Annotated in this window: 100 protein-coding genes, 6 tRNA genes, 3 rRNA genes, 3 pseudogenes and 1 riboswitch (1 of these 113 running past the window's edge); of the genes and pseudogenes, 41 read left to right on the top strand and 71 right to left on the bottom strand. The window is 58.3% G+C overall.

The window, feature by feature from the left end:
• Positions 1-1,382 carry the 5' portion of an ATP-binding protein gene (locus LJX92_RS20005; RefSeq protein WP_228308864.1) on the bottom strand. It extends 229 nt beyond the left edge of the window, so only the first 1,382 of its 1,611 coding nucleotides appear in the window; the start codon lies at positions 1,380-1,382; its stop codon lies off the left edge, out of view.
• Positions 1,379-2,104, bottom strand: a complete 726-nt coding sequence (locus LJX92_RS20010) for a response regulator (protein WP_032879844.1) — start codon at positions 2,102-2,104, stop codon at positions 1,379-1,381. Before LJX92_RS20010 ends, LJX92_RS20005 begins: the two co-directional genes overlap by 4 nt.
• A gap of 742 nt (positions 2,105-2,846) precedes the next feature.
• On the opposite strand from LJX92_RS20010, the gene LJX92_RS20015 reads away from it, so the two are divergent.
• Positions 2,847-5,741 carry a ribonucleoside-diphosphate reductase subunit alpha gene (locus LJX92_RS20015; protein WP_032879843.1) on the top strand — a complete coding sequence of 965 codons (2,895 nt, stop codon included), beginning with the start codon at positions 2,847-2,849 and terminating at the stop codon, positions 5,739-5,741.
• 260 nt (positions 5,742-6,001) lie between these two features.
• Here the strand turns inward: LJX92_RS20015 and flgE are convergent, their stop codons facing one another.
• The 6 genes from flgE to LJX92_RS20045 form a co-directional block, all read right to left on the bottom strand.
• Positions 6,002-7,318 (bottom strand): flagellar hook protein FlgE, encoded by a 1,317-nt coding sequence (flgE, locus tag LJX92_RS20020; protein WP_032879842.1) that lies wholly within the window; start codon positions 7,316-7,318, stop codon positions 6,002-6,004.
• A gap of 31 nt (positions 7,319-7,349) precedes the next feature.
• Positions 7,350-8,069, bottom strand: a complete 720-nt coding sequence (flgD, locus tag LJX92_RS20025; RefSeq protein ID WP_032879841.1) for a flagellar hook assembly protein FlgD — start codon at positions 8,067-8,069, stop codon at positions 7,350-7,352.
• Positions 8,070-8,085: 16 nt separating this feature from the next.
• Complete coding sequence (flgC, locus tag LJX92_RS20030) at positions 8,086-8,529, bottom strand: flagellar basal body rod protein FlgC (RefSeq protein WP_005790586.1); 444 nt, start codon at positions 8,527-8,529, stop codon at positions 8,086-8,088.
• Positions 8,530-8,532: 3 nt separating this feature from the next.
• Positions 8,533-8,940, bottom strand: a complete 408-nt coding sequence (gene flgB, locus LJX92_RS20035) for a flagellar basal body rod protein FlgB (protein WP_194438983.1) — start codon at positions 8,938-8,940, stop codon at positions 8,533-8,535.
• A 308-nt stretch (positions 8,941-9,248) separates the two neighbouring features.
• Complete coding sequence (cheR, locus tag LJX92_RS20040) at positions 9,249-10,076, bottom strand: protein-glutamate O-methyltransferase CheR (protein WP_005790588.1); 828 nt, start codon at positions 10,074-10,076, stop codon at positions 9,249-9,251.
• 42 nt (positions 10,077-10,118) lie between these two features.
• Positions 10,119-11,051, bottom strand: coding sequence for a chemotaxis protein CheV (locus LJX92_RS20045; protein WP_005790590.1), 933 nt, complete (start codon positions 11,049-11,051; stop codon positions 10,119-10,121).
• A gap of 74 nt (positions 11,052-11,125) precedes the next feature.
• Here LJX92_RS20045 and flgA point away from each other — a divergent pair, with 74 nt between their 5' ends.
• The 4 genes from flgA to LJX92_RS20065 all read left to right on the top strand — a co-directional run bounded on the left by flgA (position 11,126) and on the right by LJX92_RS20065 (position 13,713).
• Positions 11,126-11,881, top strand: coding sequence for a flagellar basal body P-ring formation chaperone FlgA (gene flgA / locus LJX92_RS20050; protein WP_032879840.1), 756 nt, complete (start codon positions 11,126-11,128; stop codon positions 11,879-11,881).
• Positions 11,882-12,024: 143 nt separating this feature from the next.
• Positions 12,025-12,348, top strand: a complete 324-nt coding sequence (gene flgM, locus LJX92_RS20055) for a flagellar biosynthesis anti-sigma factor FlgM (protein WP_032879838.1) — start codon at positions 12,025-12,027, stop codon at positions 12,346-12,348.
• A gap of 48 nt (positions 12,349-12,396) precedes the next feature.
• Positions 12,397-12,867 (top strand): flagella synthesis protein FlgN, encoded by a 471-nt coding sequence (locus LJX92_RS20060; protein ID WP_005790595.1) that lies wholly within the window; start codon positions 12,397-12,399, stop codon positions 12,865-12,867.
• Between the two features lie 96 nt (positions 12,868-12,963).
• Positions 12,964-13,713, top strand: a complete 750-nt coding sequence (locus tag LJX92_RS20065; protein ID WP_005790597.1) for a flagellar brake protein — start codon at positions 12,964-12,966, stop codon at positions 13,711-13,713.
• A 57-nt stretch (positions 13,714-13,770) separates the two neighbouring features.
• Here the strand turns inward: LJX92_RS20065 and LJX92_RS20070 are convergent, their stop codons facing one another.
• From LJX92_RS20070 to LJX92_RS20100, 7 genes are all read right to left on the bottom strand, one after another.
• Positions 13,771-15,150, bottom strand: a complete 1,380-nt coding sequence (locus tag LJX92_RS20070; RefSeq protein WP_005790600.1) for an MFS transporter — start codon at positions 15,148-15,150, stop codon at positions 13,771-13,773.
• 317 nt (positions 15,151-15,467) lie between these two features.
• Positions 15,468-15,583 (bottom strand): 5S ribosomal RNA (rrf, locus tag LJX92_RS20075).
• A 158-nt stretch (positions 15,584-15,741) separates the two neighbouring features.
• Positions 15,742-18,633: ribosomal RNA gene (locus tag LJX92_RS20080) — 23S ribosomal RNA — on the bottom strand.
• A 247-nt stretch (positions 18,634-18,880) separates the two neighbouring features.
• Positions 18,881-18,956: transfer RNA gene (locus LJX92_RS20085), tRNA-Ala, on the bottom strand.
• Between the two features lie 30 nt (positions 18,957-18,986).
• Positions 18,987-19,063 (bottom strand) — tRNA-Ile (locus tag LJX92_RS20090).
• Positions 19,064-19,145: 82 nt separating this feature from the next.
• A 16S ribosomal RNA gene (locus LJX92_RS20095) occupies positions 19,146-20,682 on the bottom strand.
• The 16S, 23S and 5S rRNA genes sit together here with 2 tRNA genes alongside, the layout of an rRNA operon.
• A gap of 593 nt (positions 20,683-21,275) precedes the next feature.
• Positions 21,276-21,352: transfer RNA gene (locus LJX92_RS20100), tRNA-Arg, on the bottom strand.
• A 323-nt stretch (positions 21,353-21,675) separates the two neighbouring features.
• Here LJX92_RS20100 and LJX92_RS20105 point away from each other — a divergent pair.
• The 3 genes from LJX92_RS20105 (at position 21,676) to LJX92_RS20115 (ending at position 22,796) form a co-directional block, all read left to right on the top strand.
• Positions 21,676-21,903: a hypothetical protein gene (locus LJX92_RS20105; RefSeq protein ID WP_078822109.1), complete on the top strand. Its 228-nt coding sequence runs from the start codon at positions 21,676-21,678 to the stop codon at positions 21,901-21,903.
• Between the two features lie 50 nt (positions 21,904-21,953).
• Positions 21,954-22,094, top strand: a complete 141-nt coding sequence (locus tag LJX92_RS20110; protein WP_416309147.1) for a PA3371 family protein — start codon at positions 21,954-21,956, stop codon at positions 22,092-22,094.
• Positions 22,095-22,469: 375 nt separating this feature from the next.
• A complete protein-coding gene (locus tag LJX92_RS20115) occupies positions 22,470-22,796 on the top strand; it encodes an Arc family DNA-binding protein (RefSeq protein ID WP_003193592.1) in 327 nt (108 codons plus the stop codon).
• A gap of 100 nt (positions 22,797-22,896) precedes the next feature.
• On the opposite strand, the gene mgtE is transcribed toward LJX92_RS20115, so the two are convergent.
• The 8 genes from mgtE to ltaE form a co-directional block, all read right to left on the bottom strand.
• Positions 22,897-24,339 carry a magnesium transporter gene (gene mgtE / locus LJX92_RS20120; protein ID WP_005790606.1) on the bottom strand — a complete coding sequence of 481 codons (1,443 nt, stop codon included), beginning with the start codon at positions 24,337-24,339 and terminating at the stop codon, positions 22,897-22,899.
• 349 nt (positions 24,340-24,688) lie between these two features.
• A tRNA-Arg gene (locus tag LJX92_RS20125) sits at positions 24,689-24,765 on the bottom strand.
• 72 nt (positions 24,766-24,837) lie between these two features.
• Positions 24,838-24,914: transfer RNA gene (locus LJX92_RS20130), tRNA-Arg, on the bottom strand.
• A 108-nt stretch (positions 24,915-25,022) separates the two neighbouring features.
• Positions 25,023-25,113: transfer RNA gene (locus LJX92_RS20135), tRNA-Ser, on the bottom strand.
• A gap of 62 nt (positions 25,114-25,175) precedes the next feature.
• Complete coding sequence (gene csrA / locus LJX92_RS20140) at positions 25,176-25,364, bottom strand: carbon storage regulator CsrA (protein WP_003175645.1); 189 nt, start codon at positions 25,362-25,364, stop codon at positions 25,176-25,178.
• Positions 25,365-25,539: 175 nt separating this feature from the next.
• Positions 25,540-26,781: an aspartate kinase gene (locus LJX92_RS20145; protein WP_005790609.1), complete on the bottom strand. Its 1,242-nt coding sequence runs from the start codon at positions 26,779-26,781 to the stop codon at positions 25,540-25,542.
• 95 nt (positions 26,782-26,876) lie between these two features.
• Positions 26,877-29,495, bottom strand: a complete 2,619-nt coding sequence (gene alaS / locus LJX92_RS20150; RefSeq protein ID WP_032879836.1) for an alanine--tRNA ligase — start codon at positions 29,493-29,495, stop codon at positions 26,877-26,879.
• Between the two features lie 146 nt (positions 29,496-29,641).
• Positions 29,642-30,646: a low-specificity L-threonine aldolase gene (ltaE, locus tag LJX92_RS20155; protein ID WP_223017824.1), complete on the bottom strand. Its 1,005-nt coding sequence runs from the start codon at positions 30,644-30,646 to the stop codon at positions 29,642-29,644.
• Positions 30,647-30,836: 190 nt separating this feature from the next.
• A riboswitch (FMN riboswitch) is annotated at positions 30,837-31,006 on the top strand.
• Between the two features lie 113 nt (positions 31,007-31,119).
• Here ltaE and LJX92_RS20160 point away from each other — a divergent pair.
• The gene (locus LJX92_RS20160) at positions 31,120-31,629 is read left to right on the top strand and encodes a 6,7-dimethyl-8-ribityllumazine synthase (protein ID WP_078822112.1); all 510 of its coding nucleotides are present in this window, start codon (positions 31,120-31,122) and stop codon (positions 31,627-31,629) included.
• Between the two features lie 71 nt (positions 31,630-31,700).
• On the opposite strand, the gene astE is transcribed toward LJX92_RS20160, so the two are convergent.
• The 7 genes from astE to LJX92_RS20195 all read right to left on the bottom strand — a co-directional run bounded on the left by astE (position 31,701) and on the right by LJX92_RS20195 (position 39,443).
• On the bottom strand, positions 31,701-32,705 hold the full coding sequence (gene astE, locus LJX92_RS20165) for a succinylglutamate desuccinylase (RefSeq protein WP_148853739.1): 1,005 nt from the start codon (positions 32,703-32,705) through the stop codon (positions 31,701-31,703).
• A gap of 11 nt (positions 32,706-32,716) precedes the next feature.
• Positions 32,717-33,004 (bottom strand): hypothetical protein, encoded by a 288-nt coding sequence (locus LJX92_RS20170; protein WP_003175651.1) that lies wholly within the window; start codon positions 33,002-33,004, stop codon positions 32,717-32,719.
• A gap of 26 nt (positions 33,005-33,030) precedes the next feature.
• The gene (astB, locus tag LJX92_RS20175; protein WP_228308865.1) at positions 33,031-34,377 is read right to left on the bottom strand and encodes an N-succinylarginine dihydrolase; all 1,347 of its coding nucleotides are present in this window, start codon (positions 34,375-34,377) and stop codon (positions 33,031-33,033) included.
• Between the two features lie 154 nt (positions 34,378-34,531).
• The gene (astD, locus tag LJX92_RS20180; protein ID WP_228308866.1) at positions 34,532-35,998 is read right to left on the bottom strand and encodes a succinylglutamate-semialdehyde dehydrogenase; all 1,467 of its coding nucleotides are present in this window, start codon (positions 35,996-35,998) and stop codon (positions 34,532-34,534) included.
• Complete coding sequence (gene astA / locus LJX92_RS20185) at positions 35,998-37,023, bottom strand: arginine N-succinyltransferase (protein WP_228308867.1); 1,026 nt, start codon at positions 37,021-37,023, stop codon at positions 35,998-36,000. Before astA ends, astD begins: the two co-directional genes overlap by 1 nt.
• Before the next feature lie 51 nt (positions 37,024-37,074).
• Positions 37,075-38,094, bottom strand: a complete 1,020-nt coding sequence (gene aruF, locus LJX92_RS20190) for an arginine/ornithine succinyltransferase subunit alpha (RefSeq protein WP_005790628.1) — start codon at positions 38,092-38,094, stop codon at positions 37,075-37,077.
• Between the two features lie 128 nt (positions 38,095-38,222).
• Positions 38,223-39,443, bottom strand: coding sequence for an aspartate aminotransferase family protein (locus LJX92_RS20195; RefSeq protein WP_032879829.1), 1,221 nt, complete (start codon positions 39,441-39,443; stop codon positions 38,223-38,225).
• Between the two features lie 294 nt (positions 39,444-39,737).
• Here LJX92_RS20195 and LJX92_RS20200 point away from each other — a divergent pair, with 294 nt between their 5' ends.
• Complete coding sequence (locus LJX92_RS20200; RefSeq protein WP_228308868.1) at positions 39,738-45,623, top strand: dermonecrotic toxin domain-containing protein; 5,886 nt, start codon at positions 39,738-39,740, stop codon at positions 45,621-45,623.
• Between the two features lie 8 nt (positions 45,624-45,631).
• Here the strand turns inward: LJX92_RS20200 and LJX92_RS20205 are convergent, their stop codons facing one another.
• The 7 genes from LJX92_RS20205 to acs all read right to left on the bottom strand — a co-directional run bounded on the left by LJX92_RS20205 (position 45,632) and on the right by acs (position 53,640).
• Positions 45,632-46,612, bottom strand: a complete 981-nt coding sequence (locus LJX92_RS20205; RefSeq protein WP_005790635.1) for a GlxA family transcriptional regulator — start codon at positions 46,610-46,612, stop codon at positions 45,632-45,634.
• Positions 46,613-46,858: 246 nt separating this feature from the next.
• Positions 46,859-47,623, bottom strand: a complete 765-nt coding sequence (locus LJX92_RS20210) for an ABC transporter ATP-binding protein (RefSeq protein WP_005790637.1) — start codon at positions 47,621-47,623, stop codon at positions 46,859-46,861.
• A gap of 27 nt (positions 47,624-47,650) precedes the next feature.
• Positions 47,651-48,763 carry a succinylglutamate desuccinylase/aspartoacylase family protein gene (locus LJX92_RS20215; protein WP_103734780.1) on the bottom strand — a complete coding sequence of 371 codons (1,113 nt, stop codon included), beginning with the start codon at positions 48,761-48,763 and terminating at the stop codon, positions 47,651-47,653.
• Position 48,764: 1 nt separating this feature from the next.
• Positions 48,765-49,463, bottom strand: coding sequence for an ABC transporter permease (locus LJX92_RS20220; RefSeq protein ID WP_223017828.1), 699 nt, complete (start codon positions 49,461-49,463; stop codon positions 48,765-48,767).
• Positions 49,460-50,149, bottom strand: coding sequence for an ABC transporter permease (locus LJX92_RS20225; RefSeq protein WP_032879821.1), 690 nt, complete (start codon positions 50,147-50,149; stop codon positions 49,460-49,462). The genes LJX92_RS20220 and LJX92_RS20225 overlap by 4 nt, the downstream gene beginning before the upstream one ends.
• Before the next feature lie 91 nt (positions 50,150-50,240).
• Positions 50,241-51,026: an ABC transporter substrate-binding protein gene (locus tag LJX92_RS20230; RefSeq protein ID WP_032879819.1), complete on the bottom strand. Its 786-nt coding sequence runs from the start codon at positions 51,024-51,026 to the stop codon at positions 50,241-50,243.
• Between the two features lie 658 nt (positions 51,027-51,684).
• Positions 51,685-53,640, bottom strand: coding sequence for an acetate--CoA ligase (gene acs, locus LJX92_RS20235; RefSeq protein ID WP_005790645.1), 1,956 nt, complete (start codon positions 53,638-53,640; stop codon positions 51,685-51,687).
• 397 nt (positions 53,641-54,037) lie between these two features.
• Between acs and LJX92_RS20240 the strand changes: the two genes are divergently transcribed.
• The 7 genes and pseudogenes from LJX92_RS20240 to LJX92_RS20270 all read left to right on the top strand — a co-directional run bounded on the left by LJX92_RS20240 (position 54,038) and on the right by LJX92_RS20270 (position 60,245).
• A complete protein-coding gene (locus LJX92_RS20240; RefSeq protein WP_032803681.1) occupies positions 54,038-54,307 on the top strand; it encodes a DUF2790 domain-containing protein in 270 nt (89 codons plus the stop codon).
• A gap of 573 nt (positions 54,308-54,880) precedes the next feature.
• On the top strand, positions 54,881-56,131 hold the full coding sequence (locus tag LJX92_RS20245; RefSeq protein WP_032879817.1) for a ribonucleotide-diphosphate reductase subunit beta: 1,251 nt from the start codon (positions 54,881-54,883) through the stop codon (positions 56,129-56,131).
• 314 nt (positions 56,132-56,445) lie between these two features.
• Positions 56,446-57,025 (top strand): annotated as a pseudogene (locus LJX92_RS20250) (Bro-N domain-containing protein).
• A 99-nt stretch (positions 57,026-57,124) separates the two neighbouring features.
• Positions 57,125-57,838, top strand: coding sequence for an HNH endonuclease (locus LJX92_RS20255; protein ID WP_228308869.1), 714 nt, complete (start codon positions 57,125-57,127; stop codon positions 57,836-57,838).
• 72 nt (positions 57,839-57,910) lie between these two features.
• Positions 57,911-58,558, top strand: a complete 648-nt coding sequence (locus tag LJX92_RS20260) for an HAD-IB family hydrolase (protein WP_228308870.1) — start codon at positions 57,911-57,913, stop codon at positions 58,556-58,558.
• 252 nt (positions 58,559-58,810) lie between these two features.
• Positions 58,811-59,758 carry a hypothetical protein gene (locus LJX92_RS20265; protein WP_078822120.1) on the top strand — a complete coding sequence of 316 codons (948 nt, stop codon included), beginning with the start codon at positions 58,811-58,813 and terminating at the stop codon, positions 59,756-59,758.
• 106 nt (positions 59,759-59,864) lie between these two features.
• Positions 59,865-60,245 (top strand): helix-turn-helix domain-containing protein, encoded by a 381-nt coding sequence (locus LJX92_RS20270; RefSeq protein ID WP_032803685.1) that lies wholly within the window; start codon positions 59,865-59,867, stop codon positions 60,243-60,245.
• On the opposite strand, the gene LJX92_RS20275 is transcribed toward LJX92_RS20270, so the two are convergent.
• The 4 genes from LJX92_RS20275 to LJX92_RS20290 all read right to left on the bottom strand — a co-directional run bounded on the left by LJX92_RS20275 (position 60,175) and on the right by LJX92_RS20290 (position 64,324).
• Positions 60,175-60,732, bottom strand: a complete 558-nt coding sequence (locus LJX92_RS20275) for an AAA family ATPase (protein WP_148853732.1) — start codon at positions 60,730-60,732, stop codon at positions 60,175-60,177. The genes LJX92_RS20270 and LJX92_RS20275 overlap by 71 nt on opposite strands.
• Positions 60,733-60,828: 96 nt before the next feature.
• A complete protein-coding gene (locus LJX92_RS20280; RefSeq protein ID WP_032879813.1) occupies positions 60,829-62,331 on the bottom strand; it encodes an amidase family protein in 1,503 nt (500 codons plus the stop codon).
• Positions 62,332-62,431: 100 nt separating this feature from the next.
• Entirely contained in the window at positions 62,432-63,010 is a 579-nt protein-coding gene (locus LJX92_RS20285) for a hypothetical protein (protein ID WP_228308871.1), read from the bottom strand.
• Between the two features lie 255 nt (positions 63,011-63,265).
• Positions 63,266-64,324, bottom strand: coding sequence for an MBL fold metallo-hydrolase (locus LJX92_RS20290; protein ID WP_078822123.1), 1,059 nt, complete (start codon positions 64,322-64,324; stop codon positions 63,266-63,268).
• Between the two features lie 122 nt (positions 64,325-64,446).
• Here LJX92_RS20290 and LJX92_RS20295 point away from each other — a divergent pair, with 122 nt between their 5' ends.
• The 4 genes from LJX92_RS20295 (at position 64,447) to LJX92_RS20310 (ending at position 68,499) form a co-directional block, all read left to right on the top strand.
• Entirely contained in the window at positions 64,447-65,097 is a 651-nt protein-coding gene (locus LJX92_RS20295) for a TetR/AcrR family transcriptional regulator (protein ID WP_032879809.1), read from the top strand.
• Between the two features lie 166 nt (positions 65,098-65,263).
• Complete coding sequence (locus LJX92_RS20300) at positions 65,264-66,373, top strand: diguanylate cyclase (protein WP_228308872.1); 1,110 nt, start codon at positions 65,264-65,266, stop codon at positions 66,371-66,373.
• A gap of 211 nt (positions 66,374-66,584) precedes the next feature.
• Positions 66,585-67,904 (top strand): methyl-accepting chemotaxis protein, encoded by a 1,320-nt coding sequence (locus LJX92_RS20305; protein ID WP_122733683.1) that lies wholly within the window; start codon positions 66,585-66,587, stop codon positions 67,902-67,904.
• A 76-nt stretch (positions 67,905-67,980) separates the two neighbouring features.
• Entirely contained in the window at positions 67,981-68,499 is a 519-nt protein-coding gene (locus tag LJX92_RS20310) for a DUF1003 domain-containing protein (protein ID WP_228308873.1), read from the top strand.
• Here LJX92_RS20310 and LJX92_RS20315 read toward each other — a convergent pair.
• On the bottom strand, positions 68,496-69,380 hold the full coding sequence (locus LJX92_RS20315; RefSeq protein ID WP_103734769.1) for a LysR family transcriptional regulator: 885 nt from the start codon (positions 69,378-69,380) through the stop codon (positions 68,496-68,498). The two genes, LJX92_RS20310 and LJX92_RS20315, sit on opposite strands and share 4 nt — an antisense overlap.
• Positions 69,381-69,460: 80 nt before the next feature.
• On the opposite strand from LJX92_RS20315, the gene LJX92_RS20320 reads away from it, so the two are divergent.
• Both LJX92_RS20320 and LJX92_RS20325 read left to right on the top strand, forming a co-directional pair.
• On the top strand, positions 69,461-70,168 hold the full coding sequence (locus tag LJX92_RS20320) for a CTP synthase (RefSeq protein WP_032881250.1): 708 nt from the start codon (positions 69,461-69,463) through the stop codon (positions 70,166-70,168).
• Positions 70,165-70,485 (top strand): antibiotic biosynthesis monooxygenase family protein, encoded by a 321-nt coding sequence (locus LJX92_RS20325; protein ID WP_032879804.1) that lies wholly within the window; start codon positions 70,165-70,167, stop codon positions 70,483-70,485. Before LJX92_RS20320 ends, LJX92_RS20325 begins: the two co-directional genes overlap by 4 nt.
• Positions 70,486-70,531: 46 nt before the next feature.
• On the opposite strand, the gene LJX92_RS20330 is transcribed toward LJX92_RS20325, so the two are convergent.
• Complete coding sequence (locus LJX92_RS20330; RefSeq protein ID WP_005790675.1) at positions 70,532-70,855, bottom strand: DUF2025 family protein; 324 nt, start codon at positions 70,853-70,855, stop codon at positions 70,532-70,534.
• A 232-nt stretch (positions 70,856-71,087) separates the two neighbouring features.
• On the opposite strand from LJX92_RS20330, the gene LJX92_RS20335 reads away from it, so the two are divergent.
• From LJX92_RS20335 to LJX92_RS20350, 4 genes are all read left to right on the top strand, one after another.
• Positions 71,088-72,215 carry a glycerophosphodiester phosphodiesterase gene (locus LJX92_RS20335; protein ID WP_032879803.1) on the top strand — a complete coding sequence of 376 codons (1,128 nt, stop codon included), beginning with the start codon at positions 71,088-71,090 and terminating at the stop codon, positions 72,213-72,215.
• A 90-nt stretch (positions 72,216-72,305) separates the two neighbouring features.
• Entirely contained in the window at positions 72,306-72,620 is a 315-nt protein-coding gene (locus LJX92_RS20340) for a PepSY domain-containing protein (protein ID WP_032879802.1), read from the top strand.
• Positions 72,621-72,765: 145 nt separating this feature from the next.
• Entirely contained in the window at positions 72,766-73,788 is a 1,023-nt protein-coding gene (locus LJX92_RS20345) for a transporter (RefSeq protein ID WP_032879801.1), read from the top strand.
• Positions 73,789-74,022: 234 nt separating this feature from the next.
• Complete coding sequence (locus tag LJX92_RS20350; RefSeq protein WP_103734767.1) at positions 74,023-75,636, top strand: inorganic phosphate transporter; 1,614 nt, start codon at positions 74,023-74,025, stop codon at positions 75,634-75,636.
• Between the two features lie 58 nt (positions 75,637-75,694).
• Here LJX92_RS20350 and LJX92_RS20355 read toward each other — a convergent pair whose 3' ends face one another.
• From LJX92_RS20355 to LJX92_RS20365, 3 genes are read right to left on the bottom strand one after another with little or no spacing between them, the layout of a single operon-like run.
• On the bottom strand, positions 75,695-76,669 hold the full coding sequence (locus LJX92_RS20355) for a biotin-dependent carboxyltransferase family protein (RefSeq protein ID WP_228308874.1): 975 nt from the start codon (positions 76,667-76,669) through the stop codon (positions 75,695-75,697).
• Positions 76,666-77,544: a 5-oxoprolinase subunit B family protein gene (locus LJX92_RS20360; RefSeq protein WP_228308875.1), complete on the bottom strand. Its 879-nt coding sequence runs from the start codon at positions 77,542-77,544 to the stop codon at positions 76,666-76,668. Before LJX92_RS20360 ends, LJX92_RS20355 begins: the two co-directional genes overlap by 4 nt.
• A gap of 56 nt (positions 77,545-77,600) precedes the next feature.
• A complete protein-coding gene (locus LJX92_RS20365) occupies positions 77,601-78,359 on the bottom strand; it encodes a 5-oxoprolinase subunit PxpA (protein ID WP_228308876.1) in 759 nt (252 codons plus the stop codon).
• 105 nt (positions 78,360-78,464) lie between these two features.
• On the opposite strand from LJX92_RS20365, the gene LJX92_RS20370 reads away from it, so the two are divergent.
• Complete coding sequence (locus LJX92_RS20370) at positions 78,465-79,382, top strand: LysR family transcriptional regulator (RefSeq protein WP_228308877.1); 918 nt, start codon at positions 78,465-78,467, stop codon at positions 79,380-79,382.
• Here LJX92_RS20370 and LJX92_RS20375 read toward each other — a convergent pair.
• On the bottom strand, positions 79,379-80,275 hold the full coding sequence (locus tag LJX92_RS20375; RefSeq protein WP_228308878.1) for a LysR family transcriptional regulator: 897 nt from the start codon (positions 80,273-80,275) through the stop codon (positions 79,379-79,381). The two genes, LJX92_RS20370 and LJX92_RS20375, sit on opposite strands and share 4 nt — an antisense overlap.
• Before the next feature lie 106 nt (positions 80,276-80,381).
• Here LJX92_RS20375 and LJX92_RS20380 point away from each other — a divergent pair, with 106 nt between their 5' ends.
• Positions 80,382-81,140 carry an SDR family NAD(P)-dependent oxidoreductase gene (locus tag LJX92_RS20380; protein ID WP_228308879.1) on the top strand — a complete coding sequence of 253 codons (759 nt, stop codon included), beginning with the start codon at positions 80,382-80,384 and terminating at the stop codon, positions 81,138-81,140.
• Positions 81,141-81,148: 8 nt separating this feature from the next.
• Here LJX92_RS20380 and LJX92_RS20385 read toward each other — a convergent pair whose 3' ends face one another.
• Positions 81,149-81,586, bottom strand: a complete 438-nt coding sequence (locus LJX92_RS20385) for a multidrug/biocide efflux PACE transporter (protein ID WP_228308880.1) — start codon at positions 81,584-81,586, stop codon at positions 81,149-81,151.
• A gap of 87 nt (positions 81,587-81,673) precedes the next feature.
• On the opposite strand from LJX92_RS20385, the gene LJX92_RS20390 reads away from it, so the two are divergent.
• Complete coding sequence (locus LJX92_RS20390) at positions 81,674-82,528, top strand: LysR family transcriptional regulator (protein ID WP_032879795.1); 855 nt, start codon at positions 81,674-81,676, stop codon at positions 82,526-82,528.
• Between the two features lie 21 nt (positions 82,529-82,549).
• Here the strand turns inward: LJX92_RS20390 and LJX92_RS20395 are convergent, their stop codons facing one another.
• Genes LJX92_RS20395 through LJX92_RS20405 form a run of 3 tightly spaced genes read right to left on the bottom strand, consistent with a single transcriptional unit; the run spans position 82,550 to position 84,588 of the window.
• The gene (locus LJX92_RS20395; protein WP_148852584.1) at positions 82,550-83,779 is read right to left on the bottom strand and encodes an RNA polymerase sigma factor; all 1,230 of its coding nucleotides are present in this window, start codon (positions 83,777-83,779) and stop codon (positions 82,550-82,552) included.
• Positions 83,776-84,126 carry a YciI family protein gene (locus tag LJX92_RS20400; RefSeq protein ID WP_228308881.1) on the bottom strand — a complete coding sequence of 117 codons (351 nt, stop codon included), beginning with the start codon at positions 84,124-84,126 and terminating at the stop codon, positions 83,776-83,778. Before LJX92_RS20400 ends, LJX92_RS20395 begins: the two co-directional genes overlap by 4 nt.
• Before the next feature lie 42 nt (positions 84,127-84,168).
• Positions 84,169-84,588: a YybH family protein gene (locus LJX92_RS20405; protein WP_228308882.1), complete on the bottom strand. Its 420-nt coding sequence runs from the start codon at positions 84,586-84,588 to the stop codon at positions 84,169-84,171.
• Between the two features lie 145 nt (positions 84,589-84,733).
• Here LJX92_RS20405 and LJX92_RS20410 point away from each other — a divergent pair, with 145 nt between their 5' ends.
• A complete protein-coding gene (locus LJX92_RS20410) occupies positions 84,734-85,225 on the top strand; it encodes a GNAT family N-acetyltransferase (protein ID WP_032879790.1) in 492 nt (163 codons plus the stop codon).
• A gap of 66 nt (positions 85,226-85,291) precedes the next feature.
• On the opposite strand, the gene LJX92_RS20415 is transcribed toward LJX92_RS20410, so the two are convergent.
• Positions 85,292-85,774: a GyrI-like domain-containing protein gene (locus tag LJX92_RS20415; protein ID WP_148852586.1), complete on the bottom strand. Its 483-nt coding sequence runs from the start codon at positions 85,772-85,774 to the stop codon at positions 85,292-85,294.
• A 196-nt stretch (positions 85,775-85,970) separates the two neighbouring features.
• Between LJX92_RS20415 and alaC the strand changes: the two genes are divergently transcribed.
• The gene (gene alaC / locus LJX92_RS20420; RefSeq protein WP_032879786.1) at positions 85,971-87,188 is read left to right on the top strand and encodes an alanine transaminase; all 1,218 of its coding nucleotides are present in this window, start codon (positions 85,971-85,973) and stop codon (positions 87,186-87,188) included.
• Positions 87,189-87,326: 138 nt separating this feature from the next.
• Here alaC and LJX92_RS20425 read toward each other — a convergent pair whose 3' ends face one another.
• Entirely contained in the window at positions 87,327-88,679 is a 1,353-nt protein-coding gene (locus tag LJX92_RS20425; RefSeq protein ID WP_032902782.1) for a GntP family permease, read from the bottom strand.
• Between the two features lie 84 nt (positions 88,680-88,763).
• Positions 88,764-89,297 (bottom strand): gluconokinase, encoded by a 534-nt coding sequence (locus LJX92_RS20430; RefSeq protein WP_032879784.1) that lies wholly within the window; start codon positions 89,295-89,297, stop codon positions 88,764-88,766.
• Between the two features lie 212 nt (positions 89,298-89,509).
• On the opposite strand from LJX92_RS20430, the gene LJX92_RS20435 reads away from it, so the two are divergent.
• The 5 genes from LJX92_RS20435 to LJX92_RS20455 all read left to right on the top strand — a co-directional run bounded on the left by LJX92_RS20435 (position 89,510) and on the right by LJX92_RS20455 (position 94,336).
• Entirely contained in the window at positions 89,510-90,541 is a 1,032-nt protein-coding gene (locus LJX92_RS20435) for a LacI family DNA-binding transcriptional regulator (protein WP_164699564.1), read from the top strand.
• Positions 90,542-90,899: 358 nt separating this feature from the next.
• Positions 90,900-91,532 (top strand): glutathione S-transferase family protein, encoded by a 633-nt coding sequence (locus tag LJX92_RS20440; protein WP_228308883.1) that lies wholly within the window; start codon positions 90,900-90,902, stop codon positions 91,530-91,532.
• A gap of 15 nt (positions 91,533-91,547) precedes the next feature.
• Entirely contained in the window at positions 91,548-92,285 is a 738-nt protein-coding gene (locus tag LJX92_RS20445) for an NAD-dependent epimerase/dehydratase family protein (protein WP_228308884.1), read from the top strand.
• A gap of 9 nt (positions 92,286-92,294) precedes the next feature.
• The gene (locus LJX92_RS20450; protein WP_148852588.1) at positions 92,295-93,704 is read left to right on the top strand and encodes an MFS transporter; all 1,410 of its coding nucleotides are present in this window, start codon (positions 92,295-92,297) and stop codon (positions 93,702-93,704) included.
• A 134-nt stretch (positions 93,705-93,838) separates the two neighbouring features.
• Entirely contained in the window at positions 93,839-94,336 is a 498-nt protein-coding gene (locus tag LJX92_RS20455; protein ID WP_148852589.1) for a hypothetical protein, read from the top strand.
• A gap of 146 nt (positions 94,337-94,482) precedes the next feature.
• Here the strand turns inward: LJX92_RS20455 and LJX92_RS27140 are convergent.
• The 6 genes and pseudogenes from LJX92_RS27140 to LJX92_RS20480 form a co-directional block, all read right to left on the bottom strand.
• Positions 94,483-95,055 (bottom strand): annotated as a pseudogene (locus LJX92_RS27140) (methyl-accepting chemotaxis protein).
• 18 nt (positions 95,056-95,073) lie between these two features.
• A pseudogene (locus LJX92_RS27145) lies at positions 95,074-95,847 on the bottom strand (PAS domain-containing protein); the annotation flags it as partial.
• Positions 95,848-96,038: 191 nt separating this feature from the next.
• Entirely contained in the window at positions 96,039-96,980 is a 942-nt protein-coding gene (locus tag LJX92_RS20465; protein WP_216092006.1) for an aliphatic sulfonate ABC transporter substrate-binding protein, read from the bottom strand.
• Positions 96,981-97,042: 62 nt separating this feature from the next.
• Positions 97,043-97,552, bottom strand: a complete 510-nt coding sequence (locus tag LJX92_RS20470; protein WP_032879778.1) for a sigma-70 family RNA polymerase sigma factor — start codon at positions 97,550-97,552, stop codon at positions 97,043-97,045.
• 108 nt (positions 97,553-97,660) lie between these two features.
• The gene (locus tag LJX92_RS20475) at positions 97,661-98,452 is read right to left on the bottom strand and encodes a phosphate/phosphite/phosphonate ABC transporter substrate-binding protein (RefSeq protein WP_228308885.1); all 792 of its coding nucleotides are present in this window, start codon (positions 98,450-98,452) and stop codon (positions 97,661-97,663) included.
• A gap of 9 nt (positions 98,453-98,461) precedes the next feature.
• Entirely contained in the window at positions 98,462-99,391 is a 930-nt protein-coding gene (locus LJX92_RS20480) for a fatty acid desaturase (protein ID WP_228308886.1), read from the bottom strand.
• Positions 99,392-99,691: 300 nt separating this feature from the next.
• Between LJX92_RS20480 and LJX92_RS20485 the strand changes: the two genes are divergently transcribed.
• A complete protein-coding gene (locus LJX92_RS20485; RefSeq protein ID WP_103734756.1) occupies positions 99,692-100,105 on the top strand; it encodes a GNAT family N-acetyltransferase in 414 nt (137 codons plus the stop codon).
• 130 nt (positions 100,106-100,235) lie between these two features.
• On the opposite strand, the gene def is transcribed toward LJX92_RS20485, so the two are convergent.
• From def to LJX92_RS20500, 3 genes are all read right to left on the bottom strand, one after another.
• Entirely contained in the window at positions 100,236-100,775 is a 540-nt protein-coding gene (gene def / locus LJX92_RS20490; RefSeq protein WP_005790734.1) for a peptide deformylase, read from the bottom strand.
• On the bottom strand, positions 100,772-101,728 hold the full coding sequence (locus tag LJX92_RS20495; RefSeq protein WP_223017842.1) for a YihY/virulence factor BrkB family protein: 957 nt from the start codon (positions 101,726-101,728) through the stop codon (positions 100,772-100,774). Before LJX92_RS20495 ends, def begins: the two co-directional genes overlap by 4 nt.
• Before the next feature lie 179 nt (positions 101,729-101,907).
• Positions 101,908-102,093, bottom strand: a complete 186-nt coding sequence (locus tag LJX92_RS20500) for a CsbD family protein (RefSeq protein ID WP_032879770.1) — start codon at positions 102,091-102,093, stop codon at positions 101,908-101,910.
• Between the two features lie 197 nt (positions 102,094-102,290).
• Between LJX92_RS20500 and LJX92_RS20505 the strand changes: the two genes are divergently transcribed.
• Positions 102,291-102,668 (top strand): hypothetical protein, encoded by a 378-nt coding sequence (locus LJX92_RS20505; RefSeq protein ID WP_005790741.1) that lies wholly within the window; start codon positions 102,291-102,293, stop codon positions 102,666-102,668.
• Between the two features lie 61 nt (positions 102,669-102,729).
• On the opposite strand, the gene LJX92_RS20510 is transcribed toward LJX92_RS20505, so the two are convergent.
• The 7 genes from LJX92_RS20510 to fadD2 form a co-directional block, all read right to left on the bottom strand.
• Positions 102,730-103,917 carry a multidrug effflux MFS transporter gene (locus tag LJX92_RS20510; RefSeq protein WP_148852594.1) on the bottom strand — a complete coding sequence of 396 codons (1,188 nt, stop codon included), beginning with the start codon at positions 103,915-103,917 and terminating at the stop codon, positions 102,730-102,732.
• Positions 103,918-103,927: 10 nt separating this feature from the next.
• Positions 103,928-105,658, bottom strand: a complete 1,731-nt coding sequence (locus LJX92_RS20515) for a thiamine pyrophosphate-binding protein (protein WP_078822152.1) — start codon at positions 105,656-105,658, stop codon at positions 103,928-103,930.
• A gap of 14 nt (positions 105,659-105,672) precedes the next feature.
• Entirely contained in the window at positions 105,673-106,452 is a 780-nt protein-coding gene (locus tag LJX92_RS20520) for a phytanoyl-CoA dioxygenase family protein (protein ID WP_148852596.1), read from the bottom strand.
• A gap of 64 nt (positions 106,453-106,516) precedes the next feature.
• The gene (gene aroA, locus LJX92_RS20525) at positions 106,517-107,869 is read right to left on the bottom strand and encodes a 3-phosphoshikimate 1-carboxyvinyltransferase (protein WP_032879766.1); all 1,353 of its coding nucleotides are present in this window, start codon (positions 107,867-107,869) and stop codon (positions 106,517-106,519) included.
• A gap of 299 nt (positions 107,870-108,168) precedes the next feature.
• On the bottom strand, positions 108,169-108,957 hold the full coding sequence (locus LJX92_RS20530; RefSeq protein WP_228308887.1) for an SDR family oxidoreductase: 789 nt from the start codon (positions 108,955-108,957) through the stop codon (positions 108,169-108,171).
• 172 nt (positions 108,958-109,129) lie between these two features.
• A complete protein-coding gene (gene fadD1 / locus LJX92_RS20535) occupies positions 109,130-110,821 on the bottom strand; it encodes a long-chain-fatty-acid--CoA ligase FadD1 (protein ID WP_228308888.1) in 1,692 nt (563 codons plus the stop codon).
• 381 nt (positions 110,822-111,202) lie between these two features.
• On the bottom strand, positions 111,203-112,891 hold the full coding sequence (gene fadD2, locus LJX92_RS20540; RefSeq protein WP_032879763.1) for a long-chain-fatty-acid--CoA ligase FadD2: 1,689 nt from the start codon (positions 112,889-112,891) through the stop codon (positions 111,203-111,205).
• Between the two features lie 210 nt (positions 112,892-113,101).
• Here fadD2 and LJX92_RS20545 point away from each other — a divergent pair, with 210 nt between their 5' ends.
• Complete coding sequence (locus LJX92_RS20545) at positions 113,102-114,046, top strand: alpha/beta hydrolase (protein ID WP_228308889.1); 945 nt, start codon at positions 113,102-113,104, stop codon at positions 114,044-114,046.
• A gap of 56 nt (positions 114,047-114,102) precedes the next feature.
• The gene (locus LJX92_RS20550) at positions 114,103-114,573 is read left to right on the top strand and encodes a MaoC family dehydratase (RefSeq protein WP_003193747.1); all 471 of its coding nucleotides are present in this window, start codon (positions 114,103-114,105) and stop codon (positions 114,571-114,573) included.
• 143 nt (positions 114,574-114,716) lie between these two features.
• Here the strand turns inward: LJX92_RS20550 and LJX92_RS20555 are convergent, their stop codons facing one another.
• Complete coding sequence (locus LJX92_RS20555; protein WP_003175720.1) at positions 114,717-115,184, bottom strand: ferritin-like domain-containing protein; 468 nt, start codon at positions 115,182-115,184, stop codon at positions 114,717-114,719.
• Between the last annotated feature and the right edge of the window lie 159 nt (positions 115,185-115,343).

Raw genomic sequence — 115,343 nt, forward strand, 5'->3', positions numbered from 1 at the left:
ACATCAATACGGCAGCGCAGCTGGCCGACCTGATAACTGATCAGCACCTGGCCCTTGGCGTGGCGCATGGCGTTACTGACAAGGTTTTGCAGGGCGCGGTGCAGGTAACGCGGCTCAGCGTCGACCCAGGCGTCCTCCCAGTGGGCCGATGACAGGCAGACACCGCGAGTCACGGTGACCTGCGGGCGCAGTGGCGACAATTCGCCAATGACTTGGTCAAGCAGCGCATCGAGGTCCACTCGCTGGAAATTCAACTCCGGCGCGCCCTGCTCCAGGCGCGCATAGGTGAGCATTTCATCCACCAGGCCATCGAGGTCCTGGATATCGCCGTCCATGCCTTCCAGGTATTTACGCCGCGCCTCGGGAGTGGCGGCGTCACCAATCATCTCCAGGCCAAAACGCAGGCGCGCTACCGGCGTGCGCAGCTCATGGGACACCGCACGCACCAGTTCGCGCTGAATCGCCAGCAATTGCTGCAAGTGCTCGGCCATGCCATTGAACGCGGCAGCCAGGCGCCCTACCGAATCGGCGCCCCGGGCCGGCACGCGCACCTCCAGGTTGCCCTTGGCGATCCGCGTTGCTGCCGCCTCCAGGCCTTTGAGCCGGCGCTCCAGCTGGCGCACCAGCAGATAAACGATCAAGCCGATCAGGGTCAGGCCGATCAAGGTGATCAGAATCAGCCACTGCGCCGGATAGGGGTTCATTTGATAGAGCGGGCCGATTTCCAGCACCCACGGCGTACCGACCATGCCGGCAAATACGCGGATCGAATCGCCACCCTTGCCCAGGGCCATCACCGTATCGCCCTCCGCCACGCGACGGCGCTGGTCGTCGTCCATATCGGCCTGGTCGAGGGCCATCAAGTGCATCTCAAAACCAAAGCCCTTGGCCTGCTTGATGTCGGCCAGGCGTTGTGGCTGCTCAGCCACCGGAAAACGCACCAGTTCGTCGGCCAGCAGGTAGATAGTCGCACGGGCCAATTGCTCGCTGATCTGCTGCACTTCACCGGTGAGCACCAGCTGTTCCTGCTCGCTGACCAGTCGCAGTACCCGCGCCGCATGAGGGCCGGTCTGTTCCACCAGCACCTGGCCGCGTTGCAAGCGGTTGCGCTGGCCCAGGTCCAGTTGCGCCTCTGTAAACGTGCGCAGCTCCAGCGGAATGCCCAGCAAACGCTCCCATACCGCCAAGGCACGCAGCCGTTCGATGGCGTTCATGGCTTGCAGGTTATCGCCCATCAAGGCAAAGGTGCCGTGGGCCAGGCTTTCGCGGTATTGGCCGCTGCGTACGTCGTTGAGCAGATGCAACGCCAGGGCGCCGAGCAACGCCACCAGGATCAGCGCCGCGCACATGCCGCCGTAGATGCGCAGGAAGATCGAATTCACAGCGGCATGTCGGCAGCGGCTTCGGGGACGAACAGGTAGCCTTTGCTGCGGATGGTCTTGATCAGGCGCGGGTGGATCGGGTCGTCGCCGATTTTCGGCCGAATGCGCGAGATGCGCACATCAATGGAGCGGTCCTGGCCGTCGTAGCCAATGCCGCGCAGGGCAATGAAGATTTCTTCCCGGGACAGGATGCGCCCGGCATTTGCGACCAATAGCCACAGCAGGTCGAATTCGGCGCTGGTCAGTTCGATCCCGCCATCGTGCAGCCAGGCTTCGCGCAGCGCGTTGTCCACCACTAGCGGGCCGAACTGCAGGCGGCGCTGGTTTTCCCCCGCCGCCGGTAACGCCGGCTCGCTGCGCCGCAATAGCGCCTGGATACGCGCCAGCAACAGGCGCGGGCGCACGGGCTTGCACACATAGTCGTCAGCGCCCATGTCCAGGCCCTGCACCTGGTCCATGTCGTCGGTACGCGCGGTAAGCATCAGGATCACGCCCTCATAGCGCTCGCGAACTTTGCGACAGATGCTCAGGCCATCTTCGCCGGGCAGCATCAGGTCGAGGATCACCAGGTCCGGCTGCTCGGCGATGATGCGCGCCGCAGCCTGGGCGCCATCGCTTTCCACCGACACGCGCAGGCCGTTGCTTTCCAGGTACTCACGGGTCAACTCGGCGAGTCGCTCGTCGTCCTCGATGATCAGTATCTGCCAGGCATCTTGCTCCACGCGCCACCTCATTATTATTAGAAATTCTTTGGCTCACGCGGCCTCCACCGCCCATACCCTGTTTGTCATGTTTTAAGGGCATAACAAAGCCCGATTGTAGCCATGCCCCAACCCTTAAATACAAGCCAGGAATTCCATTCGGTGATGGCGTTTTTTTGTGATAGGGTTCGCGCCCTCAAAATTCCAACCAACGGTTTGCACCTCGGAATATTCGGTGACAAACGGTGTGATCCAGTAGTAATGCGGCCTACACGGGTGTTCCACGATTCATACACATTTTACTCACAGCGTTATCCACAGGTAGTGCGTTGCTAACCCCCCAAAAACGCATTATCTTGTACCTCGGCGCTAAAAAAACCCTACATGTAGGGTTTTAAGCGAAAAAACCAAACACAAGTCAGACCAGAAACTCAAGCGCTTTCTTGCTCACGTTTGGTTGAACCAAAGCATTTTTTCAAAGCCCAAACCGCGCACGCGGATGGCAGCCGTTTTCAAGCCCGCTTGGCTGAAGACGGTACGGGTGTTGCAGGGCTTGAACCAGGCCACTGTCACCCAGCAGGAATACGGCGAAGGGCTCCCGGCCCCAAGCCAAAGACTTCGGCATGGAAGCGGCGCGATGAGCTCCCTTCCTCCTGTCCCGAAGTTGTTATGCCAGGCCCTGGCCTGCTGTAAGTGCTTCAGGACGGAACGGTGGGCACCTTGATGGTGCCCAAATAAATATAGAATGTGGAGACAACCCCCCATGCAAACCGACACAACTCGCGAGAACCCGCAAGGCTCCGTGCCGCAGGCCGCTGATTCGAATCTGGATCTGTCCGCCACCGCACCTGGCCAACTGCGCGTGATCAAGCGTAACGGCACTGTCGTTCCTTATACCGATGACAAAATCACCGTCGCCATCACCAAAGCGTTTCTTGCAGTTGAAGGCGGCACCGCTGCTGCCTCGTCGCGCATCCACGACACCGTTGCCCGCCTGACCGAACAGGTCACCGCGACCTTCAAGCGTCGCATGCCTTCGGGCGGCACCATCCACATCGAAGAAATCCAGGACCAGGTTGAACTGGCCCTGATGCGTGCCGGCGAGCAGAAAGTCGCACGCGACTACGTGATCTACCGTGATTCGCGCGCCAAGGAACGTGCCGTACGCTCCCCGGCCGAAGAAGCTGCCGTACAAGCGCACCCGTCGATCCGCATCACCCTGGCTGACGGCAGCTTTGCCCCGTTGGACCTGGGCCGCCTGAACACCATCATCACCGAGGCCTGCGAAGGTCTGGAAGAAGTCGACGGTGACCTGATCCAGCGCGAAACCCTGAAGAACCTGTACGACGGCGTGGCCCTGACCGACGTCAACACCGCGCTGGTGATGACCGCCCGTACCCTGGTTGAACGCGAGCCGAACTACTCGTTCGTGACCGCGCGCCTGTTGATGGACACCCTGCGTGCCGAAGGCCTGGGCTTCCTGAAAGTCGCCGACAGCGCCACTCACCACGAGATGGCTGACCTGTACGCCAAAGCCCTGCCGGCCTATATCGCCAAGGGTATCGAGTTCGAATTGCTGAACCCGATCCTGGCCACCTTCGACCTGGAAAAACTCGGCAAGGCGATCAACCACGAGCGCGATCAGCAGTTCACCTACCTGGGCCTGCAAACCCTGTACGACCGTTACTTCATCCACAAGGACGGTATCCGCTTCGAACTGCCGCAAGTGTTCTTCATGCGCGTGGCCATGGGCCTGGCGATTGAAGAGAAGAACAAAGAAGACCGTGCGATCGAGTTCTACAACCTGCTGTCGTCCTTCGACTACATGTCGTCGACCCCGACCCTGTTCAACGCCGGCACCCTGCGTCCTCAGCTGTCGAGCTGCTACCTGACCACCGTGCCGGATGACCTGTCGGGCATCTACCACGCGATCCACGACAACGCCATGCTGTCCAAATTCGCCGGCGGCCTGGGTAACGACTGGACCCCGGTGCGCGCACTGGGTTCTTACATCAAGGGCACCAACGGCAAGTCCCAGGGCGTTGTACCGTTCCTGAAAGTGGTGAACGACACCGCCGTCGCCGTTAACCAGGGTGGCAAGCGCAAAGGCGCTGTGTGTGCCTACCTGGAAACCTGGCACATGGACATTGAAGAGTTCATCGAGCTGCGCAAGAACACCGGTGATGACCGTCGTCGTACCCACGACATGAACACCGCCAACTGGATCCCTGACCTGTTCATGAAGCGCGTCTTCGATGACGGCAAGTGGACCCTGTTCTCGCCATCCGAAGTACCGGACCTGCACGACCTGACCGGCAAGGCTTTCGAGGAGCGCTACGAGTACTACGAAGCCCTCACCGAGTACCCAGGCAAGGTCAAGCTGTTCAAGACCATCCAGGCTAAAGACCTGTGGCGCAAAATGCTGTCCATGCTGTTCGAAACCGGCCACCCATGGTTGACCTTCAAGGACCCATGCAACCTGCGCAGCCCGCAGCAGCACGTGGGCGTGGTCCACAGTTCGAACCTGTGCACCGAGATCACCTTGAACACCAACAAGGACGAGATCGCCGTTTGCAACCTGGGCTCGATCAACCTGCCGAACCATATCGTCAACGGCAAGCTGGACACCGCCAAGCTGGAACGCACCGTCAACACCGCAGTACGCATGCTCGATAACGTGATCGACATCAACTACTACTCGGTGCCACAGGCGCAGAACTCCAACTTCAAGCACCGTCCAGTGGGCCTGGGTATCATGGGCTTCCAGGACGCGCTGTACCTGCAGCACATTCCTTACGGTTCGGATGCTGCGGTCGAGTTCGCCGACAAATCCATGGAAGCGGTGAGCTACTATGCGATCCAGGCGTCCTGCGACCTGGCCGACGAGCGCGGCGCCTACGAGACGTTCCAGGGTTCGCTGTGGTCCAAGGGCATCCTGCCGCTGGATTCGCAACAGATCCTGATCGAAGCCCGTGGCCAGAAGTACATCGACGTTGATCTGAACGAAACCCTGGACTGGGCGCCGGTTCGTGCCCGCGTGCAAAAAGGTATTCGTAACTCCAACATCATGGCCATCGCACCGACCGCCACCATCGCCAACATCACTGGCGTGTCGCAGTCGATCGAACCGACCTACCAGAACCTGTATGTGAAATCGAACCTGTCGGGCGAATTCACCGTGATCAACCCATACCTGGTTCGCGACCTGAAAGCCCGCGGCCTGTGGGACTCGGTCATGATCAACGACCTGAAGTACTACGACGGTTCCGTGCAGCAGATCGAACGCATCCCGCAAGAACTCAAAGAGCTCTACGCGACCGCCTTCGAAGTGGATACCAAGTGGATCGTTGACGCCGCCAGCCGCCGTCAGAAGTGGATCGACCAGGCTCAGTCGCTGAACCTCTACATCGCCGGCGCTTCGGGCAAGAAGCTGGATGTGACCTACCGCATGGCCTGGTACCGTGGCCTGAAAACCACTTACTACCTCCGTGCCCTGGCCGCGACCAGCACCGAGAAGTCGACCATCAACACCGGTAAGTTGAACGCTGTTTCCAGCGGCAACCATGGTGATGATTCGGTTCTCGCAGCTCCTGCCGGTCCGGCACCTGTGCCAAAGGCCTGCGCGATTGACGAGCCGGATTGCGAAGCTTGCCAATAAGCTGAACCTGCCGAGGGTTTAACCACTTAAGGCAGAAAAGCCCCCGATACACCTAGGGTGTATCGGGGGCTTTTTCTTGGGCGGGCATAAAGCCCTTGTTGCGGTACTGCGGTTCGGTCAATAACTGGATTGGCAGCGTGAAGCAGATGCAAATGTGGGAGGGGGCTTGCCCCCGATAGGGTGGTGTCAGTCAATGGATACTTGGCTGATACACCGCTATCGGGGGCAAGCCCCCTCCCACATTTTGAAGCACTAACCTATCAGGTCATCTGGATGATGGTCTGCATGATGGTGCTTTGGGTGGAGATGGTCTTGGCGTTCGCCTGGTAGTTGCTCTGGGCCTTGATCAGGTCAACCAGCTCGTTGGTCAGGTTGACGTTGGAGTTCTCCAGGGAGGTGGCCTTGATCGACCCCAGAGTGCCAGATTCCGGTGCGTCGAAGCCCGGCTGACCCGACGCGAAGGTCTCTTTCCAGGTCGTACCGCCGGCGGGCTGCAGGCCCTGCTCATTGTTGAAGCTGGCCAGAGAAATCTGGCCGATGGCCTTGCTCTGCTGGTTACTGAAGGTGGCGAAGAGCACACCGCTGCCATCGATCTTCAAGCCGGTGATCTGGCCGGTGGCGTAACCATCTGTGACCGGCGGGTTACGGTAGCTGGCCGAGTTGTACTGGGTGACGGTGCCCATGTTGATGGCGATGCCGTCCTTGTTCGCCGTCGCATCGTTAGCCTTCCATACGCCATCGGTCACCGTGCCAGGTACCCAATCCTTGATGGTCAAGGTGTTACCGGCAACACCGCCGGTCACGATGCTCTTGAGGTTACCAGCACCATCGAAGCTCAACGTCGACGGCACAGGCGCCTTCACGTCAGCACCGGTACCGGTAGGCGCCGAACCATCAGGATTGCGGCCATCGATCAAGGTGTAGGCCTGCCACTGGTTGGCATCGGTTTTCACCAGGTACTGCACCATCGGGTGCGCGTTGCCCTGGGAGTCGTACAAGGTGGTGCTGTATTGCGTGGTGAAGGTTTCGGATTTGGTTGGATCAAACGGGTTCTTGGACTGATCGATCACCGGCGACGAGGAGTTCAGGTTGCTGGAAGAGTCCACCTTGGTAGACGCCTTCGGGGGCAGGTTGGCCAGGTTCAGCTGCAGGTCGACCAGGCCACCCTTGGTGATCTTGCCATTCTCGTCCGCGGCATAGCCTTGCAGGCGCGAGGTGCCGGTATTGTTGGTGATATAGCCGTCTTTGTCCGCGCGGAAGGCACCGCTACGGGTGTATTCCAGCGAGCCGTCGCTGCCCTTCTGCACGAAGAAGCCACCGCCCTGGATCGCCATGTCGAGGATGCCACCGCTACCATTGACATCGCCTTGGGTGAACTGCTGGGACACTGCCGCCAGGTTCACACCGTTGCCGATACTGTTCTGGCCGGTGCCCAACTTGGAAGCCGCGTAGATATCGGCGAATTCCGCACGGGATGACTTGAAGCCAGTGGTCGCGACGTTGGCGATGTTGTTGCCGGTCACGTCCAGTTGTTTGTTGGCCGCATAGAGGCCGCTAAGGCCGATATTAAAAGACATGTTTCTCTCCCTCTGCCGTATTTAGCCGGCTCTATGTACCGATAGTCTGAATTTGCGACAGCTTGACGCTGCCCATGCCGCCTGCAAGGTTGAGCAGCATTTCGCCGCCGGTCTTGCTCAAGGTCACGCTGGTGACCGTGGCCGGTAGCGAGGTGGCCAGGGCCACCGCGTCACCTTTGTCGTTCTTGGTGGAGGCATTGAAGGTGTAGGTGCCGGCTGGGGCGACCTCGCCCTTGTCATTCTTGCCGTCCCAAATAAAGCTCTGGCTGCCGGCACTCTGCGCGCCCATATCCACGGTGCGCACGACGTTGCCGTCCTTGTCGGTGATTTTGACGGAAACGTTACCCGCCGCCGATGGCACCTCTACCGAACCGTTCATGCTCTTGCTGGTATCAACCATGGCTTTGTCGGTCTGGATAATGATCGACCGCCCCACCAGCGATGAAGCCTGCAGCGCTTGCGAAGAGCTGAAGTTGCTGGAGATGTTATTCACCGAGTCGTTCAGGGTGTTGATGCCTTCCAGGCTGCTGAACTGGGCAAGTTGGGCCACGAACGCGCCGTTGTCCTGGGGCGACAGCGGGTTCTGGTTTTTCAGCTGGGTTACCAGCAACTGCAGGAATGCGTCCTTGCCCAGCGACTGGTTGCCAGTGGCCGCTTTGGAAACATTCGAGACATTGTTCGAAGCGTCCTTGACCTTGGAATTGAACAGGTCCTGGACTGCCGTGTTGTTTGACGTATCAACGATGGCCATTATTTGGCGCCCCTTATTACTGACCCAGGGTCAGGACCTTCTGCATCATGGCTTTGGCGGTGTTCATCATTTCCGCATTGGTCTGGAACGAACGACTGGCGGAGATCATGTCAGCCATTTCCTCGACCACGTTGACGTTGGGGTAGTAGACGTAACCCTTTTCGTTCGCGGCCGGATGGTTGGGCTCGTAACGGGCCTCCAGGTTGCTCTGGTCTTCGACCACACCCAGCACCTGCACGCCGGAGCCGGCTGCGTCCTGGTTCTGGAACAACGAATCGCTGCCACCGGCCTGGCCACCCTGGAACATGGTGGCAAACACCGGGTGACGGGCACGGTAAGTCTGGTCAATGCTCGAAGAGACGGTCTCGGCGTTGGCGATGTTACTGGCGACGGTGTTCAAACGCGTGGTCTGCGCGCTCATGCCACTGCCGGCAATATTGAAAACACTGGACAGGGACATGGCTTATTCTCCACGCAGGGCTGACATCAGCCCTTTGAATTTGCTGTTGAGCAGGGTAAAGCTGGCCTGGAAGTTCACCGAGTTCTCGGCGTAGTTCGATTGCTCCAACTGCGCGTCGACGGTGTTCTGGTCGATCGACGGCTGCATCGGCGTGCGATACAGCAACGACTCGTCACCCTTGCTCAGGCCTTGCGCTTCGATATGACGGCTGTTGGTCATGTTCAAGGCGAAGGTGCCGCTCTTGGTCTTGTCTTGCTGTGCGGCGAGCACGGCAGAGAAGTCCAGGTCCCGAGCCTTGTAGTTCGGGGTATCGGCGTTGGCAATGTTATTGGCCAGGACTTCGGCACGCTGGGCGCGAAAGCCCAGGGCTTGTTCATGGATACCGAGCGCTTTATCGAAGCTGATGCTCATGGCGGAAACCTTTAGGCTGACCTGCTGTTCGTTAGCAGGGTTATAGCAAGGTGCGTGCCAGTCTTGCGGAGGCCCGTATATCAAGGGTTTCGAGGGTAGGTGCCGGCGACTATGCCAGAAAAGCGGCAACGGGTTTCCGCGTGGCGCCAGTAAAGCGGCAATGGGGAGTTGCCGCTTTCTTCAACGTTGCCGCAGAAACAAATGTGGGAGGGGGCTTGCTCCCGATAGCGGTGTATCAGTGATAAAGACATCAACTGAACCACCGCTATCGGGAGCAAGCCCCCTCCCACACTTTAACTGCGTGCGACTTACTTGGCCTGGTAGATGATCCCCGGGCTGCACTGCACCATCTGGTAATGGTCCGGCAGGCCATTCAACGCTTCGGAAGCACCGAGGAACAGGTAACCGCCGCGCTTGAGCGTGCCGTGGATACGCAACAGGATGTCTTTCTTCACTTCGGCCGAGAAATAGATCAGCACGTTGCGGCAGAACACCATGTCGAACTTGCCCAGGCTGGCGTAGCTGTCGAGCAGGTTGAACGAGCGGAACTCCACGCGATTCTTGATCGGTGCCTTGATCGCCCAGCGCCCGGCGCCTTTGGGGTCGAAGTAACGCTGCAGGCGCTCCTGGGATAAACCGCGGCCCAGGGCCAGGCTGTCGTACTCACCGGTCTTGCAGTTGGTGAGCATGGTGCCGGACAAGTCGGTAGCAACAATTTGCGCGCCGGCTTTCAACTGGCCCATGTTGGTTCGCTCGAACTCGTCGATGGACATCGAGATCGAGTACGGCTCCTGCCCCGAGGAACAAGCCGCCGACCAGATACGCAGGCGCTGGCCAGGACTGGCCTTGATGGCTTCCGGCAACACTTTGTTCTTGAGCACTTCAAAGGGGTAGGTATCTCGAAACCACAGGGTTTCGTTGGTGGTCATGGCATCGACCACCATTTCCTTGAGCCCGCTGCGCGGCTGCCCCTGGATCCGCTGGACCAACTCACCCAGGGACTTGATGCCCTGCTGTTCCATCAGTTTGTTGAGACGGCTGGATACCAGGTACTGCTTGTTTTCACCGAGCAATATGCCACAGGCTTTTTCCAGGAAGACCCGGAACTGTTCGAAATCCAAATTACCCGTAGACAATGATACCGCCTCTTAAATCGTGTGATCGCCGGGGGAAATCCCCTAGCCGTGATCTGCTGCCTTGATCCGGTCGACTACCCGGGATGCGAGGTCATCAGGACGGAATTTGGCCAGAAAGTCATCAGCACCAACCTTCTTGACCATTGCCTGATTGAATACCCCCGACAACGAAGTATGCAGGATGATATGCAGTTTTTGCATGCGTGGATCGTTGCGTATCTCGGCCGTGAGCGTGTAGCCGTCCATTTCCGGCATCTCGATGTCGGAGATCATCATCAGGAATTCTTCTTCGGGCTTCTTGCCTTCGTCCACCAGCTTGCGCAGGTAATCCAAGGCCTGACGACCATCATTGAGGGCCACCACGTCTACACCAACGGTCTGCAGGCAGCGTGTGACCTGCTTGCGCGCCACTGAGGAGTCGTCCACGGTCAATACGCGCAGAGACACCGCCTTGTGTGCAGTCTCGGCATCCACCACACCCACAGAGATGGTTTCCGAGGTGGGCGCCACTTCGGCGAGGATTTTCTCCACGTCGATGATTTCGACCAACTGGTTATCGACCCGTGTCACCGCCGTCAGGTAGTGATCGCGCCCAGTGCCCTTGGGCGGCGGGTGGATCTCTTCCCAGTTCATATTGACGATACGCTCCACCGAGCGCACCAGGAAACCCTGGGTCTTGGTGTTGTACTCGGTGATGATCACAAAGGGGTTCTGGCGGTCTTGCAAACCCGCCGAGCCCGTGGCCATCGCCAGGTCAAGAATGGGAATAGTTGCACCACGGATGTTGGCTACGCCACACACCACTGGGCTGGACTTGGGCATGATCGTCAGCTTGGGGCATTGCAGCACTTCCCGCACTTTGAATACGTTGATGCCGTACAACTGCTTGCCATCCAGGCGAAAAAGCAACAACTCCAGGCGATTCTGCCCTACCAGCTGTGTGCGCTGGTTTACTGAATCCATTACACCTGCCATGCCCTGACTCCTAAATCCTGGGGGTACGACGCGCACCCAACACTAAACGGCACGAGCTTTGCTATTTATTAAACATGGATATTAAAACGACAGTTTCCCGACGCCCTAGCCACCGCAGGCTGTTCAGCACCGTGATGGCGCTGCTTGCCTTGAGCATTGGCGCTACCGCACGCGCCGACAATGTCACCCTGCCTGATCTCCTTATCGGCGTCACCCAGGGTTTTCTTGAATTCACTGTAGAAGATTATCTGGCGACCACGCAGACCCCGGGACGTTATGAAATTCAGGTCAGCCAGTTGGACCCGCGCTTGCGCATGCCGATGTGCGACAAGGAATTGACAGCCACGCTGGAAAGCCCTGCCCAGCCCATCGGACGCGTAACGGTAAAAGTTCGCTGTGAAGGCGCCTCGCCCTGGACGGTATTCGTGCCGGCTCAGGTCAAGCTGTTCCGCGATGTGGTAGTAGTCGCGCGGCCGTTGAAACGCACCGGCATCATCGGCTACGAGGATGTGGCCCTGCGCGAGCGCGATATCAGCCTGATCAACCAGGGCTACCTGACCTCAGTGGACCAGGCTATCGGGCAGAGACTCACCCGACCAATGGTCACCGATCAAGTCATCACACTGGTTCATCTGGAACAGGCCGAAGTGATTCGCAAGGGTGACCAGGTGGTGATTTCTGCCAGCAGTGGCGGGCTGAACGTAAGGATGCCAGGGGAGGCACTGTCCAACGGCGGCATGAGCGAACAGATTCGCGTCAAGAACCTCAACTCCAATCGCGTGATCAAGGCGCGGGTCACGGCGCCAGGTCAGGTCGAAGTTGCTTTATAGATCACTGGAATCACAGCCCGGCTTTTCCTACACTGTGTATTGGATGTCGAGCGGTACAGGTTTATTGTCAATCGAGCCTAAAGTTTGCCCGGGTATGGCCGAAAACATGGCAAGCGTCCAAATACCCAGAGGTTTTTTTCACCATGGTCATTGATTTCAGTCGTTTGAATAGCACCCAGGCTTTGCCGGGCAATACGCGCACCAACGGTGCCAAGGACAGCGTAGAAGCCAAGTCCCAGCCCCTGCCCGCCAAGGCAGAGCAGGCCAGCGCCAGCCAGAGCGGGGAATCGGTACACCTGAGCAATGAGGCTCAACAGTTGCAGAAGGTCACTGACTCGCTGCGTGATCAGCCGGTTGTCAATAAAGCTCGCGTGGCTGAGTTGAAACAGGCCATCGCCGACGGCAGCTATAAAGTCGACAGCAGCCGTGTAGCCAGTAAGCTGCTTAACTTCGAAGCCGAGCGCTAGGCAAAAGCCTGCGCAGGGCTTTTGGACGCTTAAAACCCAAGGCCAGCCATGCACCACGACGAACATCTGCTTCAACTGATCATTGATGATCTGGCGCCCACGCACCAGTTGCTTGAGCTGCTCAAGGAAGAATCCCTGGCCCTGTACGGCCGGGACATGCCCTTGCTCGAAGAAATCCTGGCGCGCAAGCAGTCGCTGATTGTGTTGCTCGAACAACACGGCAAGAAGCGCAGCCAGATACTCATCAGCCTGGGCCTGCCTGCCGATCACGAAGGCCTGGCACAACTGGCCAGCCATTCCTCGGTCGGTGATCAATTACTGGCGCAAAGCAAAGAACTCAATCAATTGCTTGCCCAGTGCCAGGAAGCCAACCTGCTCAACGGCCAATCAATCCAGCTTCAGCAAGCCACGACCGCCAATCAGTTGCGCATACTGCACGGTGGTGAGCCTCCGGCCCTGTACAACGCCCAAGGCTCCACCTCTCGCCTGGTCAAGCCAAGTACCCGCAGCCAAGCCTGACACCGGTTTACAGCGCGACCTATCCAAGGAGCGCTACATACTGGCAAAATGCCGGTTCTTGCGTGTAGTCGTACTTTGTCTGGAGATGGAAGAACCGTGTTCAACGCCCCTAATGCGGAAGATGCACCGCAGCCACCGAAGGTGCTCACTACGCCTCTGGAAGTCGCCAGCACATTACGGATGCTGCAAGAAAGCCATGATCCGCTGATCATCACTTTCCACGAACGCAGCCAGCGCTTTCAAAGCTATTTGGTGGATATTGATCGGGACAGCAAAACGCTGGCCCTGGATGAAATGATCCCCCGAGACGGTGAGCGCTACCTCGAGAACGGCGAACCCTTTCGTATCGAAGGCTTCCATGAAGGTGTACGGGTTGCCTGGGAAAGCAATGGCACGCTGAACATCAGCGAAAAAGACGGCCACCGTATCTATAGCGGCAGCATGCCTGATGAAGTGGTTTACCATCAGCGGCGCAATGCATTTCGCGCCGCGCTGAAACTTGCGCAATTGGTGAATATCGAACTGGGCGGCGAGAAGCTCAAGGCACCGATCAGCGGCAAACTTCTGGACATTTCCGCCACCGGCTGCAAATTGCGCTTTGAGGGCGATATCTCCGAGCGCCTGCAGTTGGGCCAGGTCTATGACCGCTTTATCGCCGCCCTGCCCTTTGGCAGCATGACCACCTCCGTCGAACTGCGCTACCTGCACTTCGAAGACAAGATCAACACGACCTTTGCTGGCGTGCGCTTTCACAACATGAGTGGTTTGGTGCAGCGCCAGGTGGAGCGTTTTGTCTACCAGCTGCAGCGTGAGGCTCGGCGCTTCGACAAGGACGATGATCTTTAAGGTTTGGACGCTGAAATAAAAAACGGGCAGTTCCTGATAGGAACTGCCCGTTTTCATTCAGGGGCGTGCCCTGCTCAAGTCATGGGGATGTTCATCCGGGTCCACCGGCTCCTGCGGCTCTTCATTGGCTGGCTCATCAGTTACCGGGTCTGGCTCGGGTTCCGGGTCAGGGACAGTGACCTGCATCTGCTCCTGTACCACTTGCTCATCCACCCGTGGGTCTAGCGCTGCTACCAGCGGTGAACTGGACATGCTGTCAGGCATCGCCACGTGATGCAGCGGGGCGTCGTCGACCTGGTGCAGGTTGGTCACTGCTTTGGGGCGGATGCGCCATACCAGGATCAACGCACACAAACTGAAAAACGCGTAGAGCATCTGGCTGCCGAACAACTTCATCACTACGCCCGCCAGCAGTGGGCCGATACTGGCGCCTATGCCGTAGGTCACCAACAACATGGCCGTCAGCGAAACCCGACGATCACCTTCTACATGATCGTTGGAAAAAGCCACTGCCAATGGGTAAAGGCAGAACTGCACCAGCGAACAGAAGAAGCCTGCCACAAACAGCACTTCCAGCGGTACTTGAGTCATGATCGCCAGCGGCAACGCTGTTACGGCCAGGCACAACGCAAAGCAGCGAATCAACAGCGCGCGGTCATAGCGGTCCGATAGCCATCCCAGCGGCCACTGAACGACCAAGCCGGCAAAAATGCAGCTCCCCATGAACAAGCCGACTTGCTCAGTCGTCAGCCCCTGCTGAGACGCGTAGAGCGGCGCCAAACCGTAGAACGACCCAACGATCAAGCCCGCGCCCAGCACCGTACTAAGAGACTGTGGCACACGCTTTATAAAAAAACGGGGCTCCATCGGGGCCGGGTGCAGGGGCGCGGGGTGAATGCGTCGGGTCATGGCCACAGGCACCAGGCACAACGCAAAACACAGCGCGACCAACATCAGCAGTTCAAGCCCAAGGTGAGGATGCATAACCAGGATCAACTGCCCCAGTACCAACCCGAGGTAGGACGCGATCATGTAGCCGCTGAACACTACGCCACGCTGCTTGGCATCCGCCTGTTCATTGAGCCAGCTTTCGATAACCATGTACTGGCACATCATCCCCAGGCCGACGATTATCCGCAGCACGATCCAGGCAGGTAGCCAATCAATCAAGCCATGACCCAGCACTGCCGCGCCGACGATTCCGGCGCAAGTCGCGTAGGCACGAATATGTCCAACGCGGGCAATCAGGCGATGCCCGATCTTGCCGCCCAGTACCAAGCCAAAATAGTTGGCGGCCATCAGCGCACCGACCCACAAACTGTCGACATTGTCTGCCGCCAGGCGCAAGGCCAGGTAAGTACTGAGCAGGCCGGAGCCAATCAGCATCATCAAAGAGGCGAAATAAAGGGCTCGAAAAGATTTCCAGATCTGGCGCATCGGCGTTCCGAGCGGCTCCTTGCGGTAAGGGATTGGGCTATCGGCATGATAGTCCGGGTGGTCGGGTCCGGACAGGCGGTGCGGCCTGTTTCCGGGGATTATTTTGCATAAGAGCTCAGACGTTGCACCTGTGTCTGTAGGTACACAACGATAGAGATAAATACATGACGCCCCTGCTGTGAACCCTGAAGCGCTGCAAGGTTCGACTGATCTTTGAGGCTTTGCAAAAAGCTGTGGGTATTGAATAGCTCGGTACTTTTCGACCGCCCAAAACAAAACCCCTGTCTGCGTTAGCAAACAGGGGTTCTGGAATTTAATCTTGACGATGACCTACTCTCACATGGGGAAACCCCACACTACCATCGGCGATGCATCGTTTCACTGCTGAGTTCGGGATGGGATCAGGTGGTTCCAATGCTCTATGGTCGTCAAGAAATTCGGGTACTGAGTCGCGACCAGTTGGTCTCGCTTCAGCAAATTGGGTATGTGATAGTTTTCGGTGTTTTGTGAGCGTCGAACTTTCGGTTCATCTTCGTCTTCACACACCGCAATCTGATGCTCGTTAGAGTAGTCAAATTGCTTGGGTGTTATATGGTCAAGCCTCACGGGCAATTAGTATTGGTTAGCTCAACGCCTCACAGCGCTTACACACCCAACCTATCAACGTCGTAGTCTTCGACGGCCCTTCAGGGAACTCAAGGTTCCAGTGAGATCTCATCTTGAGGCTAGTTTCCCGCTTAGATGCTTTCAGCGGTTATCTATTCCGAACATAGCTACCCGGCAATGCCACTGGCGTGACAACCGGAACACCAGAGGTTCGTCCACTCCGGTCCTCTCGTACTAGGAGCAGCCCCTCTCAAATCTCAAACGTCCACGGCAGATAGGGACCGAACTGTCTCACGACGTTCTAAACCCAGCTCGCGTACCACTTTAAATGGCGAACAGCCATACCCTTGGGACCGGCTTCAGCCCCAGGATGTGATGAGCCGACATCGAGGTGCCAAACACCGCCGTCGATATGAACTCTTGGGCGGTATCAGCCTGTTATCCCCGGAGTACCTTTTATCCGTTGAGCGATGGCCCTTCCATACAGAACCACCGGATCACTAAGACCTACTTTCGTACCTGCTCGACGTGTCTGTCTCGCAGTCAAGCGCGCTTTTGCCTTTATACTCTACGACCGATTTCCGACCGGTCTGAGCGCACCTTCGTACTCCTCCGTTACTCTTTAGGAGGAGACCGCCCCAGTCAAACTACCCACCATACACTGTCCTCGATCCGGATAACGGACCTGAGTTAGAACCTCAAAGTTGCCAGGGTGGTATTTCAAGGTTGGCTCCACGCAGACTGGCGTCCACGCTTCAAAGCCTCCCACCTATCCTACACAAGCAAATTCAAAGTCCAGTGCAAAGCTATAGTAAAGGTTCACGGGGTCTTTCCGTCTAGCCGCGGATACACTGCATCTTCACAGCGATTTCAATTTCACTGAGTCTCGGGTGGAGACAGCGCCGCCATCGTTACGCCATTCGTGCAGGTCGGAACTTACCCGACAAGGAATTTCGCTACCTTAGGACCGTTATAGTTACGGCCGCCGTTTACCGGGGCTTCGATCAAGAGCTTCGCGTTAGCTAACCCCATCAATTAACCTTCCGGCACCGGGCAGGCGTCACACCCTATACGTCCACTTTCGTGTTTGCAGAGTGCTGTGTTTTTAATAAACAGTCGCAGCGGCCTGGTATCTTCGACCGGCATGAGCTTACGGAGCAAGTCCTTCACCCTCACCGGCGCACCTTCTCCCGAAGTTACGGTGCCATTTTGCCTAGTTCCTTCACCCGAGTTCTCTCAAGCGCCTTGGTATTCTCTACCCAACCACCTGTGTCGGTTTGGGGTACGGTTCCTGGTTACCTGAAGCTTAGAAGCTTTTCTTGGAAGCATGGCATCAACCACTTCGTTAACTAAAAGTTAACTCGTCATCAGCTCTCGGCCTTAGAATCCCGGATTTACCTAAGATTCCAGCCTACCACCTTAAACTTGGACAACCAACGCCAAGCTGGCCTAGCCTTCTCCGTCCCTCCATCGCAATAACCAGAAGTACAGGAATATTAACCTGTTTTCCATCGACTACGCTTTTCAGCCTCGCCTTAGGGACCGACTAACCCTGCGTCGATTAACGTTGCGCAGGAAACCTTGGTCTTTCGGCGTGGGTGTTTTTCACACCCATTGTCGTTACTCATGTCAGCATTCGCACTTCTGATACCTCCAGCAAGCTTCTCAACTCACCTTCACAGGCTTACAGAACGCTCCTCTACCGCATCACTTACGTGATACCCGTAGCTTCGGTGTATGGTTTGAGCCCCGTTACATCTTCCGCGCAGGCCGACTCGACTAGTGAGCTATTACGCTTTCTTTAAAGGGTGGCTGCTTCTAAGCCAACCTCCTAGCTGTCTAAGCCTTCCCACATCGTTTCCCACTTAACCATAACTTTGGGACCTTAGCTGACGGTCTGGGTTGTTTCCCTTTTCACGACGGACGTTAGCACCCGCCGTGTGTCTCCCATGCTCGGCACTTGTAGGTATTCGGAGTTTGCATCGGTTTGGTAAGTCGGGATGACCCCCTAGCCGAAACAGTGCTCTACCCCCTACAGTGATACATGAGGCGCTACCTAAATAGCTTTCGAGGAGAACCAGCTATCTCCGAGCTTGATTAGCCTTTCACTCCGATCCACAGGTCATCCGCTAACTTTTCAACGGTAGTCGGTTCGGTCCTCCAGTTAGTGTTACCCAACCTTCAACCTGCCCATGGATAGATCGCCCGGTTTCGGGTCTATTCCCAGCGACTAGACGCCCTATTAAGACTCGCTTTCGCTACGCCTCCCCTATTCGGTTAAGCTCGCCACTGAAAATAAGTCGCTGACCCATTATACAAAAGGTACGCAGTCACCCAACAAAGTGGGCTCCCACTGCTTGTACGCATACGGTTTCAGGATCTATTTCACTCCCCTCTCCGGGGTTCTTTTCGCCTTTCCCTCACGGTACTAGTTCACTATCGGTCAGTCAGTAGTATTTAGCCTTGGAGGATGGTCCCCCCATATTCAGACAAAGTTTCTCGTGCTCCGTCCTACTCGATTTCATGACTAAGAGATTTTCGCGTACAGGGCTATCACCCACTATGGCCGCACTTTCCAGAGCGTTCCGCTAATCTCAAAGCCACTTAAGGGCTAGTCCCCGTTCGCTCGCCACTACTAAGGGAATCTCGGTTGATTTCTTTTCCTCAGGGTACTTAGATGTTTCAGTTCCCCTGGTTCGCCTCTTGCACCTATGTATTCAGTACAAGATAACCATCTTATGATGGCTGGGTTCCCCCATTCAGACATCTCCGGATCAAAGTCTGTTTGCCGACTCCCCGAAGCTTTTCGCAGGCTACCACGTCTTTCATCGCCTCTGACTGCCAAGGCATCCACCGTATGCGCTTCTTCACTTGATCATATAACCCCAAGCAATCTGGTTATACTGTGAAGACAACATTCGCCGAAAATTCGAATTTCTCGATTATGAGAACTCACAAATTTTACCTTAGCCTGATCCGTTACCAGTGAAAGTAACGTTCAGTCTATCTTTCTATCACATACCCAAATTTTTAAAGAACGAACTAGTCAAAGACTAGAAATCAACATTCACCATCACAACGATGGAATGCTCATTTCTAAGCTTTATACAAACAGAAGCAGTAGTGGTGGAGCCAAACGGGATCGAACCGTTGACCTCCTGCGTGCAAGGCAGGCGCTCTCCCAGCTGAGCTATGGCCCCGTATTTCTACAGGCGTTTCCCACACAAAATTGGTGGGTCTGGGCAGATTCGAACTGCCGACCTCACCCTTATCAGGGGTGCGCTCTAACCAACTGAGCTACAGACCCAATTTCGGGCTGCTTCTTTTCGTCTTCTTCAATGAATCAAGCAATTCGTGTGGGAACTTATGGAGCAGCTGATGTCGTCGATTAAGGAGGTGATCCAGCCGCAGGTTCCCCTACGGCTACCTTGTTACGACTTCACCCCAGTCATGAATCACACCGTGGTAACCGTCCTCCCGAAGGTTAGACTAGCTACTTCTGGTGCAACCCACTCCCATGGTGTGACGGGCGGTGTGTACAAGGCCCGGGAACGTATTCACCGCGACATTCTGATTCGCGATTACTAGCGATTCCGACTTCACGCAGTCGAGTTGCAGACTGCGATCCGGACTACGATCGGTTTTATGGGATTAGCTCCACCTCGCGGCTTGGCAACCCTCTGTACCGACCATTGTAGCACGTGTGTAGCCCAGGCCGTAAGGGCCATGATGACTTGACGTCATCCCCACCTTCCTCCGGTTTGTCACCGGCAGTCTCCTTAGAGTGCCCACCATGACGTGCTGGTAACTAAGGACAAGGGTTGCGCTCGTTACGGGACTTAACCCAACATCTCACGACACGAGCTGACGACAGCCATGCAGCACCTGTCTCAATGTTCCCGAAGGCACCAATCCATCTCTGGAAAGTTCATTGGATGTCAAGGCCTGGTAAGGTTCTTCGCGTTGCTTCGAATTAAACCACATGCTCCACCGCTTGTGCGGGCCCCCGTCAATTCATTTGAGTTTTAACCTTGCGGCCGTACTCCCCAGGCGGTCAACTTAATGCGTTAGCTGCGCCACTAAAAGCTCAAGGCTTCCAACGGCTAGTTGACATCGTTTACGGCGTGGACTACCAGGGTATCTAATCCTGTTTGCTCCCCACGCTTTCGCACCTCAGTGTCAGTATTAGTCCAGGTGGTCGCCTTCGCCACTGGTGTTCCTTCCTATATCTACGCATTTCACCGCTACACAGGAAATTCCACCACCCTCTACCATACTCTAGTCAGTCAGTTTTGAATGCAGTTCCCAGGTTGAGCCCGGGGATTTCACATCCAACTTAACAAACCACCTACGCGCGCTTTACGCCCAGTAATTCCGATTAACGCTTGCACCCTCTGTATTACCGCGGCTGCTGGCACAGAGTTAGCCGGTGCTTATTCTGTCGGTAACGTCAAAATTGCAGAGTATTAATCTACAACCCTTCCTCCCAACTTAAAGTGCTTTACAATCCGAAGACCTTCTTCACACACGCGGCATGGCTGGATCAGGCTTTCGCCCATTGTCCAATATTCCCCACTGCTGCCTCCCGTAGGAGTCTGGACCGTGTCTCAGTTCCAGTGTGACTGATCATCCTCTCAGACCAGTTACGGATCGTCGCCTTGGTGAGCCATTACCCCACCAACTAGCTAATCCGACCTAGGCTCATCTGATAGCGCAAGGCCCGAAGGTCCCCTGCTTTCTCCCGTAGGACGTATGCGGTATTAGCGTCCGTTTCCGAACGTTATCCCCCACTACCAGGCAGATTCCTAGGCATTACTCACCCGTCCGCCGCTCTCAAGAGAAGCAAGCTTCTCTCTACCGCTCGACTTGCATGTGTTAGGCCTGCCGCCAGCGTTCAATCTGAGCCATGATCAAACTCTTCAGTTCAAACATCTTTGGGTTTTTAAGAAACCCTAAACTTGGCTCAGCAATCGTTGGTTACATCTTTGATTTCTCGCGGAGTAACTTGTGATGCTGATAATCTTGTTGACTATCAGTCTGACTCCACAAGCACCCACACGAATTGCTTGATTCAGTTGTTAAAGAGCGGTTGGTTAAGACCTTTCGTCTCAACCGAGGCGCGCATTCTACAGCAGCCTCATTTGCTGTCAAGTGATTATTTTCAGAAGCTTTCGAAGATTTCTTCAACAACTTCAACCACTTGCGCTTAAGATCTCTCCGAAGCGGGAGGCGAATTCTACAGGGATTTGCATGTGCGTCAACCCCATTAAATCAAAAAACTCAAAACTCCCATTTGACCTGCCGTGCACCAGGCCTGGAGCCTCTGTGAATCTCTATATATAGAGAAGGGAGCCAGCGCATTGCCCGCACTGGATCCTCCTGACGCAAAAAACAACCTGCAACAAATGCCAGGCTATCAACAGATAGCAGGATTCAGATCGAAGGAAATGCAGCAGAGAGAAAAGCGGATGTCTTGTAGATAGCACTAAACGCCATGGCAGGCGTTCAGTCTATAAAGATGGTGTCCCAGGGCCGGTTCGAACGGCCAACCTTCCCCTTAGGAGGGGGATGCTCTATCCAATTGAGCTACTGGGACAAATGACAAGCGCGTCGCGGATGAGACCAGCGACAGACGGCGTGCATATTAACGGTCGAGGTAGTTTTTGTCATGTCGTCCTTAGGCATTTTGCTTGTAGGGCGATCCTTGCACATATCTTTATAGCTTCACCCAGTAAACACGGGGACTTGCAGTGATCGTGCAAATTGCATCACCTCAAAATGCCATCATTGCAAACTGCAACCCGAAACCACCACATAGGCAAATCAACTAATTGATTTTAAAGGGAAAATAGTTTGGCACGGCATCTGCAATGTTCTTTGCATAAACCAAGCGAACCAAGCACCGCGGAGAACATGACCATGAATAGCATCCTACTATTAGCTCTCAATGCCGTAGCCCTGGCCGCACTGGTGATATTTCATTTCCAGCCAGTCAATACTCAAGATGCCGCACTGGCCAGCCAAGCAGTTCCCCATCATCTGCAACAACGCCCCCAGCTGGCGGTAGTCACTGCTACCGAGCAGTCACCCGTTCTCCTGACCCAAGAAACACAAGCAGCACCTACATCCGAGCACTGGGTTTTCTGAGATAACTATCAATGTCCAAACCTGCCTGGCTTTTTCTATGCTTGACCCTCATGGCAGGCTTTCTGGCCCTCGCTACTGACTCCTCTGGAGTTCAAGCCACCGCCTTCATCGTCAGCGCCGTGTTTGGTAGCCTATTGATATTGGCCCTCATCGCCGGTCGCCGAATCAAGTTCGATCCATTGCTGCGCTAACCCCCTCCCCCCCTACCTTATGTCGAATCACCCTAGCAAATCGGCAAACTGCCACTAGGCTTAAGACTGAGGGCAAAAGGCCATATTGCGCTGCGCCCTTCAACCCAGATGCGCCGTAGCCCTGCGCGTTGATGGACTAGCACTGCATCAGCGCCGAAGTTTTCAAACCAGTCCGCAAAAATGCAATTCAGTACTGGCACAAAGCCTTTAGGCGGTTCAATATTTGTCACAGAATTGACGCCAATGAAATGGCAAATCTGAGGCATGATGCGGCCTCTTTGCAATTCGGGTTGAACTTTGGTCGTGAGCCTTGTCTTAACACTCATCTTGCGGCCAATTCCAGAAACCGCTCCCCTGAACTAACCGGTTAAATATATGCGCCCATTGAAACAGGCAATTTATTCCAGCCGTACGGCTGACAAATTCGTCGTACGTCTGCCAGACGGAATGCGGGAACGCATTGCCGAGGTGGCTCGCAATCATCACCGCAGCATGAACTCTGAAATCATCGCACGCCTGGAACAAAGCCTTATTCAGGAAGGTGCCTTGGGTGAAGAGTTGAGCATGCGCCTGGATAGCCCTGAGCTGTCACTGCACGAACGCGAACTGCTGCAGCGTTTTCGTCAGCTCTCCCACCGCCAGCAAAACGCCCTCGTCTCGCTTATCGCTCACGATGTTGAGGCGGCCGCAGAAGCCAATTGATTGACACTGAAAGCCGAAGCCAGCCATGTGCTGGCTTTTTTTTGCCTGAATTTTGGAGACGGGGAGCAAAGCGGGGGCAGACATGCCCCCGCAGAAAGGATCAGAGCAGGAAGATCGTTGCCAGGCCCAGGAAGATGAAGAAGCCACCACTGTCAGTCATGGCAGTAATCATCACGCTGGCTCCCATGGCGGGATCGCGACCAAGGCGCGCGAGCGTCATAGGGATCAATACCCCCATCAAGGCAGCCAGCAGCAGGTTGAGGGTCATGGCGGCCGTCATCACTACACCCAAGGACCAACTGCCATAAAGGAGATAGGCCACCACACCAATCACTCCACCCCACACCAGGCCGTTGATAAGGCCCACAGCCAGCTCCTTGCGCAGTAGGCGTGAAGAGTTGGCCGTACTCACCTGATCCAGCGCCATGGCCCGCACGATCATGGTGATGGTCTGGTTACCGGAGTTACCGCCGATACCCGCCACAATCGGCATCAACGCAGCCAATGCCACCAGCTTTTCGATTGAACCTTCAAACAACCCGATGACACGAGACGCGATAAATGCCGTGATCAGGTTAACCGCCAGCCAGGCCCAGCGGTTATGCAGAGAACGCCAGACTGACGCAAAAATGTCTTCCTCTTCACGCAAACCCGCCATGTTGAGGACTTCGGTTTCACTCTCTTCACGGATCAAGTCAACGATTTCATCGATGGTCAGACGACCGATCAACTTGCCGTTCTTGTCGACTACCGGAGCCGAGATCAAGTCGTAACGCTCAAAGGCCTGGGCCGCGTCGTAGGCATCTTCGTCAGGATGGAAGCTGACGGTATCGCTGGCCATCAGGTCAGCTACTTTCTTCTCTGGATCATTTACCAGCAGGCGCTTGATCGGCAATACGCCTTTGAGAATTCCCTCGTAGTCGACCACGAACAGCTTGTCGGTATGGCCCGGCAGCTCTTTGAGGCGACGCAAGTAACGCAGTACCACTTCCAGACTGACGTCTTCGCGGATGGTGACCATCTCGAAATCCATCAGCGCACCGACCTGGTCCTCGTCATAGGACAGCGCCGATCGCACGCGCTCACGCTGCTGCGTATCGAGCGCCTCCATCAACTCATGGACAACATCCCGGGGCAGCTCAGGTGCCAGGTCGGCCAGTTCGTCCGCATCCATCTCCTTGGCGGCGGCCAGGAGCTCATGATCATCCATGTCGGCGATCAGCGTTTCACGGACCGAGTCAGACACCTCCAGGAGGATGTCACCGTCGCGATCGGCCTTGACCAACTGCCAAAGGGTCAGTCGATCATCCAGCGGCAAAGCTTCGAGGATGTAGGCAACGTCGGCGGAGTGCAGGTCATCGAGCTTGCGTTGTAACTCGACGAGGTTTTGCCGGTGAACCAGGTTTTCAACGCGGTCGTGGTTCGGACCTTCCTGGCGGTGCGTGAGGTCTTCGACCACGCGCTGGCGCTGCAGCAGCTCGATGACTTGAGCCAGACGATCCTGCAGGCTTTCTTGTGTTTTCTTTACTTCTACTTCGGTCATAGGCGAACTCCACTCCCAGCAGCGGGGCACGCCGGAAGGATCAATCAGTCAATTCATGATTGGTAAAACGGGGTACTGAGTCACTACTGGGTAAGTCCATGGAGGTATTCCACAAGCCCCGACGGGGCTGACGGGCGCATGATACACCGCCCGGCCGTTTTAAACGTTAAAAAACTGGAAAGAACAAGCGCTTGCGAGCCAATGTTCAGTATTGGCTGCACCTATAGAAATGCGACGACACGCAGGAGAGGGAAAACACATGGGAAAGATAAAAATACCCACACCAGGATAAAACCTACATAAACCCCAGACGGCAAAAAGCCCGCACTAGGCGGGCTTTTTGTTTGTATGGTGCACTCGACAGGATTCGAACCTGTGACCGCTCGGTTCGTAGCCGAGTACTCTATCCAGCTGAGCTACGAGTGCAGATTGTGTTTTTAGACCAGATCACAACTGGTTGAAGCCGAGCTACCTGCATCGCTGCAACTAACTCTTAAATGGTGCACTCGACAGGATTCGAACCTGTGACCGCTCGGTTCGTAGCCGAGTACTCTATCCAGCTGAGCTACGAGTGCATTTGTTGCCGCGCATTATAGGCCGTTCAATCTCTATGTAAAGCTATTTTTTCGAGTATTTTCAACAACTTACCGAAAAAACCAGATTGCAACGTACTAAGCAAATAATGGCGGAGAACGGGGGATTCGAACCCCCGACACCCTTTTGAGGTGTACTCCCTTAGCAGGGGAGCGCCTTCGGCCACTCGGCCAGCTCTCCGCAACACGGGGCGTATATTAACCACGTTCATCCCCGTTTGCAAACATAAAAAACGATAAAAATTAAAGGCTTGGTTCTTCGTCCTTCTCTTTCTTGATCCGCAGGTAGATTTCCTCGCGGTGAACCGCTACCTCTTTTGGAGCGTTAACCCCAATACGCACTTGATTGCCTTTGACGCCGAGCACGGTCACGGTGATTTCGCCATCACCGATAATCAGGCTTTCTGCGCAACGACGAGTCAGAATCAGCATGCCTTTCTCCTCACGCATTTCAGTTCAGGAACAACAGTCTGCAAAAAAAAGGCATTCGACCTACAACCCAAAAGCCGTAGCCCTACACACCTAAGTATTGTCGAGCCCACGCAAAAGAACATGCGCCCCACAAAAAAATGAAAGGCGCGGTAAACCGCGCCTTCCTGGCAACACATCACTCGCCCTGTCGGGCCGGAGCGTCAAGCTCAAAAGCGGTATGCAGCGCGCGTACAGCCAGTTCCAGGTACTTCTCTTCGAGCACTACCGAGACTTTGATTTCCGAAGTGGAAATCATCTGGATGTTGATACCCTCCTTGGCGAGGGCCCCGAACATACGGCTGGCAACGCCGGCATGGGAACGCATGCCCACCCCTACGATCGATACCTTGGCAATCTTGGTATCGCCGACCACTTCACGGGCGCCAATCTCGCTCGCTGTGTTCTGCAGGATTTTCAATGCCGCATCGTATTCGTTGCGGTGCACGGTGAAGGTGAAATCGGTGGTGTTATCGTGCGAAACGTTCTGCACGATCATGTCGACTTCAACATTCGCATCGCTGACAGGACCCAGAATCTTGAAAGCCACGCCCGGGGTGTCTGGCACGCCACGGATCGTCAGCTTGGCTTCATCGCGGTTGAAAGCGATGCCGGAAATGATCGGCTGTTCCATGGATTCCTCTTCATCAATAGTAATGAGGGTGCCCGGACCCTCCTTGAAGCTGTGCAATACGCGCAGCGGAACGTTGTACTTGCCGGCGAACTCCACCGCGCGAATCTGCAGCACCTTGGAACCAAGGCTGGCCATTTCCAGCATTTCTTCAAAGGTGATCTTGTCCAGGCGCTGGGCCACTGGCACGACGCGCGGGTCAGTGGTGTAGACGCCATCCACGTCGGTATAGATCTGGCATTCGTCAGCCTTGAGCGCTGCCGCCAGTGCCACACCCGTGGTGTCAGAACCGCCACGCCCGAGGGTGGTGATGTTGCCTTGCTCGTCCACACCTTGGAAACCCGCTACAACTACCACGCGCCCAGCCTTCAGATCAGTACGAATTTTCTGATCATCAATCTGCAGGATACGCGCCTTGGTGTGCGCGCTGTCGGTGAGAATGCGCACCTGGCTGCCCGTGTAGGACACCGCCGGCACGCCACGCTTGTTCAGAGCCATGGCCAACAGCGCAATGGTTACCTGCTCGCCCGTGGACACAATCACATCCAGCTCACGTGGCAACGGCTGTTGATCCCCACTGATAGCCTTGGCCAGGTCGATCAGGCGATTGGTCTCGCCGCTCATGGCTGACAGCACCACAACCAGGTCATCGCCGGCATCGCGGAATTTCTTAACCTTGTCGGCGACCTGCTCGATTCTTTCTACAGAGCCGACCGAGGTGCCTCCAAATTTCTGTACGATCAAAGCCATTTCCAAGCCGCCTCAGCCCGTAAAGGGGCGCCTAATATCCAATCCACCCGCACTGAACAAGCCCGTGACTAGACCACGGGCCGATTAACAGTGCCTTAAATACCTGCCTCGACAAACGGCACGGTCAAGGCCAGGGCCGCATCCAGGGCACCGGCATCTACACCACCGCCTTGTGCCATGTCCGGACGACCACCGCCCTTGCCGCCCACTGCCGCAGCGGCTTGCTTCATCAAATCACCGGCCTTGAGTTGGCCAGTCAGGTCTTTGGTTACACCGGCAACCAGAACGACCTTATCCTCATGGACACTGCCGAGCAGGATCACTGCGCGGCCGAGCTTGTTCTTCAACTGATCGACCAAGGCCAACAACGCCTTGCCGTCCTGACCGTCCAGGCGCGCCGCCAGAACTTTCACATCCTTGACGTCAACCGCCGAGGCCGACAGATCATCGCCCGCAGCGCTGGCCGCCTTGGCCTGCAACTGCTCCAGCTGTTTCTCCAGCGCACGGTTGCGCTCCAGCACGGCAGACAGTTTGTCGATCAGATTGTCACGGCTGCCCTTGACCAGGCTGGCCGCTTCCTTGAGTTGTTCTTCGGCGGCATTGAGGTAAGCCAGGGCCGCAGCACCGGTCACCGCCTCGATACGACGCACACCGGACGCCACACCACCTTCGCTGATGATTTTCAGCAGGCCGATATCGCCGGTACGGTTAGCGTGGATACCACCACACAGCTCGACCGAGAAGCTACCACCCATGCTCAGCACGCGAACTTCGTCGCCGTACTTCTCGCCAAACAACGCCATGGCGCCCTTGGCCTTGGCGGTTTCGATATCAGTTTCTTCAGTTTCTACCGGCGTGTTCTTGCGCACCTCGGCATTGACAATATCTTCCAGCGCCTTGATCTGCTCAGGCTTGATTGCTTCAAAGTGGCTGAAGTCAAACCGCAGGCGCTGGCTGTCGACCAACGAGCCCTTTTGCTGAACATGCTCGCCCAGCACTTGACGCAAGGCAGCGTGAAGCAGGTGAGTGGCCGAGTGGTTCAACGCAGTTGCGTGCCGTACGTCGGCATCGACCTGGGTATCCACTGGTGCGCCGACGGTCAGGCTGCCCAGCACCAACACACCGTGATGCAGGAAAGCACCGCCGGTCTTGGTGGTGTCGCGCACCTCGAAACGGCCGGACGTCGAGCTGAGGAAACCACAATCACCAATCTGGCCACCTGACTCGGCGTAGAACGGGGTCTGGTCCAGCACCACCACGGCTTCTTCGCCTTCGCTCAATACATCGACCGACTTGCCGTCTTTATAGATGGCAACGATCTTGGCCGAGCCGGCGGTAGCCTTGTAGCCGATGAACTCGGTGGGCACGTCAACCTTGACCAGGGTGTTGTAGTCCAGGCCAAAGGAGCTGGCGGAACGCGCACGCACACGCTGGGCTTCCATCTCACGCTCAAACCCGGCTTCATCGATGGTCAGCTCGCGTTCACGGGCGATATCGGCGGTCAGGTCCATCGGGAAACCGTAGGTGTCGTAAAGCTTGAACACCACGTCGCCCGGTACCACAGAGCCTTTGAGCTCAGCCAGGTCCTGCTCGAGAATCTTCAGGCCGTGCTCCAGTGTCTTGGAGAACTGCTCCTCCTCGGCCTTGAGTACGCGCTCGATATTGCTCTGCTGCTGCTTGAGTTCCGGGAAGGCATCGCCCATCTCGGCAACCAGTGCAGCCACGATTTTGTAGAAGAAGCTGCCGGTGGCACCCAGCTTGTTACCGTGACGGCAGGCGCGACGGATGATGCGACGCAGCACGTAGCCACGCCCTTCATTGGACGGCAACACACCATCGGCAATCAGGAAGCCACAGGAACGGATGTGGTCCGATACCACTTTGAGCGACGACTGGCCTTCATTGGTGCAACCAATGGCCGCAGCCGAAGCGCTCAGCAGGTTGGTGAACAGGTCGATTTCATAGTTGGAATGAACGTGCTGCATGACCGCACTGATCCGCTCCAGGCCCATGCCGGTGTCCACCGACGGCGCCGGCAGCGGATGCAACACGCCATCGGCGGTGCGATTGAACTGCATGAACACGTTGTTCCAGATTTCGATGTAACGGTCACCGTCTTCATCCGGCGAGCCGGGTGGGCCACCCCAGATGTCCGCACCGTGATCGTAGAAGATCTCGGTGCAAGGGCCGCACGGGCCGGTATCGCCCATGGTCCAGAAGTTATCGGAAGCGTAAGGCGCACCCTTGTTGTCGCCGATGCGAATCATGCGCTCGGCAGGTACACCGATTTGCTGGGTCCAGATGTCATAGGCTTCGTCGTCCGTCGCGTAGACGGTAACCCAGAGTTTTTCCTTGGGCAGTTTCAGCACGCCGGTGAGGAAGGTCCAGGCGAAGGTAATCGCATCCTTCTTGAAATAGTCGCCGAAACTGAAGTTACCCAGCATTTCGAAGAACGTGTGGTGACGCGCGGTGTAACCGACGTTTTCCAGGTCGCTGTTCTTGCCGCCGGCGCGTACGCACTTCTGGCTGCTGGTGGCGCGAGTATAGGCGCGCTTTTCCTGGCCCAGGAAACAGTCCTTGAACTGGTTCATCCCCGCGTTAGTGAACAGCAGGGTGGGGTCATTGCCTGGGATCAAGGAGCTGGAGGCTACACGGGTGTGACCTTGCTCTTCGAAGAAGCGAAGGAAGGCTTCACGGATTTCTGCGCTTTTCATTAGGTTCTTCCACGGAGGCTGCGGCCAAAGGCCAGTGCGCAACATCATCAGACGGAGCGACGGCAAAGGGCCGCATTATATCGGCCCTTCGCCGGTGGTACAGCGTGTTTATGTGATAGAAACAGTCAATTAGACGGTCTGCACTGTCATTTCTGCGAAAATGCGACGAATGTCTGCACGACTTGCTCGATCTGTGCCCGGCTGACATCCAGATGCGTGACCATACGCAGGCGCGGCGCGGCACTCAACTTGATCCCGCGCTCTGCGGCAAAGGCTTTCAACGCCTGCGCCTGCTCGCCAATGTGCACATAGACCATGTTGGTCTGCACCGGCTCCACCGTGTAACCGACCTTGCGCAGCTCATCACCCAGCCACTGCGCGTTGGCGTGGTCCTCGGCCAGGCGCTGTACCTGATGATCCAGGGCATACAGCCCCGCTGCCGCCAACGAACCTGCCTGACGCATTCCGCCACCGACCATCTTGCGCAGGCGCCGGGCCTTGGCGATCAACGCCGTGGAACCGCACAGCACCGAGCCGACCGGTGCACCAAGGCCCTTGGACAGGCACACCGACACCGAATCGAAATGCTTGGCGATGTCACGCGCATCCACCCCCAGCTTGACCGCTGCGTTGTAGATCCGCGCCCCGTCCAGGTGCAAGGCCAGGCCATGCTCACGGGTAAACGCACGCGCCTTGGCCAGGTACTCCATCGGCAGGACCTTGCCTTGCATGGTGTTTTCCAGCGCCAGCAAGCGCGTGCGGGCAAAGTGGAAATCGTCAGGCTTGATCGCCGCCAGCACGTGGTCAAGGTCCAGGGAACCGTCCGCTTGCACTTCCAGCGGCTGCGGCTGGATCGAACCCAGCACGGCCGCCCCGCCGCCTTCGTATTTGTAGGTATGGGCCTGCTGGCCGACGATATATTCCTCGCCGCGCTCACAGTGGGCCATCAATGCCAGCAAATTGCTCATGGTGCCAGTGGGCACGAACAGCGCGGCGGCGAAGCCCAGACGCTTGGCCAGTTCCGCCTCCAGCTTGTTGACGCTGGGGTCTTCGCCATAGACGTCATCACCGCTGACGGCGCCGGCCATCGCGTCGAGCATACCGGGGGTGGGTTGGGTCACGGTGTCGCTGCGCAGGTCAATCACGGTCATGAAGGGGGCCTCTAACGGAATGGATAAATCCTTTTGTGTGTGATTACTGCGGGCAAAGCCACGCAATATCAAGCCCCCACTGCATTCAATCGAATACCAACCAAACAAACCGATATAGCTTATCGATACGGCAACCGTGCAGTTTTTGAAAAACCGTGTTAAAAACTCTCCGCCGCCAGGGTTCTGGCGGCAACGTTCTCAGGGCGGGGTGCAATTCCCCACCGGCGGTAATTGCACGCAATGTGCATAGCCCGCGAGCGCTTGGCGCCTCGAACTGCTCCGGCAGGACGGCGACAAGGTCAGCAGACCCGGTGTGATCCCGGGGCCGACGGTCATAGTCCGGATGAAGAGAGAACGGGATTGGCACCTAAGGGCCGCGCACTGACCTCATGCTTGCATGACGCCGTTGTGCATACCCTTAAATCCCATTCGATTCATAACGCCCTGTTTTTTTCTTAAACAGGAGTCAGAACATGCAACCCACCGCAATCGACAGCAAAAGCAAAAACCATCACGGCGAGCGCATCGCGTTTGTCCAGGCCTGCTGGCACAAGGATATCGTCGACCAATCGCGCAAAGGCTTTCTTGCCGAAATGATCGCCCAGGGCTATCAGGAATCGGACATCGACTTCTTTGAAGTCGGCGGTGCCTTTGAATTGCCCCTGCACGCCAAGTTGCTGGCCAAGACCGGTCGCTATGCCGGCATCGTCGCCGCCGCACTGGTGGTGGATGGTGGCATCTACCGGCACGAATTCGTGGCCCAGTCAGTGGTCAGCGGTTTGATGCAGGTTCAACTGGAAACTGAAGTGCCGGTGTTCTCGGTGTCCCTGACGCCGCACCACTTCCACGCCGGCAGCGAGCACACTACGTTCTTCTATGAGCACTTCGTGCACAAGGGTCAGGAAGCTGCGCGTACCTGCGCCGATACCCTGCACAAGGTGCGGGCGATCCGCCGTAGTGAGCCGCGCGCCGTAGCGGTATAAACAACACCGCAAAACAAATATGGGAGGGGGCTTGCCCCCTCCCATATTTGTATCCAGGTAAGGTTTACGAGCTAGGCCAGGCCGGAATCCGTGGTCGGCACGATCAATATCCCCGCCCGCAAACCATTTTTCACCTTGGGGTTGGGAAAGATGATCCGCGCACCCTCCTCCTCGATCACCCAGCGCGTCTTGGCCACGTCTTCGGCCAGCAGATAACCCTTTTCCAATTGCGAAAAGTTTTCCACATCCGCCGGCAGGTGCATCAGGAAGGCGTCGCTGTGCTTGATGACCTCGCGAGAGACGGCAAACAGTTGCAGGCCGTCCAGGCTTTCTGTCGGCGGCTCATCGCCTTCAATGATGTGCTTGAGGCGCGCCTCCAGCCGGGACACGTCCACGCTCTGGTTCTGCCCGAACGGCCGGGCCTTGCCCAGTTCCAGGGTGAAGGCTTCGGCTTCCAACTGTTCGTAGGTAAACGCAGTGAAAGTGATCGAGGTTTTGTTCTGCAGCAATACCGCTTGCATACCGCCGGCGTTCAGGCGCGCCAGTTCACGGCGCGAATGCTGACGCCCCTCCTTCCACGGGTAGAGGGCAAACTGCTCGATCTTAGAGCCACGAATCGCGGTGTGCAGGTCGTAGTGCAGGCGTGATCGACCGGGCTGGCTGAAAAAACTGCGCGCCAGTTGCTCGAGTTCGGCAGCGCGCATGGCCTCGGGGCCGATGTTGCTTTCATGCCGGCCGTTGAACAGCCGGTTGATGTCCAGTTCGAGATAACGCTCGCCGCGGCGCATGGCCTCGGGGTTGCCGAACAGGAACAGAATACGGGAGCGGGGTTTGATTTCCCCACGGGCGATGCCATGCAACAGGCGGTCGAGCAGTTCGATCGGCGCGGTTTCGTTGCCATGGATGCCGGACGACAGCAGCAGGTCGCTGCCATTGTCCCGAGCCTCAGGGGGGCGCACTTCGAGCGCGCCCTCGCTGAGCCAGCGCATCTGCACGCCGTCGACAGTCAGTTGAATTTTTTGCGCCGGTTCGCGACCGGCGAGGGTCAGTTCAAGCAGTTTGCCGAGGGCGAGCATAAGCAGCTTCCTTAGTGGTTGCAGCCAGGACCATGGACGTGATCGTCGTCATCACCCTCAACGTCGGCCGGTTCCATTTCCAGTTGCAGGCTCATAAGGTTGGTCGCCAAGGGACGCATCAGCAGGTTGGCGTACTCGGCGTCGCCCTCTTCCACGTCCACACCAATCAGAAGTTGGCCACGGCCGTCGTGCTGGATCCAGATCTCCTTGCCCTGCCAGACCACGGCAACGCGGGTGCAGGAAGTTTCAAGCTGGGTGCCGTCGGTGTCTTCAAGGATCAGCTTCAGGGTGTCGGTCATAAATAAAATATCTCAGCCGTATGGCGTTAATTGATCTGGAAAGGATAAACCGAGCCCAGTTTAAGGATTTGCGTCAGTTCATCCAGTGCCGTCCGGCACTCAAGCAACAACTGCGGGTCAGCCAGGTCGGTTTCGCGCAGGCTGTCGCGGTAGTGCTTGCCAACCCATTGGGTCAGGGTTTCGTACAGTGGCGCGGTCATGATAACGCCTGGATTCACCGCCGCCAGTTCGGTTTCGTTCAAGGCGACGCGCAAACGCAGGCACGCCGGGCCGCCGCCGTTCTGCATACTTTGCTTGAGGTCGAACACTTTGACTTCGCGGATCAGCCCACCGGAGCTGGTCAGGCCCTGCAGGTAGTGCCACACACGCTCATTGCTGCGGCACTCTTCCGGCACAATCAGCAGCATCGAACCGTCAGGGCGGGTCAGCAACTGGCTGTTGAACAGGTAGGAACGCACCGCGTCCTCGACACTGACCTGGGCACGGGGTACGCAGACGGATTGGAAGTTGCCGCCCAGCTTGCCCAACTTGGCTTGCAGCTCGGCGAGCATCTGTTCGGTGTTGAGGAATGCGTCCTCGTGGTAGAACAGCATCTCGCCGTTGCCCACCGCGATTACATCGTTGTGGAACACGCCGGCATCGATCACCGCCGGGTTCTGCTGGGCGTAGACCACACCGTCATCCTTCAAGCCGTGCAGGCGCGCGACTGCCTGGGATGCTTCAAGGGTCTGGCGCGCCGGGTACTTCTGCGGGGCCGGGTAACGGCTGTCGAAGGCACTGCGGCCAAACACGAAGAACTCAACACCGGCCTCACCGTACTCACGGCAAAAGCGCGTGTGGTTGGCCGCGCCCTCATCACCGAACTGCGCCACCGCCGGCAAGGCGGCGTGGTGGGCAAAGTGCTTTGCATCGGCGAACATCGCGCCCAGCACGCGGCTGGTGGTGGGGTGTTCGATGCTGCGATGGTACTTGCAGTTGAGGTTGGCGGCGGTGAAATGCACGCGACCGTCTGCGGTATCAGCGCTCGGGCTGACAGTGGCCGCGTTGGCTACCCACATGCTGGAAGCCGAGCAGCTCGCTACCAGCAACGGCATGGCCTGCTTGGCCGCTTGCTGAATTACCTGGGCGTCGGTTCCGCTGAAACCCAGGTTGCGCAAAGCAGCCACATCCGGGCGTTCCTGGGGCGCCAACACACCTTGCACAAAGCCCATGTCCATCAGGGCTTTCATTTTCTGCAGGCCCTGCAACGCCGCTTCCTTGGGGTTGGAATGTTGCTGGCTGTTGCTTTGGGATGCGACGTTGCCGAAAGACAAACCGCCGTAGTTATGGGTCGGCCCCACTAGACCGTCAAAATTGACTTCACAGGATTTCATCGGCGAGGCTCCACGAACATCTGTTTTTATAGGCATCAAATTACTGAATACACCACAGTTCAAATGTGGGAGGGCGCTTGCTCCCGATAGCAGGGTGTCAGTTGACTAATTAGGTGACTGACACACCGCCATCGGGAGCAAGCCCCTCCCACGTTCAGATCAGTGTAATGCCAGGGGTCAACGTGGCTGGCACCACCAGACTCGGCGTTTCCAGCGACGCCACCGGATACGCACAATAATCGGCCGCGTAATACGCACTGGCCCGATGGTTACCCGAGGCCCCTACCCCGCCAAACGGTGCGGTACTGGCGGCGCCGGTCAACTGCTTGTTCCAGTTGACGATACCGGCACGGCTTTCCAGCCAGAACTGCTGGTAACGCGCTTCGCTATCCGACAACAGGCCAGCGGCCAGGCCGTATTGGGTGTTGTTGGCCTCTGCGATTGCCTCGGCGAAATCCGCGTAGCGAATCACCTGCAACAGCGGGCCGAACAGTTCTTCGTCTTCGCGCTCGGTTACGCCGGTCACGTCGATGATGCCTGGGGTCAGCAATGCGGCCTGATCCTGTGGCTGGGTCATTTCCAGCAGCGCTACGGCGCCATTGGCCAACATCAATTCCTGGGCGTCCATCAAGGCTTTCGCCGCGCCAAGGGAGATTACCGAGCCCATGAACGGCGGTGGTTGCTGGTCGAACGCACCGACTTCAATCGTTGCGCTCACCGCCACCAACCGCGCCAGCAATGCATCGCCCCAGGCGCCTTCCGGCACCAACAAGCGACGGGCGCAGGTGCAACGCTGACCAGCCGAGATAAACGCAGACTGGATGATGGTGTAGACCGCCGCATCCACATCGGCCACTTCATCCACGACCAGCGGGTTGTTGCCGCCCATTTCCAGGGCGAGGATTTTGTCCGGGCGTCCCGAAAACTGCTGATGCAGATGATTGCCGGTGCGGCTGGACCCGGTGAAGAACAAGCCGTCTATGCCGGGGTTGGCGGCCAGGGCGATGCCGGTTTCCCGCGCGCCTTGCAGCAGGTTCAACACGCCCGCCGGCAGCCCGGCTTCGATCCAGCATTGCACAGTCAGCTCGGCAACTTTCGGGGTCAGCTCGCTGGGTTTGAACAGCACGGTATTACCCGCCAGCAAGGCCGGGACGATATGGCCGTTGGGCAAATGCCCGGGGAAGTTGTACGGGCCGAACACCGCCACCACGCCGTGAGGCTTGTGACGCAATACCGCGGTGGCGTCACCCAATGGGCCGCTCTTTTCGCCGGTGCGCTCACGATAACTCTGCACCGAGATGGCGATCTTGTTGGCCATGCTGGTGACTTCGGTAGCCGATTCCCACAAGGGTTTACCGGTTTCCTCACCAATGCAGCGGGCAATTTCATCGGCACGGCTTTTCAGGGTGCTGGCAAAAGCTTCCAGCACGCTGATGCGTTCTTCCAACGGCAGACGAGCCCACGCGGGGAATGCCTGGCGTGCCGCCTGCACGGCGGACTCGACCTGCTCGGCGGTGGCGCCGTTGCCGGCCCACAATACCTGCTGGGTCACCGGGTTGCGCGATTCGAACAACTCACCCTGGCCGGCCAGCCAGCTACCTGCGATATACAGCGAATTCATTACTTGGACTCCCGAGCAGCAGACAACGGTACGGCACGCACTTGATCACCCACCACCAGCTGCAGGCGCTTGGCGGTCTGCGGATCAACCACCAGGGTACCTGCCGCCAGCCGGGCCGGAGCAGCAGTGATACGGCACTCCTCGCGCTTGCGGTTATGGATCAGGAACGGCGTGGCGTCGTCCCCCGGCGTGCCGATGGCCAACACCAGCGACTGGCTGTCGCGCACCGCACGGATTTTGCTGGTTTCACACTCTACCGCTGGGCCTGCATCGAAGATATCGACATAGCCCTGATAGCTGAACCCTTCGCTCTTGAGCATACTCAGGGCCGGCTCGGTGTCCGGATGGACCTTGCCGATCACGTTGCGCGCATCCTCGGACAGGAAGCAGCTGTACAGCGGAAACTTCGGCATCAGCTCGGCGATAAACGCCTTGTTGCCCACACCGGTAAGGTAGTCGGCCTGGCTGAACTCCATTTTGAAGAAGTGTCGACCCAGGCTTTCCCAGAACGGCGAACGCCCGGCGTCGTTGGATACGCCGCGCATCTCGGCAATGATCTTGTTGCCGAACAATTGCGGGAACTCCGCGATAAACAACATGCGCGCCTTGGCCAACATGCGGCCGTTAAGACCGTTGCGATAATCGGCATGCAAAAACAACGAGCACAATTCGGAATTGCCGGTGAGGTCGTTGGCCAGAAACAGCGTCGGAATCTCGCGGTAGATATTCAGCTCCTGGGAGGCGCTGACGGTCAGCCCGACCCGGAAGTTGTACCAGGGCTCACGCAAGCCCACGGCACCGGCAATGGCAGAAATGCCGACCACGCGGCCTTCATCGTTTTCCAGCACGAACAGGTAGTCGGCATCGCCGCGCCCGGCTTCGCAGCGAAAGGTTTTTTCCGCCCAGCCAACCCGGTGGGTCAGGCGCTCTTCGTTGGCCGGCAAAGTGGTGAGGCCGGTGCCGGTGCTGCGCGCCAGATCAATCAGGGCCGGTAAATCGCTGCTGCGTACGGGACGAACGATCATGCTATCTCCTCGAACGGGCCGCTGTTGTCAGCCACCCGCGAAACTCTGTTTTTATACCGCAACCAAACGCACGCTCGCGCCTTCGCCAACGCCCAGGGCTTCGGCGGCCGCCAGGTCCAGGGTTACTGGCTTGCCTGGCGCATAGTCCAGCTCCAGCATCACCGCGCGGTAATCCTGCAACTGCGCGTTACTCACCAGGTACTGGCGACCGACGCCCTTGACCATCTCGCCGATCTTCACCGGTACCACGCGGCTCTGGGCGATCGAGCGAATACCCGAAACCCGTGCATGTAGCGTCGGGCCACCGTCGAAGATGTCGATGTAGTGATCGGTCTCGAAACCTTCGCGCATCAGGATATCGAAGGTGATCTGCGCACGCGGGTGCACCTGGCCCATGGCTTCCTGGGCTTCGTCCGGCAACAGCGGCACGTAGATCGGGTAATGCGGCATTAGCTCGGCGAGGAAGGTGCGGCTTTTCAGCCCGCACAGGCGCTCGGCGGCAGCATAGTTGAGGTCGAAGAAGTTGCGACCGATGGCGTCCCAGAACGGCGAATCACCGTTTTCGTCGCTGTAGCCGACAATCTCGGTTACCACCGAATCGGCAAAGCGCTCGGGGTGGCTGGCAACGAACAACAGGCGGCCACGGGAGTTAAGTTCCGACCAGGGCGATCCGACCAATTCCGGCACCACGTAGAAACTGGTGAGCAGGCTGTTCCCGGTCAGGTCATGGCACTGGGAAAGCACGTGGATCTTGTTATGGATCTTCAGCTCTCGGGAGGCGTGCACGAAGGTTTCGTTACGGAAACTGTAGAACGGCTCGGAGTAGCCGGCTGAAGCAACGATGGCCGAGCAACCGGCGAGCTTGCCGGTATCGGTGTCTTCAAGCACGAAGAAATAGCTCTCTTCACCGTTGAAGCTTACCTCGGCCGCGAAAGAAGCTTCGCTGGCGGCGATTTTGTCGCTCAGGCGTTCCACATCGTCTGGCAAGGACGTAACACCAATCGGGCTGTCTGCAGCCAGACGCTGTACCTCGCCCAGATCAGCCATTTGCGCGGGGCGCATCACCAGCATGGTGTTACTCCTTAACTCGAAAAACTCATAGAAAAAAATACCGGACAGGTCAGGAACAACACTGTTCCTAATGTGGGAGGGGGCAAACCCCCTCCCACATTTGATCCGGTCCGGCAGATAGATTTGTATCAGGCTTGGGTCAACGTCTTCACAGCACGCTCAAAACGATCCAGCCCTTCGTTGATATCCGCCTCTTCCACCACCAGGCTCGGCGCAAAACGCACCACGTCCGGGCCAGCTTGCAGGATCATCAGATTCTCTTTTTCGGCCGCGTTGAACACGTCCTTGGCCTTGCCTTTGAAGGCATCGCTGAGCACGCAACCGATCAGCAGGCCCATGCCACGCACCTCGGTGAAGATGCCGTATTGCGTGCCGATCTGCTCCAGGCGCGCCTTGAACAAGTCATGCTTGGCGTTAACGCCGGCCAATACTTCTGGCGTGTTGATCACGTCGATCACCGCTTCGGCCACTGCGCACGCCAGCGGGTTGCCGCCGTAGGTGGTGCCGTGGGTGCCGACCACCAGGTGCTTGGCCAAGTCTTCACGGGTAAGCATCGCCGCAATCGGGAAACCGCCGCCCAGGCTCTTGGCGCTGGTAAGGATGTCCGGCGTCACACCGTAATGCTGGTAGGCAAACAGGTGGCCGCTGCGGCCCATGCCGGTTTGCACTTCGTCGAACACCAGCAGCGCGTCGTTCGCGTCGCACAGTTCGCGGGCACCTTGCAGGTAAGCCAGTTCAGCCGGCAGTACGCCGCCTTCACCCTGGATCGGTTCCAGCACTACGGCGCAGGTCTTGCCCGACACAGCGGCCTTCAGCGCAGCCAGATCGTTATAAGGAACGTGGGTGATGCCGGTGATTTTAGGCCCGAAACCATCGGAGTACTTGGACTGGCCGCCGACGTTGACGGTGAACAGGGTACGGCCGTGGAAGCTGTTCAGCGCGGCGATGATCTCGTATTTCTCGCTGCCGAAACGGTCAAAGGCCACACGACGGGCCAGCTTGAACGCAGCCTCATTGGCCTCGGCGCCGGAGTTGCAGAAGAACACGCGATCGGCAAAGGTGGCGTCGATCAGCTTGTGGGCCAGGCGCAGCGCCGGCTCGTTAGTAAAGACGTTGGACACATGCCACAACTTGTTGGCCTGTTCGGTCAGTGCACCGACCAGCGCCGGGTGGGCGTGGCCCAACACGTTGACCGCGATGCCGCCGGCAAAGTCGATCAGCTCACGACCTGCTTGATCCCACACGCGCGAACCTTGGCCACGCACAGGGATAAAGGCGGCAGGTGCATAGTTAGGCACCATTACTTGGTCGAAATCGGCACGTTGCACCGGGGCTTGCTCAACGGACATCGGAGTCTCCTGAAGAGGAACGCCTGCCTGGAACTGGCGGGCGATGCAGGGATTGTAAGGACAGTTTTCAGTAGGGCCTTGCCGCCAAGCGACAACTTCTTATAGCGCCAACCCGCGTTTTTAGCGGGTTTACGCCAATGCGACAAATAGCGTCGCAATGGCGCAGTTTAAACGCTGCGCCAGGTTTGCGTCAGGGTTATCCAGTGAAAGGGTTGCGCCCCCTAACTATCTAAAGTCCCCCCTCTGCAACCGGCTGGTTTACTGCGGGCTTCATGACTTGCACGGACCCGCTCCATGACGAACCTCGATTATTCCGATACCCGCCTGCCCGACAGCCACTATCAATTGTTGACCGACACCCTGCCCTCCTGGCTCGGCAATGCCTGCGCCGACAAACGCCAGGCACTTGCCGCCACCCAGCCACAACAGCTGCCGGGCAGTGCCGAACAACGCGCCGCGCTCGCGCGACTGACCGGTGCCCACTGGGAGGCACAGAACAGCGTAGATCGGGCATTGCAGCACCTGCAGGACGCCAAGGCGTTCGCCAAGCCGATCCTCGAACAGGCATTGAAAGCCGATTACGGCCTGGACCTGAACGTCGAGACAACCTATTTACGCCTGTATATCCCTGATCGTACCCCCTGGTTCCCGATACGCTCCGGCGCAGCGCGCACCTGGACGGTTTCGCTGCTCGACGCCGCCCTGCATAACTTTGAGCTCAAGGAAACCCTGGCCGACGCCTACGAGCCGGCCTCGACCTTTATCACGCAGCCTTCGGCCAGCGGGCAATTCGACACTTTGCCGCAGATCAAACGTGTGCTATCGATACAGGCATTCGCCAGCCTGTGCCGTGACCTGGACATGGGTGCCCGCTACGCCCGCTACCTCAACGATGAGCTGGGCATGTCCAACCCGGTTGCCGCTGCGGTATTGCGCCTGAAGGTCGACGCCAGCCAGAAAGCCGCCCTGCATGCAGCCGTGCAACTGGCACGTATCAAGGACGATATCAGCGACGACTATGCTGACTTGATCGAAGGGCTGGTAGCTGGCACGCCCAACCTCAAGCTCAACGACCAACCGTTGCGCTGTCAGGAGCTGCGCATGATGGACATTGCGCTGACTGGCATTCAACTGTTCTCTCCCGACCTTGAGAGTCCGCGCTCGCCGCAACGCCTGGTGGCATACGTTCCAGATGATCCGCAGCACCCGCTCAAGGAATACGCCTCGCCTTTGGCATTCAAACAGGAACTGACCCGGCAACTACGCGACCGCGATTACCAGACCTTCTTCAGCCGCTTTGTACCCCACGCCCAACGCGGGGTGTTTTTTTCCGGCTTGAGCCAGCGCCTGGCGCGCATCACCTGGCACCCGCCGGTCAGGGGCAGCGGCCAATCGCCCTGGCGCAGCACCCCCATCGAAGACCCCAAGCTACAGTTTGATGCGCAGCCTGTCTGGGGCGACCCCTGGTTGCATCTGTACCGTCGCAAACTCGACAAGATTCTCAACGACGCCCGCACACTGGCCGTCTCCACCGCCAGCGTCGATCGTGAGGCGCGCTGGCGGCTTTGGGACTCTTTCGTCGATGTGGCTTCCTCTATCCTCAACGCCGCACTGATGGTGGTCGCCCCCTTCGTGCCGGGCCTGGGCGAATTGATGCTGGGCTACATGGCTTATCAACTGCTCGATGACGTGTTCGAAGGGGTGATCGACTGGGCCGAAGGCCTGGGCAAGGAAGCCTTCGGTCATCTGATGAGCGTGCTGGAATCCCTGGTGCAGATGGGTGCTTTCGCTGCGGGCACCCAAATTGGCCCGACCGAACTGCGTAAAGTGCTGCCCGAAAACGTCCTCGCGTACATTGACAGCTTCAAACCGGTGAGCCTGGCCAACGGCGCCAAACGCTACTGGAAACCGGACCTGGCGCCCTATGAGTACCCATCATCGTTGCCAACGCGCCTGGGTATCAACGAGCTGGGCCTGCACGAGGTACGCAAGGAAACAATCCTGCCACTGGAAAACAAGCTGTACACCGTGGAAGAAAGTCCGGACAGTGATTTTTACTACATCAAACACCCCAGCCGCCCTGACGCCTATCGCCCGATTGTGCGACACAACGGCGCCGGCGCGTGGCACACCGAACTCGAACAGCCCTTGCAGTGGGACAAGCACACGTTGCTGCGCAGACTGGGGCACAGCGTGCAGGATTTAAGCGAAGCGGACCGGGAACTGGGCTTGCACATCAGCGGCGTGGATGAGGGTGTCGTGCGCAAAATGCACCTCAACAGCGAGCCTCTATCGCCGCTACTGGACGATACCTTGAGTCGTCTGCGCATCGACCGCAGCATCCAGCGGCTGATCGATCAGCTACGCAGCGACGATCCGGCGGTGTACCACCTGATTGACCCACAAGACACCTTGCAAGTGTTGACCACCCACGGCTCGTGGCCGCCCACCAAAGCCTTGCGCATCGTCGACGACAAGGGGCAAACAGCCTGGGAGTTCGGTGATGAACGCATGCCAGTGATTCAGGTATTTGAGGCCCAACTGGAGAACGGCGACTTGCTGAAAACCGTCCTGCGTGGGATGAGCAGCGAAGAAATCCGCGCGCAGTTCGGTGAGCGCGCCAGCGATCCCGAACTCAGCCTGGATCGCCGCGCCCATCTGCTACGCCATAAGCTGGCGGACATTGCCGATAGCCAGCGCAGCGCGTTGTTCGACTCGCGTTATGCGACGTTGCAAGCCACCACCGAACCGCTTACCCAGCAATTGCTCACCACCACGCCTGAACTGCCTATAAGCGTTGCGAAAACACTTGTGAGCGAGGCCAGCGGTGCAGAACTTGAAGCACTGCATGAACGAAACACGCCCCCGCGCCTGGCCGAACTGGCACGCACCGCGTTGAATGAAGTACGGATCAACCGTGCCTATGAGGGTCAGCACTTGAATACGCCGCCCTCCCTGGACACTGATCGCCTGGCACTGAACTCCCTGCGCACACTGCCAGGCTGGTCTGGCGAGGTACAGCTAGAGGCTCGTCACCACTCGCAAACCGGACCGAGCTGGCTGCGGATCGGTCCAGATGACGCCCCGATCCAGCGCACGTTGGTGCGTACTGAAGCCGGCCGCTACCAGCCCCACAATGAACAGGGTGCCCTCTCCAGCGAGACCGACCTGTACTCAGCCGTTTTAAGTGCCCTACCCGATAAACAGCGTGACCAGCTCGGCCTTCGCATCCACGACGGCGCACAACTCAAGCAGCGCCTGCGGCAAGCGCCGCTGCCACGCAGTGAACTGCGCACACTACTCACCCCTGATAGCAAGCCGGAAAGTGTCACTGAAGCCCTGCGCCTGCTGGGCAGCGACAACGGCTATCGTGCCCAGGCGCCGGCGCCATTAAGACCTGTGAACTTGCTTCAACGCGCGCACGACCTGTACCCCAGACTTCGCGAACGCCAATTGACTACCCTGGTGAACCACTTGCACTCACAGCCTGGCGGTGCACTCGCGGGCCTTGAGGCGCTGCGCATCGAATACAACCAACTGGAACATGACCTGAATGCCTGGCAACGCGACATTCCGCTTCGGCCCCCCGGAAACGGCGCCCTACTCAGCGCACACCAGCGTCTGTACGAGCAACGCAATCGCAGACTCATTGCCCGCGAACTCAAACGCTGCTGGCGCAGGGAGTTACCCCTCGATGACTACTTCGAAGACCCGGCGCGCGACGGCTACCGAATGAACCTGCGTTACCCTATTCGTGGCGAACTGCCGCGACTGTCCGCCAACTTCGATCACGTATCAATGCTGACGCTGTCAGGCAGCAACCACACGCAAGGAGCCGCCGCGTTCCTGGGCAACTTTCCCCGATTGCGTCACTTGACCGTTGACAGTATTCCCTTGGGCAACCTGCCCCCAGCCGTACTTCAGATGCGCAGCTTGAACACATTGAGCCTGAGCGACTGCGCAATTACCCTGACGCCGCACAGCCAAACCCAGCTCGCCTCGATGACCCAATTGCAAACCCTGGACCTGCATAAAAACCCCTTGGGTCGGGTGCCCACTGTGGAAGCGATGACCGAGCTGAACACACTGGACCTGTCCGAAACCGGCATCGATCGCCTCCCTCCCGGTTTGCTCACCCGCAACGACCTTAGCGCAGCCTTTCTCAGCGGCAACCAGATCGGAGAATTACCGGAAGCACTGTTCGATCTTCCGTCACATACCAGCGCTGCCTTCGACCTATCTGACAACCCACTGTCATCGGCCACCCTCGAGCGCGTTAAAGCCTATTACCAGCAGCATGGCACCTACTGGGAGGCCGATGCTCCGGCAGTGGATGTGCGCGACGCAAAAATGCTGTATCCCTCACTGGACACCGACCAGATCAACCAGTTTATCTACAGCCTCCCAGGCGACCTGGAAGCGGGTAGGCGCGAGCTGGCAAGGTTGGCCGGTGAATTGGATACGCTAAAGTCCGAGCTCAACCACTGGACGCAACAGCCGCAGTTGCAGCCATCGGAAGCCACCCGGCGAAGCGAGCTCAGCACATTACTTGAGCAAAGCTGGCGCAGGGAAACACCCCAGGACACTCAATTCGTCCATTTGCTGGAAATCCCCGCGACGCTCGCAGGCGAGCTGCCCACGCTGAGCGCGCACTTCAAGCATGTTGGCTCACTGACCATCAAAGGCAATGGTAGCCCGATGGGGTCGACCGCCTTTATCGACAGCTTCCCGGCCCTAAGTATCCTGGACATCAACAACGTGAGGCTCGGCGACATCCCTGCCCAAGTGCTCAACCGGCAGGCACTATCCATTCTGGGGCTGCCACGCTGCTCAATAGAACTCAGCCCTACCAGCGTAGCGGGCTTGCAAGGCATGACCAGCCTCGAATATTTATACCTGGACCACAACCCGCTGGGCCGTACTCCGGATTTCAGTCACCTGCCCAATCTGAGCACAATCTCGCTGAAAGACACCGGTTTGACACAGCTACCCCCTAGCCTGCTGGGCGACCCGCCACGCCAGTCGGTCAACTTGAGCAAAAACGCCATTGAGCAACTGCCCGAGGCACTTTTTTCCATGCCGGCCTCAACCACCAGTGGCCTGGTCCTTTCCGCAAACCCCTTGACACCCCAAACCCTGGAGTCGATCAAACGCTACTGCCAGCGCACCGGGGAGAGTTTCGCCGCCCAGGCATCCGAATCACAACGCATGCGCACGCAGCGGCTATACCCCTCGTTTCTGGATAACGAGGCAGACCGTTTCATCTTCCGCCTCCCCGGCGACATGGCGGCAATCGAACCGACGTTGACGCGCCTGGAAGCTGAATACGAGCGACTGAACAACGACCTGCAGGTGTGGGTGCAGGCTGTACCGGATCGGCACCCCATCCTGGATGTGCCTATTGACGAACAAACCCGCGCCCAGGACCAACTGAGGCGGCGCAACTTCAAGACACTGCTGGAGCAGGCGTGGCGACGAGAAGCCCCCGAAGATGAAGAAAGCCTGGACGATGAGCTGACCCACCAGGTCTTACTCGACACACCAGTGTTGGGCGACTTGCCGGAATTGAACGCCAACTTCGACCACGTGACCTCGTTCCAACTGGACGGCAGCGGCACCACGACTGGTGTCGACGGTACGTTGCGCAACTTCAGCCATTTGCAAACCCTCAAACTGAGCAAGTGCTCCCTGGGCACCCTGCCTGAGGCGATCCAGCACATGCCCAAACTGTCCACATTGGATATAACGGAATGCGCAATCCGGCTGACACCCGAAACCCGAGGCGTGCTGACGGGGTTGACCGAACTTGAGTTTGTTAATTTGAGCAACAACCCCCTGGGTCACGCCCCTGACGTCGGCTCGCTGAACCAACTGGTTGCGCTGTATCTGAGCAACGCGGCACTGAGCGAAGTTCCAGAGGGCGTATTTGGCCTGGATCAACTGCAAACGCTGGACTTAAGCAATAACGCGATCCGGGAGATACCGCAGGACTTGCTGGAGACGTCAGCAACCTTCAATGGCGACAGCGACTTGAGCGGCAACCCACTGTCGGCGCAAAGCATGGAGCGCTTGCGTCAGTACTACCAACGCACAGGTGTGGACTTCCAGGTCGCGGCCGCCACCGTGGACTCCCAAGGCACGCCGCTGGTGGCAGCTCTGCCAGTACCAGAAGAAGACTAACTGTTGAATCAGCCGCGCTCTGAGGGCACCGACGACAACTCGAAGGGACTGCTGCTGCGCCGCTGGTTGCGGTCTTCGCGCGGCGTGGCGCCAAAGAAATTGCGGTAAGCGCTGGAGAAATGCGGCCCCGAGGAGAAGCCGCACGACAGGCCGATCTGGATGATCGACTTGCTGGTTTGCATCAACATCTGGCGCGCCTTGTTCAGGCGCAGTTCCAGGTAGTACTGGCTGGGGACGCGATTGAGGTATTGCTTGAAGATCCGTTCCAGTTGTCGTCGCGACACGCACACGTGCTGGGCGATCTCGTCGGTGGTCAGCGGCTCTTCGATATTGGCTTCCATCAACAGCACCGCCTGGGTCAGCTTGGGATGGCTGGAGCCCAGGCGGTTTTGCAGTGGAATACGTTGGCGCTCACCGCCTTCGCGGATGCGCTCCACCACCAATTCCTCGGACACAGCACCGGCCAACTCCGCGCCGTGATCGCGGGCCAGCACCGCCAGCAGCAGGTCGAGTACCGACATGCCGCCACAAGCGGTCAGGCGATCACGGTCCCAGTCGAACAAATGGCTGGTGGCGATGACCTTGGGGAAGCGCTCGGCAAAGTCATCCTGCCAGCGCCAATGCACGGCAGCACGATAACCATCCAACAGACCAAGCTGGGCCAACGGGTACACACCCGCCGATAACCCACCGATCACGCACCCGGCCCGAACCAGCTGCTTGAGCGCAGTGCTGAGCTGCGACGCAATGACGGTAGGCGGTTCATCCGCCAGCAGGAACAGTTTCTGAAAGCCTTCCAACTTGCCGGCCCACGGCTCGCCCGGCAACTGCCAGGCCCCCTCGGTTTGCGGCTCGGCCTGCAGAAAAGACAACTCGTAGACCACATCCGGATGCACCCGCTGAGCAACGCGCAAGGCCTCCTCAGCCAGCGCAAGCGTGAGTGCTTTTGTGCTGGGCCAAATCAGGAAACCAATTTTGTGGGCGGTCATGGAGTGCTATCCGGAGCGAAAACAGTGAAAGAAGCCGTGGGCCAATGCTAGCCCGTAATCAACTACAAATCCCAAAACAAACAGAGATCAAAAGTGGGAGCTGGCTTGCCTGCGATGACGATGGGTCAGTTAACACATCATTGACTGATGCATCGCTATCGCGGGCAAGCCAGCTCCCACAAGAGATCGGGGCTAACCTCAAGACTGCGGAGCATGCACTATCCCGGTGCACAAAAGCAGCCTTGATTATTTCAAACTGCCAGAGAGGAACTGCTGCAACCGTTCGGACTGCGGGTTCACCAACACTTCCCGCGGATTACCACGCTCTTCAACAATGCCTTTGTGCAAAAACACCAACTGGTTCGACACTTCACGGGCAAAGCCCATTTCGTGGGTCACCACTACCATGGTGCGGCCTTCCTGGGCCAGGTCCTGCATGACCTTGAGCACTTCGCCCACCAGCTCCGGATCCAGCGCCGAAGTAGGCTCATCGAACAGCATCACCTCGGGTTCCATCGCCAAGGCACGGGCAATCGCCACGCGCTGCTGCTCGCCACCGGACATGTGGCCGGGGAACGCATCCTTACGATGGCCCACGCCGACCTTGGCCAGGTAATGCTCGGCCTTTTCACGGGCCTCTTTCTTCGACATGCCCAGCACGTGCACCGGGGCTTCCATCACGTTTTCAAGCGCGGTCATATGCGACCACAGGTTGAAATGCTGGAACACCATGGACAGGCGTGAACGCATACGTTGCAGTTGCTTGGGGTCGGCAGCCTTCATGGCGCCATCCTTGTTGGCCACCAGTTTCAGCTCTTCGTTATTGAGCAGAATCTTGCCGGCGTGGGGCTGCTCCAGCAGGTTGATGCAGCGCAAAAAGGTACTTTTGCCCGAACCGCTGGAACCGATGATGCTGATCACATCACCGGCCGCTGCGGCCAAGGACACACCTTTGAGCACTTCATGACTGCCATAGCGTTTATGCAGGTCTTGGACTTCAAGCTTGTACATGCGGTCGGTTCTCACAAAAACAGGTGGTCAGTCGTTGAGCAAGCGCCCGTGACGCAGCGCTTCGCGCCCCGCCACCTTGGCCAGCCAGAAACCCGCTTGGGCATAACGTAGCCGTTCAACGGCAAACAACACCCCCGAGGTGCCCGCACAAATGGTACTTACGCGGTCGGTCAGGGGGTCAATCACTTCAAAAATCTCGTCGCCGGTTTCTACCCAGTCGCCAGCTTTACGCAGGTAACTGATCACACCGGCATGGGGGGCGAACAGCAACTCGGTGCCTTCGAAGGGCATGCCTTCACAAGGTTCATGTTGCGGTGCGGGCCATTGGCCCCTGATCAAGCCCTGTTCGGCGAGAAATGCCAGAATGCCTTCGGCGTGGAAGATCGCTTCATCACGGCCGGTGTCGGCCTGGCCGCCCAACTCCAACGTTGTCGCCAGACAGGCCAACGGAATCTGGGCCTCGGGGAACAGGCGCGATAAACGCAGCCACGGCAACGAGCACGCCTCGTCAAACGAACTGCCGCCGGAATCTTCCGCCAGCAGGCCGACCTTCACATTCAAATGCGCTGACAGCGACCGCCACTGCGGCCAGTGCTGCGGCAGCGCATACATGTGCAGCGCGGCTTCGGCATCGCAATGCAGGTCCAGCACCACATCGGCGGTGCAGGCATGGCTCAGCAGAATGCGCTGCATGCCTTGCAACTGGCTGCTCGGCTCGGGCAAGGCGGTGAGCGTATCGCTCATGGCCTGGCGAATCATGCGCACATTGGCGTGCGGGTCATCGCTCAGTTTGTCTTGCAGCAACGCGGCGACCGGCTCGCTCAACTCAACGAAGTCGCGATTGAAATTCTTGCCGCTGCCCACTTCGAAACGCCCCTGATGGCTGCCTTGCAACAGCTGGCCAAGGCCCATCGGGTTGGCTACCGGCACCAGCTCGATCACGCCGTTGAGGGCGCCCTGCTGTTCCAGCTCGGTGAGGCGTTTTTTCAGTTCCCATGCGGCACGCATACCCGGCAACTCATCAGCGTGCAGGCTGGCCTGGATATAGGCCTTGCGCTCGCCGCTGCCGAAGCGAAATACGCTCAGTTGGCGCTCACAGCCCAGGTGCCCCCAGGGCAGCAGATGATCGATACGTTCCATATCAGTGCTTCCGTGGAGCCAGATAGCTCAGCCAGCGGCGCTCGGCCAACTTGAACAGGCGCACCAGAATGAAGGTCAGGCACAGGTAGAACACGCCGGCGGTGATATAGGCTTCGAACGGCAGGTAATACTGGGCATTGACCGTACGCGCGGCACCGGTGATGTCGATCAGCGTGACGATGGACGCCAGGCTGGTGGTCTGCAGCATCATGATCACTTCATTGCTGTACTGCGGCAGTGCGCGGCGCAGGGCCGATGGCAACAGGATGCGGCGGTACAGCTTGTAGCGCGACATGCCCATGGCCTTGGCCGCTTCGATCTCACCGTTAGGCGTGGCCTTGAGGCTACCGGCGATAATCTCGGCGGTGTAGGCGCTGGTATTGATCGCAAAGGCCAGGCAGGCGCAGAAGGTCGCGCTGGACAGCAGTGGCCACAGGAAGCTCTCGCGTACTGTTTCGAACTGCGCCAGGCCGTAGTAGATCAAAAACAGCTGCACCAGCATCGGCGTGCCGCGGATCACGTAGGTGTAGAGCCAGGCCACGCCATTGACGACCGGCTGCTTGGACACCCGCATCAAGCCTAAAGGCAAGGCCGCGAGCAGGCCGAAGAACAGCGAAATGGCAAGCAGTTTCAGGGTGGTCAGCAGGCCGCCAAGGTACAGCGGCATGGCCTCCCAGATGACGTTGTAGTCGAAGATCATAGATCAGCCGCCCTTACGCCTACCGAGTAGCGCTTCTCAAGATGACGCAAGGCCAGCAACGACACACTGGTGATCACCAGGTACATCGCCGCCACTGCGAGGAAGAAGGTAAAAGGTTCGCGGGTGGCATCGGCCGCCTGCTTGGCCTTGAACATCATGTCTTGCAAACCCACCACCGAAATCAGCGCGGTGGCCTTGGTCAATACCAGCCAGTTGTTGGTAAACCCGGGGATCGCCAGCCGAATCATCTGCGGCACCATCACCCGGAAAAACACCTGGAAGCTGCTCATGCCATACGCCAGGCCGGCTTCAGCCTGGCCCTTGGGAATGGCCATGAAGGCGCCACGGAAAGTTTCCGAAAGGTAGGCGCCAAAGATGAAACCCAGGGTGCCGATACCGGCGGCCAAGGGGTTCAAGTCGATATAGTCGTCAAAGCCCAATAGCGGCGCGACGCGGTTGAGCAAGTCCTGGCCGCCATAGAAAATCAGCAGGATCAGCACCAGGTCGGGGATCCCGCGGATCACCGTGGAGTACAAGTCACCCAGCCAAGCCAACCAGCGCACCGGCGACAGGCGTAACGCGACCCCGATCAGACCCAGAACAATGGCCAAGGCCATGGACGACAAGGCGAGCTGAAGCGTCAACCATGCGCCATCGAGGATAACGGCCCCGTAGCCTTTCAACATGATTCAGGTCCTCGAAAAGGGGGATGAAAAAATGGCGCAAACTTCAGAATGACTGGTGCTTGCGCCATTTCGGACAGACAGCTGCGACTATTTACTTGGCATCAGCGCCGTAGATATCGAAGTCGAAGTATTTGTCTTGGATTTTCTTGTATTCGCCGTTGGCACGAATCGCGGTAATCGCTGCGTTGATGCGCTCAAGGTTTTCCTTGTCGCCTTTGCGCACTGCGATACCAATGCCGTCGCCAAAGTATTTGGCTTCGGTGAACGACGGGCCTACAAAAGCGTAGCCTTTGCCGGCGTCGGTTTTCAGGAAGCCGTCCTGCAGCAGGGTAGCGTCAGCCACGGTACCGTCGAGACGACCGGCGGCCACGTCCAGGTAGATTTCGTTCTGGGTGCTGTAACCCTTGATATCCGCACCTTTTGGCGCCAGGACTTCACGAGCGAAACGGTCGTGGATCGAACCGCGCTGCACACCGATCTTCTTGCCCTTCAATTCATCCAGGCTGTCACTGACGGTGGTGCCTTCCTTCATCACCAGGCGCGCTGGGGACAGGTAGTAGCGAGTGGTGAAGTCCACGGACTTCTTGCGGTCTTCGGTGATGGACATGGACGACAGGATCGCGTCGATCTTGCGCACTTTCAGTGCAGGGATCAGGCCGTCGAACTCTTGCTCGACCCAAGTGCACTTGACGTCCATCTGCTTGCACAGCGCATTGCCGATGTCGTAGTCAAACCCGACGATGCTGCCGTCCGGTGCCTTCGAAGCAAACGGAGGGTAAGCTGCTTCGATACCAATTTTCAGTGGCTTGCCTTCGGCGAAAGCCTGCATGGACAGCACGGACAGCGCCAGGGCGCCCAACAGCACGAGTTTCTTCATCTTGGGACTCCATCGGTATAGGGCAAAAACAGCAGTATGAGCCATGGCCCACGATGCGCGAAGGTGTAACCGAATAGCGGGGCTGCGTCCTGCGCGGGCGACACCTGCGACGACGAGCGAGTGATCGGCATTCTAACGACAGGCCGGAAGCCGATATTTCCTCAATGCGACAACAATTTACAGAAGCACTGAGAAAGCGGTTCCAGCTCATTGACAGCCTCTGAGATTTATGCAGAGACAAAAGATATTAAACCTGATGATGCTGCAAATTGCGGGCCTATTATTCGCAAACCCTTCTAGCACGGCAAGTGTGGCGTTTAATCTAATTTATCAGGGGGTCTAAAACGCGGTTTTCAGGGGCGCAAGCGTGGTCCATCGCCTCAGGTTTTGATGCGGGGTTACACATTTGCACCAGCCGGTAACATTCTGAAACGTCCCACAGCAAAAACCGATATTTATTGGCTTGGTGGTTAAAATGCGCTCCAAATGTGAGAGGGGGCTTGCTCCCGATAGCGGCGGGTCAGCCAGTATATTTGGCACAGACCTGATGCTATCGGGAGCAAGCCCCCTCCCACACTGGATATCTGGTGATTGTTAGATCCTGTAGAAAAGCCCCATCCGGCTTAAACCGGATGGGGCTTTATTTGACTATCCGCGCTTACGCGACGTTCATGGTCTTGTGCGTCTCAATCAAATGCGCCACCACACTTGGATCCGCCAGGGTGGAAATATCCCCCAGCCCATCGTATTCAGCCGTAGCGATCTTGCGCAAAATGCGGCGCATGATTTTCCCCGACCGTGTCTTCGGCAGCCCCGGCGCCCACTGGATCACATCCGGTGAAGCAATCGGGCCGATTTCCTTGCGCACCCAGTTTTTCAGCTCCAGGCGCAGCGCTTCGTTGGGCTCTTCGCCATTCTTGAGCGTGACATACACATAGATGCCCTGCCCCTTGATGTCGTGCGGCACACCCACCACCGCGGCTTCGGCGACTTTCGGGTGGGCAACCATGGCGCTTTCAATCTCGGCAGTGCCCATGCGGTGGCCGGACACGTTCAACACATCATCCACACGACCGGTGATCCACCAGTAGCCATCTTCATCGCGACGGGCGCCATCGCCAGTGAAGTACATGCCGCGGAAGGTCTTGAAATAGGTATCGACAAAACGGTCATGGTCGCCGTACAGGGTACGCGCCTGGCCAGGCCACGAATCGAGGATCACCAGATTGCCTTCGGCAGCGCCTTCAATAATGTTACCGAGGTTGTCCACCAGCGCCGGCACTACACCAAAGAAAGGCCGCGCGGCCGAGCCTGGCTTGAGCGCGTGGGCGCCCGGCAATGGGCTCATCAGGGTCGCGCCGGTTTCAGTCTGCCACCAGGTATCGACAATCGGGCAACGGGATTGGCCGACATTCTTGTAGTACCAGTCCCAGGCTTCCGGGTTGATCGGCTCGCCCACCGAGCCGAGCAGGCGCAGGCTGCTGCCGTCGGCGCCTTCGCAGGCGGCAGTGCCGGAGGCCATCATGGCGCGGATCGCAGTGGGTGCGGTGTAGAGGATGTTGACCTTGTGCTTGTCGACGATCTTCGCCACCCGGGTGATGTCCGGGTAGTTCGGCACGCCTTCGAACAGCAGCGTAGTCGCGCCATTGGCCAACGGGCCGTAGACGATATAGGTGTGGCCGGTGACCCAGCCAACGTCGGCGGTGCACCAGTAGATTTCGCCGGGACGGTAGTCGAATACTCGCTCGTGGGTCAGGGCGGCATACAGCAAGTAGCCGCCGGTGGTGTGCTGCACGCCTTTAGGCTTGCCGGTAGAGCCGGAGGTATAGAGGATAAACAGCGCTTCTTCGGCGCCCATCTCTTTTGGCGCACACACGGTGCCCGCCACTTTCATCAAGTCTTCGTACCAGATGTCGCGATGCTGGTTCCACTTGATCGCGCCATTGGTGCGCTTGCACACAATAACCTTCTGGATGCTGCTGGTTTCCGGGTTGGTCAGCGCATCGTCGACGTTAGCCTTAAGCGGAATCTTCTTACCGGCGCGGATGCCTTCGTCAGCGGTGATCACCACTTTCGACTTACAGTCGATAATCCGACCGGCCAGGGCTTCCGGGGAAAAGCCGCCGAACACCACCGAATGGATCGCACCGATGCGGGTACAGGCCAGCATGGCGACCACGGCTTCGGGAATCATCGGCATATAGATAGTCACCACGTCACCGCGGTGCACATCCTGGCCACGCAAGGCGTTGGCGAACTTGCAGACTTCTTCATGCAGTTCGCGGTAGGTGATATTGCGGCTCTCGGCAGGGTCATCGCCCTCCCAGATGATCGCGATCTGATCACCACGTTCGGCAAGGTGACGGTCCAGGCAGTTGTAGGAAACGTTCAAGGTGCCATCGGCAAACCATTTGATGTCGACATGGTGGTCGTCGAACGAGGTCTGCTTCACCGCGGTGAAAGGCTTGACCCAGTCAAGGCGTTTGGCTTGCTCACGCCAGAAGCCATCGGGGTTGACCACCGACTGCTGGTACATGGCCTTGTAGGTTGCCTCGTCGGTCAGCGTGTTGGCTGCTACTTCGGGGCGAACAGGGTACAGGGAAGCCGCACTCATCTTTCTTACCTCGGTGACATAGTTGTTGTTGTATGGCCCCTGTTGTAGCCGGGGTGGGCCTATAGAACCATTCGACGATGGTAGTAACAAGACCCTACAAATTACCCTGCTATGCCGGGTAACCGCTCTGGCCCACAGCCTGTGGCGCTTTGCGGGTGGCTGAAAAAACTTTGATCGACCGATTGTTACAAAAACCGCCAAAGGTGTTTATCAAAAGCACGGGTATATGAATATAACGCGCAGGCTTAGAATCACTTCCGCCAACCAAGGCACCGTGATTAACACCGTAACAGCCCCCACGAAGGCACGTTAATCCGAACTTCCCAACTTTTAAGTTACACACGCGGCCTCACAAGGGCCCCGTGACCCCTTTCGCCCTGAAGAAGGTAATGAAGAAATGAAAGCTCTATTAGTTATGGCCCTCAGCAGCTTGTGCGCCACCGCCGCCCTGGCCGACGAAGCCCCGACTGAGCTGGCCGGCCACAACGCCCCGATCGTTGAGGACTACACCTACAGCACTCACTTGGATGTGGCTAAAGTATTGTCCATGAGCAGTATTCCGGAAGTCTGTGAAGTTGTTCCGGTAAAGATGGAATATGAAGACTCCCAAGGTCAACGACACATCCTCAACTATCAAGTGATGGGCAATGGTTGCTCTAACGGATAACAACTTGGTTATTTAGATTCAACCCGGATCTTGGTCGCCGCAAGAAATCAATCTTGCGGCCAAGAACCCACCTCGAATACACCGCAAATCAAATGTGGGAGCTGGCTTGCCTGCGATGGCGGTTTCAGCCACGACGTCCCATACAGCCCTTCTCACCTGCTCCCTCCCCTCCCCATAAAATTTCTCCCAACACCCGCCAGAAATTTCCATCCCCAGCAAAGCCTTGCAAACACTCGCTCTGGCCGAAAACCACGTCATTTTGGCGCGCTCAAGTGACCATCCGCCGCAACACAAACCCAATTTTTTCCCTATAATGCGCGGGTAAATCGGGCCTGCAATATCCCTTTACACTGGGACGAAGAGCCAGACCTGAGGCATCCCGCGCGAGCTTGCACCTACCGCTGCGCACCTCAAGCCTCACGCAGAGCACCCGTAGCCCTATTCCGTTTAATGCGTGCGCTAGCTGCAACAAACGATTCCTTAAGATCCACCGCGGCCATTGGGCCGTGTGAACACCCAACCATCCGGTTTCACACGGGCACCTTTGAGCCCTCACGCAGGAGACGACACGTCATGCTGAGCTGGGACGAATTCGACAAAGAAGAAGAAGGCGAAGTAGCCGCTAAAGGCGCCAACGCCGGCCACGCCACCGAAGCCAACATGGACCGCCTCGACGGTGCCGGCGCCGCTGCCGCCATCGAAGCCCGCGCCGTCACCGCCAGTGATTCGGCCGCCATCGTGCGCGCCAAGGCCGCCCTGGACAAACTCGACGTCGCCGAAGGCCTCGCTGAGCTGGAAGGCTCCGCCGCCCGCGTCGCCGTTGACGAAAAACGCATGATCAACTGCCGCGCCGACCTCAACCAACTCGTACCCTTCAAGTACGACTGGGCCTGGCAGAAGTACCTCGACGGCTGCGCCAACCACTGGATGCCGCAAGAGGTCAACATGACCGCCGACATCGCCCTGTGGAAAAACCCTGAAGGCCTGACCGACGACGAACGCCGCATCGTCATGCGCAACCTCGGATTCTTCTCCACCGCCGACTCCCTGGTTGCCAACAACCTGGTGCTGGCCGTGTACCGCCTGATCACCAACCCGGAATGCCGCCAGTACATCCTGCGCCAGGCATTCGAAGAAGCGATCCACACCCACGCCTACCAGTACTGCATCGAATCGCTGGCCATGGATGAAGGCGAGATCTTCAACATGTACCACGAGATTCCATCGGTCGCCAAAAAGGCAGCCTGGGGCCTCAAGTACACCCGCTCGATCTCCGATCCGAAGTTCGAAACCGGCACCGTCGAGACCGACAAGGAACTGCTGCGTAACCTGGTCGCCTACTACTGCGTACTGGAAGGCATCTTCTTCTACTGCGGTTTCACCCAGATTTTGTCCATGGGCCGCCGCAACAAAATGACCGGCGTGGCCGAGCAGTTCCAGTACATCCTGCGCGACGAGTCGATGCACCTGAACTTCGGTATCGATGTGATCAACCAGATCAAAATCGAAAACCCGCACTTGTGGGATGCCGAGATGAAGGAAGAAGCGACCCAGATGATTCTGCAGGGGACGCAGCTGGAGATTGAATACGCTCGCGACACCATGCCTCGCGGTGTGTTGGGCATGAATGCGGCGATGATGGAGGACTATCTCAAGTTCATCGCCAACCGTCGCCTGTCGCAGATTGGCTTGAAGGAAGAGTACCCAGGCACGACTAACCCGTTCCCGTGGATGAGCGAGATCATGGACTTGAAGAAAGAGAAGAATTTCTTCGAGACCCGTGTGATCGAGTATCAAACTGGCGGCGCGTTGAGCTGGGATTGATTCCTACGCCAGGTAACATTCAAGAGCCCTGACTTGTTCAGGGCTTTTTTATACTCAATGAATAGAACAAGCCCCTTCCTACAAGAAGATCATCCATGGAATGGTTGATGCAAATTTCGATGTTATCTAGGCTCATCAGCCGGTGCCTAAGAAACGCCCAACGTAGAAGCAAGCCTTAATCACACAGCAAAAATCCCGTTCGGTCTCAGTCGTGCGGAATTAACGCGGTAATGAAGGTTCGCTGGTTGGAGTTTCTTAAACTGCACTCTCTACGCTGGGTTGGCCCTTCAAAAATCACGTAGAGGTCATAGGGAATGTCCAGTCAACATCTATCCAACTTGCCGGCCGCCACAGAAATAGCCGCACCCGAACCGTTTATCGCCGTCGTCTTCACTCGTCACAATCTTCATTTACATACTCTTCTCCTAGAAAACCAACCCTGGTTCTGCGCTCGAGAACTTGGGCGTTTGATGGGGTGGCATTTGGATGAGCGAACTACTCGTAAGCTCGATGAAGATCAAAAGAGAACCGTAAAACTGCTGTTCCACGGCCAACCGGAAGAGATGCTGATGATTAGTGAGTCCGGCGCCTATGCGTTGCTGGTCTATCACTACGTACCAGGAAACCGTCTGTTGCGAAGCTGGCTGACTCACGAAGTGGTTCCGGCCTTACGCGACCAGCGTCAGCTCCGTGCAGTGGAACGCCCCCTTGTTGAGCATGTTGGACTGGCCAGAAATGTCACTGAATTTGCTGCATTGGCAGGATGAAGGCTGGATACGCCTGCGGGATATGCCGTATTTGCTGGTGAATAGAACCTACCGGAGACAGTCAGCTAAGACGCCGTGGTGGCGCAAGCTCATACAATTTTTCCGAATCAAGCAGCGAATTTACTAACGAAGACGACCGCCATCTCCGACCGATCCGTAGGAAATTTCGTAGACGCAATAATGGCTACTCAGTATCGTCCGAGGGTTTTCTACCCTCGGCGGCTGTATGGATATTACGAAAGACAAAACGGATTGGAGCGACTCGGAGCTGGCAGCGGCGGTCGAGGCTTACCTAAAGATGTTGGCCTTGGAAAAGAGCGGCCAACCTTTCAACAAAGCCCTCGAAAACCGCCTTCTACGCGAAGGCCCGGTGGCAGGCCGTGCAAAGGGCTCCATCGAATTCCGCATGCAAAATATCTCCACCGTGCTCGTCCGCATGGGCTGGGACCGTATCGAAGGCTATAAACCTGCAAAGAACGTGGGCACAGGCGTCGAACAACGCATCCGCCAAGCCCTAGCCGCGCAGGGTGTATTCGAATCCGAAGACGCAGCCCAAACAGCAGACGAGCAAACGCTTATCCGCCGCGCGTCCAAACTGCAGCAACAACCTTTCCCTAAGCTACCGGACGGCATTGCCCAGCCGCAGAAAGTCTCGATCGTCAGCACCGCTTTTGTCCGCGACCCAAAGGTACGTGCTTGGGTGCTCAAAGAAGCCAACGGCATCTGCGAAGGCTGTGGCTCAAACGCGCCGTTCGAGGTCGACGGTTTGCCATTTCTTGAAGTACATCACGTCAAGCACCTGGCCCAGAAGGGTTCGGATCGCACCACCAATGCTGTAGCCTTGTGCCCCAACTGCCATCAGCGTTGTCACCGGTCGAGTGATCGGGACGCTTTCACCGAAGGGCTTTACGCCAAAATCGGAAGATTGGCACGGGAGTAGACTCCTGCTGTCACACCTGATGCACGCACAAAAAATACTAGATAGGACCGAGGCCAACCCGTGAACCCAGACATGCTCGAAGCCGGCCCCATCGACGCCAAAGTACTCTCCGTCTTTGACTTCGACGGCACCCTCACCCACCACGACAGTTTCGTGCCCTTCCTCAAGTTTGCCTTTGGCCCCGGTGAGTTTTATGGCCGGATGGTCAAGCTGGCGGTGCCTGGGCTGCGCTTCTTGGTGCGGCAGATCAGCCGGGATGAGTTGAAGGCGCAGTTGATTCGCACCTTTATGACCGGGGTGCAGAAGACGTGGGTGCAGCAGAAGGCCGAGGAGTATTGCCAGCGTAATTGGGCGCGGTTGATGCGCCCGGCTGGGGTGTTGTCGGTGGAGCAGGAGTTGGGCTCGGGGGCGGTGGTGACGTTGTGCTCGGCGTCGCCGGCGTTGGTGTTGCAGCCATTTGCCGATCGGCTTGGGATCAAGTTGATCGGGACTGAGCTTGAGGTGGTCGACGGGGTGTTGACCGGCAAGCTCACCGGGAATAATTGCCGTTGTGAGAACAAGGTGCTGCGGCTTGAGGCGGTGTATGGGGATTTGGGCGAGTATCGGCTGCGGGCCTGGGGCGATACGCGGGGGGATAGGGAATTGTTGGCGGCGGCGCAGGATGCGCATTTTCGGCACTTTCATGCGAAGAAGAAACGGCGGGCTCGGTTGCAGCGGTGATGCGGGTGGGTGGGGTTGGCGGAGGGGACCGAGGCGATCCCTTCGCAGCCTCGCAGGGGCTCGACAGCTCCCACATTTGATCCGTGCATCTCAGTGGAATGGTGTTTACGTTGTGGTTTTGGGGTCTACGCCGAGAGCCGTTGCAGACGCTTTTACCGTCAGGCTTCTTGAGCGGACGACGCGTTGCAGGTTCTTGCTGATATTTACACAGGATCCGGCTATTAATAGCCAAATTCCCACGGACCGAGCCCCATGAAATTCGACACGGCCTACAGCCTGGCTCTCGATGACAAGTTGTCGATCTACGACGTACGAGAGCTGAATTTCGACGAAACCGCTGACTTCGATTCCGACAAGGACCGCTTCCTCTGCCCCAACGACGCGTGCCGCGCAGCGTTCGACGCCGGCAATGTGTTGAGCACCTTCAACGCCAAGAACGTCAATTACCTGCGCACCCCACACTTCAAGAACAAACCCGGCACCCGGCATATCGAAGGCTGTCGCTATGCCAGCAGCCAAAAGACCGCGGCCGGTGAAAGTGAGGACGAGCGCGAGGACAACTTCCCATCGGAATTGGTACTGACACGCCGTCAGTACGAACGTAAAACACCTGCTGCCGGCATCGATGGAGGCGCCCCACAAGAGCCAACGAAAACGCCTTCAAATCGCGTTGAGAAATCCCATGTCAGCAGCGACACAACCCCGGACAAAACCAGCGTGTTCGCCCATCCGGTGGAATGCTATGTGTCGAACATCGATGACAAGGACAAGCTCAAGGCCATGCCCTTGAAGATTGGTGAGCACACGGCGACTTACTGGTCGTTCTTCAAGAAAATCGAATACTTGCAAGACAACAAGGGCCTGATCTACTGGGGCAAGATCAAGGAAATCAAAGACTACACCAGCAGCTTTCGCATCGATTTCGAAAAGAAAGTGTGGCTCGACAAGAAGCCTTATTCGGTCAACGTCTACCTGAACAAAAAGCTCATCGAAAGCTACCGCAAGCGCACGGTTTTCCTGGAGCAGATCAAGGCAGCGGCCAGCAGCGAGCGACCGCTGTATTGTTTCTTCTACGGAGTGACACCGGAACTCAAGCAGGTGCCCAGCAAGAAAAACCCCGAGCAAACGTTCGGGGTATTCAGTGCGAATATCGAGAACCTGGATCACCTGATTATCCGGGAGGCGTCGGGGATGGAATAACTGGGCGTTGAAACAGCGACGAAAAAATCCAGATGATGAGCGGTACAAACAACTGTACAAAAACACAGTATAGTTGCGCCTCCCCCGTCGAACCTGGAGAACCCCCATGTCCTCTCTGGCAATGAGCTCTTTCGTAGAACAGCAGATCGTCCTGCACCAATTCACCGCCAAACACTGCGCACAGGCCCGCGTTATGCTGGGCTGGAGCCGCGAACATTTGGCTCGCCAGGCGGGCGTGGCGGTAGAGGCGATTCAACAATTGGAGGCCCACGGCGAAGTCGACGATGAAACTCGCCTGATCCTGGCGTTTTGCCTGGAGGCGCAAGGGCTGGTGTTCTTCCCGGGGTTTGCGCCGGGGTGGGGCATGAGTGTGCGCCGGTTTGACACCGTAACCGCCGAGCCCACAGCACCAGGCCTCATTTCTCGGTTGATGGGTTCAACAACGGCGTCAGTTGATTCACCAACTCCTCAACCGAATGGTGCGTAGCGTCCAGCCGGATCACCGGGCAGCTCAACGGTTTCAACCAGGTTTCATGCCGACGCAGGCTACGTAGGCTGTGATTGCCAGTATCGTAGCGTGCGGCCCAGGTGAGAAAGGCGACACTGTTTTGATGGCGGCTGCCACCTTCCAGGATCTGTTCCCCGTAGCGCTGCGCTTCTCGCAGGCGCAGGCGTTGCAGGCGCACTTGCGGTTCTACGCGCAGGAACACCACATGGGTGAATAGCGGGATCATCGCGTCGCCCCAGCCGCAGAGTGCCCCCGACAATACCCAGCCTTGATGGCCGGCGGTGTGTTCCTGCAGCAGGCGGAGGCGTTCGTCCCGGAGCCGGGCGATGGAAAAGGGTTCGAGGGTTTGCTGCCAGTAATAGAAATCGGAGTCGAAACAGGCAATATTCAGGTGCTCGGCCAATACCTTGCCCAAGGTAGTGCAACCGGTGCCCGCTGCGCCGAGGATATGAATTCTGTATGCCATGGCGTCCCTCCATGGCATTGAGTGTAAACCGTGAAGTTTCAGGCCGGCAGGTTCAGTGCCCGGCACTCCTTTTGCGATGCAAAATGACCTGACCGATCAAAGCCCAGGCTTGGTTGCCGTTTGTGCGGCCTGCTCATACCCGTGGGCCACCGCCAACAACGTGGGCTCGCTCCAACGGGTGCCGAAGAAGTGGGCGGCCGTGGGTAAACCGTCTTCGTTCGTGCCGGAGGGTACGGTGATACCTGGGTAGCCGGCCGCTGCTACGCCGAAGTAACTGTTGGTATCAAAATCCGACACTATGGCGTCCAGTTTATAAGTCTTGATCGGCTCATCCACGCTGCTGCGAAAATCCTCGATCAGTTTTTCCCACGCCCTTTCGCGCTGTTCTGGCGCCAGTGTGGAGGCATTGATCTGCTTGAGCAGGGGCTGATGATCGGTATCCGTGCCGTCACGGTCTTCGTTGAACTTGATCAGCTCAGCCAGTGACTTGACTGGCAATCCCGTGCGCTTGGCCAAGTAGCCATTCAACTCTTCGTTTACATCCGATAACAACAGTTCTTCATAGCGTGACTCATCTGCCATACGCAGGTTAATCGGCACTAAAACCGCCCCTTGTGCCTCAAGCACCTCCAGTGCTTTGCTGAATTGCGCACTATTTTCCACAGCCTGAACTTCACCGTTTGCAGAAAACGTCTTGGGATATCCAATACGCTTGCCCTTCAACGCACCAGGTACCAATAACTGCGTGTAATCAACCCCTTCTGGAGCGCCCACGCTCGCCGGATCGTGGAGGTCGCGGCCAGACATGGCGTTGAGCATCAGCGCCGCATCGAACACCGACCGTGCCATCGGGCCCGGTGTGTCCTGGTGCTGGCTAGCCGGGATAATGCCATTGCGGTCCAACAAACCGACGCTGGGCTTGAGCCCAACCACACCATTGAATGCTGCGGGCACGATGATCGAGCCGTTGGTTTCGGCCCCCACCGCCAAGGGGGCCAACCCTGCGGCGACGGCTGCGGCCGAGCCGGAACTGGAGCCACCCACCTGCGCGTCCGGATGATGTGGGTTGCGAGTCTGACCACCGCGGGTACTCCAGCCATCGGGAGCGCCGCGAAAACCGGCCAGCTCCGTCATGTTGGTTTTACCGAGAATCACGGCGCCCTGGCTGATCAGGTATTCAACTAATGGAGCGTTTTTACCCGCCGCCTCCCCTACCAGAGCAAAGGCACCTGCACTGGTTTGCATGCCTGCAGTCTCAATGGTGTCTTTGAGCAAGATAGGTATTCCGTGCAGTGGTCCGCGCACCTTGCCATTGGCCCGTTCCTGGTCCAGCGTGCGGGCGCTTTCAAGCGCTTGCGGGTTGAGTTCAATAACAGAACTCAGCTGCGGATCCAGCGTGCGGATGCGCTCCTGAAAATAATTGACCAGCCCTTGCGAGGTGATGCCTCCCGGTCGCGACATCTGCTCAGCCAGTTCGCGCACACTGGCATATTCCGTCCCGGCGGGGATAGGTTTTGAAATCGCTGGCGACGATTGAACAGGCAAAGTGTTATGTGCGTAGTTAACAAAAAAACTTACACCAGAGCCGATACCAAACATGAAATATCTCCTGCGAGAGGAAGAAATGGCGAAGGATCCCGATTGACCCAGGTGCCAGTCTAAAAACTCCCCTCCCGCCAAGAAGCGCGACATCGGTAGTTCATCCTGTTGGATTGTTCAGCACCTCCTGTACTCCCAGACGTCGAGCACTGCGGTATCCCAGTACGAGTGCCGTAAGGGAATCCTTCGACCACCGCGCACCGTAGAACCACAACACTGCACCATCCTCAAGCGGTTCGTTAAGCCTTGGGTAGCCACTCCAGCATGCGTCGTGGAAGGCGGCGTTCTGGCTATCGGCCACCAGAGCGTCCAGTTGGTACGCGCGCACAAGCTCATCGATTTCATTGCCGCCAGGGCGCGGGTCATCGGCGTGGCGCGCAGGCACCGGGACCAAGTTGGTTCCGGCCCGGCGCAGAACATCCAACGCGCGCAAGAATGCCACCCCGTGTCCGATCGGTGTTTGATCATGCCCCCACCGCTGGGCGAACCCCACGCGCCTGCCGCTCAACGTCGAGGCAGCGCTGAAAGTGCTATTGTTCTGTACCAGAGGCACCTCGACCATCACCGGCCCTGAGGGCTCCAGGCCGCTCAAGGCAATCAACGACAACGAGGGATCGCGCGTAGGTTTCAGGGGAAGAGCCGGTGCGTTATAGCCGGGGATTGGTATGCTGGTGGCCAAAGCAGGATCGGCACCAAAAGCGATGCTGCGTGAGTTTGTAGGGCCAGTAGCAGGATGGATACTCGCAGCGGGCTCCTCGAGCCCCGGCGCCAATTGCTTGGATGGGCACGCCATGCCGACTCGCCAATATTTGCTACATTCACTTTCCATCGGAACTACCCCGAAAATAGATTCTCGGAGATCATCGCACCCTTGACTGGCGCCTGTCGCAGCCTTGAAACAGCTTGAAAACTCCTTTTTGCGCGGCCATCGCTGTCAGCTGGCGAGGCGCTCCTGCGTACCCTCAGTCTCCACCTCCAACCACCACGCATGGCCGCGCTCGGGCTGGTTCAAGCGAAACGCCTGCCCCATCGCCGGGGTGGTGATCGATACATTGCGCTCCCAGGCCAGGGCCATGATGCGGTCGAAGGGTTCGTGCCAGGCATGGAATGCCAGATCGAAGGTGCCGTTGTGAATGGGCAACAACCAGCGCCCTTTGAGATCGATATGCGCCTGCAAGGTTTGCTCCGGTTGCATGTGCACATGGGGCCAATCGACGTTGTAGGCGCCGGTCTCCATCAGGGTCAGGTCAAACGGGCCATACTGCTCGCCAATGCGCTTGAAACCATCGAAATAGCCAGTGTCGCCACTGAAGAAGATGCGCCGCGCATCGTCGATCATCACCCAGGAACACCACAGGGTCTGGTTGCTATCAAACAGGCCGCGTCCGGAAAAATGCTGTGCCGGGGTAGCGATAAAACGAATGCCATCGACTTCCGTGCCCTGCCACCAATCCAGCTGACGGACTTTATTGGCATCGATCCCCCATTTGATCAGCGTCTCGCCCACGCCCAGGGGCGCCAGGAAGTAGCGGGTCTTACCAGCCAGTTGCACCACAGCCTCGTGGTCAAGATGGTCATAGTGGTTGTGGGAAAGAATCACCGCCTCCAGCGGTGGCAACGCTTCAAGGCTGATAGGTGGGGCGTGGAAACGCTTGGGGCCTGCCCAACTGAACGGTGACGCGCGCTCGGCGAATACCGGATCGGTGACCCAGAATTTACCGCGCATCTTCAGCAGTACCGTCGAATGCCCAAGGCGGAACACCGTGTGGTCGGGTGCCGCCAACAACTGCTCGCGTGTCAGTGGCTGCACCGGGATCGGCCCCACTGGCCGCGTAGTGCGTGGTTTGTTGAACAGCATGTTCCAGAAAATGCGCAAGGTTTTGCCAAAACCGCCGTGTTGCACCGGGGCGTCATTGGTGAAGTGCCCCTGGTCCTGCCCGGCAGGCTGGAGCGCTGCAGGCGCAGGGTCGACACGGGTTGAAATCGTGGCCATTACCGAGTGACTCCTACAGTACGAAGAAGAATTACACTGCACAGTGTAGTTTCTAGATTGCAACAAAATCCGGAGCAAGTAAACTGCTGAGTGTAATTTCCTGATTGAGTCGAATGCCATCCATGACTGCCCCCAAGCGCCTCACCGAGCGTAAACGCGACGCCATCGTGGCGGCGGCGATTGCCGAATTTCGCGAGAACGGTTTCGAGGTCACCAGCATGGACAAAGTTGCCGCCACCGCCGGCGTTTCCAAGCGCACGGTGTACAACCACTTTCCCAGCAAGGAAGAGCTGTTCGCCGAGATCCTGAGCCAACTGTGGGCCAGCAGCGTTGCCCAACTGGACGTGAACTACGCCAGCGACCAGCCGCTGCGCGATCAACTGCGCAAGTTGCTGGAAGCAAAAATGAAGATGATGTCGGACGCCAACTTCCTCGACCTGGCGCGCGTGGCCATTGCTGCCACCATCCATTCGCCCGAACGTGCGCAAGATATGGTCAATCGCCTCAGCGCACGGGAAGAAGGTTTTACCCAATGGGTGCGCGCTGCCCAGGAAGACGGCCGCCTCAACTGTACCGATCCAGCTTTCGCGGCTCACCAGATCCAGAGCCTGCTCAAGGCCTTTGCCTTCTGGCCGCAAATCACGCTCGGCCAGCCCACCCTCGATGTGGCCGCCCAGGCCAACGTCATCGAATCTGCAATCGACCTGTTCCTCGCCGGCTACGAAGTGCGCACCCCGCCCCTGCATCAGGACCTGTTGCCGGGGCGACATTAAAGGTCGCTTTTGGCGCATTCACCCGCTGTTTTGCGCAAATGGCCTGAAAGGACACTGATTATTCCTACAGGAATAATCGACAATATCGGCCGCTATTATCCGATCATCGACGCCGACCGTTGACGCACGCTGTCGCACCTGCAAAAAACAGCTGACCCAGGACACTATGGAAAACAGACGAGGCAAAGGGCTTTCATTTGCCAGACGTATCTACAAGCCAAGGATCATCGGCCTGGGTATCGGTAGCATCAGCGTAATCGGCGCGTTGTATCCCTTGTCAATGCCAGGCTGGGTATGGGCGTTGTTGTTGTTCAATGGCCTTGCCTGGCCGCACGTGGCTTATCTGATCTCGACCCATTCGCCGTTTCCCTATCAGGCCGAACGGCGCAACCTGCTGCATGACTCATTGTCGGGCGGTTTCTGGGCAGCGGCCACCCAGTTTTCGCCACTGACGGCCGTCACCATTCTTTCGATGATGGCCATGAATAACGTCGCTGCCGGTGGCACACGCTTGCTCCTGCATGGGCTGCTCGCACAAGCCGCCGGCATCGCGATAGCCTGGAGCCTGTTCGGGGTCAAGTTCGATTCCAGCGTCAGCCTTTCCGAGGTCTACACCTGCTTGCCGATGCTGACGCTCTACCCGATGGCCATCGGCATGGTCTGTTATCAGTTGGCAATCAAACTGTCGCAACATAAACGCGCCCTCAGCGCCCTGAGCCGTATCGACAGCCTGACCGGCCTGCTCAACCATGGCTCATGGAAAGACCTGCTGAACCTCAAGTTCCATAAGTGCCAACAGCAACAAAGCCAGGCGACCATTGCCCTGATCGATATCGACCACTTCAAGCGTATCAACGATATGCACGGCCATACCGTCGGGGATGCGGTACTGCGCCAGTTGAGCCAGGAATTACGCCAGCACCTGCGCGAAGAAGACCTCGCCGGCCGCTACGGAGGTGACGAGTTCTGTGTGATCCTTCCGAAAATGCCCTTGCAAGATGCTGCGCGACTCATGGAACAGATGCGCGAAAAGTTCAGTAACTACCGCACTGCGCAGATCCCCGAATTACGCGTGAGCCTGAGCATCGGCCTGGCGGATTTTCAACCGGCCTTCAAGGATGCGGTCATGTGGCTCAACGCTGCGGATCGCGCGCTGTACGCTGCCAAGAACAGCGGCCGCAACCGCGTCAGGACCAGCGATCGAAGATCGCCTGTTCAGCCGCAGTTGTCTGATAACACCTCGTCCGAATCTTCGTCGGCGGGCCTGCCGCAATAGCATAATGCCGCCATTGGTCGGCTACCCGAAAATGCCCCTGCTCAAGCAGCGAACTTCTGGGCCGGCCGATCACTCTGAACCCCTTGTTCCACCCCCTCTGTCAGCATCAGGAAGCTGGCAATGAGCAAGTCAACCGTAAGGCCTGGGGCCCTACGGGGTCAGGCGCAAATACATGGATACCGCATATGCTTGCATGCCCGAGCCCACTAACATGCTATTTAACACCCACAAGAAAACCATCAGCACCCTGCAACACAGCATTGCCCAACAGGCCAGCCTGCTGGATGCCATCGAGCGCTCCATGGCCGTCATCGAATTCGACCTGCAAGGCACCGTGCTGCGGGCCAATGAGAACTTCTTCAAGACCATGGGTTACCGCGCCGAACAGGTCCTGGGCCAGTCCCACCGGATGTTCTGCACCCCCGCGTTCGCCCGCAGCGCCGAGTACAACCAACTGTGGACGCATCTGCGCAACGGCCAATTTCAGTCGGGCACGTTTGAGCGGGTGGGTGCCAACGGTGACTCGGTGTGGTTGGAAGCCAGCTACAACCCGGTACGCGATGAAGCCGGTCACGTGACCAAAGTGGTGAAGTACGCCATGGATGTCACCCCACGCCTGCAAGCCGAAAGTGAAGCCAACGCCAAGCTGCAAGCCATCGACCGCGCCATGGCGATGATCGAGTTCAATCTCGATGGCACCATCATCACCGCCAACACGAACTTCCTGCAGCGCATGGGGTACAGTCTGGCGCAGATCCAGGGCAAGCATCACCGCCTGTTCTGCACACCCGAACTGGCCAACAGTGCAGCCTACAGCGAGTTCTGGAAACGCTTGAACCAGGGCGAGTTGTTCAATGGCCAGTTCGAGCGGGTGGATAAAAACGGCCAGGTGGTGTGGCTGGAAGCCAACTACAACCCGGTGTACGACGCCAGCGGGCGCCTGTGCAAAGTGGTGAAGTTCGCCTCCGATGTTACCGCCCGGGTCCAACAACATGCCACCGAGGCACAGAGCGCGGCCCAGGCTTATCACCTGTCATTGAGCACCCAGGAGATGGCCGAAAAAGGCGCCGAGGTGATCCAGAAAACCGCTACCGGTATGCGCGAAATTGCTCGGGATATCGACACATCCTCGCAACTGATCGCCAAGCTCGGCGAGCGCTCGCAGCAGATCACCGCCATCGTCAACACCATTCGCGGCATCGCCGACCAGACCAACCTGCTGGCCCTCAACGCCGCCATCGAAGCCGCACGCGCCGGCGAGCAGGGCCGTGGCTTTGCCGTGGTTGCCGATGAAGTGCGGCAGTTGGCGGCGCGCACCAGCGGATCCACCGCCGAAATTTCCGGCATGATCGCCATGATCCAGGACGAAACCCGCCAAGCCATCGACAGCATGGACGCCACCCGCGACCGTGCCGCCCACGGCGTAGAACTGGCCAACCAGGCGGGCACGGTGATCCTGCAGATTCGCGAAGGCACCGGCGAAGCGGTCCAGGCGGTGAGCGCGTTTGCCAATGACCGGGGCAATCGCTGACCGGTTCTTCATGTCGGTGGCTGGTGGGCTCGGTCTATAGTGTTGGTTGTCTTTACGCTAAGCACTCGAGCCCGCCATGACCCCAGACAAACCCGAATCCGCCCCCACTGACCACTTGCGTTTCCACCGCGGTCACGCGCACCTGGCGCCGACCTTTGGCAACGACACCTTTGCCCTCAAAGCCGAGGCCTTCGCACGCTTTTTTGGTACCCCGACCTTCCTGGGCGCACAAACCGCGATCGTCGTTTTGTGGGTGGTGCTGAATGTGACCGGCGTCACCCACTTCGACGTCTACCCGTTCATCCTGCTCAACCTGGCCTTCAGCCTGCAATCGGCTTATGCCGCGCCGCTGATCCTGCTGGCCCAGACGCGCCAGGCGGCGCGGGATAAAGCTCAGTCCGACGCCGACGCACAGCACCGCGAAGCCCTCGCCACCGCCAACACCGAACGCCAGGCCCAGGCGGCCCAGACCACCAAGCAATTGATGGAACTGCTGGAGCAGAATACCCGGCTGACGGAAATAACCAAGCAACTGACCGAGCGCATCGAGACCCTGACGTGCGAAATGCATGCGCAGTTTGTGCGTAAAGCCTAACTTCGCCGCCCGCGCACATGCCGCCCCAGTTCATCAAACAGCGTGACCACCGAGCGCAATGCCCGGCAATCAGGCCGTGTCAACAGCCACAGCGCGGTGTCGTGCCCTACCAATGCAGGGCTCAGTGCTTGCAAGCCTTCGCCCATTAGAAAATCCGGCAACGCCGCCACACCCAACCCGGCGCGCACCAGTTCAGTCACCGACTGCATGCTGTTGCAGCAATAACTGGGACGCACACCTGGCAAATGTTCACGGCGCCAGGCTACCGTGGGGTGGTCGGGCAAAAAGTCGTCCGGAGCGATCCAGGCCAGGTCGGCCAGCGCCTGGCCTGCATGCCGATGAGCATAGTCGGCACTGGCGTACACTTGGTACGCAACAGTTCCCAGGCAACGTCCGACCAGATGCTCCGGCGGTTTGCTGGTCAGGCGCAGGGCAATATCCGCATCACGACGGCTGAGGTTGGCGAAGTCATTGGACGTGCTCAGTTCCAGCACCAGTGCTGGATAGGCCGGCATGAACTGCGCCAGGGCCGGCAGCAGCAACCCTTGCAACACCGAGTCGGAGCAGGTCAGGCGCACGGTGCCGCTGATCACTTCTCCACCCTGCTCCACACCAATGCGCGCAGCCTCCAATGCGAGTTCTGCGCGTTCGGCCTGTTGCGCCAGGTTGCTCGCCAGGCTGGTGGGCAAGTATCCGGCGCGGCTTTTTTCAAATAAGGTCTGGCCCAGGGCCGACTCCAACCGCCGCACCGCACGGAACACCGTAGACACGTCCACCCGCAGCAACGCTGCCGCCCGTGCCAGGGTGCCGCCACGCACCAGGGCAAGGATCAATGACAGGTCGGGGTAGTCAAGTTGATAGTGCGTGGCTGCATTGAGCATGTGCGTAAATGCCAATATTGATTGCGCGAACGCCAATTTATAGTGGGTATCAGCCCACCACAAGCCATGGGACATACATGATGACAGCCCCCGCCCTGCACCTCGCCCTGGTCGGCGACTACAACCCTGATGTGATCGCCCACCAGGCTATCCCGCTGGCGCTACAGCAGGCCGCCGCCGCCCTGGGTCTGAGCGTCCAGGTGCAATGGCTCGACACCGACACACTCACCTGCACCTCTGCCCTGCACGGTTTTGACGGATTCTGGTGCGTCCCCGCCAGCCCCTATCGCGACACCGAGGGCGCACTGCGGGCAATCCGTTTTGCTCGCGAGCAAAGACGCCCTTTCCTCGGCACATGCGGTGGTTTTCAACATGCTGTATTGGAATATGCCCGCAACGTACTGGGTTGGGCCGATGCAGAGCATGGCGAGTTGGCTCCAGACGCTGAACGCGCCGTCATCACGCCCCTGAGCTGCTCCCTGGTAGAAGTGAACGACACCGTGCGCCTGGCCCCTTACACCCGTATTGCCCAAGCCTACGCCAGCGTGGATATCCACGAAGGCTATCGATGCCGCTACGGCATCAACCCCACGTTTGCTGGCGCACTGCTTGAAGGCAACCTGATTCCCACCGGCCACGATTCAGCGGGCGATCTGCGCGCCGTGGAGTTGCTCGACCATCCGTTCTTCGTCGCCACCCTGTTCCAGCCTGAACGCGCTGCGCTGAACGGCATCACCCCGCCCTTGGCACTGGCCCTGCTCAAAGCGTGTCGAGGGGCATTGGTATGATCGCCAAGACACCGGCCCCGCCTTATTACGCGGTGATTTTCAGCTCACTGCGTACCGATGGCGACCAGGGTTATGGCGAGGCCGCCTCGCGGATGCTGGCACTGGCGGCGGAACAACCTGGGTTTCTCGGGGTGGAGTCGGCGCGAGAAGATGGGTTGGGGATCACAGTGTCCTACTGGACCAGCGAAGCGGCGATCCTGGCCTGGAAACAGCAGGCCGAGCATCGGCAGGCGCGTGAGCGAGGGCGGGCCACTTGGTACACAGCGTTTCACACGCGGGTATGCAAGGTAGAGCGGGCGTACACCTACCCTCGTTGAAACACTACCCCTCATTTGACCCTCACCGACCAGAAAAAGCTGCGGGCTAGCTCACCAAACTGCGCAACGCACTGATCTGCGGGATCTCCACCCGGCGCATATACACCCGCAACGGTTCGGTGATGTTGATGCGGTCATCGATGTTCTGGTCCAGCAGCAACTGTATGCGTTCGCGGCACAGGGTCATGGTGTGGTCGGCGGCCGGTAGCCAGACGAATTCGGCGGTGGGAATGATGCCGTCATCGGCCACGTCCATGCCGAAGGCATCTTCGCTGAAACGCACGATGTACTGGCCGGTCTTGCGATTGAGGCCGACAAAACCCTGGAGTTGGTCGGCGGCCTGGCAGATAAGTTCTGAAGTGATGCGCATGGTAAACCTCACTGAAAAGTCCCATAGGGACTGGAAAGATGGTTTACACGCGTGGCAAAAAATACTGCCCTCTGACGGGGCAGCTATGGCCAAGAATACTGCAATGCAGCACAAAAAAACCGACAAAATTGGCTCGCGCGCACGTTAATGTCGGTTTGGTGATAGCGCCTTTCGCAATCAATTGTTAAAAAGGACACCTTCTCAAAGTTACCTCCACGAAAGGACTTCGCATATGCCTGTCACGTTTACCAAGAGCGCCTTGCTGCTGGCGTTGATGCTCGGCCTTGGCCAGGCACAGGCTGCCGACCCGGTCAGCCCGGCTGAATTGGCAACAAACGAAGGCATACCCTACCCTGCCGTGATCGCTCACCGTGGTGCTTCCTACGACGCACCTGAATCCACCGCCGCCGCCTATAAGGTTGCACGCGACCTGGGGGCCGACTACCTGGAACTGGACCTGCAACGCAGCAAGGACGGCGTGCTGTTCGCCCTGCACGACAACAACCTGCAGCGCACCACCGACGTGGCCACCAAGTTCCCCGAGCGCAAAGACGCGCCTGCCAACGAGTTCACCTGGAAAGAACTGCAAACCCTCGACGCCGGCAGCTGGTTCAACGCCGCCTACCCGGACCGCGCGCGCCCAGGCTTCGTTGGCCTGAAGATCCTGAGCCTGGACGACATCATCAAGATCGCCGAAGGCAACCCCTCGCACAAACCCGGCCTGTACATCGAGACCAAGGAGCCCAAGCAGTTCCCGGGGATCGAAGCCGACCTGAAAAACAAGCTGCTGGACAAGGGCTGGCTGAGTTCCGCCGGCTCCAAGCTGGGCAAGAGCAACACCGGCGTCGGCCAAGGCCGTGGCCGCGTGGTGCTGCAAACCTTTGAAGTTGCAAGCCTGCAAGAGTTGCAGAAAGAAATGCCCAACACACCGAAGATCCTGCTGTTGTGGGTGGGTGAAGGCAGTATCGAGCCCAAATCCAAAGTCACCTTCGCCGAGTCCGGTGAAACAACCAAGGCTGCCTACTACGCCAAGCAAGAACCGAAAGACGCCGCCGAATTCGAAAAATGGGTCGACCAGGCCAAAAGCCTTGGCGCCATCGGCACCGGCCCGTCGGCTGAACTGACCGACCACGGCGACCAGAGCTACACCGACCTGGTGAAGCCTGAAATGAACAAGCTGACCCACGACAAGGGCCTGTTGGTGCATGTGTACACCGTGGATGAGCCGGTGGATTTCGAGAAAGTCATGAAGGCCGGCGTCGATGGCATCTTCACCAACCGTGCCGCCGAGCTGCTGAAGTTCTACAAACGCTGGCCGTCGTCCAGTGTTCAGGACCTGCTCAACGACCATAAGTACTAAGGGCATTGGTGTCAGTGAGCCATTAAGGATGAGTTAAGTTGCGCCGGTTAATCTGGCGCCACTTAAACAGTTCACCCAAGAGGACACACCATGAAAACTTTGACTGCCCTGTTCGCTGCCACCGCCCTGACCCTGACTGCCGGTCTGGCCCAGGCGGATGTTCGTCCGGATCACATTGAAGGCCTGCTCAAGTCCGGCGCTGTGATGTCTTTCGACAAGCTCAACGCAGCAGCCGTGGCAACTCACCCTGGTGCTTCGATCACTGACACCGAACTGGACACCAAACACGGCGTCGCCGACCAGTATGTCTACGAAGTGGACCTGACCGATACCACCGGCAAGCGCTTTGAAGTGAAGCTCGACGCCAAGACCGGTGCTGTACTGGAAAACAAGCAAGACACCTGAGTTGCATCCCCAAAAAACGCGCCACCTTCGAGTGGCGCGTTTTTTTATGCGCGCCTCAAACCGTCACATAACCGTCATACCGCCTTGCAATGATTCGCCTAGGAACCTGTGAAACGTCCTACAGGCCCTTTCTCTGCGAGCCGCCATGAATCACAGCATCGACCACGCCCATCAGGACCCCGACCTGTTTGGCCTGCTTTACGGTTTCCGCTTTCGCCCCGGCGAAAAAGGCCAGCAGATTGACTCAGCCACCGCCCTCGCCGCCTTGCAGCAGCCACAAGATCCGGAAGAGTTTCTGTGGCTGCACTTGAACCTCGCCCACGCCGCGTGCGAGCGCTGGATGCAGGCGCATTTGTCGCTGCCGGAGGAATTTTTTGAAGCGCTGCATGAAGGCTCGCGCTCCACACGCATCGAACATGTGGACTCGGCCTTGTTGGCGGTGGTCAACGATGTGGTGTTCAACTTCAGCAGCATGGTGTCGTCGGATATTTCCACACTGTGGGTATGCGCGCGCAGCCGCTTGCTGATCAGTGCGCGCCTGCAACCACTGCATTCGGTGGATAAATTGCGCTCGTCGGTAAAAGCCGGTGAACACTTTCGCTCGCCCCTGGAACTGCTGGTGCATTTGCTGCGCGACCAGGGCGAAGTGCTGACCCAGATCGTGCGCAAGACCAGTATCAGCGTCGACCATATCGAAGATCAGTTGCTGTCTTCGCGCCTATCCACCAATCGCGCCGAACTGGGCGCTGCACGCCGTGTATTGGTGCGCCTGCAACGCCTGCTGGCGCTGGAACCGGGCTCGCTGCTGCGCCTGCTCAACCGTCCGCCGCAATGGCTACAAAAGGAAGACGTGAAGGAGTTGCGCAAATCCACCGAGGAGTTTGCGCTGATCATCAACGACCTGACGGCCCTGGGCGAACGCATCAAGCTGTTGCAGGAGGAAATCGCCGCCAACCTCAATGAACAAAGTAACCGCACGTTGTTCACCCTGACGGTGGTAACGGTGCTGGCGCTGCCGATCAATATCATCGCCGGCTTTTTTGGCATGAATGTGGGTGGGGTGCCGCTGTCCCAAGACCCGGAAGGTTTCTGGATATTGGTGGCGCTGGTCGCGACTTTTACCTTGATTGCTGGGCGGTGGGCGTTCCGAAAGCGCAAGGACTACTAACATTGAAATGCAATCAAACTGTGGGAGGGGGCTTGCTCCCGATAGCGGTGGGTCAGCCAAAAACTCTCTGACTGATGCACCGCTATCGGGAGCAAGCCCCCTCCCACATTTAAACCGCACTGATTTGTAGACCGGCGGCACACGAGATTGCGCCAAACACTGATCTGTCGCAGCACCCTTGTAACATTCTGCAATGATCATTAAGGCCATCCTCCTCACACTGGATGCTCCGGCATGGCCACCCCTTCCCTGACTGCCTCCCCCCACGCTTCACCCTCCTCCCAACCCCGGCTGGACACAAAACCAGGCTTGTTGACGGTGATCATGTTCTTCGCCGTACTTGCGATGGGCCTGCTGTTCACCGCCTACAGCCTGATGCACGACATGCACGAAATGGGCGCCCAGCTCACCACCTGGACGCCATTCCTATTGCTCGGCGTGGCGTTGTTGATCGCTCTGGGGTTTGAGTTTGTCAACGGCTTCCATGACACCGCCAACGCAGTGGCGACGGTGATCTACACCAACTCGCTGCCACCGCATTTTGCGGTGGTGTGGTCGGGCTTTTTCAATTTCCTCGGCGTGTTGCTTTCCAGTGGCGCGGTGGCGTTCGGCATCATTGCCCTGCTACCGGTGGAGCTGATTTTGCAGGTCGGTTCATCGGCCGGGTTCTCCATGATCTTCGCCTTGCTGATCGCCGCGATCCTGTGGAACCTGGGCACCTGGTGGCTGGGCTTGCCAGCCTCGTCGTCTCATACCCTGATCGGCTCGATCATTGGCGTAGGCGTAGCCAATGCCCTGATGCACGGACGTGACGGCACCAGCGGTGTGGATTGGAGCCAGGCGATCAAGATTGGTTATGCCTTGTTGCTGTCGCCGCTGATTGGCTTTGCGTTTGCCGCCTTGCTGTTGCTGGCCCTGCGCGTCTTTGTCAAAAACCGCGCGCTGTACAAGGCACCCAAAGGCGACACGCCGCCGCCCTGGTGGATTCGCGGGATGCTGATTGTTACTTGCACCGGCGTGTCGTTCGCCCACGGTTCCAACGATGGGCAAAAGGGCATGGGCCTGATCATGCTGATCCTGGTGGGCACCTTGCCGATGGCCTACGCGCTGAACCGCACCATGCCTGCCGATCAGTCGCTGCAATTTGCCGCCGTCGCTGAAGTGACCCAGGCTGCCTTGGTCAAAGCAGCGCCGCAGCCGGCACCGGGCGATTCACGTGCCACCTTGTCGACCTACGTTCGCACCAAAGAGGCCACGCCGGAACTGGTGCCCGCACTCGCCGCCATCACCGGCCATATCGGCGAAGAAGTGAAAAGCTATGGTTCCCTCGCCGCCGTACCGGCCGAAGCCGTCGGCAACGTGCGTAACGACATGTACCTGACCAGCGAAACCATCCGCCTGATGGACAAAGGCAAGGTCGGCAACTTCGACGCCGACACCCAGGGCAAGCTGCAACTGTTCAAGCAACAGATCGACAACGCCACGCGCTTTATACCGCTGTGGGTGAAGATCGCCGTGGCCATTGCCCTTGGCCTGGGCACCATGGTCGGCTGGAAGCGCATCGTGGTGACGGTGGGCGAAAAAATCGGCAAGACTCACCTGACTTACGCTCAAGGCGCTTCGGCCGAAACGGTGGCGATGCTGACCATCGGCGCGGCGGATATGTTCGGGCTGCCGGTGTCGACCACCCATGTATTGTCCTCGGGTGTAGCCGGGACCATGGTCGCCAATGGCGGGGGGTTGCAGATGAGGACCATCCGCAATTTGTTGATGGCGTGGGTGTTGACCTTGCCGGCGGCGATTTTACTGTCGGGTAGCCTCTACTGGCTTTTTACCCAATTGTTCTGACACACAGAAAATCAAAATGTGGGAGCAAGCCCCCTCCCACATTTGGTTTTATGTTTCTTCAGGGTGTGAAGAGTCCGGCCATGGCCTTCAGGCGCTTTTTGTAGACCCGCCGCGCCTCCAGCGCTTGCTCCAATGTCACCGCCACGAACCCCGCTCGCTGATTGGGCTGCATCTGCCCGATCAAGTCCAGGTCGGCGCTGATCACCGTGCCGATCATCGCGTAGCCACCGCCCGACACCGCATCGCGATGCAGCACAATCGGTTCCAACCCCGCCGGTACCTGAATCGAGCCAATCGGGTAGCAACTGTCGACGATGTTGGAGGGGTCGGAGCCCGCGCCAAACGGCTGTTCCCGCGGCTGGAAGCTCAATGCGCTGCCGCCCTTGAAGCGATAGCCGATGCGATCGGCCTCGGAGCCCACCGTCCACGGCTCGGCAAAAAAGCTGCTTTTCGCCGCGTCAGTCAGGCGCTCGTAGTACAGCCCCGGCACTACGCGCAACGTGATATCTCCGCCCACCGAACGACGCAACGCCATCGGCAAGCTGTTGCCCGCACGCCCCGCACCGCTGGCCGTGCCGATAGGCAACAGATCGCCCTCCTGCAAGCGCCGCCCGTGAAACCCACCGAGAGCACCAAGGGTGTAGGTGGAGCGGCTGCCAAGCACCAACGGCACGTCGATGCCCCCGGCAACGGCGAGGTAAGTCCGCGCGCCGGCCACGGGAAACTCAAAGCGCAGCACCTGCCCGGCGCGCACGGCGAAGGCGGTGTCCTGATGCACCACTTCGCCGTCCAGGCGCGGCGACATCAAGGCGCCGCTCAACGCTATCAGCGCGTCGTGCTGGAACTCCAGCTCAGGCCCGATCAGCGTGCATTCCAGGCCAGCCACGCCCACTGGATTGCCGACCAGATGGTTGGCTGCACTCAGCGCGTATTGGTCCAGCGCCCCCGATGGCGGAATGCCCAGGTGGTAATAACCTTCGCGCCCCAGGTCCTGCACGGAGGTGGCGAGGCCGGGTTTGAGCACCTTGATCATGCCAGCGCCTCCTGCAGGGTTTGCGGATAGCCAATGGGATCGGCGAGAAAGGCATCGAGGGAAAATTCGACCGGGCGAATGCGCAAGTCGAAACGCCCGGCTTCCACCTCGGCGACGGCCAGGTCGTAAGCCTCCCGGTCCATCGGCGTGAACTGCACGATGTCGCCAGGACGGAAGAACACCATGTGCTCCTTGAGGTAGGCCAACTGCTGCTGCGGGTCGTAGATCGGTGCCGGGGTCACGCCGAACATCTGGTAACCGCCGGCACCGCGAACCGAATAGATACAACCAAAACAGCCGCCATGGCCCAGGGTCAGTTTCGGCGTGTCGGTGCGCGGCCGCAGGTACTTGGGCACCTGCAATTGCCGTTCGCGCTCGACCATCTGGAACATGAACGGCAGCCCCGCGACAAAGCCGACCATCGACACAAACCACGGTGCGCCACTGTGAGCGGCGATAAACGCATCCACATCGGCCAGGCCATTGATGCGTGCGGCGTATTCCAGGTCAGTGCCGCTGGGGTCTTGGTGGCGGTCACGAAAACGCATCAGGGTTTCGTGGGTCCAAGGGTCGTTATAGAGCACCGGGATCTCGATGATGCGCGTGTGCAGCGTGCGCTCGGCCACCGCCTGGGCTTCGGCGCTTTGCACCGCGTCGAGCAGCACGTGGGGCGCGATGCGGTCGGGGTCGAAGCGAATCTGGAAGGATGCATTGGCCAGGCACACATCCAGCACGCCTTCCAGCGCCAGGCGTTCCACGGCGCGGGTCACCGCCATGCCCTTGAAAAAAGCCTCCAGGGACATGCTGTCGCTGACCTCGGCAAACAGGTGTTCATCACCGCCGAAGCTGTAGCGGATGGGGGACGTTTCAGCCATGTCTGTTCCTCTTGGAATCATTGTAGAAAGGCAGGCAAAAAAGTGAGGTACCGCTCTTATTGGGGGGGCCGGACTTCAATACCGGCCTGGTCCAACGCTTCGCGGGTGGCTTGCACCAAGTCCAGGGCACCAGGGGTATCGCTGTGCAGGCAGATGGAATCGAATTCAATCACCAGGTCTTCGCCTTCCACGGTACGTACCAGCCCGCTCTGACAAGCGCGCAGGACACGGGCTGCAACGGTGTCAGCGTCCAGTGCACGCACATTGCGGGTGAACACGATGGAGCCGCTCAGATCGTACTCACGGTCGGCATAGAACTCGCGCACGACCGGCTGTCCCAGTTCCTTGGCAATGCGCCAGATCACCGAATTGGGCATGCAGTACAGCAACAGCGTCGGCTCGATGATTTGCAGGTTTTGCACCAATAGCCGCGCAGCCTCTTCATCGCGGGCCAGGTGCATGTAGAGCGCGCCGTGGGGCTTGATATGTTGCAAGGTCAGGCCTTGGGCGCGGGCCATTTCACGCAGCGCGCCAAGCTGGTAGAGCATATCGTCCACCAGCTCTTGGGCCGGTGCATGGATATGCCGACGACCGAAGCCCACCAGGTCGCGAAAACCCGGATGAGCGCCGATAGCCACCCCCAATTGCTTGGCGCGCTCGACAGTGCGGCGCATGGTGCCGGGGTCGCCGGCGTGAAAGCCGGTGGCGATATTGGCCGAGCTGATGTGAGCCATCAGCTCTGCGTCGACGCCGTCGCCGATAGTCCAGGGGCCGAAGCTTTCGCCCATGTCCGAATTGAAATCCACTGCCCGCATCAAGATTGCTCCGCCATAAGTGATGCCAGGAAAGTAGGCTCGGGCTTGACCCCTTGGGAAGATCTATTATCAGATGGCCTATCTTCTGAAAATCAGATACTGACCATGTCCCTTACCTTGCGCCAGGTTCGCTACTTCGTTGCCACCGCTGAAATCGGCCAGATTTCCCAGGCAGCGATTCACCTGAATATTTCCCAGTCGGCGGTGACCACGGCGATCAAGGAGCTGGAAGCCATGCTCGGCGTGCAGTTGTTCGTGCGCTCGGCCCAGGGCATGAACCTCACCGACGCCGGTCGACATTTTCTCAACCGCGCCTATGTGGTTGTGCGCAGCGTGGAAGACGCCCTGAACAGCCCGCTGCCGGATTACCGCGCCAGCGGCGTGCTACGGGTGGCGGCGAGCTACACAGTGCTGGGTTATTTCCTGCCGCACCATTTGCAGCGCATGGAGCATTGGCATCCGGACGTGACTATCGAGGTGTTCGAGCAGGAACGTCAGGCCATCGAACAGGGCCTGCTCGATGGCCAGTTCGACATGGCCGTGGTGCTTACCGCCAACCTCACCCACGCGGATATCGTCTCTGAAATCCTGTTCAACTCCGAACGCCGCCTGTGGCTGCCCAGCCATCATCCATTGTGTGAACGCGGTGCCGTCAGCCTGGCGGACGTGGCGCAAGAGCCCTACATCCTGCTCACCGTCGATGAAGCCGAACACAGTGCCATGCGCTACTGGGAGCAGGCCGGGCAAACCCCCAAGGTGCGGCTGCGCACCAGCTCGGTGGAGGCGGTGCGCAGCATGGTTGCCAACGGTAGCGGCGTGGCGATTCTGTCGGATCTGGTGCACCGGCCCTGGTCGCTGGAAGGCAAGCGCATCGAAACCCTGACCGTGACCGACCCGGTCACGCCCATGAGCGTCGGCCTGGCCTGGCACCGCGAGCGCGCGTTTACCCCGGCGATGCAAGCGTTCCGCGATTACTTCCACGATGCGTTCCTGGCGCCGCAGCAGTTGTCGGCGCGCCGTTAAAGATGGGCTTGCAGGGTGGCGGTCAACCAGTCCATGAACACCCGCACCCGCAGCGGTAAATGCCGCTGGCCGGCGTACAGTAAATACACGTCCAGAGGCGGTGCCTGGTAATCCGGCAGCACCGCTACCAACTCGCCACTGGCCAATAAATCGCGGATCCCGAGTTGGGGCACTTGGGTAATGCCAAAACCCGCCAGGCACGCCGACTGATACGCATCGGTGCTGTTGACGGTCACCCTTCCTGCCATCGGCAAATGTTGCACCTTGTTGCCCACCAGGTATTCGAACCCTGCCGAGCGTGCGCCCAGGGGCCGCACGTAATGTACCAATTGGTGATTCGCCAGGTCAGCCAATGTCGCAGGCATACCGCAGCGTTGCAGATACGCCGGGCTCACGCAGTTGACCATCGGCATGCTGCACACCCGTCGCGCCACCACCGTTTGGTCGGGCTGGGCACCGACGCGCACGACGCAATCAAACCCTTCGGCGATCAGGTCCACCTGGCGGTCCGAGCCGCTGATCTCGATGTCGATCAGAGGATGGCGCGTCATGAACGTGGGCAAGTTCGGCACGATCAAACCCCGCGCCATGACATTGGGCATATCCACCCGTATGCGCCCGGCCAGTTGGGTTTCATCCTGGCGAAACAACCCTTCCAGTTCTTCCATATGCGCCAGCAGATCCTTGCTGCGCTCATACAACACACGCCCGTCTTGGGTCGCCTGCACCTTGCGCGTGGTGCGTTGCAACAGCCGTGCGCCGAGCAACTCCTCCAACGCCTGCACATGCTCGGATACCGTAGAGCGTGGCAAACCCAGGCTTTGGCCGGCCTGGGTAAAGCTCGATAACTCAGTGACGCGTACGAAGGTGCGCAGCAGCTCAAGCTTGTTCATTAGATTGTTCGTCTTATCCGGCCAGTGATTCCGATATCAGCCTGTTTATCACGTAATGACCGGACAAATACACTCAGTTCCACTAACTATCACTGAGGACTGCACCATGACCCGTAAAATCGCACTCATCACCGGCGCCAGCCGTGGCCTGGGCAAAAGCGCTGCGCTGCACCTGGCTGCGCAAGGCGTAGACATTATCGGCACCTACCACAGCGCCGCAGGCGAGGCCCAAGCCGTAGTTGCCCAAGTGGAGGCATTGGGTGGCCGCGCCGCCATGCTGCAACTGGACGTGAGCCAGAGCGCAAGCTTCGATGGGTTCGTCGGCCAGGTCGGCGCGTTGCTCAAGGATATTTTCGCTCAGGATCATTTCAATTTTCTGATCAATAACGCAGGCATCGCTGCCCACGCCAGCTTCGCCGAGACCACCGAAGCCCAGTTCGACCAGTTGGTGGCGATCCACGTCAAGGCGCCGTTTTTTCTCACGCAAAAACTGCTGCCGTTGATCAGCGATGGCGGACGCATCATTAACATATCCAGCGGCCTGGCGCGGTTCAGCCTGCCGGGGTATGCAGCCTATGCGTCGATGAAGGGAGCGGTCGAAGTGCTGTCGCGCTACCAGGCCAAAGAGCTGGGCCCACGCGGTATTACCGTGAACACCCTGGCACCGGGCGCGATTGCCACCGACTTCGGCGGCGGCGCGGTGCGCGACAACAGCGATGTGAATGCCATGGTCGCCAATAACACGGCCTTGGGCCGCGCCGGTTTGCCGGACGACATTGGCGGGGCGATTTCGACATTGCTGGCCGATGGCAGCCATTGGATCACCGGCCAGCGGATCGAGGCGTCGGGCGGGATGTTCCTGTAGGCGCCCACCTACAGGGCTACTGGGGTTTTATCGACGATTTTCTCGCGCAACACGTCATAACCCCAGTGGTACACATAGGTGTACGGCAGGAAGAACAGCAGCACACCAATGTCGAGGATGAACGCCTCCAACAGGCTGATCTTCATCAAGGTCGCAATCAACGGCACTGCCAGCAGGATCAGGCCGCCCTCGAACAACAGCGCGTGCAGCACCCGGGTCCAGCCACTGTTGGCCAGTTGCAGGTGTGTTTTGAGGCGGTCGAACAGGCTGTTGAAAACCACGTTCCAGCTCAGGGCCAGCAGGCTGATGCCCAGGGTCACTGCGCCCATCTCCAGTGCCGGCCTGCCGGTGATCCACACCAACAGCGGCGTACAGATCAACAAGGCCAAGCCTTCAAAACCCAGGGCTTGGAAAACACGTTCAGTAATCGACTTGGTAGGGTTCATGACCCGGCTCCGTGAATGACGATGGTTGCCATGATCAGGCTTTGTCTCGATACTTCATAACCAATAACCATCGAGCAAGGCGATAGTATGGCCTCCCACGAAGTGCTCCAGGCGTTTGTCCAGGCCGCTACCCAAGGCTCGTTTTCCGCCGCTGCGCGCAAGCTGGGCAAAAGCCAGTCGACTGTCAGCGCGGCGGTGGCCAGCCTTGAGATTGACTTGAACGTTGTGCTGTTTGATCGCAGCAGCCGCAAACCCACCTTGACTGCGGCGGGGCAGGTACTGCTGCAACGGGCCGAACAGGTGCTGGAGGCCAGCAGTCGCCTGGAGTTGGCCGCCAGTCAGCTATCCCAAGGGTTGGAGCCGAAGTTGAGTATCGCCATGTCCGATACTTACCAATCGGATCGATTCGAAATCGCCCTCACAGCCTTCGAGCAACGCTATCCGGACCTTGAGCTGGAATGCCTGATCGCCGAATGCGAAGACCTGATCGCGCTGGTACAAAGCGGCCGGGCACAGATTGCGTTTATCGAGAAACAAGAGATTTACCCGCCGGATCTAACCTTCTCCTGCGTGGAAGAACGCACGGAAATCGCGCTGTTCGTTTCGCCTAAACACCCATTGGCTGGCCTGGACAGGGTGCTTGCGCACGTCTTGCAGCAACACCGGGAACTGCGCTTGGCGAGCATCATCAACCCCAATGAAAACCGCAGCACTCAGCGTGTGTGGTCGGCACCGAGTTACCTGATGTTGATGGAGATGGCGCAACTGGGTTTTGGCTGGGCACCGATTCCACGCTGGCTGGTGGAACGTTTTGGCGGCAATCAGTTGGTCGAACTCAAGGTTCGCAGTTGGCCGCGCTCGGTGGCGGTGGATGCGTTGTGGTCACGCCAACACCCACCGGGGCCTGCTGGGAGTTGGTTGCTGGGCAAGATGCTCGACTGAGCCCCTCCCACATTTGGATAGTCATTGTCTGGGGGGATTGAGTTCGGCGAGGCGGCGCATGATGAAGCGCTTTTCCGGGACTTGTTGGGTCAGCGACAGAGCTTTTTCGTACGCTGCACGGGCCTCTTCAAGCCGTCCCAACTGCCGGCAAAACTCCCCGCGGGCCGAATGCGCCAAGTGGTAATCGTGCAAGTCACCGCGTTGCAAAATGCCCTCCACCAGCGCCAACCCCACCAATGGCCCCTGCTCCATCGCCACCGCAACTGCCCGGTTCAATTCGATCACCGGCGAGGGTACCGCTCTGAGCAGTACATCGTAGAGCCCGATAATCTGTCGCCAATCGGTTTCCCCGGCGCAGGCAGCCTCGGCGTGCACCGCCGCAATCGCCGCCTGCAAGCAATAGGGCCCGAAGCGCCGGGTGCTCAGCGCCTGCTCCACCAGGTTGCAGCCTTCAGCTATCAGAGATCTATCCCACAGCCCACGGTCCTGAGCATCCAGCAGCACCAGTTCGCCGTTGGCCGAGGTGCGTGCGGGCCTTCGCGACTCATGCAACAGCATCAACGCCAACAAGCCCATCACCTCCGGCTCCGGCAGCAATTGCATCAGCAAACGGCACAGGCGAATGGCCTCCAGGGTCAAGTCTTCGCACGTCAGGTCCGCCCCAGTGGAGGCCGTGTAGCCCTCGTTGAACACCAGGTAAATCACGCGCAACACGCTGTCCAATCGCTCGGGCAATTCGGCTCGGGACGGCACTTGGTAAGGAATTTTCGCATCGCGGATCTTGCCCTTGGCGCGCACGATGCGCTGGGCGATGGTGGCAGGTGTGGCCAGGAACGCGTGGGCGATTTGCTCGGTGCTGAGGTCGCAGATCTCACGCAGGGTCAGCGCGGCCTGGGCATCAGGGGCCAGCGCCGGATGGCAGCAGGTGAAGATCAGGCGCAGGCGGTCATCTTCCACGTCGTCATCGCTCCAGTCAGCTGCCTGCAGCGTGTCGGCCTGCTCTTGCAGCAACGGGGTAAACCGCGCCTGGCGACGCAGGCGATCGATGGCTTTGAAGCGGCCGGTCGATACCAGCCAGGCCCGTGGGTTATCCGGTATGCCGTCCTCGGGCCAGCGCTGCACGGCGACAAAAAACGCCTCGTGCAGCGCCTCCTCGGCCAGGTCGAAATCACCCAGCACGCGAATCAGCGTGGCAAGCACACGCCGTGACTCGCTGCGGTAAATGGCTTCGACCTGACCACTGAGCGTCATTGCGGCAGGTTCAGTTCGCGCACCGGGCGCACTTCCACACTGCCGACCCGGGCCGCCGGAATGCCACCCGCCACCTGGATCGCTTCGTTAAGGTCCCTGGCGTCGATCAGGTAGAACCCGGCGAGCTGCTCCTTGGTTTCGGCAAACGGCCCGTCGGTGATCGACAACTTGCCATTGCGCATACGCACGGTGGTGGCGGTGGCCACCGGCTCCAGCGGCTCGGCGGCCAGCATTCGTCCGCTGGCCTGGATCGCTTCGGCGTAAGCAAAACACTCCGAGTCGTGCGGGCTGTCGGCCGAGGTGTGCAACACCTGTTCGTCGCTGTAGATCAGGCACAGGTATTTCATGGCGTTCTCCGTGTTCGGATGACTGACTATAGTTCGCGGCGCTCAGGGTTCCAGGTCAAACAGCGCCGTGCCGCTTTGCATATCAAAGGGCGCCGACCAGTGTTCATGCACCACTTTCCATTGGCCATTGATGCGCTGGTACCCAGCGGTCACGCGCATCCAGCAGGCTTTCACCTCACCATCGGGCCCGGCACCGCCGCAGTGGGCCAGCCAGTGAGCGAACGCGCTGTCTGGCGCTTGGACGATATGCAGTTCATGAAACTCGAAGATACCGGGGCCGGGGCAATGCTTCATGCATTCTTCCCAGTGCGCGCGGTAGGCCGCCCTGCCTTTGAATTGCAAAGCGGTTACGGCATCGAACGAGACGATATCGTCGGCGTAAAAGCTGACAATCTTGTCGATATCGCGACTGACGACGGCTTGTTTCCATTGTTCGATCAGGCGGTTGATGGCAGTGCTCATGGCGATGACTCCTTGGGGTGGAAAATCACGTAGGACACTCTTAGTCGAATGGCCTTCGTGCCAATCGACACACCACGGAAAAATAATTTCCCATAGGTCAAACCCGATAAACTGAGCCCTTCTTTGCAGCCGTTCGGATAGCCCGATGCAAACCCGCCTTGTTGCCTACGAGGCGCTCAATGCTGTGCAACAACAGCAAGTGGGCGCCATCGAAGTTCATCCTGAACAATTGCCGTTTAGCGGAGATATCTACTGCGCCCTTAATACCTTGCTGGCCAACCCAAGCCCTGGGGTCAAAGGCTTTGCGTTTTTGGCAGACGACATTCCCGTGGCCTTCCTGCTGCTCAAGCGCCCCCCCTGCCTGCCCCATTGGGCCGATGAACACAGCGCCACGCTGCATGCGTTGCAGGTGGATCGCAGTCAGCAGGGGCTTGGGTTCGGCAAGGCGTGTTTACAGGCACTACCGGCCATCGCGCTCGCGGCATGGCCGCAGATCAAAGGGTTGGAGTTGTCTGTGGACACGCACAACCTGGCGGCGATGGGGCTGTATCTCGGGGCGGGATGGGTGGACAGCGGCGAGGCCTACAAGGGACGGGTCGGGTATGAGCGCCGGTTGCGCTGGATATTCAGTTCATAACGGTAATGTCACGTAAACAGGACTTTCACGCGCGCCTGTCGTGTTTACGTGACATCGAATGCGGAGTCAGCCCCGCTCTCCAACCGGTAGCCAGATTTCCACCGTCCCCGTGCCCTTCCTCCCATCGAAATCTGCGCTATAGCGCTCGAAATCCGCCCCCATCACCTTGTAGCCCGAATGCGGCAGCCATTCGAACATGATGCGTTCGTAGGTTTGCTCAAGTGCCTGCACCGGCCCGTAATGGGGGAACACGGCATAGTTGAGCGGGGGGATTTCGATGAACTCGAAGTTGCTGGGCACGTCGCCCTTGGTCGGGACTTCAACCCCCGCCATGTAATCGAATTCGCCTTGATGGGGGTTGTGGCATACCCCATAGGTCACCCCACCCACGCGCTTCTTGATGTCCTTGATGCAGGTGTCGAACAACTCCCACAACCGTGGGATATCGCCCACGGTGGCCTTCGAATAACGCCCTTGCACACCGGCGATCACCAGCGCTTTGCCGGCTTCCATGCGTGGCTCCAACGGTTGTTTTGTCTGCTGATCCATACGAACAGTCTCCTTCTTATGAGGGAACAAACCCGCATCGAGTATAGGGGCATATCCGCGCCACACTCCATGTAGAAATTTTTCCTACGCATCTGGACAACTTGCCATCATCGCCCGTATTGTCTGCTTCGCAGGCCACCGCAGTGGCCGACGTCGCTCGGACGGTTCCGGGCGCTTACGTACTCTCGAGGCAACAATGGCCGACCAAGGTTCGCCGCGCCGCTTTGCGCGCATAGATCGACTCCCCCCTTACGTTTTCAATATCACTGCCGAGCTGAAGATGGCTGCGCGTCGGCGCGGCGAAGACATCATCGACTTGAGCATGGGTAACCCCGACGGCGCCACGCCACCGCACATTGTGGAAAAAATGGTCACCGTCGCCCAGCGTGAAGACACCCACGGCTACTCCACCTCCAAAGGCATTCCACGCCTGCGCCGGGCGATTTCGCGCTGGTACAAGGACCGTTATGAAGTGGATATCGACCCCGAGTCGGAAGCCATCGTCACCATCGGTTCCAAAGAGGGTCTGGCGCACCTGATGCTGGCCACCCTGGACCAGGGCGACACCGTGCTGGTGCCCAACCCCAGCTACCCGATTCACATCTACGGTGCGGTGATTGCCGGTGCCCAGGTACGTTCGGTGCCGCTGGTGCCGGGCGTGGACTTTTTCGCCGAGCTGGAACGGGCAATTCGCGGCTCGATCCCCAAGCCAAAAATGATGATCCTCGGCTTCCCGTCCAACCCCACTGCGCAGTGCGTGGAGCTGGATTTCTTCGAGCGAGTGATCGCCCTGGCCAAGCAATACGACGTGCTGGTGGTGCACGACCTGGCCTACGCCGATATCGTCTACGACGGCTGGAAAGCCCCCTCGATCATGCAGGTACCCGGCGCCAAGGACATCGCGGTGGAGTTTTTTACCCTGTCCAAGAGCTACAACATGGCCGGCTGGCGCATCGGGTTCATGGTGGGCAACCCCGAACTGGTCAACGCCCTGGCGCGGATCAAGAGCTACCACGACTACGGCACGTTCACACCGCTGCAAGTCGCAGCGATTGCTGCGCTGGAAGGCGATCAGCAGTGCGTCAAAGACATCGCCGAGCAGTACCGCCAACGCCGCAACGTGCTGGTCAAGGGCTTGCATGAGCTGGGCTGGATGGTGGAGAACCCCAAGGCGTCGATGTACGTCTGGGCAAAAATCCCCGAACAGTATGCCGCCATGGGCTCGCTGGAATTTGCCAAGAAGTTGCTGCTGGAGGCGAAGGTGTGTGTGTCGCCGGGGATTGGTTTTGGCGAGTATGGCGATGATCACGTACGCTTTGCGCTGATCGAGAACCAGGACCGGATCCGCCAGGCGGTGCGCGGGATTCGCGGGATGTTCAGGGCCGATGGGCTAGTACCCAAAGCCAGCGTCTAACTCGGTCAAAATGTGGGAGGGGGCTTGCTCCCGATGGCGGTGGTTCAGTCGATACATCTGGTGACTGATCCACCGCCATCGGGAGCAAGCCCCCTCCCACATTTGATTGGGTTTTCACCCCAGACTGTGCGGTGTGGCTTACACCACCAACGACAGCAACATGATGAAGATCAGAGCCACGATCGACAGGATGGTCTCCATCGCCGTCCAGGTCTTGAACGTCTCGGCCACGGTCATGTTGAAGTACTGCTTGACCAGCCAGAACCCCGCATCGTTGACGTGCGACAAGATCAACGAACCCGCGCCCGTCGCCAGCACCAGCAACTCGCGGTTGACGCCCGGAATCATGCCGACCACCGGCACCACAATGCCTGCACCGGTAATGGTCGCGACCGTCGCTGAACCGGTGGCGATACGAATCACCGCCGCCACCAACCACGCCAGCAGGATCGGGTTGATCTGTGCGTTCACTGCCATATGACCGATCACATCACCCACGCCGCTGGTCACCAGCATCTGCTTGAAGCCACCACCGGCACCGATGATCAGGATGATCGCGGCGGTCGGCGCCAGGCTGGCGTCGAGCAGCTTGAGGATCTGCTTGGAATGGATGCCCTGGCGATGGCCAAAGGTGTAGAGCGACAGCAACAAAGCCAGCAGCAAGGCGGTGATCGGGTGGCCGATCATGTCCATCCAGTTGCGCACCACGTTGCCTTCGGCAAAGGCGATGTCAGCAAAGGTTTTCAGCAGCATCAGGAACACCGGCAGCAACACGGTAACCAGGGTAATGCTGAAGCTCGGCAGGTCTTTGTTTTCAGGCTCGCGGGCCAGTTGATCGACCAGTTCCTGGGACGGGTTGCCCGGAATGTACTTGGCGATAAACGTACCGAAGATCGGGCCGGCGATGATGGCGGTCGGCAGTGCGACGATCAGGCCGTACAGAATGGTCTTGCCGATATCCGCGCCGAACACGCCAATCGCCAGCAGCGGGCCCGGGTGCGGTGGCACCAGGCCGTGTACCGCCGACAGGCCGGCCAGCAGCGGGATGCCGATCTTGATCAGCGATACACCGGTACGCCGTGCCACGATGAACACCAGCGGGATCAGCAGCACAAAGCCGATTTCAAAGAACAGCGGGATGCCCACCAGGAACGCGGCGAACATCATGGCCCACTGGACCTTCTCTTTGCCGAAGGCGCGGATCAGGGTCTGGGCGATCTGATCGGCACCGCCGGATTCGGCCATCATCTTGCCGAGCATCGTGCCCAGCGCGAGGATAATGCCGACAAAGCCGAGCACGCCGCCGAAACCGTCTTGGAACGCCTTGATGATCTTGTCCACGGGCATGCCCGAGGTCAGGCCGAGGAAACCGGCCGCGATGATCAGTGCAATGAACGGGTGCACCTTGAACTTGGTGATCAGAACGATCAACCCGATGATAGTGACCACTGCATCTAGCAGCAGGTAAGACTCGTGGGACATGCCAAACATGGGGGGTCTCTCCTGTTTGTTGTTGTTATTAAAGCGGGTGTTGAATTTCCTGCCGGGGATAGCGCTATCTTTTCCGGCAAAAAATTAATGAGTTGGTTCAAAGCCGTGCTTGAGCCACCAGGCGTTGGTCTGCTCGGCCAGTTCCTCAACGCTGTCTTCACTGGCGTTGAGCGCCAGGGTCAGCGGCTCGCCCTTGGGCGACTCCAGGGTGGCGAACTGGCTGTCGATCAGGCTGGCCGGCATGAAATGGCCGGGGCGGTGGGACACGCGGTCGGCGGCCACTTCGCGGGTCAGCTCCAGGAAGACAAAGCCCAGGCCCGGCGCGGCTTCGCGAAGGTGGTCGCGGTATTTCTTTTTCAGGGCTGAACAGGTGAGCACAGGATGCTCGCCCGCTGTGAGCGACCGGCGCAGTTCATCGCACAGGATGTCGAGCCAGCCGGCGCGATCGTCGTCGTTAAGGGGGTGGCCGGCGCTCATCTTTTCGATGTTGGCGGCGGGGTGAAAGCTGTCGCCTTCAATGGCAGTGGCGCCGTTCAGGCGGCACAGGGCTTCGCTGACGCTGGACTTGCCACAGCCGGAAACACCCATGATGACCAGGGCGGTAACAGGTTGACTCATGAAACACCTCAGGACGCAGATAGCGCTACCTTTGCACAGCATAAGGCTAGTGCAAAAACAGGCTTTTCCCGCGCCGACTTGTCATTTTTATGGAGTGACGCGTGCATCTGCTCCAATCATTCGAACCGGATCAGGCAACCCTAGGTTCAATAATTTGCAGCCCTTTGGAGACAGCGCTACCTTAGTGCCTCGATTTTTGTTTGGCAAGCCGCCTGATGACCTCCAAGAACGATAAAAATACCCGCACGACGGGCCGCCCTACCCTCAATGAAGTTGCACGCCTGGCCGGGGTCAGCCCAATCACCGCCTCCCGCGCCTTGCGCGGTATCAGCACCGTGGCCACCGAACTGGTGGAAAAAGTCCAGCAGGCCGCCGCCGAACTCAGCTACGTGGTCAACCCCGCCGCTCGCGCCCTGGCGTCGGCCCAGAGCCAATCGGTGGTGGTGCTGGTGCCGTCGCTGTCCAACTTGTTGTTTATCGAAACACTGGAAGCCATCCATCAGGTACTGCGGCCCAAGGGCTTTGAAGTGCTGATCGGCAACTCCCATTATTCGCGCGATGAAGAAGAAAACCTGTTGCGCAACTACATGTCTTACCAGCCACGGGGGTTGCTGTTGACCGGATTCGACCGCACCGAAAGCGCGCGACGAATGGTCGAGACCAGCAATGTGCCGTGCGTGTACATGATGGATCTGGACCCCAATGCCGGGGTGAACTGCGTGGGTTTCTCACAGTTGGCAGCAGGCGAGACGGCAGCGGCACATTTACTGTCCCGGGGGCGCAAGCGCCTGGCCTACATCGGCGCACAGCTGGATCAGCGCACGTTGTTGCGCGGTGAAGGTTTCCGCCGCGCCTTGCAGCAGGCGGGCATGTACGACCCAGCGCTGGAACTATTGACGCCACGGCCCTCTTCCGTGGGCCTGGGCGGCGAACTGTTCCTGCAATTGCTGGCAGCGCATCCGGATGTGGATGCGATCTTCTTCGGCAACGATGACCTGGCCCAGGGCGCACTGCTTGAAGCCATGCGTCACGGCATCAAGGTGCCGGAGCGTGTCGCGGTGCTGGGCTTCAACGACTTGCCCGCGTCGGCATTCATGGTGCCGCGCCTGAGCAGCATCAGCACGCCACGAGAAGCCATTGGCCGCAGGGCGGCGGAGCATTTGTTGACCATCATGGCGGGCAACAAGATCGCCAAGCCGGTGGTGGATATGGGGTTTGAGTTGCAGGTGCGGGAGAGCACCTGACCCGCTCGTTCCCACGCTCTGCGTGGGAACGATCAGAAGTCTGCCTGTGTTAATGGCGGCTGTGCGTAGGACACTTTCGGGTGCGCCGGCTTTGAGTGTCCACCGGTCTACTAACCTGCGTACAGCTGCCACCCTCATTTAACTCGCTGCTCGGCAAGGCCATGGACCAGCACACACCACGCTGCTGAGACCTTACTCGGTCCAAATGTGGGAGGGGGCTTGCTCCCGATAGCGGTGGGTCAGCTATCTGTAAGTTGACTGACCCACCGCTATCGGGAGCAAGCCCCCTCCCACATTTTTTAACCGTGCCCACTTTACCCCTGCTAGATTGACCACTTTCCATCGCCAGGGAAGCACCATGGGACATTCACTGAAAATCTTGGGCCGCACGTCCTCCATCAACGTGCGCAAAGTGTTGTGGACCTGCCAGGAACTGGGCATCGACTACGTGCGTGAAGACTGGGGCATCGGCTTCAAGCCCACCCAGTCCACCGAGTTCCTCGCTCTGAACCCCAACGCGCAGATACCTGTGCTGATCGACGACCACGGCGTGCTGTGGGAGTCCAACACCATCTGTCGCTACCTCGTCGGCCTGTACCAACGCCACGACCTGCTGCCTGTCGAGCCCGCCCCCCGGGCGCGTGTCGAGCAATGGATCGACTGGCAAGCCGTGGAACTCAATCGCGCCTGGAGCGACGCTTTCACCGCATTGGTACGCAACAACCCCGACGGCCTCGACGCGGCGCAAATCGCCGCCGCGGTGCAGCTATGGAACGACAAGATGGGCATTCTCGAACAGCAACTGACCAAGACCGGTGCCTATGTGGCCGGCGAGGAATTCACCCTCGCCGATATCTTGATCGGCCTCTCGGTACACCGCTGGCAGGCAACGCCCATGCACCGTCCGCCCTACCCAGCCATTGCCGCCTACTATCAGCGGCTTAGCCAGCACGCCGGTTTCAAGACCTTCGCCCTCGACGGCCACAACTAAGCACAGGGACCCCACGTGAACGGACTCAACGTACTACTCACCGGCGCCTGCGGCAGAATCGGCAAGACATTTTTCCAGGCCTCGCAAGACCGCTACCGCTTCACGCTCACTGACCGCATCGCGCCGGATTTCGACCTGGGTGGACACCGTTTCGTACACGCCGACCTCAGCGATAAATCCAGCCTGGCGACCCTGCTCGAAGGCATCGACGTAATCGTGCACCTGTCGGGTATCCCCCACGCCAGTGCCTCATTCAACGAATTGCTGCCCAACAACATACTCGCTACCACCTACCTGTTCGAAGCCGCCGTGGCCGCCGGCGTGCTGCGCCTGGTGTTCGCCAGCAGCGCACAAACCATCGAAGGCTACCCGGTGGACCGGCAGATCACCCCTGGTATGCAGGTGATGCCCGCCAATATGTATGGCGTGAGCAAATGCTATGGCGAGGCGTTGTGTGGCTACTACGCAGCCAAGACGCCGCTGTCGACCATCGCCCTGCGCATCGGCGCTTTTGAATTCCCCGAAACCCACGACCTGAACAACGCCCGCGACCTCAGCGCATGGCTCAGCCCGCGGGATGCCGTGCAACTGCTGCAACGCTCAGTGGAAACCGTCGGCGTGAAGCACCTGATCGCCCACGGCATCTCCAACAACCGCTTCAAGCGTCTGGATTTGAGCGAAACCACACGTGTGCTGGGCTACCAACCGCTGGATGATGCGTTCCAGGTATTTGAAATCCCCATCACTTACTGAGTTTTCACCATGCCCGCCCAATCCACCACCGACGGTATCGACCCGCTCCGCGCCGCCCATATCAGCGCGCGCATCGATCGCCTGCCCGCCGTGTCCACCATCTGGCGCCTGGTGGCGCTGCTGTCCATCGGTGGTTTTTTCGAGCTGTATGACCTGTTCCAGACCGCCTATATCAGCCCCGGCCTGATCAGCGACGGCATTTTTAATACCGGCAGCCAGGGCGTGTTTGGCTTCTCGGACCAGGCTGCGTTCGCCTCGGCAACCTTCCTCGGCCTGTTCCTCGGCGCCAGCCTGCTCAGCCCCATCGCCGACCGCTACGGGCGCCGGGCGATCTTCACCTTTGCATTGATCTGGTACACCGTCGCCACAGTGCTGATGGGTATTCAAACCTCCGCCCTGGGCATTATCTGCATGCGCTTTGTGGTGGGCATCGGCCTGGGCATCGAACTGGTGACTATCGATGCCTACCTCTCGGAACTGGTGCCCAAGCGCATGCGCAGTTCGGCGTTTGCCTTTGCGTTTTTCATTCAGTTTCTGTCGGTGCCCGCCGTGGCCTTGATGTCGTGGTGGCTGGTGCCCCAGGCGCCGTTCGGCATCTCCGGCTGGCGCTGGGTGGTGTTGAGCAGCGCGGTGTTTGCGCTGTTTATCTGGCAATTGCGCAAGCGCCTGCCTGAATCGCCGCGTTGGCTGGCACAGAAGGGCCGTTTCGAAGAAGCCGGTGCGATCATGGACAACCTGGAAACACGCTGCCTGAAAGATCACGGCAAGCCCTTGGATGAGCCGCAACCCGAAGCCGTCAGCGTTCAAGGCAGCGGCCGTTTTGCCGATATCTGGCAACCGCCCTACCGTCGCCGCGCCTTGATGCTGATAGTGTTCCATGTGTTCCAGGCCATCGGTTTTTTCGGCTTCGGCAATTGGTTGCCGGCGCTGCTGTCGGGCCAGGGTGTCAGCGTGACCCACAGCTTGATGTACGCCTTTATCATCACCCTCGCCTACCCGCTGGGGCCGTTGCTGTTTGTGAAGGTGGCCAACCGCTTTGAAAACAAATGGCAGATTGTCGGTTCCGCCATGGGCGCGGTGATTTTCGGTAGCCTGTTCGCCCTGCAAACCAGCGCACTGGGGCTGATTTTCTGCGGGGTGATGATCACCTTCTGCAATGCCTGGCTGAGTTTCAGTTATCACTCGTACCAGAGCGAATTGTTCCCCACCAATATCCGCGCACGGGCCGTGGGGTTCTGCTATTCGTTCAGCCGCCTATCTACGGTGTTCAGCAGCCTGTTGATCGGCTTTATCCTCGAACACCTGGGCACGCCAGGGGTGTTGGCGTTTATCGCCAGCAGCATGCTGATCGTGATGATTACCATCAGCTGGTTCGGGCCGCGTACGCGTAACCTCGCGCTGGAAAATATCGCCCACTGACGGCAATGCTTGGCCGCCTGCGGCAGCATGCTTGCCGCGGCAGCCAAGCCATTCTCAGTAAACCTTGGGGTTTGCACACACGGCACGCTATTTGCTCCAGCTGTGGCACCGACCATTTGCACAGGTGACCGATCATGCTGGTTAACAACAATACCCAAGCCATGTCGACCGTCCAACAGATCAAGCGACCCGACATGGACCCCGCCAACGCCGCCGCCAGCGCGCTATACAGCGGCGCCCTGCAGACCGCGCAGCAGAACGTTACGGTACCGGTCGCGCAGAAGGCATTGGATAAGGCCGGCGATCGAATTGATGAGGCGTTCGCCAAGACTCGCGTGCAGTTGCAGGCCACAGCGTCGAACAGCAATGTGCCAGCGACCAGCGTCGCCGGTTCAGCACGCAGTGAGTTCACCGATTACATGACCAAGACCCCGGCCGAGCGCATCCGCGACCAGTTGCTCAAGGAACGGGGCCTGACGTTGGAAGAACTGAACGCCCTGCCGGTGGAAGAGCAAAACGCCTTTGCCAAGCAAGTGTCCGAGCGGCTTCAGCAGCAGCAACAGCAGCAGGTAGCAGCAAAGACGGTTGACCCACAGGCGCAGACGGTGAAAGAGACCCTGGCTGCTATCTAAGCTGCACAGTAGACCAATGTGGGAAGGGGCTTGCCCCTGATGGCATTGGGTCAGTCACCCAATGCAGTGACTGACACTCCGTCATCGGGGGCAAGCCCCCTCCCACATTTGGATCTCCTTTGACATGGGATCAGCAGAGTTTTCGACTATTGCAGTTGCAGCGTCGAATTGAACTGACTGATTGCATCCACCACATGCCGCGAGCCTTCCTGAATTTCAAGAATCACCTGCCCCGCTTCGTTGGCCAGTTCCACCCCAAGCCCCGTGCGGCTCAAGCTCGACTGCATGCTCGTCACCGCACTCAATGACAGGTCGTGGTTCTTGCGCACCACATCCACTATCTCCACCGTCGCCTGGCTGGTGCGGGCCGCGAGGCTGCGCACTTCATCGGCCACCACTGCGAACCCACGTCCATGCTAACCGGCTCGCGCCGCTTCAATCGCGGCGTTGAGCGCCAGCATATTGGTTTGTTCGGCAATGCTGCGGATGGTCTGCACGATGGCGCCGATGATGTCGGACTGTTTGTTGACCGCATCGATGCTGTGGGCAGCCTGGTTCAAGTCGCTGGAGATGGCCTCGATGATCTGTACCGTTTGCTGCACCACCTGCGAGCCCTTGCGGGCGCAGGCGTCGTTTTGTACGGAGGTGGCGTGGGCCGAATCAGCGGCGGTGCGCAGGGTGGTGACCTGGTCGGTGATGTCGCTGGCAAATTTCACCACTTTGTACAGGCGCCCATTGGTATCGAAGATCGGGTTGTAGGACGCCTCCAGAAACAAGGTCTTGCCGTATTTGTTTTTACGCTCGAAGCGATGGGAGTGGTATTCGCCGCGATTGAGGGAGGCCCAGAATGCCTTGTAGGCCGGCGACTCCACTTCACTGCGATGACAGAACATGCTGTGGTGCTGGCCGATGATTTCCTCCCGTGAGTACTGCACGGTGCGCAGGAAATTGTCGTTGGCATTCAGGATCTGGCCCTGGGGCGTGAACTCGATTACCGCCATGGAACGGCCAATGGCGTCGATCAGGCTCTGGTTTTCGTGTTCATGGTGCACCCGTGCAGAAATATCCGACGCCACTTTGATCACACTGCGTACCTGGTTGTCGCTGTCCAGCACCGGCATGTAGCTGGCTTCAAGCCATACCTCTTCACCGCGCTTGTTCAAACGCATGAAGGTGCCACTGAGCGCCTCGCCCCGCGCCAGGTCACGCCACAACTTGCTGTATTCGTCGGTGTGGGTGTAGGCCTCATCGCAGAAAATGCGGTGATGTTTACCGCGGATCTCATCGACGCTGTAACCCATGCTCTTGCAGAAATTTTCGTTGGCTTCGAGGATCACGCCTGTGCGATCAAACTCGATCATCGCCATGGAACGGCTGATGGCTGCGAGCTTGGCATTGGCTTCGGTGAGGGCACAGGAAAAACGCTGGATTTCTTGCAGGTCGGATTTGTGATGGCGGTTGAACATGGTCAGATCACCCTTGAGTCCCGGCGCCTGAACGGCGCATTCCATTCTTGTGTTGGTAAACCTTCACGGGGAAATAACCATTCAAAACGCTTTATAGGCCAAGCATCATTAACGGTCCTGGGTGAGCATAGACAGGGGTTGGCGCTATGCAAGGCCACTAATCAGCCAGCATTGCCAACCGGGCGCTGGCGGCGCGCACCCCATGTTCTGAAATGCGCTCAATCGATGAGAGGGGCTTATTCGGGCTTGAAGACAATCTGCTGCACGTCGACCTTTCTAGGGATCAGGCCGTTGGCAAAAAACAGGTCCGCCGTGCGCTGCTGATTGGCGACGTCGATCGCCTGCAACGGACGGATCGGCGCGGGCGAGCGATGCTCGAAGTAGCTTTTGACCACCGCCGGTGGCAGGCCAAGGGTGCCGGCCATCAATGCGATGCTTTCATCGGGTTGGTCGAGTGATAGTCGCTGCGCCTTGCCGAGGGTCTGGATAATGGTGGCGATGGCCTGGGGATGTTGCTGGGCGAACGGGCCGTTGACCACAAAAAAACTGCCGGCAGGGTTAAGGCCCTGGCCATCACCCAGCACGCGAGCAGAGCCGTCGACTACGGCGGCCGAGTAGTACGGGTCCCAGACCACCCAGGCATCGACCTTGCCTTGTTCGAAGGCCGCACGGCCGTCAGAAGGCGACAGGTACACCACGTTCACGTCCTTCCATTGCAAACCGGCGCGCAGCAGGCTCTTGAGGAACAGGTTGTGTGCACTGGAGCCCTTGAGCAACGCCACGCGCTTGCCCTTGAGCTCCGCGACGTTCTGCACGGTGCTGGCCTTGGGCACCAGCACGGCTTCGGTCTTGCCGTCGTTGGGCTCGACGGCAAAGTACTGCAAGTCGATGCCGGCCGCCTGGGCAAAGATCGGCGGGATGTCGCCGATATTGCCGATGTCCAGGCTGCCGGCGTTGAGTGCCTCGATCAGCGGCGGGCCGCCGAGGAATTCGGTCCATTGCACCTGGGTGCCGGGCAGCGCAGCTTCGAAGAGCTTGTGCTCACGGGCGAGCACCATACTCACCGAGCTTTTCTGGTAGCCGATGCGCAGGGTGGGAGGTTCGGCGGCGAGCGCAGGCTGGGCCAGGACGGTGAGCGCCAGCAGCGAACCCCCTAGTAGTTTTTTCAGTTTTTTCATGGGTTGCCTCATGGTCGTGATCGTGAGCGGATTGGCCGTGCGCAGTGAGTCAGGCGTGGTGTTCATTCCAGGCACAACCGCAGGCGGCCGTTAAGGGCGCGGGCCATGTAATCACTGACCGAGCGCTGGGAAACTCCTAGTTCGGCCGCGATCGCGGGGTACGTCAGGCCATTGAGTCGGGACAACAGGAACGTCGCCCTGACCTTGGCCGGCAGGCCGTCGAGCCACTGGTCGACGGCCTGCAGCGCCTCGCACGTCTGGGCCAGGTTTTCGGGGGACGGCACGCTAAAGGCTTCATCGTTATCCAGGGCGTCGAGATAGGCGCGCTCCAGGTCACGTCGCCGCCACAGCTGATACATCAGGCGCTGGGCAATGGTGGTGAGCAAGGCGCGAGGCTGACGGATCGGGGCGACGTCGAGTGCGCTCAGGAGCTGGACAAAGGTGTCGGCGGCGATGTCTTCGGCGTGTGCACGGGAATCGAGTTGACGATACAAGCGGCTGCACAACCAGGCGTAATGGCTGCGGAACAGTGCGCCCACGTAGGCGGGGTGAGAGGTGTCGGCGCCGGACATAGTGGCTCCTGTCGAGTAGGGTGCGCGTTATGTCCGGTGTTCCGGTAGAGCGATCCTAGCAAGGCCTCTTATTCTTTAATAATATTTAAAATGCATTTTTATATAGCTTTATTGAATATCCGTATAGCCAAGGCTGGCGGCTTGCCGTTGGTAATCCAACAGCACCTGATAGTCGTCTTCGCTAGCGGGGAGCACGGCTTGCACACCAAGGGTTTGCACCACCTGCGGCAGGTCTTGCAACGCCAGGTTCATCGCTTCGCGGACCTGCTTCAGCTGCACATCGCTCAAGCCCGGCGGGCCGATATAGGGCAAGGTCGGGCTCGGCGCGCTGCGGGTAACCATGCGCAAACCCGCGACCTCTTCGGGCACGAAACGCGCCAGGTAGTCGTAGGTCACGCTGTCGATGGCAGCGAGGTCCGCGCGATCTTCACGCAGCCAGCGCAGGCTCTCACGGTGGGCACCGCTGACGGCGACGCTGGCGAAGAAACGCCCGTCGCGCTGCAACGGTGCCAGGCAGTGGCGCAGTAGGTTCATGCCACTGTTGGAGTCGTGGCCGTTGATCACCCCGCGGCTGTTGTAGAACTGCGCCAGGATAGTACGTGGGTTGTCAACGCGGCTCAGCAACAGGCTGCAGTGTTCGCCATTGCTGCTATGGGGCAGCTCGTAGCGGGGGCGACCGACGACGCGAACCTGGCCACGCAGTTGGGTCATCAGCGGGTAGCCGCAGGTTTGGGTGACGAGCAATTCTGGCGCCAGCCACAGGCCGGGCAAGTCGAGGTGGTCGGCGTTACGCCGATGCAGGCCCAAGCGCTCAAGGATGCGCGCAAGCCACTGTTGATTGGCTTGCTCGATGGGCTCCGGGGCGACATACATGCGCAACTCGGCATAGCGCTCACTCATGGGCATCTCTCAGGCAAAAGGGTGCCGGGGGCTGTCGATGGCCTTGAGGCCGTGGCGGCTGATCAACTGGCCGTAGCCCTTCACCAGGAACCCACCGCTGCGCGCGAGCCACTGTTCGCGACGGGCGCGATATACCGTAGGTAGCAGGTACCAGGGTAGTTTCGGCAGGTCGTGGTGCACCAGGTGCAGGTTGTTGTTGAGGAACAGCCAGCGCCAGGGCCAGTACGCTTCGTTGAGCACCGTGCGCTGTTCCGGCCGCGGATGCGGGCGATGTTCATAGTAGGAACGGATCGACGCCAAGGACAAGGCCGGCACGCTCACCAGCAGCAGGTAATGCCACACCGGCAAGGCACTGTAATGGGCGATAAAACCCAGCATCAACAGGGTCACGGCGCCGTGGGCCAGCCACATCGGCCAAACCTCTGGCAGGCGTTGCCATTGATCGCGCAGTAAGCGGCTGATGGCCAGGGGTGCCGCCAGCAGCAAGCGACCGAATACGGTCTTGGTCAGCCAATGCACGCTGCGTTGCAAGCGCGAGCTGGCGTCCCACTGCTGTTGGTTAAGGTAGCGGCTTTCCGGGTCGATGCCGGGCAGGGTCAGGTCTTCGTCGTGATGATGCAACAGGTGGCTGTCGCGATACAGGGTGTAGGGGTACCACACGGCAAACGGCGCGTAACCGAGCAGTTTGTTCACCAACGGCAAACGGGTGGGATGGCCGTGCAGCAACTCGTGTTGCAGCGACAGCCAGAGGGTCACCAACGGGATCAGCAACAAGGTGCTGCACCACAGGCCCAGCCAGTGGCTGGCAAGCAACACACCGAACCAGCCGGCATACACGCCGAGCAACAGCAGCCAGGTCGGCCATTCGGTCTTCGCGGTAAAACTTGCAGCCAGGGCTTGAATTTCCCGGCGGTGGCTCAGGTCAAGGTAGTTGGCCATCGGCAGCTCAGAGCAGGTGTTTCCTACTCTGTGCCGCGAGACGCGCCAATCTTGCAGATCCTTTGGTTCTAAGCTTGTAACTCAGTGACCGAACAGCCCAGTCTCGGACTTCTTGGCTTTCTTGTCCGCACGCTTTTCATCGGCGGTCTTTGCCGGTTTTTTCTTCGCGGCTTTCTTTGAATCCATACCTTTGGCCATGATGCATGCTCAACTTAAGGGGATGTAGCACTGGGTATACCACCTATTGCCCGGCAGAAGGCGCTTATAATCCCCGGCCCTGACCCCGCTGGCCCAAAGACCATGCCCGAACTGCACATCGAACCGCTGGCAGAGCCTCTGTGGCCACTGTTGAACAAGTTTTACCGCAGCCACAACTCTTCGATGAAGGCCCTCAAGGGCGGCCGTTTGTGGGTAGCTCGCGACGGCGAGATCGTGGCTGGGTTGTGCTTGAGCCCGGTGGTGGGTGGGCAGTGGCTGACGGGGGTGTTTGTCGATCCGGCCTATCGCGGCCAGGGGTTGGCGGCACGCTTGATTGAGCAGGCGGTAGCCGCAGTGGAGGGTACGGTGTGGCTGCTGTGCCATCCGGATCTGGAGGGGTTGTATCAGCGTATGGGGTTCAGTCAGGACACGCTGCTGCCGCAGTCCCTCAGCGAGCGGTTGGTGCGCTACAAACGGAACAAGCCGATGATTGCGATGGGGTTCTCAATCACCTGAATGATGCCGGATAAAAATGTGGGAGGGGGCTTGCTCCCGATGGCGGAGTGTCCGTCGCTGAAATGTCGACCGGTCCACCGCTATCGGGAGCAAGCCCCCTCCCACATTGGGACCTCAGGTAGCCTGGTGTTTATTCGTCAGCTGTCGGATCCAATTCCGGAAACATCACTTCGATAAACCCGAACTTGCTGAAATCAGTGATCCGCGACGGGTACAGCCGACCGATCAAGTGGTCGCATTCATGCTGCACCACCCGTGCATGAAAGCCGTCGGCAAAACGCACAATCGGCTCGCCCTTGGGGTCGAAACCTTCGTAGCGAATCTGCTGATAACGGTTCACGGCGCCGCGCAAACCCGGCACCGACAGGCAGCCTTCGAAGCCCTCTTCCAGCACCGGGCTCAGGGGCGTGATAAGCGGGTTGATCAGGATGGTCTGCGGTACAGGCGGCGCCTCCGGGTAGCGTTCGCTGGCCTCGAAACCAAAAATCACCAGTTGCAGGTCGACACCAATCTGCGGTGCAGCCAGGCCAACACCGCCCACGTGTTCCATGGTCTGGAACATGTCGTCGATCAGTTGCCACAACTCGGGGCTGTCGAACATTTCCGGCGGTACCGGTGGGGCGATACGCAGCAGGCGTTCGTCGCCCATTTTCAGGATTTCACGGATCATCGCGGCACTTCTTCAGGAGTGGGCTTGGAGTGGTCCCGGCCTAGGCCCGAGACGTGCTGTTTTTCATCGGTGTGACCGGGTTCGTCAAACTCCTTTTCACCTGGGTCCTTGCCTTCGGCCGACATGTGTTCGATCACGGCATTCATCTCCGCACCCAGCAGTAACACGGCGGAGGAAATATAGAAGTACAGGAGCAGGACAATGATCGCGCCGATGCTGCCATACATGGCGTTGTAGTCGGCGAAGGTCTTGACGTAATAACCAAAGCCCAGGGAAGCCACGATCCACACCACCACGGCCAACACCGAGCCTGGGGTAATGAAGCGGAATTTCTGCTCGACGTCCGGCATCACGTAATACATGAGTGCCACGGCGAACATCAGCAGGATCACGATCAATGGCCAGCGCAGGATGGTCCACAGGGTGACGACGAACTCCTGCATGCCGATCTGCCCGGCCAGCCACTCCATGACCTGCGGGCCAAGCACCATCAGCGCAGCGGCGGCCAGCAACATGCCGGCAATGCCGACGGTGTAGAAAATCGACAGGGGGAAGCGCTTCCAGATCGGCCGGCCTTCGACGACGTCATAGGCCGCGTTCATCGCACTCATCATCAGGCGTACGCCCGCAGAGGCGGTCCACAGCGCGATGACGATACCAACCGAAAGCAGGCCGCCCTTGGACTGTTGCAACTGGTCGATGACCGGGTTGACCTGCTCCAGCGCCTGGGGCGGCAACACCAGCTCCGACTGCAGGCGCAGCCAGGTGAAGAAGTCCGGCAGATGCAGGAAACCGATCAGGGCAATCAGGAAAAGCAGGAAGGGAAACAAGGAGAACAGCATCTGGTAAGCCAGTGCCGAAGCGTAGGTAGGCATCTCGTCATCGACGAATTCCTTGACGGTGCGTATCAGCACCTTGTGCAGCTTGAGACCATCGAGTACCGGAAAAATCATAGCGTCTCCTTTCGCCGCAAAGAGGTTGAGTTCGTGGGCGACTCAGGGGCCGTTTTCTACATCAAAGTAGCCCATTTGGCGACTTTGAAACAATTTCCAAAATTTAGTTGCAACAGTTCACACAAAAACGGCCATCCGTGGATGGCCGCCATACTGCTGGGCAAACCCAGGAGAACGCCTTATTCGGTGGCTTTTTTCACCGCGTCCTTGGTTTTCCCGACTGCTTGCTGCGCTTCACCTTTTTTCTCTTGGATCACGCCTTCAGCACGCAGCTTGTCGTTGTCTGTGACTTTGCCGACACCCTGCTTGATGTTGCCGACCGCTTCGTTCGCCAAACCTTTTGCCTTATCCGATGTGCTGCTCATGGTATTTCTCCTGGAACAATCGAGGGTTTTGGTCATTACGTAGAGGTTGACCCAGGGCGCTTCGGCAGAGTTTCAATTATTTTCGCGAGGCATTTTATCGCCTGCCGCAGGTTTGGCTTTATGTTTTGCGGCCAACCCACGAGAATGCCCGGCACATTCAGGCTGCAACGCTGAATAACAGATCCCGTAGGAAGGTTATGAAACTCAATAAAGCACAGGCTATCGCCCGCAGAAACCAGGAACTGGGCGGTGCCGTACTCGGCGTCAACAACTGCCATTTCACCGACCTGGACCACAAGCGCAACATCTGGTGGTTCGACCTGCCCGTTGCGCGGATTGCCGTGGGCCAGTACGAGTGGATCCATCTGCTGATGCATAACGCCGAGACGGACCAGTTGTTGCACCTGAAGGTGCCGACTGTGTTTCTGCGCGAAAAGCTGGAAGGGTTGGTGGTACGCAATGCGGGCAAGCGCAAGCCGGAGATAACCCTGGAACTGAGCGCCGACAAGGACTCGTTCCTCAAGGATGTACGCCCGGCGGGTGCCGGCGTGAGCTTTGCCCAGTTCACTCTGTAACCATCGCCCCTAACCGGCGAGAGCGTGACTGCTGTGCCAGCAGTCACGCTCTCGCGCACTTTCAGGCGGTTGCCACTGACCGACCGGCAATACGCTGAGCCAGGGCGATGGCAAACAGGCAAAACAGCGACATGACCAGAATCCCCATCATCAGCCCCATGGCGGTGCTGGTGTGCCCCTCAGAGAAAAAGAACAGCGCCACTGCCGCGCCCGCCATCTTGATCGCGCCTTGCAGCGCACTCCCGGTACCGGCATGTTTTGCCTGGCCATGCAGACTGATCCCCAACAACAAGGGTGAGGACAGGCCACAGCCGAGAGCGACCAAAAAGCCATACGCCACCAACGCCGGGGCCGTGACCAGCTTGAATGCCTGGAGAACCAGCGGAGCGAGCGCCGCCAACACCGTCAGCGCCACCAGGGACGTCATCAGGATGCGCTCAGGCGAGTAACGATTCAAAAACCGCTTGGTCAGGTAAGAACCCAAGACGATACCCGCAGAGTAGCCAACGAACAGCAGGCCGTTTTCCTGGCTCTGCAGATGGAACTGCAATTGATAGATGAATGGGCTCGCGGTGAAGTAGCCGATGGTGATCGCAAACAGTACCGCAGAGACCAGGCTGTAAACCATGAAGTTGAAGTCGCGCAGCAGTACTTTGAAACCCTCAAGCCGTTTGGAAGGCACGCCCTGCAGCGGAGCTGTTTCAACCAGTGTGGCCTTGATAAATACGGCGCCGAGCAGCGTGATCAGGGTCAGTGCGTAGAAATTATATTGCCAAGGAAGTGCAGCAGTAATAAAACCACCCAGCACCGGCGCAAGCGCAGGCGAGACCTGGGACGCCATGGAGAACACCGTCAGCGATTTGGACAACTCGGTTTTATCTTTGAACGTATCGCTCAATATTGCCCGGCTTATCACGGGGCAACCGCCAGCACCGATACCTGTTAACAAACGAAACAGATAGAGCGCCTGAATACTGTCCGCCGTCGACGTCAGGTAATTGCCCAAGGCGCCGAGGGCAAGGGAGACCATAATCACCGGTACCCGCCCTTTTCTATCGGAGATCGGCCCATACACCAACTGGGACAGTGCAAAGCCTGCCAGATAGAAGACCACCAGGTTTTGGGACTGCGCGTCAGTTACCGAAAATACCCGTGCAATCTCCGGCAAGGCGGGGTTGTACAAGTCAATGGAAAACAACCCCAATACCAGGATCAGGCAGGAGTTGGTGATCACCATTCTAGAATTCACGACAGGCTCCTTACAGTAATGGATGGTCTTTCAAGCGTGTGCCGTATTCGCTATTGGGCGTGGTATGTCGCCCGTCGCATTTGATTTCAATCAGATGAGGTGCGGCGGTGCTCATGATGCTTTCAATACAATCTTGCAAGGCCTGTGGGGAGTCCACGCACGTCGCGCTCACGCCCAGGCTCTGGGCAAACAGGCACCAGTTGTAATCGGGAATTTGCGTCAGCGCGGCTAAGTTGTCTTTGTTATTGAAGTAACTTGCCGAATAGGACCGGTTATTGAAAACGACGAAGACGATATTCAACCCATGTTTCGCGGCGGTCGATAGCTCAAGGCCCTGCATCAGCATGCAGCCATCACCGGTAATCACCATGGTTTTGCCATCGGGGCGGGCGAAACTTGCACCGATGCCTGCCGGGATACTCCAGCCCATCGGGCCTAATGTGGTTGCCGATAAATAGGCCGCCGCCCCCCGCGCGGTCCAGTAGTGGCCGAAGAAGGATCGATGGGAGCCCGAATCGACACACACCACGCCATCACTGGGGAAAAACGCTTGCAGCACCGGGATATAGGCGGCGGGATGGTCGGCAAGATTGCCCGTAGCTTTGGCATCGACCGGGTAATGCAGCGGCACCCGTTGAAGATCATTCGACCATCTGGAGCGACTCTCCTGGCTGGCCTCCAGCTCTTGTGCGTGAACCTCGCTGACCAGCCTCAGGAAACCCTCCCCCGTCGCCACCACACCGTGATCAATATCAAGATACCGTCCCAGATAATCTGGGTTCTCATCCACCTGGATCGCGCCAAATTGAGGCCTTAGCTCATGGGACCAGAGCATGGTGCTCCATTGAGTGGTATCGAGCCCAAGGAGAATCACACCGTCCACACCGCCCTTGAACGCCTCGATAGCGCGCTTGTTTCCCGAATAACCGTAAACGCCCAAAGCGTTGGGATGGTCCTCCGGGAACAGCCCTTTGGCGCTCAAGGTGGTCGCGACCGGAATCGAAAAGCGCTCGGAAAATGCCAGGAGCGCAGCGCCAACCTTGGAGTTTTTGCAACGTAGCCCCGCGAGAATGACGAGATTGGTCGAGCGCTTGAACACGGCCTTGATCGCCGCGCTTTTGATCTTTTCAACGGCAAGCGCTTGGTTGCTCCACGACTCCAGTACGTTGGCGGCGATATCGGCGCGGCTCGTGGATTTCTCGTACAGTGCTTCCTTGCTGACGGCCAAGTAGGTCGGGCCTTTTTCCAGGCCTTTCAACAACCGCACCGATTCGCGCAAAAACGCCGACAAGGGTTGCCCTGCCTTGACCTCGAGGGCACTGCGGGTGATGGGTTTGAATACATCACACAGATTCACGCCGGTTTGGCTCCCGTCCTGCAGCACGTTTTGCATTTCCAGCGATGACGCAATCTGGCCCGACAAGAGCAAGACCGACTGGTGGTCCGTGTAAGCGGAAGCGATCCCGGTCAGCGCGTTGGTAACACCGGGCCCGCCTATCACCAGGCACACCCCGAATGTTTCACTGGCACGCGCATAGCCTTCGGCCATATAGGACGCGCCTGTTTCACACGCTGTAACCACCGGTTCAATGTCAAGCGTTGTAGAGCCATCACTGGGATAACAACGCATAAACGCATTGATCAACTTGCCAGGCACCATGAAGAAGTGCGTAACCCCCAAAGACTGAAGTTGGCGAAGAATGTAATGTGCACCGGTTTCGCCAGTACTTTGCAATTCCATTGCAAATCCCCTGTTCAGATCTCGATAAATGTGATGTTCTCGCCCTTCATCTTCAACACGGCATCTTGTGAAAAAGAAGAGGGGTAGCGCACATTGGGCATATCGGCAAAATATGGCTTGGGGCTGTTGGGCAAATAGTCCGAAACATGCAGGCTGCGCTCAGCCCGGGCACGCAGGTAGGTAATGTAGGATGCGTTATGTTTGGTCGAAGCAGAAACAGTCCATTGAATGGCCAGCTTTGTTTCCACAGGCGTCTGATCCGGCGCACTGCTGCGATGAGTTACTCGATTATCCCAAATAACCAGATCGCCGGCCTTACTCATGATCGTGCGCTCGAATTTTACCGGTTCGGCGAGCCTGATCTTGACTTCATCTTTACTGAGCTTGTGCGATCCCGGCAGTAAGGTGATGCCGCCGCCCGACACAGGATCATTATCTTGAAGATAATAAGCACACTGTAAGAATTCGGGAAATGCGCTAGGCGAAATCACTTCGTCGGGAAGAAAGTACGCATCATTGTGCCATGGTATATAAACGCTCTCGCGCACCGTAAAATTCGGTAACAGCGAAAAATCCGACTGAAAAATATCCTTTATCGCCTGAATAGCACCAGGATGGAGCAGTGCATTGACCATATCACTAAATTGCAGAAACGCCGTTGGCAACAGCGTGCTCTGCTCGGTCTCTGCCAAACTATGGACATACGTTTTACGCAACTTTTCCACCTGCTCGCTGCAGAGTACTCCTGGAATAACGACGTACCCATCCCGCTCAAGCTTTTCTCGAAAGTTCATGATCTATAATCCGTTATATAGAGGGTGACCCAGGCCACCCTCCCTTTAATTCAAAGATAAAAAGTCAGACTTCAACATGCTTGGCAGCTGTCGAGCTTTCTTCAAACGACACGCCCAGACGTTCAAACTCCTGGAAGAAATCCGGAAAGGAACAATGAACGTCCTGATAACCATCCAACTCATTAAGCTGCTGGCACCGCAAGGAAGCCACAAACAATGACATGAAAATTCGATGGTCACCCCAGGCTGACAACACTGCATCACCGGCGTAACTCGGTTCACCACGAATAACGAAGCCATCGTAGACGCCGTTTTTAAACAACGGCTGTATGTCCACACCCATTTTCACCAGCTCGGTCACCATCGCCTCAATGCGTGGCGACTTGTGCAAGCGCGTAATGGAGCCGCCGGTCACTTTGAACTCACCCTGCACATAAGCACCGATCGCCGCCAGTGTCGGCACAATATTGGGGTAATCACTCGCATCGAAATGATACTTGCCTTTTAACTCAGCCAACTTATTAACAATGCGTACTTCATTGGCAGCGTCATTGAACTCAACATTGACGCCCAGCGCCTCGGCCACTTTGAGAATCGCACGCTCGCCCTGCAAACTCTTGCTGTTCATGTTCTTGAGCGTCAACTCGCCCGGAAAGATGATGCCGGCCGCGATCAAATAGGACGATGAGGTGTAGTCACCGACGATCGTATAGTTCGCGCTGCGATAGTGGCCGGGATACACCGTAATTTGTGAATAGTCAGCGTTCACCTCATAGCTGATCCCCGCGGTGCTGAGGGTTTCCAAAGTCTGCTTGATATACGAAAGCGACAGAATTTCACCGCGGATATTCACCACCGTAGGTTGTTTGGCGAGGGGGGCGCAGAACAGAATCGCAGTGATGAATTGCGAGCTGATATTGCCCTCAATCGTACACTCTCCCCCTTTATAACCCCCCCAGTTCACAATCGGGGCCTTGCCACTGTGGTTGATGCATGAAATATGGGCCCCCAGCCCTTCCAGGGCGACAAACAAAGGCTCCATGACACGCCCCCGCAGAACTTCATCACCGGTAATAACCGCCGGCGTCGTTGTAAAGCACGTCAACGCAGCAAACACTCGAAATACCAACCCGGAGCCTAGAGCGTCGATCACCTTCTTTTCGGGCTTGATCAAGCCGCCTGTGCCAGTTACCACTAATCTGCCTGGTTGCTCCTCAATAATTGCACCAATACTACGACATGCCTTTTTCATTGTTTCGGTTTCAAGGCAACGAAGGTCGTTGTAAATATAAGAAGTTCCCGAGGCGAGGCTGGCGGCAATAATTGCCCGTTGTGTTTCAGGTTTTGAGGACGGGATGGTGGCGATAGTGCCGATCGATGAGGTAGGAAAGACTTTCAAGCGTTTTTGGGTCGACATGCATTGCTCCCTAAGACAGTAGATCCAATGTGATCGGCGAGCGGGCATTACGCTCACCGACGCGACAGAAATATCTTGTTACAACCACTAAAAACCTATCCTAGGGTTTAACGCGTTTCAAATAACAAAATGGAATAAGATTGGATCCAATCTATGACTCATTGAATTTTTTCGTTTTACTTCAGTCCGTTACGGCACACAAGAAAAAGCAAAACCCATAAAAAAACCGCCATCGCTGGCGGTTTAAATTTTAAAAACTCTACTATTTCATATGGCACAACGACATCTTTGGCTATCCATTAGAAGATACCCGGGTAGGCGCCGCCATCGATAAGGATGTTCTGACCGGTCACATAGGCAGCCTGATGACTGCATAAAAAAGCGCACAATGCAGCGAACTCAGCCGGGTCACCAAAGCGCCCCGCCGGAATGGTTGCCAGTCGACTTTCAGCCATAGCGTTCACTGTTTTTCCTGAACGCTCTGCCGCCACTTGAAAGGTATTTTCCAATCGCTCGGTTTTGAACGCACCGGGGAGAATATTATTGATCGTGGTGTTTCTCGACGCGAAGTCTTTCTGACGCGCCAAGCCCGCCACAAAACCGGTAAGCCCACATCGGACTGAGGTTGAAAGCCCCAATGCATCCAGGGGCGCTTTAACCGCGCCGGAAGTTATATTGATTATCCGGCCGAAGCCTCGACCTGCCATGGAATCGATCACTGACTTGATGAGTTCGATAGGTGCCAACATATTGGTATCAATCGCTGCACGCCACTCTTGATCGGTCCACTCACGAAAGTTCCCAGGCTTGGGCCCCCCGGCATTATTGATCAATATATCAACTTGCGGGGCAGCATCGACCAATGCCTGGCGAATCGAAGGGTCAGTAATATCACCTACCACCGTGATGACTTCTCCCTCAGGGTTTCTGAGTTTCAAACGCTGTTCGGCAGCCTCTAAGTCAGGCACGCCCCGTGCGTTAATCACGATGTTTACCCCCTCGTCCGCAAGCGCCTGGGCACAGCTATAACCCAACCCTTTACTGGCAGCGCAGACGACAGCCCATTTACCTCTAATCCCTAAGTCCATCATCACTCCTCGATCAGCCGTCAACTTGCAAGCGTCGCGTATTTAGCGAGCGTGCGTCGTTATTAGTCGATATCACACAAGCCCGTGGAGTGACAAGCCGGGCATTACGCCGCGCCAGAGGCAAAAAAATACCCCTCAGCGAGGGGTACTTTTCAATTCACGCTTTACCGGGCTATTTCTTCACACCCAGCTTTTTCAGTTCTTCATCACGCAATTCACGCCGCAGAATCTTGCCGACGTTAGTTGTAGGCAACGTATCACGGAACTCAACAGCCTTGGGCACCTTGTAGCCGGTGACGTTGGCGCGCATGTGCTCCATCACCTGGTCCTTGGTGAGGGTGGCGCCTGGCTTGACCACGATGAAGATCTTGATGTGCTCTCCGGACTTCTCGTCCGGCACACCGATGGCTGCGCACTGCAACACGCCCGGCAGGCCTGCCAGTACGTCTTCCAGTTCGTTGGGGTAGACGTTGAAGCCGGAGACCAGAATCATGTCTTTCTTGCGGTCGACAATGCGCATATAGCCGTCTGGCTGGATGATCGCGATGTCACCGGTTTTCAGCCAACCTTCGCTGTCGAGCATCTCGGCGGTGGCGTCTTCGCGCTGCCAGTAGCCCTTCATGACTTGCGGGCCCTTGACGCACAGCTCGCCGGTTTCACCCAGCGCCAACTCGGTACCGTCGTCGGCGATGACTTTACACACTGTGGACGGTACCGGAATGCCAATGGTGCCGATCTGGATATGCTGGATCGGGTTCACCGTGGCCACCGGGCTGGTTTCGGTCATGCCGTAGCCTTCGCAGATACCACAGCCGGTCACGGCCTTCCAACGCTCGGCGGCCGCCAATTGCAGGGCCATGCCGCCCGACAGGGTGACTTTGAGCGCGGAGAAATCGAGTTTGCGGAAGGCTTCGTTGTTGCACAGCGCCACGAACAGGGTATTCAAGCCGACGAACCCGCTGAACTTCCACTTCGACAGTTCCTTGACCATCGCCGGCAGGTCACGCGGGTTGCTGATCAGGATGTTGTGGTTGCCGATCAGCATCATCGCCATGCAGTGAAAGGTGAAGGCATAGATGTGGTACAGCGGCAGCGGTGTGATCAGGATCTCGCAGCCTTCGTTGAGGTTGGACCCCATCAACGCCTTGCATTGCAGCATGTTGGCGACGAGGTTGCGGTGGGTCAGCATCGCGCCCTTGGCCACACCGGTGGTACCGCCGGTATATTGCAACACCGCCACATCGCTGCTGGCCGGGCTGACATCATTCACCGGCTGGCCATGGCCCTTGGCAAGCACGTTATTGAACGTGATGGCCTGGGGCAAGTGATAGGCCGGGACCATCTTCTTCACGTACTTGATCACGCTGTTGATCAGCAGGCGCTTGAACGGCGACAGCAGGTCGGCGACTTCAGTGACGATCACATGCTTGACGGCGGTCTTGGGCACGACTTTTTCAGCCAGGTGCGCCATGTTGGCCAGGCAAACCAGGGCCTTGGCCCCGGAATCATTGAATTGATGTTCCATTTCCCGCGCGGTGTACAGCGGGTTGGTGTTGACCACGATCAGGCCGGCACGAATGGCGCCGAACACGGCGACCGGGTATTGCAGGACGTTGGGCAGTTGCACGGCGATTCGATCGCCAGGCTTCAAGTCGGTATGCTGTTGCAGATACGCGGCAAATGCCCCGGACAATTCGTAGAGTTCACCGTAGGTGATGGTCTTGCCCAGGTTGCTGAAAGCCGGTTTGTTGGCGAAGCGCTGGCAGGACTGCTTCAGTACCGCCTGAATATTCGGATACTCGTCTGGATTGATCTGTGCAGCAATCCCGGCGGGGTACTTATCCTTCCAAAAGTCTTCATTCATGGAAGCCCACTCCTCAGCGACGCGAATTCATCATCGCATTTGATGCGATTATTATTGGTGTATGTTTTTAGGTGAATCTGGCGCTTTCAAGCAGGCCGAGACGTCACAAAGCGCGCCGAGAGTAGCAGCTTTGCCGAGGGCCGCCTAGAGCCAAAAGAGGGCCCTACAGTCATAAACATGACTCAAGAATATCCAATGGTCACTTTTAGAGCAAAAATTCTATATCAATGAAATACGCTCTGGAATGGGCTTTCCTGGGCGACGGATAACAAATGTGGGAGGGGGCTTGCTCCCGATAGCGGTGGATCAGCCAAAGACTCTGTTGACTGACACACTGCTATCGGGAGCAAGCCCCCTCCCACATTTTGACCCTATTTCAATTCAGGCGATGTCGCGAAGCTCGCGCCGCAGAATTTTCCCCACCGGCGTCATCGGCAAAGACTCCCTCAGCACAATGTGCTTGGGCACCTTGTACCCCGTGAAGTTGGCCTTGCAGTACGCCTTCAGCTCCTCAAGGCTCACCCCTTGGGCCCGCGCTACCACGAACAGCTTCACCGCCTCCCCCGTGCGCTCGTCCGGCACGCCGATCACCGCGCAGCTGGCTACGGCCGGGTGGGCCATCACCACATCTTCGATTTCGTTGGGATAGACATTGAAGCCGGAGACGATAATCAGGTCTTTCTTGCGATCAACAATGCTGACATAGCCGTCGGTGTCGATCACGGCAATGTCACCGGTCTTGAGCCAGCCTTCAGCGTCCAGGGTTTCGGCGGTGGCCTGGGGTTGCTGCCAGTACCCCTTCATCACCTGCGGGCCCTGGATGCATAACTCGCCGCGCTCACCCAACGGCAGTTCGTGCCCTTGATCATCAACCACTTTCATGGCGGTGCCCGGCACCGGAATGCCCACGGTCCCCAGGCGCGACAGGCCGCCGTACGGGTTGGTGCTGGCCACCGGTGAAGTTTCGGTGAGGCCGTAGCCTTCGCCGATGGAGCAACCGGTCAGCGCCTTCCACCGTTCCGCCGTGGCCTTGACCAGAGCTGTGCCGCCGGAGTTGGTGATCTTGAGATGGGAGAAATCCAGGCTCTTGAAATCCGGGTGATCCATCAACGCCACAAACAGGGTGTTGAGCCCCAGCAGCCCGGTGAAGCGCCACTGCTTGAGCTCCTTGATAAAGCCGCCAATGTCCCGTGGGTTGGTGATCAGCACGTTGTGGTTGCCGGACACCATCATGCACATGCAGTTCGCCGTGAATGCATAGATATGGTACAGCGGCAGCGGTGCGATCATGACCTCCTGCCCTTCCTTGATCAGCGGGTGGCCGTCTTCACCCAGTTGCGACATGCACGCCCGCACCTGCTGCATGTTCGCCACCAGGTTGCCATGGGTGAGCATCGCGCCCTTGGCCAGGCCGGTGGTGCCGCCGGTGTATTGCAGCACGGCAATATCGTCCAGGGTTACCGGATGGCGCGTCACCCCAAGGCCCGCGCCCATGCGCAACGCACGCTTGAACGACACAGCCCGTGGCAGGTGGTAGGCCGGGACCATCTTCTTCACCTTGTCGACCACGGTGTTGACCAGCCAGCCTTTGGCGGCGGGCATGAAGTCGCCCATCCTGGCTTCGATCAAGTAGTCGATCTCGGTGTCGGTGCAGACCTCCTGCACCCGCGAACCGAACAGGTTGAGGTACACCAGCGCCCGCACACCTGCGTCCTTGAACTGGTGGCGCATCTCGCGGGGGGTGTACAGCGGGTTGGTATTGACCACGATCAGCCCGGCGCGCAATGCGCCGAATACCGCAACCGGATAATGCAGCACATTAGGCATTTGCACCGCGATGCGCTCGCCAGGCTTGAGGTCGGTGTGCTGTTGAAGGTAACCGGCGAACGCCGCACTCTGGCGTTCAAGCTCGGCGTAGGTCAGGGTAATGCCCATGTTGCTGAACGCCGGACGGTCGGCAAAGGTCTTGCAGGAACGCTCGAAAACTTCGATCACCGACTTGTAGGTTGTGAGGTCGATGTCATTGGGAACGCCCGCTGCGCGTTTGTCATTCCAGAAATCAGGTTGCATTATTCTTGTCCTCTTACCTGAGTATGTCCGGCCGCTTTAAGCGTTTATAAAAAGCGGAGCTTTGGGGACGTTAGCAGCTATGAGCAAACAGGCAAATACGCTAAATCGTGTCATTGATTGTATGAATCTTGCGTCTAACGTGTAGGCAGATACCCCGCAACTCTGCGAATGAGCTATACACTGCAACGACCCTGAGCAAAGGAAGCCGCCATGACCCACAGCACCTTCTGGCTGACCGCGAATGACCACAGCCGCCTGTACGTCAATCAATGGCTGCCAGACACCCCGCCCAAGGCGGTGGTGATGCTCTCCCACGGCATGGCCGAACACAGTGGTCGTTATGCTCGCCTGGCCGACGCCTTGTGCAGCGCCGGCTACGGGGTGTATGCGCTGGACCAGCGCGGTCATGGGCGTACTGCCGATGAGGGCACCCTGGGGCTGTACGCTGAAAAGGATGGCTGGAACAAAGTGGTCGGCGACCTGGCCAGCCTCAACCAGCATATCGGCCAGCAAAAACCGGGCCTGCCGATTATTTTGCTCGGCCACAGCATGGGCAGCTACATCGCCCAGGGCTATTTGCTGCACCACAGCGCCAGCCTGCATGGCGCGATTCTCAGCGGTTCGAATTTCCAGCCGGTAGCGTTGTATAGCGCGGCACGCCTGATCGCACGTATCGAACGCATGCGCCAGGGGTTGCGCGGCCGCAGTGCGTTGATCGAGTTCCTGTCATTCGGCTCGTTCAACAAAGCGTTCAAACCCAATCGCACCGCCTGCGACTGGCTGAGCCGCGACCCGGACGAAGTCGACAAGTACATCAACGACCCGCTCTGCGGTTTTCGCTGCACCAACCAGTTATGGGTCGACCTGCTGGGCGGCTTGCAGCAAATCAGCAAAGCGTCCAATCTCGCGCAGATCGACCCGGGCTTGCCGATCCTGGTGATGGGCGGCGAATGTGATCCGGTAAGTGAAGGCAAGCGTCTCAAGGACCTGGCCCATGCCCTGCGTGAGGCCGGCTGCCAGAACATACAATTGAACCTCTACCCGCAGGCGCGGCATGAAGTATTCAACGAAACCAACCGTGATGAAGTCACCGCCGACCTTCTGAGCTGGCTGGAACAGGCGCTGACGTTGCGCAGGCCAGCCCGCTGCGAATAGTTTTTGCTTTAAAATCAGCCGATTAATTACCGATAAGCCACAGGATGCACCTTTAGATGACCCAGGTAACCAACACCCCGTACGAGGCGCTCGAAGTGGGCCAGACCGCCAGCTTCAGCAAGACCGTCGAAGAGCGTGATATCCAGTTGTTTGCCGCCATGTCCGGCGACCACAACCCGGTGCACCTGGATGCCGAATACGCCAAGGCAACCATGTTCAAGGAGCGCATTGCCCACGGCATGTTCAGCGGTGCGCTGATCAGTGCGGCCGTAGCCTGCGAGCTGCCTGGGCCGGGCACTATCTACATCGGCCAGCAAATGACCTTCCAGAAGCCGGTCAAGATTGGCGATACCCTTACCGTGCGTTTGGAAATCCTTGAAAAACTGCCGAAGTTTCGCGTACGCATCGCTACACGCGTATTCAACCAGCGTGATGAGTTGGTGGTAGATGGCGAGGCAGAGATTCTGGCGCCGCGCAAGCAGCAGGTGGTGACGTTGACCGAGTTGCCGCCGATCAGTATTGGCTGAGGCTGACTGCAATCTCTGCATTTACACAATACAAATGTGGGAGGGGGCTTGCCCCCGATGGCGGTGAGTCAGTCACTGAATAGGTCGACTGATTCACCGCCATCGGGAGCAAGCCCCCTCCCACAGTTGCTACAGTGCAGGTCTTACGACTGAGCACGAGCCTGGTTACGCAGGGCTTTTACCTGGTCGTGGTTGCGCTGTACGCCGTGGTACTGACGCTCCACCAGGTCACGAATGCCCAGCAGGTTGTGCTTGTTGATCTTCTCGATCGCTTCACGGTAAGCCTTCAGTGCGTGGTCTTCACCGCGCTCGGCTTCGTTCAGTACCGCTTCTTCATCCTTGCCAGTGACCATCGACTTCACGTCGACCCAGCCACGGTGCAGAGCACCCGCTACGCTGCCGGAATCTTCCGGATCGCCACCCAGGGCACGCACGGCGGTTTTCAATTCAGCGGCGGCAGTGGCGCAATCAGCAGAGCGCTTGGCAAACAGAGCCTTGAGTTCCGGATGCTTGATATCTTCAGCGCATTCCTTGAAACCCTTTTGGCCGTCGATGCTGGTTTCGATCAGGTCGTTCAGTACGGAGATCGATTCTTTATTGATGTCAGTCATTTTTCAATTCCTTGTACGGGTTAGAAGGGTGTCTTGGTTATTGCAGCGCCCGTGCCAGGTTTTTAAGAATTAACTTATCCTTTAATTTCAATAACTTATGAAATATTGAACCATCTGTATGTGCGTTATTTGCATGATCTGTCATTTGGCCTTCATGCA

This window comes from Pseudomonas sp. HN8-3 (assembly GCF_020790195.1).
GTDB classification, from domain to species: Bacteria; Pseudomonadota; Gammaproteobacteria; order Pseudomonadales; family Pseudomonadaceae; genus Aquipseudomonas; species Aquipseudomonas synxantha_A.

Bases quoted from the DNA above. Each gene is read 5' to 3' on its own strand.
- LJX92_RS20015 (WP_032879843.1), top strand. From the start codon at position 2,847: ATGCAAACCGACACAACTCGCGAGAACCCGCAAGGCTCCGTGCCGCAG.
- flgE (WP_032879842.1), bottom strand. From the start codon at position 7,318: ATGTCTTTTAATATCGGCCTTAGCGGCCTCTATGCGGCCAACAAACAA.
- flgD (WP_032879841.1), bottom strand. From the start codon at position 8,069: ATGGCCATCGTTGATACGTCAAACAACACGGCAGTCCAGGACCTGTTC.
- flgC (WP_005790586.1), bottom strand. From the start codon at position 8,529: ATGTCCCTGTCCAGTGTTTTCAATATTGCCGGCAGTGGCATGAGCGCG.
- flgB (WP_194438983.1), bottom strand. From the start codon at position 8,940: ATGAGCATCAGCTTCGATAAAGCGCTCGGTATCCATGAACAAGCCCTG.
- LJX92_RS20045 (WP_005790590.1), bottom strand. From the start codon at position 11,051: ATGGCAGGTGTAATGGATTCAGTAAACCAGCGCACACAGCTGGTAGGG.
- flgA (WP_032879840.1), top strand. From the start codon at position 11,126: ATGGATATTAAAACGACAGTTTCCCGACGCCCTAGCCACCGCAGGCTG.
- flgM (WP_032879838.1), top strand. From the start codon at position 12,025: ATGGTCATTGATTTCAGTCGTTTGAATAGCACCCAGGCTTTGCCGGGC.
- LJX92_RS20060 (WP_005790595.1), top strand. From the start codon at position 12,397: ATGCACCACGACGAACATCTGCTTCAACTGATCATTGATGATCTGGCG.
- LJX92_RS20070 (WP_005790600.1), bottom strand. From the start codon at position 15,150: ATGCGCCAGATCTGGAAATCTTTTCGAGCCCTTTATTTCGCCTCTTTG.
- LJX92_RS20105 (WP_078822109.1), top strand. From the start codon at position 21,676: ATGAATAGCATCCTACTATTAGCTCTCAATGCCGTAGCCCTGGCCGCA.
- LJX92_RS20110 (WP_416309147.1), top strand. From the start codon at position 21,954: ATGGCAGGCTTTCTGGCCCTCGCTACTGACTCCTCTGGAGTTCAAGCC.
- LJX92_RS20115 (WP_003193592.1), top strand. From the start codon at position 22,470: ATGCGCCCATTGAAACAGGCAATTTATTCCAGCCGTACGGCTGACAAA.
- mgtE (WP_005790606.1), bottom strand. From the start codon at position 24,339: ATGACCGAAGTAGAAGTAAAGAAAACACAAGAAAGCCTGCAGGATCGT.
- csrA (WP_003175645.1), bottom strand. From the start codon at position 25,364: ATGCTGATTCTGACTCGTCGTTGCGCAGAAAGCCTGATTATCGGTGAT.
- LJX92_RS20145 (WP_005790609.1), bottom strand. From the start codon at position 26,781: ATGGCTTTGATCGTACAGAAATTTGGAGGCACCTCGGTCGGCTCTGTA.
- alaS (WP_032879836.1), bottom strand. From the start codon at position 29,495: ATGAAAAGCGCAGAAATCCGTGAAGCCTTCCTTCGCTTCTTCGAAGAG.
- ltaE (WP_223017824.1), bottom strand. From the start codon at position 30,646: ATGACCGTGATTGACCTGCGCAGCGACACCGTGACCCAACCCACCCCC.
- LJX92_RS20160 (WP_078822112.1), top strand. From the start codon at position 31,120: ATGCAACCCACCGCAATCGACAGCAAAAGCAAAAACCATCACGGCGAG.
- astE (WP_148853739.1), bottom strand. From the start codon at position 32,705: ATGCTCGCCCTCGGCAAACTGCTTGAACTGACCCTCGCCGGTCGCGAA.
- LJX92_RS20170 (WP_003175651.1), bottom strand. From the start codon at position 33,004: ATGACCGACACCCTGAAGCTGATCCTTGAAGACACCGACGGCACCCAG.
- astB (WP_228308865.1), bottom strand. From the start codon at position 34,377: ATGAAATCCTGTGAAGTCAATTTTGACGGTCTAGTGGGGCCGACCCAT.
- astD (WP_228308866.1), bottom strand. From the start codon at position 35,998: ATGAATTCGCTGTATATCGCAGGTAGCTGGCTGGCCGGCCAGGGTGAG.
- astA (WP_228308867.1), bottom strand. From the start codon at position 37,023: ATGATCGTTCGTCCCGTACGCAGCAGCGATTTACCGGCCCTGATTGAT.
- aruF (WP_005790628.1), bottom strand. From the start codon at position 38,094: ATGCTGGTGATGCGCCCCGCGCAAATGGCTGATCTGGGCGAGGTACAG.
- LJX92_RS20195 (WP_032879829.1), bottom strand. From the start codon at position 39,443: ATGTCCGTTGAGCAAGCCCCGGTGCAACGTGCCGATTTCGACCAAGTA.
- LJX92_RS20200 (WP_228308868.1), top strand. From the start codon at position 39,738: ATGACGAACCTCGATTATTCCGATACCCGCCTGCCCGACAGCCACTAT.
- LJX92_RS20205 (WP_005790635.1), bottom strand. From the start codon at position 46,612: ATGACCGCCCACAAAATTGGTTTCCTGATTTGGCCCAGCACAAAAGCA.
- LJX92_RS20210 (WP_005790637.1), bottom strand. From the start codon at position 47,623: ATGTACAAGCTTGAAGTCCAAGACCTGCATAAACGCTATGGCAGTCAT.
- LJX92_RS20215 (WP_103734780.1), bottom strand. From the start codon at position 48,763: ATGGAACGTATCGATCATCTGCTGCCCTGGGGGCACCTGGGCTGTGAG.
- LJX92_RS20220 (WP_223017828.1), bottom strand. From the start codon at position 49,463: ATGATCTTCGACTACAACGTCATCTGGGAGGCCATGCCGCTGTACCTT.
- LJX92_RS20225 (WP_032879821.1), bottom strand. From the start codon at position 50,149: ATGTTGAAAGGCTACGGGGCCGTTATCCTCGATGGCGCATGGTTGACG.
- LJX92_RS20230 (WP_032879819.1), bottom strand. From the start codon at position 51,026: ATGAAGAAACTCGTGCTGTTGGGCGCCCTGGCGCTGTCCGTGCTGTCC.
- acs (WP_005790645.1), bottom strand. From the start codon at position 53,640: ATGAGTGCGGCTTCCCTGTACCCTGTTCGCCCCGAAGTAGCAGCCAAC.
- LJX92_RS20240 (WP_032803681.1), top strand. From the start codon at position 54,038: ATGAAAGCTCTATTAGTTATGGCCCTCAGCAGCTTGTGCGCCACCGCC.
- LJX92_RS20245 (WP_032879817.1), top strand. From the start codon at position 54,881: ATGCTGAGCTGGGACGAATTCGACAAAGAAGAAGAAGGCGAAGTAGCC.
- LJX92_RS20255 (WP_228308869.1), top strand. From the start codon at position 57,125: ATGGATATTACGAAAGACAAAACGGATTGGAGCGACTCGGAGCTGGCA.
- LJX92_RS20260 (WP_228308870.1), top strand. From the start codon at position 57,911: ATGCTCGAAGCCGGCCCCATCGACGCCAAAGTACTCTCCGTCTTTGAC.
- LJX92_RS20265 (WP_078822120.1), top strand. From the start codon at position 58,811: ATGAAATTCGACACGGCCTACAGCCTGGCTCTCGATGACAAGTTGTCG.
- LJX92_RS20270 (WP_032803685.1), top strand. From the start codon at position 59,865: ATGTCCTCTCTGGCAATGAGCTCTTTCGTAGAACAGCAGATCGTCCTG.
- LJX92_RS20275 (WP_148853732.1), bottom strand. From the start codon at position 60,732: ATGGCATACAGAATTCATATCCTCGGCGCAGCGGGCACCGGTTGCACT.
- LJX92_RS20280 (WP_032879813.1), bottom strand. From the start codon at position 62,331: ATGTTTGGTATCGGCTCTGGTGTAAGTTTTTTTGTTAACTACGCACAT.
- LJX92_RS20290 (WP_078822123.1), bottom strand. From the start codon at position 64,324: ATGGCCACGATTTCAACCCGTGTCGACCCTGCGCCTGCAGCGCTCCAG.
- LJX92_RS20295 (WP_032879809.1), top strand. From the start codon at position 64,447: ATGACTGCCCCCAAGCGCCTCACCGAGCGTAAACGCGACGCCATCGTG.
- LJX92_RS20300 (WP_228308872.1), top strand. From the start codon at position 65,264: ATGGAAAACAGACGAGGCAAAGGGCTTTCATTTGCCAGACGTATCTAC.
- LJX92_RS20305 (WP_122733683.1), top strand. From the start codon at position 66,585: ATGCTATTTAACACCCACAAGAAAACCATCAGCACCCTGCAACACAGC.
- LJX92_RS20310 (WP_228308873.1), top strand. From the start codon at position 67,981: ATGACCCCAGACAAACCCGAATCCGCCCCCACTGACCACTTGCGTTTC.
- LJX92_RS20315 (WP_103734769.1), bottom strand. From the start codon at position 69,380: ATGCTCAATGCAGCCACGCACTATCAACTTGACTACCCCGACCTGTCA.
- LJX92_RS20320 (WP_032881250.1), top strand. From the start codon at position 69,461: ATGACAGCCCCCGCCCTGCACCTCGCCCTGGTCGGCGACTACAACCCT.
- LJX92_RS20325 (WP_032879804.1), top strand. From the start codon at position 70,165: ATGATCGCCAAGACACCGGCCCCGCCTTATTACGCGGTGATTTTCAGC.
- LJX92_RS20330 (WP_005790675.1), bottom strand. From the start codon at position 70,855: ATGCGCATCACTTCAGAACTTATCTGCCAGGCCGCCGACCAACTCCAG.
- LJX92_RS20335 (WP_032879803.1), top strand. From the start codon at position 71,088: ATGCCTGTCACGTTTACCAAGAGCGCCTTGCTGCTGGCGTTGATGCTC.
- LJX92_RS20340 (WP_032879802.1), top strand. From the start codon at position 72,306: ATGAAAACTTTGACTGCCCTGTTCGCTGCCACCGCCCTGACCCTGACT.
- LJX92_RS20345 (WP_032879801.1), top strand. From the start codon at position 72,766: ATGAATCACAGCATCGACCACGCCCATCAGGACCCCGACCTGTTTGGC.
- LJX92_RS20350 (WP_103734767.1), top strand. From the start codon at position 74,023: ATGGCCACCCCTTCCCTGACTGCCTCCCCCCACGCTTCACCCTCCTCC.
- LJX92_RS20355 (WP_228308874.1), bottom strand. From the start codon at position 76,669: ATGATCAAGGTGCTCAAACCCGGCCTCGCCACCTCCGTGCAGGACCTG.
- LJX92_RS20360 (WP_228308875.1), bottom strand. From the start codon at position 77,544: ATGGCTGAAACGTCCCCCATCCGCTACAGCTTCGGCGGTGATGAACAC.
- LJX92_RS20365 (WP_228308876.1), bottom strand. From the start codon at position 78,359: ATGCGGGCAGTGGATTTCAATTCGGACATGGGCGAAAGCTTCGGCCCC.
- LJX92_RS20370 (WP_228308877.1), top strand. From the start codon at position 78,465: ATGTCCCTTACCTTGCGCCAGGTTCGCTACTTCGTTGCCACCGCTGAA.
- LJX92_RS20375 (WP_228308878.1), bottom strand. From the start codon at position 80,275: ATGAACAAGCTTGAGCTGCTGCGCACCTTCGTACGCGTCACTGAGTTA.
- LJX92_RS20380 (WP_228308879.1), top strand. From the start codon at position 80,382: ATGACCCGTAAAATCGCACTCATCACCGGCGCCAGCCGTGGCCTGGGC.
- LJX92_RS20385 (WP_228308880.1), bottom strand. From the start codon at position 81,586: ATGAACCCTACCAAGTCGATTACTGAACGTGTTTTCCAAGCCCTGGGT.
- LJX92_RS20390 (WP_032879795.1), top strand. From the start codon at position 81,674: ATGGCCTCCCACGAAGTGCTCCAGGCGTTTGTCCAGGCCGCTACCCAA.
- LJX92_RS20395 (WP_148852584.1), bottom strand. From the start codon at position 83,779: ATGACGCTCAGTGGTCAGGTCGAAGCCATTTACCGCAGCGAGTCACGG.
- LJX92_RS20400 (WP_228308881.1), bottom strand. From the start codon at position 84,126: ATGAAATACCTGTGCCTGATCTACAGCGACGAACAGGTGTTGCACACC.
- LJX92_RS20405 (WP_228308882.1), bottom strand. From the start codon at position 84,588: ATGAGCACTGCCATCAACCGCCTGATCGAACAATGGAAACAAGCCGTC.
- LJX92_RS20410 (WP_032879790.1), top strand. From the start codon at position 84,734: ATGCAAACCCGCCTTGTTGCCTACGAGGCGCTCAATGCTGTGCAACAA.
- LJX92_RS20415 (WP_148852586.1), bottom strand. From the start codon at position 85,774: ATGGATCAGCAGACAAAACAACCGTTGGAGCCACGCATGGAAGCCGGC.
- alaC (WP_032879786.1), top strand. From the start codon at position 85,971: ATGGCCGACCAAGGTTCGCCGCGCCGCTTTGCGCGCATAGATCGACTC.
- LJX92_RS20425 (WP_032902782.1), bottom strand. From the start codon at position 88,679: ATGTTTGGCATGTCCCACGAGTCTTACCTGCTGCTAGATGCAGTGGTC.
- LJX92_RS20430 (WP_032879784.1), bottom strand. From the start codon at position 89,297: ATGAGTCAACCTGTTACCGCCCTGGTCATCATGGGTGTTTCCGGCTGT.
- LJX92_RS20440 (WP_228308883.1), top strand. From the start codon at position 90,900: ATGGGACATTCACTGAAAATCTTGGGCCGCACGTCCTCCATCAACGTG.
- LJX92_RS20450 (WP_148852588.1), top strand. From the start codon at position 92,295: ATGCCCGCCCAATCCACCACCGACGGTATCGACCCGCTCCGCGCCGCC.
- LJX92_RS20455 (WP_148852589.1), top strand. From the start codon at position 93,839: ATGCTGGTTAACAACAATACCCAAGCCATGTCGACCGTCCAACAGATC.
- LJX92_RS20465 (WP_216092006.1), bottom strand. From the start codon at position 96,980: ATGAAAAAACTGAAAAAACTACTAGGGGGTTCGCTGCTGGCGCTCACC.
- LJX92_RS20470 (WP_032879778.1), bottom strand. From the start codon at position 97,552: ATGTCCGGCGCCGACACCTCTCACCCCGCCTACGTGGGCGCACTGTTC.
- LJX92_RS20475 (WP_228308885.1), bottom strand. From the start codon at position 98,452: ATGAGTGAGCGCTATGCCGAGTTGCGCATGTATGTCGCCCCGGAGCCC.
- LJX92_RS20480 (WP_228308886.1), bottom strand. From the start codon at position 99,391: ATGGCCAACTACCTTGACCTGAGCCACCGCCGGGAAATTCAAGCCCTG.
- LJX92_RS20485 (WP_103734756.1), top strand. From the start codon at position 99,692: ATGCCCGAACTGCACATCGAACCGCTGGCAGAGCCTCTGTGGCCACTG.
- def (WP_005790734.1), bottom strand. From the start codon at position 100,775: ATGATCCGTGAAATCCTGAAAATGGGCGACGAACGCCTGCTGCGTATC.
- LJX92_RS20495 (WP_223017842.1), bottom strand. From the start codon at position 101,728: ATGATTTTTCCGGTACTCGATGGTCTCAAGCTGCACAAGGTGCTGATA.
- LJX92_RS20500 (WP_032879770.1), bottom strand. From the start codon at position 102,093: ATGAGCAGCACATCGGATAAGGCAAAAGGTTTGGCGAACGAAGCGGTC.
- LJX92_RS20505 (WP_005790741.1), top strand. From the start codon at position 102,291: ATGAAACTCAATAAAGCACAGGCTATCGCCCGCAGAAACCAGGAACTG.
- LJX92_RS20515 (WP_078822152.1), bottom strand. From the start codon at position 105,658: ATGGAATTGCAAAGTACTGGCGAAACCGGTGCACATTACATTCTTCGC.
- LJX92_RS20520 (WP_148852596.1), bottom strand. From the start codon at position 106,452: ATGAACTTTCGAGAAAAGCTTGAGCGGGATGGGTACGTCGTTATTCCA.
- aroA (WP_032879766.1), bottom strand. From the start codon at position 107,869: ATGTCGACCCAAAAACGCTTGAAAGTCTTTCCTACCTCATCGATCGGC.
- LJX92_RS20530 (WP_228308887.1), bottom strand. From the start codon at position 108,957: ATGGACTTAGGGATTAGAGGTAAATGGGCTGTCGTCTGCGCTGCCAGT.
- fadD1 (WP_228308888.1), bottom strand. From the start codon at position 110,821: ATGAATGAAGACTTTTGGAAGGATAAGTACCCCGCCGGGATTGCTGCA.
- fadD2 (WP_032879763.1), bottom strand. From the start codon at position 112,891: ATGCAACCTGATTTCTGGAATGACAAACGCGCAGCGGGCGTTCCCAAT.
- LJX92_RS20545 (WP_228308889.1), top strand. From the start codon at position 113,102: ATGACCCACAGCACCTTCTGGCTGACCGCGAATGACCACAGCCGCCTG.
- LJX92_RS20550 (WP_003193747.1), top strand. From the start codon at position 114,103: ATGACCCAGGTAACCAACACCCCGTACGAGGCGCTCGAAGTGGGCCAG.
- LJX92_RS20555 (WP_003175720.1), bottom strand. From the start codon at position 115,184: ATGACTGACATCAATAAAGAATCGATCTCCGTACTGAACGACCTGATC.